At 49.8% G+C, this 115343-nt stretch carries 106 protein-coding genes and 2 pseudogenes (1 of these 108 running past the window's edge); 28 read left to right on the top strand and 80 right to left on the bottom strand.

Annotated features, from left to right (window positions below; genetic code table 11):
* Positions 1-321: 321 nt before the first annotated feature.
* The 15 genes and pseudogenes from AC6ESP_RS11685 to AC6ESP_RS11755 all read right to left on the bottom strand — a co-directional run bounded on the left by AC6ESP_RS11685 (position 322) and on the right by AC6ESP_RS11755 (position 18668).
* Positions 322-993, bottom strand: coding sequence for an acetyltransferase (locus AC6ESP_RS11685; RefSeq protein WP_497096906.1), 672 nt, complete (start codon positions 991-993; stop codon positions 322-324).
* Positions 990-1598: a sugar transferase gene (locus AC6ESP_RS11690; RefSeq protein ID WP_497097068.1), complete on the bottom strand. Its 609-nt coding sequence runs from the start codon at positions 1596-1598 to the stop codon at positions 990-992. The genes AC6ESP_RS11685 and AC6ESP_RS11690 overlap by 4 nt, the downstream gene beginning before the upstream one ends.
* Positions 1599-1886: 288 nt before the next feature.
* Positions 1887-2855: pseudogene (locus AC6ESP_RS11695) on the bottom strand (glycosyltransferase family 4 protein); the annotation flags it as partial.
* Complete coding sequence (locus AC6ESP_RS11700) at positions 2852-3907, bottom strand: NAD-dependent epimerase (protein WP_497096907.1); 1056 nt, start codon at positions 3905-3907, stop codon at positions 2852-2854. The gene AC6ESP_RS11700 and the pseudogene AC6ESP_RS11695, both read right to left, overlap by 4 nt.
* Positions 3904-5145 carry a glycosyltransferase gene (locus AC6ESP_RS11705; protein WP_497096908.1) on the bottom strand — a complete coding sequence of 414 codons (1242 nt, stop codon included), beginning with the start codon at positions 5143-5145 and terminating at the stop codon, positions 3904-3906. Before AC6ESP_RS11705 ends, AC6ESP_RS11700 begins: the two co-directional genes overlap by 4 nt.
* 134 nt (positions 5146-5279) lie before the next feature.
* On the bottom strand, positions 5280-5909 hold the full coding sequence (locus AC6ESP_RS11710) for an acyltransferase (RefSeq protein WP_497096909.1): 630 nt from the start codon (positions 5907-5909) through the stop codon (positions 5280-5282).
* Positions 5896-7194, bottom strand: a complete 1299-nt coding sequence (locus tag AC6ESP_RS11715) for a hypothetical protein (RefSeq protein ID WP_497097069.1) — start codon at positions 7192-7194, stop codon at positions 5896-5898. Before AC6ESP_RS11715 ends, AC6ESP_RS11710 begins: the two co-directional genes overlap by 14 nt.
* On the bottom strand, positions 7184-8344 hold the full coding sequence (locus AC6ESP_RS11720; protein WP_497096910.1) for a glycosyltransferase family 1 protein: 1161 nt from the start codon (positions 8342-8344) through the stop codon (positions 7184-7186). The genes AC6ESP_RS11715 and AC6ESP_RS11720 overlap by 11 nt, the downstream gene beginning before the upstream one ends.
* Positions 8341-9642 (bottom strand): polysaccharide pyruvyl transferase family protein, encoded by a 1302-nt coding sequence (locus AC6ESP_RS11725; protein ID WP_497096911.1) that lies wholly within the window; start codon positions 9640-9642, stop codon positions 8341-8343. The genes AC6ESP_RS11720 and AC6ESP_RS11725 overlap by 4 nt, the downstream gene beginning before the upstream one ends.
* A 5-nt stretch (positions 9643-9647) precedes the next feature.
* Complete coding sequence (locus AC6ESP_RS11730) at positions 9648-11033, bottom strand: flippase (protein WP_497096912.1); 1386 nt, start codon at positions 11031-11033, stop codon at positions 9648-9650.
* 56 nt (positions 11034-11089) lie between these two features.
* Positions 11090-12919: a polysaccharide biosynthesis protein gene (locus AC6ESP_RS11735; protein WP_497096913.1), complete on the bottom strand. Its 1830-nt coding sequence runs from the start codon at positions 12917-12919 to the stop codon at positions 11090-11092.
* 123 nt (positions 12920-13042) lie between these two features.
* The gene (locus AC6ESP_RS11740; protein ID WP_497096914.1) at positions 13043-13723 is read right to left on the bottom strand and encodes a CpsD/CapB family tyrosine-protein kinase; all 681 of its coding nucleotides are present in this window, start codon (positions 13721-13723) and stop codon (positions 13043-13045) included.
* Complete coding sequence (locus AC6ESP_RS11745; RefSeq protein WP_497096915.1) at positions 13710-14465, bottom strand: YveK family protein; 756 nt, start codon at positions 14463-14465, stop codon at positions 13710-13712. Before AC6ESP_RS11745 ends, AC6ESP_RS11740 begins: the two co-directional genes overlap by 14 nt.
* A gap of 1905 nt (positions 14466-16370) precedes the next feature.
* Positions 16371-17300: an aminoglycoside phosphotransferase family protein gene (locus tag AC6ESP_RS11750; RefSeq protein ID WP_497096916.1), complete on the bottom strand. Its 930-nt coding sequence runs from the start codon at positions 17298-17300 to the stop codon at positions 16371-16373.
* A 306-nt stretch (positions 17301-17606) separates the two neighbouring features.
* A complete protein-coding gene (locus tag AC6ESP_RS11755; protein WP_497096917.1) occupies positions 17607-18668 on the bottom strand; it encodes a lactonase family protein in 1062 nt (353 codons plus the stop codon).
* Positions 18669-18982: 314 nt separating this feature from the next.
* Between AC6ESP_RS11755 and AC6ESP_RS11760 the strand changes: the two genes are divergently transcribed.
* The 5 genes from AC6ESP_RS11760 to AC6ESP_RS11780 all read left to right on the top strand — a co-directional run bounded on the left by AC6ESP_RS11760 (position 18983) and on the right by AC6ESP_RS11780 (position 22939).
* Complete coding sequence (locus tag AC6ESP_RS11760) at positions 18983-20110, top strand: carbohydrate kinase (protein ID WP_497096918.1); 1128 nt, start codon at positions 18983-18985, stop codon at positions 20108-20110.
* Between the two features lie 5 nt (positions 20111-20115).
* On the top strand, positions 20116-21024 hold the full coding sequence (locus tag AC6ESP_RS11765; protein ID WP_497096919.1) for a pseudouridine-5'-phosphate glycosidase: 909 nt from the start codon (positions 20116-20118) through the stop codon (positions 21022-21024).
* 12 nt (positions 21025-21036) lie between these two features.
* Positions 21037-21252: a hypothetical protein gene (locus AC6ESP_RS11770; RefSeq protein WP_497096920.1), complete on the top strand. Its 216-nt coding sequence runs from the start codon at positions 21037-21039 to the stop codon at positions 21250-21252.
* A gap of 179 nt (positions 21253-21431) precedes the next feature.
* Positions 21432-22094, top strand: coding sequence for a futalosine hydrolase (locus AC6ESP_RS11775; protein ID WP_497096921.1), 663 nt, complete (start codon positions 21432-21434; stop codon positions 22092-22094).
* Positions 22094-22939, top strand: a complete 846-nt coding sequence (locus AC6ESP_RS11780; protein ID WP_497096922.1) for a 1,4-dihydroxy-6-naphtoate synthase — start codon at positions 22094-22096, stop codon at positions 22937-22939. Before AC6ESP_RS11775 ends, AC6ESP_RS11780 begins: the two co-directional genes overlap by 1 nt.
* A gap of 280 nt (positions 22940-23219) precedes the next feature.
* Here the strand turns inward: AC6ESP_RS11780 and AC6ESP_RS11785 are convergent, their stop codons facing one another.
* The 3 genes from AC6ESP_RS11785 to AC6ESP_RS11795 all read right to left on the bottom strand — a co-directional run bounded on the left by AC6ESP_RS11785 (position 23220) and on the right by AC6ESP_RS11795 (position 25558).
* Positions 23220-24140, bottom strand: a complete 921-nt coding sequence (locus tag AC6ESP_RS11785) for an L-lactate dehydrogenase (RefSeq protein ID WP_497096923.1) — start codon at positions 24138-24140, stop codon at positions 23220-23222.
* Positions 24141-24142: 2 nt separating this feature from the next.
* Positions 24143-24952, bottom strand: coding sequence for a formate/nitrite transporter family protein (locus tag AC6ESP_RS11790; protein ID WP_497096924.1), 810 nt, complete (start codon positions 24950-24952; stop codon positions 24143-24145).
* A gap of 420 nt (positions 24953-25372) precedes the next feature.
* Positions 25373-25558 (bottom strand): hypothetical protein, encoded by a 186-nt coding sequence (locus tag AC6ESP_RS11795; RefSeq protein ID WP_497096925.1) that lies wholly within the window; start codon positions 25556-25558, stop codon positions 25373-25375.
* 319 nt (positions 25559-25877) lie between these two features.
* Here AC6ESP_RS11795 and AC6ESP_RS11800 point away from each other — a divergent pair, with 319 nt between their 5' ends.
* Positions 25878-27977, top strand: a complete 2100-nt coding sequence (locus AC6ESP_RS11800; RefSeq protein WP_497096926.1) for an AAA family ATPase — start codon at positions 25878-25880, stop codon at positions 27975-27977.
* 31 nt (positions 27978-28008) lie between these two features.
* The gene (locus tag AC6ESP_RS11805; protein ID WP_497096927.1) at positions 28009-28449 is read left to right on the top strand and encodes a hypothetical protein; all 441 of its coding nucleotides are present in this window, start codon (positions 28009-28011) and stop codon (positions 28447-28449) included.
* A 365-nt stretch (positions 28450-28814) separates the two neighbouring features.
* Here AC6ESP_RS11805 and AC6ESP_RS11810 read toward each other — a convergent pair whose 3' ends face one another.
* The gene (locus tag AC6ESP_RS11810) at positions 28815-29672 is read right to left on the bottom strand and encodes a LysR family transcriptional regulator (RefSeq protein ID WP_497096928.1); all 858 of its coding nucleotides are present in this window, start codon (positions 29670-29672) and stop codon (positions 28815-28817) included.
* 129 nt (positions 29673-29801) lie between these two features.
* On the opposite strand from AC6ESP_RS11810, the gene AC6ESP_RS11815 reads away from it, so the two are divergent.
* Complete coding sequence (locus AC6ESP_RS11815) at positions 29802-30791, top strand: zinc-binding dehydrogenase (RefSeq protein ID WP_497096929.1); 990 nt, start codon at positions 29802-29804, stop codon at positions 30789-30791.
* 444 nt (positions 30792-31235) lie between these two features.
* Here AC6ESP_RS11815 and AC6ESP_RS11820 read toward each other — a convergent pair whose 3' ends face one another.
* From AC6ESP_RS11820 to AC6ESP_RS11830, 3 genes are read right to left on the bottom strand one after another with little or no spacing between them, the layout of a single operon-like run.
* A complete protein-coding gene (locus tag AC6ESP_RS11820) occupies positions 31236-32066 on the bottom strand; it encodes a sugar phosphate isomerase/epimerase family protein (protein WP_497096930.1) in 831 nt (276 codons plus the stop codon).
* 34 nt (positions 32067-32100) lie between these two features.
* Positions 32101-32988 carry a sugar phosphate isomerase/epimerase family protein gene (locus AC6ESP_RS11825; RefSeq protein ID WP_497096931.1) on the bottom strand — a complete coding sequence of 296 codons (888 nt, stop codon included), beginning with the start codon at positions 32986-32988 and terminating at the stop codon, positions 32101-32103.
* 1 nt (position 32989) lies between these two features.
* A complete protein-coding gene (locus tag AC6ESP_RS11830; RefSeq protein WP_497096932.1) occupies positions 32990-34066 on the bottom strand; it encodes a Gfo/Idh/MocA family protein in 1077 nt (358 codons plus the stop codon).
* A 101-nt stretch (positions 34067-34167) separates the two neighbouring features.
* On the opposite strand from AC6ESP_RS11830, the gene AC6ESP_RS11835 reads away from it, so the two are divergent.
* Both AC6ESP_RS11835 and AC6ESP_RS11840 read left to right on the top strand, forming a co-directional pair.
* Positions 34168-35037, top strand: coding sequence for a helix-turn-helix domain-containing protein (locus AC6ESP_RS11835; RefSeq protein ID WP_497096933.1), 870 nt, complete (start codon positions 34168-34170; stop codon positions 35035-35037).
* Between the two features lie 153 nt (positions 35038-35190).
* Positions 35191-36021: a hypothetical protein gene (locus AC6ESP_RS11840; protein ID WP_497096934.1), complete on the top strand. Its 831-nt coding sequence runs from the start codon at positions 35191-35193 to the stop codon at positions 36019-36021.
* 57 nt (positions 36022-36078) lie between these two features.
* Here the strand turns inward: AC6ESP_RS11840 and AC6ESP_RS11845 are convergent, their stop codons facing one another.
* From AC6ESP_RS11845 to tgl, 4 genes are all read right to left on the bottom strand, one after another.
* Positions 36079-36246, bottom strand: coding sequence for a hypothetical protein (locus AC6ESP_RS11845; RefSeq protein WP_497096935.1), 168 nt, complete (start codon positions 36244-36246; stop codon positions 36079-36081).
* A gap of 87 nt (positions 36247-36333) precedes the next feature.
* Positions 36334-37323: an aldo/keto reductase gene (locus AC6ESP_RS11850; RefSeq protein WP_497096936.1), complete on the bottom strand. Its 990-nt coding sequence runs from the start codon at positions 37321-37323 to the stop codon at positions 36334-36336.
* Between the two features lie 91 nt (positions 37324-37414).
* Positions 37415-38254, bottom strand: a complete 840-nt coding sequence (locus AC6ESP_RS11855; protein WP_497096937.1) for an AraC family transcriptional regulator — start codon at positions 38252-38254, stop codon at positions 37415-37417.
* Positions 38255-38628: 374 nt separating this feature from the next.
* A complete protein-coding gene (gene tgl, locus AC6ESP_RS11860; RefSeq protein ID WP_497096938.1) occupies positions 38629-39447 on the bottom strand; it encodes a spore coat transglutaminase TGL in 819 nt (272 codons plus the stop codon).
* A gap of 186 nt (positions 39448-39633) precedes the next feature.
* On the opposite strand from tgl, the gene AC6ESP_RS11865 reads away from it, so the two are divergent.
* Complete coding sequence (locus AC6ESP_RS11865; RefSeq protein WP_497096939.1) at positions 39634-39930, top strand: hypothetical protein; 297 nt, start codon at positions 39634-39636, stop codon at positions 39928-39930.
* 71 nt (positions 39931-40001) lie between these two features.
* Here AC6ESP_RS11865 and AC6ESP_RS11870 read toward each other — a convergent pair whose 3' ends face one another.
* From AC6ESP_RS11870 to AC6ESP_RS11900, 7 genes are all read right to left on the bottom strand, one after another.
* Positions 40002-43007: a GAP1-N2 domain-containing protein gene (locus AC6ESP_RS11870; RefSeq protein WP_497096940.1), complete on the bottom strand. Its 3006-nt coding sequence runs from the start codon at positions 43005-43007 to the stop codon at positions 40002-40004.
* Positions 43007-44266, bottom strand: coding sequence for a TRAFAC clade GTPase domain-containing protein (locus tag AC6ESP_RS11875; protein WP_497096941.1), 1260 nt, complete (start codon positions 44264-44266; stop codon positions 43007-43009). The genes AC6ESP_RS11870 and AC6ESP_RS11875 overlap by 1 nt, the downstream gene beginning before the upstream one ends.
* 78 nt (positions 44267-44344) lie before the next feature.
* Positions 44345-44980 carry a beta-mannanase gene (locus AC6ESP_RS11880; protein WP_497096942.1) on the bottom strand — a complete coding sequence of 212 codons (636 nt, stop codon included), beginning with the start codon at positions 44978-44980 and terminating at the stop codon, positions 44345-44347.
* 22 nt (positions 44981-45002) lie between these two features.
* Positions 45003-46292 (bottom strand): vWA domain-containing protein, encoded by a 1290-nt coding sequence (locus AC6ESP_RS11885; protein ID WP_497096943.1) that lies wholly within the window; start codon positions 46290-46292, stop codon positions 45003-45005.
* Positions 46293-46316: 24 nt separating this feature from the next.
* Positions 46317-48728, bottom strand: a complete 2412-nt coding sequence (locus tag AC6ESP_RS11890; RefSeq protein ID WP_497096944.1) for a transcription initiation factor TFIID — start codon at positions 48726-48728, stop codon at positions 46317-46319.
* A 2-nt stretch (positions 48729-48730) separates the two neighbouring features.
* Complete coding sequence (locus AC6ESP_RS11895) at positions 48731-52120, bottom strand: tubulin-like doman-containing protein (protein ID WP_497096945.1); 3390 nt, start codon at positions 52118-52120, stop codon at positions 48731-48733.
* Positions 52121-52144: 24 nt separating this feature from the next.
* The gene (locus AC6ESP_RS11900; protein ID WP_497097070.1) at positions 52145-53905 is read right to left on the bottom strand and encodes a vWA domain-containing protein; all 1761 of its coding nucleotides are present in this window, start codon (positions 53903-53905) and stop codon (positions 52145-52147) included.
* Between the two features lie 208 nt (positions 53906-54113).
* Between AC6ESP_RS11900 and AC6ESP_RS11905 the strand changes: the two genes are divergently transcribed.
* The 3 genes from AC6ESP_RS11905 to AC6ESP_RS11915 are packed head-to-tail and all read left to right on the top strand — an operon-like array spanning position 54114 to position 55494.
* Positions 54114-54266, top strand: a complete 153-nt coding sequence (locus AC6ESP_RS11905) for a hypothetical protein (RefSeq protein ID WP_497096946.1) — start codon at positions 54114-54116, stop codon at positions 54264-54266.
* The gene (locus AC6ESP_RS11910; protein WP_497096947.1) at positions 54263-55222 is read left to right on the top strand and encodes a hypothetical protein; all 960 of its coding nucleotides are present in this window, start codon (positions 54263-54265) and stop codon (positions 55220-55222) included. Before AC6ESP_RS11905 ends, AC6ESP_RS11910 begins: the two co-directional genes overlap by 4 nt.
* Positions 55223-55260: 38 nt before the next feature.
* The gene (locus AC6ESP_RS11915) at positions 55261-55494 is read left to right on the top strand and encodes a hypothetical protein (RefSeq protein ID WP_497096948.1); all 234 of its coding nucleotides are present in this window, start codon (positions 55261-55263) and stop codon (positions 55492-55494) included.
* Between the two features lie 88 nt (positions 55495-55582).
* Here the strand turns inward: AC6ESP_RS11915 and AC6ESP_RS11920 are convergent, their stop codons facing one another.
* Positions 55583-55771, bottom strand: coding sequence for a YcxB family protein (locus tag AC6ESP_RS11920; RefSeq protein ID WP_497097071.1), 189 nt, complete (start codon positions 55769-55771; stop codon positions 55583-55585).
* Between the two features lie 276 nt (positions 55772-56047).
* On the opposite strand from AC6ESP_RS11920, the gene AC6ESP_RS11925 reads away from it, so the two are divergent.
* Together AC6ESP_RS11925 and AC6ESP_RS11930 are read left to right on the top strand one after the other, a co-directional pair.
* The gene (locus AC6ESP_RS11925) at positions 56048-57289 is read left to right on the top strand and encodes a helix-turn-helix domain-containing protein (protein WP_497096949.1); all 1242 of its coding nucleotides are present in this window, start codon (positions 56048-56050) and stop codon (positions 57287-57289) included.
* 94 nt (positions 57290-57383) lie between these two features.
* Positions 57384-58433 carry an ABC transporter substrate-binding protein gene (locus tag AC6ESP_RS11930; RefSeq protein ID WP_497096950.1) on the top strand — a complete coding sequence of 350 codons (1050 nt, stop codon included), beginning with the start codon at positions 57384-57386 and terminating at the stop codon, positions 58431-58433.
* A 71-nt stretch (positions 58434-58504) separates the two neighbouring features.
* Here the strand turns inward: AC6ESP_RS11930 and AC6ESP_RS11935 are convergent, their stop codons facing one another.
* The 4 genes from AC6ESP_RS11935 to AC6ESP_RS11950 form a co-directional block, all read right to left on the bottom strand.
* Complete coding sequence (locus AC6ESP_RS11935) at positions 58505-58663, bottom strand: hypothetical protein (RefSeq protein ID WP_497096951.1); 159 nt, start codon at positions 58661-58663, stop codon at positions 58505-58507.
* A gap of 17 nt (positions 58664-58680) precedes the next feature.
* Positions 58681-59247 (bottom strand): adenylyltransferase/cytidyltransferase family protein, encoded by a 567-nt coding sequence (locus AC6ESP_RS11940; RefSeq protein ID WP_497096952.1) that lies wholly within the window; start codon positions 59245-59247, stop codon positions 58681-58683.
* Between the two features lie 35 nt (positions 59248-59282).
* A complete protein-coding gene (locus tag AC6ESP_RS11945; protein WP_497096953.1) occupies positions 59283-60680 on the bottom strand; it encodes a nicotinamide phosphoribosyltransferase domain-containing protein in 1398 nt (465 codons plus the stop codon).
* A 96-nt stretch (positions 60681-60776) separates the two neighbouring features.
* Entirely contained in the window at positions 60777-61553 is a 777-nt protein-coding gene (locus AC6ESP_RS11950) for an NUDIX domain-containing protein (protein WP_497096954.1), read from the bottom strand.
* Between the two features lie 205 nt (positions 61554-61758).
* Between AC6ESP_RS11950 and AC6ESP_RS11955 the strand changes: the two genes are divergently transcribed.
* Positions 61759-62313: a MerR family transcriptional regulator gene (locus AC6ESP_RS11955; protein WP_497096955.1), complete on the top strand. Its 555-nt coding sequence runs from the start codon at positions 61759-61761 to the stop codon at positions 62311-62313.
* A gap of 3 nt (positions 62314-62316) precedes the next feature.
* Here the strand turns inward: AC6ESP_RS11955 and AC6ESP_RS11960 are convergent, their stop codons facing one another.
* Together AC6ESP_RS11960 and AC6ESP_RS11965 are read right to left on the bottom strand one after the other, a co-directional pair.
* Positions 62317-62661, bottom strand: coding sequence for a hypothetical protein (locus tag AC6ESP_RS11960; protein ID WP_497096956.1), 345 nt, complete (start codon positions 62659-62661; stop codon positions 62317-62319).
* 87 nt (positions 62662-62748) lie between these two features.
* A pseudogene (locus AC6ESP_RS11965) lies at positions 62749-63661 on the bottom strand (aldo/keto reductase).
* A gap of 188 nt (positions 63662-63849) precedes the next feature.
* On the opposite strand from AC6ESP_RS11965, the gene AC6ESP_RS11970 reads away from it, so the two are divergent.
* Entirely contained in the window at positions 63850-63993 is a 144-nt protein-coding gene (locus tag AC6ESP_RS11970; protein ID WP_497096957.1) for a hypothetical protein, read from the top strand.
* 55 nt (positions 63994-64048) lie between these two features.
* Here the strand turns inward: AC6ESP_RS11970 and AC6ESP_RS11975 are convergent, their stop codons facing one another.
* The 9 genes from AC6ESP_RS11975 to AC6ESP_RS12015 all read right to left on the bottom strand — a co-directional run bounded on the left by AC6ESP_RS11975 (position 64049) and on the right by AC6ESP_RS12015 (position 74204).
* On the bottom strand, positions 64049-65239 hold the full coding sequence (locus tag AC6ESP_RS11975; protein WP_497096958.1) for an anhydro-N-acetylmuramic acid kinase: 1191 nt from the start codon (positions 65237-65239) through the stop codon (positions 64049-64051).
* Complete coding sequence (gene nagZ / locus AC6ESP_RS11980; protein ID WP_497096959.1) at positions 65236-66894, bottom strand: beta-N-acetylhexosaminidase; 1659 nt, start codon at positions 66892-66894, stop codon at positions 65236-65238. Before nagZ ends, AC6ESP_RS11975 begins: the two co-directional genes overlap by 4 nt.
* A 14-nt stretch (positions 66895-66908) precedes the next feature.
* Positions 66909-68090: an exo-beta-N-acetylmuramidase NamZ family protein gene (locus tag AC6ESP_RS11985; RefSeq protein WP_497096960.1), complete on the bottom strand. Its 1182-nt coding sequence runs from the start codon at positions 68088-68090 to the stop codon at positions 66909-66911.
* Complete coding sequence (locus tag AC6ESP_RS11990) at positions 68087-68767, bottom strand: hypothetical protein (protein WP_497096961.1); 681 nt, start codon at positions 68765-68767, stop codon at positions 68087-68089. Before AC6ESP_RS11990 ends, AC6ESP_RS11985 begins: the two co-directional genes overlap by 4 nt.
* Before the next feature lie 88 nt (positions 68768-68855).
* The gene (locus tag AC6ESP_RS11995) at positions 68856-69962 is read right to left on the bottom strand and encodes an ABC transporter ATP-binding protein (protein ID WP_497096962.1); all 1107 of its coding nucleotides are present in this window, start codon (positions 69960-69962) and stop codon (positions 68856-68858) included.
* 14 nt (positions 69963-69976) lie between these two features.
* The gene (locus AC6ESP_RS12000) at positions 69977-70810 is read right to left on the bottom strand and encodes a carbohydrate ABC transporter permease (RefSeq protein WP_497096963.1); all 834 of its coding nucleotides are present in this window, start codon (positions 70808-70810) and stop codon (positions 69977-69979) included.
* Between the two features lie 103 nt (positions 70811-70913).
* On the bottom strand, positions 70914-71828 hold the full coding sequence (locus tag AC6ESP_RS12005) for a carbohydrate ABC transporter permease (protein ID WP_497096964.1): 915 nt from the start codon (positions 71826-71828) through the stop codon (positions 70914-70916).
* A gap of 100 nt (positions 71829-71928) precedes the next feature.
* Positions 71929-73290 carry an ABC transporter substrate-binding protein gene (locus tag AC6ESP_RS12010; protein ID WP_497096965.1) on the bottom strand — a complete coding sequence of 454 codons (1362 nt, stop codon included), beginning with the start codon at positions 73288-73290 and terminating at the stop codon, positions 71929-71931.
* Positions 73291-73361: 71 nt separating this feature from the next.
* A complete protein-coding gene (locus tag AC6ESP_RS12015) occupies positions 73362-74204 on the bottom strand; it encodes a MurR/RpiR family transcriptional regulator (protein ID WP_497097072.1) in 843 nt (280 codons plus the stop codon).
* Between the two features lie 242 nt (positions 74205-74446).
* Here AC6ESP_RS12015 and AC6ESP_RS12020 point away from each other — a divergent pair, with 242 nt between their 5' ends.
* Both AC6ESP_RS12020 and murQ read left to right on the top strand, forming a co-directional pair.
* Complete coding sequence (locus AC6ESP_RS12020; RefSeq protein WP_497096966.1) at positions 74447-75394, top strand: BadF/BadG/BcrA/BcrD ATPase family protein; 948 nt, start codon at positions 74447-74449, stop codon at positions 75392-75394.
* 28 nt (positions 75395-75422) lie between these two features.
* On the top strand, positions 75423-76340 hold the full coding sequence (murQ, locus tag AC6ESP_RS12025; protein ID WP_497096967.1) for an N-acetylmuramic acid 6-phosphate etherase: 918 nt from the start codon (positions 75423-75425) through the stop codon (positions 76338-76340).
* 64 nt (positions 76341-76404) lie between these two features.
* On the opposite strand, the gene AC6ESP_RS12030 is transcribed toward murQ, so the two are convergent.
* A complete protein-coding gene (locus tag AC6ESP_RS12030; RefSeq protein ID WP_497096968.1) occupies positions 76405-76740 on the bottom strand; it encodes a DUF3784 domain-containing protein in 336 nt (111 codons plus the stop codon).
* Between the two features lie 331 nt (positions 76741-77071).
* On the opposite strand from AC6ESP_RS12030, the gene AC6ESP_RS12035 reads away from it, so the two are divergent.
* Positions 77072-77860, top strand: a complete 789-nt coding sequence (locus AC6ESP_RS12035) for an SDR family oxidoreductase (protein WP_497096969.1) — start codon at positions 77072-77074, stop codon at positions 77858-77860.
* A gap of 189 nt (positions 77861-78049) precedes the next feature.
* Here the strand turns inward: AC6ESP_RS12035 and AC6ESP_RS12040 are convergent, their stop codons facing one another.
* Genes AC6ESP_RS12040 through AC6ESP_RS12055 form a run of 4 tightly spaced genes read right to left on the bottom strand, consistent with a single transcriptional unit; the run spans position 78050 to position 82797 of the window.
* The gene (locus AC6ESP_RS12040; RefSeq protein WP_497096970.1) at positions 78050-80149 is read right to left on the bottom strand and encodes a glycosyl hydrolase 115 family protein; all 2100 of its coding nucleotides are present in this window, start codon (positions 80147-80149) and stop codon (positions 78050-78052) included.
* Between the two features lie 2 nt (positions 80150-80151).
* The gene (locus AC6ESP_RS12045; protein ID WP_497097073.1) at positions 80152-81000 is read right to left on the bottom strand and encodes an SDR family oxidoreductase; all 849 of its coding nucleotides are present in this window, start codon (positions 80998-81000) and stop codon (positions 80152-80154) included.
* 7 nt (positions 81001-81007) lie between these two features.
* On the bottom strand, positions 81008-82081 hold the full coding sequence (gene uxuA, locus AC6ESP_RS12050) for a mannonate dehydratase (protein WP_497096971.1): 1074 nt from the start codon (positions 82079-82081) through the stop codon (positions 81008-81010).
* Positions 82082-82101: 20 nt separating this feature from the next.
* On the bottom strand, positions 82102-82797 hold the full coding sequence (locus AC6ESP_RS12055) for a GntR family transcriptional regulator (RefSeq protein WP_497096972.1): 696 nt from the start codon (positions 82795-82797) through the stop codon (positions 82102-82104).
* 450 nt (positions 82798-83247) lie between these two features.
* Here AC6ESP_RS12055 and AC6ESP_RS12060 point away from each other — a divergent pair, with 450 nt between their 5' ends.
* Positions 83248-83781: a nucleoside 2-deoxyribosyltransferase gene (locus tag AC6ESP_RS12060; RefSeq protein WP_497096973.1), complete on the top strand. Its 534-nt coding sequence runs from the start codon at positions 83248-83250 to the stop codon at positions 83779-83781.
* On the opposite strand, the gene AC6ESP_RS12065 is transcribed toward AC6ESP_RS12060, so the two are convergent.
* On the bottom strand, positions 83776-84270 hold the full coding sequence (locus tag AC6ESP_RS12065) for a hypothetical protein (protein ID WP_497096974.1): 495 nt from the start codon (positions 84268-84270) through the stop codon (positions 83776-83778). The two genes, AC6ESP_RS12060 and AC6ESP_RS12065, sit on opposite strands and share 6 nt — an antisense overlap.
* 261 nt (positions 84271-84531) lie before the next feature.
* Between AC6ESP_RS12065 and AC6ESP_RS12070 the strand changes: the two genes are divergently transcribed.
* Positions 84532-84654: a hypothetical protein gene (locus tag AC6ESP_RS12070; protein ID WP_497096975.1), complete on the top strand. Its 123-nt coding sequence runs from the start codon at positions 84532-84534 to the stop codon at positions 84652-84654.
* Between the two features lie 212 nt (positions 84655-84866).
* Here AC6ESP_RS12070 and AC6ESP_RS12075 read toward each other — a convergent pair whose 3' ends face one another.
* Positions 84867-85481 (bottom strand): TetR/AcrR family transcriptional regulator, encoded by a 615-nt coding sequence (locus AC6ESP_RS12075; protein WP_497096976.1) that lies wholly within the window; start codon positions 85479-85481, stop codon positions 84867-84869.
* A 237-nt stretch (positions 85482-85718) separates the two neighbouring features.
* On the opposite strand from AC6ESP_RS12075, the gene AC6ESP_RS12080 reads away from it, so the two are divergent.
* Positions 85719-86552, top strand: coding sequence for a methyl-accepting chemotaxis protein (locus AC6ESP_RS12080; RefSeq protein WP_497096977.1), 834 nt, complete (start codon positions 85719-85721; stop codon positions 86550-86552).
* Positions 86553-86960: 408 nt separating this feature from the next.
* Here AC6ESP_RS12080 and AC6ESP_RS12085 read toward each other — a convergent pair whose 3' ends face one another.
* The 12 genes from AC6ESP_RS12085 to AC6ESP_RS12140 form a co-directional block, all read right to left on the bottom strand.
* A complete protein-coding gene (locus tag AC6ESP_RS12085; RefSeq protein ID WP_497096978.1) occupies positions 86961-87203 on the bottom strand; it encodes a DUF6953 family protein in 243 nt (80 codons plus the stop codon).
* Between the two features lie 203 nt (positions 87204-87406).
* Positions 87407-88999: an ATP-binding protein gene (locus tag AC6ESP_RS12090; protein ID WP_497096979.1), complete on the bottom strand. Its 1593-nt coding sequence runs from the start codon at positions 88997-88999 to the stop codon at positions 87407-87409.
* A 200-nt stretch (positions 89000-89199) separates the two neighbouring features.
* Positions 89200-89973, bottom strand: a complete 774-nt coding sequence (locus AC6ESP_RS12095; protein ID WP_497096980.1) for a polysaccharide deacetylase family protein — start codon at positions 89971-89973, stop codon at positions 89200-89202.
* Positions 89974-90139: 166 nt separating this feature from the next.
* Complete coding sequence (locus tag AC6ESP_RS12100; protein ID WP_497096981.1) at positions 90140-90370, bottom strand: helix-turn-helix domain-containing protein; 231 nt, start codon at positions 90368-90370, stop codon at positions 90140-90142.
* Positions 90371-90554: 184 nt separating this feature from the next.
* Complete coding sequence (locus tag AC6ESP_RS12105) at positions 90555-90758, bottom strand: N-acetyltransferase (protein WP_497097074.1); 204 nt, start codon at positions 90756-90758, stop codon at positions 90555-90557.
* A 3-nt stretch (positions 90759-90761) separates the two neighbouring features.
* Complete coding sequence (locus AC6ESP_RS12110) at positions 90762-92744, bottom strand: methyl-accepting chemotaxis protein (RefSeq protein ID WP_497096982.1); 1983 nt, start codon at positions 92742-92744, stop codon at positions 90762-90764.
* A gap of 144 nt (positions 92745-92888) precedes the next feature.
* Complete coding sequence (locus tag AC6ESP_RS12115; RefSeq protein WP_497096983.1) at positions 92889-93599, bottom strand: ABC transporter permease; 711 nt, start codon at positions 93597-93599, stop codon at positions 92889-92891.
* The gene (locus AC6ESP_RS12120) at positions 93596-94444 is read right to left on the bottom strand and encodes an ABC transporter ATP-binding protein (protein ID WP_497096984.1); all 849 of its coding nucleotides are present in this window, start codon (positions 94442-94444) and stop codon (positions 93596-93598) included. The genes AC6ESP_RS12115 and AC6ESP_RS12120 overlap by 4 nt, the downstream gene beginning before the upstream one ends.
* A 180-nt stretch (positions 94445-94624) precedes the next feature.
* On the bottom strand, positions 94625-95776 hold the full coding sequence (locus AC6ESP_RS12125) for a LytTR family transcriptional regulator DNA-binding domain-containing protein (RefSeq protein WP_497096985.1): 1152 nt from the start codon (positions 95774-95776) through the stop codon (positions 94625-94627).
* Positions 95777-96153: 377 nt separating this feature from the next.
* Positions 96154-96933: a squalene/phytoene synthase family protein gene (locus AC6ESP_RS12130; RefSeq protein ID WP_497096986.1), complete on the bottom strand. Its 780-nt coding sequence runs from the start codon at positions 96931-96933 to the stop codon at positions 96154-96156.
* Between the two features lie 185 nt (positions 96934-97118).
* Positions 97119-97667, bottom strand: coding sequence for a signal peptidase I (gene lepB / locus AC6ESP_RS12135; RefSeq protein ID WP_497097075.1), 549 nt, complete (start codon positions 97665-97667; stop codon positions 97119-97121).
* A gap of 162 nt (positions 97668-97829) precedes the next feature.
* Positions 97830-97997 carry a hypothetical protein gene (locus tag AC6ESP_RS12140; RefSeq protein WP_497096987.1) on the bottom strand — a complete coding sequence of 56 codons (168 nt, stop codon included), beginning with the start codon at positions 97995-97997 and terminating at the stop codon, positions 97830-97832.
* A 241-nt stretch (positions 97998-98238) separates the two neighbouring features.
* On the opposite strand from AC6ESP_RS12140, the gene AC6ESP_RS12145 reads away from it, so the two are divergent.
* Both AC6ESP_RS12145 and AC6ESP_RS12150 read left to right on the top strand, forming a co-directional pair.
* The gene (locus AC6ESP_RS12145) at positions 98239-99870 is read left to right on the top strand and encodes an SWIM zinc finger family protein (protein WP_497096988.1); all 1632 of its coding nucleotides are present in this window, start codon (positions 98239-98241) and stop codon (positions 99868-99870) included.
* Complete coding sequence (locus tag AC6ESP_RS12150; RefSeq protein WP_497096989.1) at positions 99867-102824, top strand: DEAD/DEAH box helicase; 2958 nt, start codon at positions 99867-99869, stop codon at positions 102822-102824. Before AC6ESP_RS12145 ends, AC6ESP_RS12150 begins: the two co-directional genes overlap by 4 nt.
* 89 nt (positions 102825-102913) lie before the next feature.
* On the opposite strand, the gene AC6ESP_RS12155 is transcribed toward AC6ESP_RS12150, so the two are convergent.
* The 6 genes from AC6ESP_RS12155 to AC6ESP_RS12180 are packed head-to-tail and all read right to left on the bottom strand — an operon-like array spanning position 102914 to position 107757.
* Positions 102914-103654, bottom strand: a complete 741-nt coding sequence (locus AC6ESP_RS12155) for an ABC transporter permease (protein ID WP_497096990.1) — start codon at positions 103652-103654, stop codon at positions 102914-102916.
* A 1-nt stretch (position 103655) separates the two neighbouring features.
* Positions 103656-104363 carry an ABC transporter permease gene (locus AC6ESP_RS12160; RefSeq protein WP_497096991.1) on the bottom strand — a complete coding sequence of 236 codons (708 nt, stop codon included), beginning with the start codon at positions 104361-104363 and terminating at the stop codon, positions 103656-103658.
* A complete protein-coding gene (locus AC6ESP_RS12165; RefSeq protein ID WP_497096992.1) occupies positions 104360-105274 on the bottom strand; it encodes an ABC transporter ATP-binding protein in 915 nt (304 codons plus the stop codon). The genes AC6ESP_RS12160 and AC6ESP_RS12165 overlap by 4 nt, the downstream gene beginning before the upstream one ends.
* Before the next feature lie 58 nt (positions 105275-105332).
* Complete coding sequence (locus tag AC6ESP_RS12170; RefSeq protein WP_497096993.1) at positions 105333-106700, bottom strand: sensor histidine kinase; 1368 nt, start codon at positions 106698-106700, stop codon at positions 105333-105335.
* 47 nt (positions 106701-106747) lie between these two features.
* Positions 106748-107422 carry a response regulator transcription factor gene (locus AC6ESP_RS12175; protein WP_497096994.1) on the bottom strand — a complete coding sequence of 225 codons (675 nt, stop codon included), beginning with the start codon at positions 107420-107422 and terminating at the stop codon, positions 106748-106750.
* 17 nt (positions 107423-107439) lie between these two features.
* Positions 107440-107757 (bottom strand): thioredoxin family protein, encoded by a 318-nt coding sequence (locus AC6ESP_RS12180; protein WP_497096995.1) that lies wholly within the window; start codon positions 107755-107757, stop codon positions 107440-107442.
* A 211-nt stretch (positions 107758-107968) separates the two neighbouring features.
* Here AC6ESP_RS12180 and AC6ESP_RS12185 point away from each other — a divergent pair, with 211 nt between their 5' ends.
* Complete coding sequence (locus tag AC6ESP_RS12185; RefSeq protein ID WP_497096996.1) at positions 107969-108313, top strand: transporter; 345 nt, start codon at positions 107969-107971, stop codon at positions 108311-108313.
* Between the two features lie 472 nt (positions 108314-108785).
* Positions 108786-109421, top strand: a complete 636-nt coding sequence (locus AC6ESP_RS12190; RefSeq protein ID WP_497097076.1) for an FMN-dependent NADH-azoreductase — start codon at positions 108786-108788, stop codon at positions 109419-109421.
* A 179-nt stretch (positions 109422-109600) separates the two neighbouring features.
* Here AC6ESP_RS12190 and AC6ESP_RS12195 read toward each other — a convergent pair whose 3' ends face one another.
* From AC6ESP_RS12195 to AC6ESP_RS12220, 6 genes are all read right to left on the bottom strand, one after another.
* A complete protein-coding gene (locus AC6ESP_RS12195; protein ID WP_497096997.1) occupies positions 109601-111034 on the bottom strand; it encodes an N-acetylmuramoyl-L-alanine amidase family protein in 1434 nt (477 codons plus the stop codon).
* Between the two features lie 162 nt (positions 111035-111196).
* Positions 111197-111916 (bottom strand): DUF8426 domain-containing protein, encoded by a 720-nt coding sequence (locus AC6ESP_RS12200; protein ID WP_497096998.1) that lies wholly within the window; start codon positions 111914-111916, stop codon positions 111197-111199.
* The gene (msrA, locus tag AC6ESP_RS12205) at positions 111853-112494 is read right to left on the bottom strand and encodes a peptide-methionine (S)-S-oxide reductase MsrA (RefSeq protein ID WP_497096999.1); all 642 of its coding nucleotides are present in this window, start codon (positions 112492-112494) and stop codon (positions 111853-111855) included. The genes AC6ESP_RS12200 and msrA overlap by 64 nt, the downstream gene beginning before the upstream one ends.
* 160 nt (positions 112495-112654) lie before the next feature.
* Positions 112655-113218 carry a beta-class carbonic anhydrase gene (locus tag AC6ESP_RS12210; protein ID WP_497097000.1) on the bottom strand — a complete coding sequence of 188 codons (564 nt, stop codon included), beginning with the start codon at positions 113216-113218 and terminating at the stop codon, positions 112655-112657.
* Between the two features lie 185 nt (positions 113219-113403).
* Complete coding sequence (gene mglC, locus AC6ESP_RS12215) at positions 113404-114423, bottom strand: galactose/methyl galactoside ABC transporter permease MglC (protein ID WP_497097001.1); 1020 nt, start codon at positions 114421-114423, stop codon at positions 113404-113406.
* Positions 114401-115343 carry the 3' portion of a sugar ABC transporter ATP-binding protein gene (locus tag AC6ESP_RS12220; protein ID WP_497097002.1) on the bottom strand. 614 nt of this gene lie beyond the right edge of the window, so only the last 943 of its 1557 coding nucleotides appear in the window; the start codon falls outside the window, past its right edge; the stop codon is at positions 114401-114403. Before AC6ESP_RS12220 ends, mglC begins: the two co-directional genes overlap by 23 nt.

A 115343-nucleotide genomic window follows, 5' to 3' on the forward strand; every position in this document is an offset into this window, starting at 1 on the left:
TTTGAGCTTAATCCAACCATTTACCTCATAGACTAGCTAGTTTCGACCCATCTAAGGTCGCTTTTGAGCTTATTGAGGCAATTCACGCTGGCGTGTGCGCATCTAAGGTCGTTTTTGAGCTTAATCCAACCATTTACCTCATAGACTAGCTAGTTTCGACCCATCTAAGGTCGCTTTTGAGCTTATTGAGGCAATTCACGCTGGCGTGTGCGCATCTAAGGTCGATTTCGAGCTTAATCCGACCTTTTCCCGCACGACAGCTAGTTTTAATCCAGTTAAGGCTGGTTTACGACTTAGCGTCTCTCCGCATGCACGTCCGCTTCAGCGGATCGCCCGTGCCGGTACGCCGACGGCAGTGACGCCATCGGGAACATCCCGAACGGCGATGCCGCCTGCCCCGAGCACCGACCAGCTGCCGACGCGTACGCTCGGGATGAGCACCGCGCCGCTGCCCACATGGGCGCCTTCCTCGGCTACCGCGGCGCCAGCCATTGTCGCGTTCGGTGATACATGCGCGAACGGTCCGACCAGCGCGTCGTGCTCGACGACAGCGCCCGAATTAATAATGGCATGGGCACCGATGACAGCGCCCGGCCCAATAACAGCGCCTGGCATGATTGTCGTGCCCAGCCCCAGTCTTGCATCCTCCGCTACAACTGCAGCCGGATGCACGAGCACGGCGTAGCTGGACTCTGGCAGCGCCAGTTTTTCTACAATACTGCGCCTTGTCCGATTGTCCCCAATGCCTATTACCACATGCATATTGGGCTCATCCTCCAAGAAATGCTTGAGCTCTGATATCGGGCCATAGGGGAGTCCGCCTCTCAGCTCAACTGCTGTGAACCTGTCATCCAGCACAGCGGCCAATCGGTAAGTAGGCGACACGCGGGCAAGATCCATCAACACCCGCCCATGACCTCCTATACCTACAACGATCAGCGGGCGCCTTGCCGGCTGTTCCATGACCAGATACTCCTCTGCTTGGCGGTTCACGAAGCATTCCCCATTTCTCTATTGCCTGTAAATTTATGAACGGTGGCTTGTCCCTGCTGGGAAATGCCATCACGCTTCAGCACTTTGCCAACCGTCCTTGCTAATATCCGTATATCGAACCAGACGGACTGCCGTTCTACATATTCCGTATCGAGCTGGAATTTATCTTCCCATGAGACGGTATTGCGTCCGTTCACCTGAGCCCACCCCGTAATTCCTGGGCGAACATCATGACGACTGGCTTGTTCCTCCGTATAGAGAGGCAAATATTCCATTAATAGCGGTCTGGGGCCGACTAGACTCATATCGCCGCGAATGACATTGAATAGCTGCGGAAGCTCATCCAAGCTCAGCTTGCGGAGCAAATGACCGAAGGCCGTCATCCTATCCTCATCAGGCAGCGGCTGCCCAGCTTTATCAACCGCATCCCGCATCGTACGGAATTTCAGCACATGGAATGAATTGCCGTATCGACCTGGACGCTGCTGCTTGAACAAGACAGGTGATCCCAGCTTCATCCGCACCAGTCCAGCAACAACAGCATATACAGGCAGCAGCAGCAGCGCAGCAGGCACGCTCAGTACCAAATCCAGCAGTCGCTTCACGACGGCATTCAGGCGAGCCCCCGGCTTCCGCTCACGACTTACCCGCTGGCCCGTTGTGCGGTATAGCTGCATAAGGCGCTCTACTACACGAGCCTCCGTGAATTCCGCTTCAATCCGGCTGCGGCCAGCCTGCCCCATACGAGCACGCAGTCCAGCTTCACTCAATCGACCATTCGCAGCCGCTGCCTCATGTGCCGCTCCACCTGCACCATCCAGCACAACCTCAGCCGGTGCATTCATTACAGTATGAAGCGCTTCTGCCAGCCTAAGCGGATCGCGATATGGAACAAGCAGTCCCGTCTCCTCGTGCGCAACCAGCTCTCTCGTGCCCAGCACGTCTGTCGCAATAATCGGCTTGCCGAGCGCCATTGATTCCATCAGTGATCTTGGGATGCCTTCCTTCTCCGAAGTCAGTGTTACCGCATCCGCCATCACAATCCATGGCACAATCGAGGACTGCTGACCGATACAGAACACGTCGCCCTCCAGACCACTCTCACGCAAGAACTGCTTCACTTCATCCTCCAGCGGCCCTTGTCCAGCTAGTACCGTCGCCCAGCTCAGCAATCCATCCCGCTTCAGCTCGACAAGCGATTCCAGCAGAAGACGATGATCCTTCACCGCCTCGAATCTAGCAGCCATGAGCAGCACCGGCTTATTTTGCGGTATGCCATGAACAAGCCTTAGCCCATGCAGATGATCCTCTGTAATCTGACTTGCCTGTTTATCGAGCCGCTGCATATCTACACCGTTGCCTTCCATGAACACATTGCGCCATGGAATCAGCCTGCGCAGCACACCTGCATCCTCCGCATTTTGCGAAGCCAGCGAATGACAGCACAGCGCCCCGACCTTCTCCAGCGTACGATAGAGATAAAAAGCTTTCTTGGGCTGCCCCTCATAGAAGGGCAATCCATGACTCGTATGGATAATGACCGGCACTCGCGCCAGCTTCGCAGCAACACGTCCGATAATGCCAGCCTTAGCTGTATGCGTATGGACGATATCGTAACGCTCCTTGCGAAGCAGCTTGTACATCGCCATAATCGAGCGCATATCCGCAATTGGCTGAATCGAGCGTGCCATCGGAATGAGCTTCCATTCGAATGGATAAGAAGACATCAACGCCTGATCCGTCCCTTCCGGGGATGAGATAAACGTGACATCAACGCCTTCCTGCCGCTGAAGCAAACGAAGCTTGTCGCCCATAATTTTATGGCTGATGCCGGACGTGCATATATGGGCTACCTTGTTCATTGCGACGCCGCCTTTGCCAGCTGCTTCGAATCGACCTTGCCGTCCCTAGCGTCATAATAGGATCTATACCACTCTACGAACCGGGCCATACCTTCCTCAATCGTCGTATCTGGACGGAAGCCAACATCGTTCATCAGCCCATCAATATTCGCATAAGTAGCCTGCACATCACCCGGCTGCATTGGTTTGTAATCAATAATCGCTTTAATGCCCAGCTCTTTCTCAATCGTGCGGATAAAGGTCATCAGCTCCACTGGCTGATTATTGCCTATGTTATATACCTTGTAAGGCGCATAGCTCGTAGCCGGATCCGGGTTCTTCCGATCCCAAGCAGCATCCGGCTGCGGAATATGATCGATCAGACGATAAATGCCTTCTACAATGTCATCAATATAAGTAAAGTCACGCAGCATCCGTCCTTCGTTGAACACTTGGATCGGCTGACCTGCCTCCATTTTTTGCGTAAAGCCGAAATACGCCATATCCGGACGACCCCATGGGCCGTAGACGGTGAAGAAACGTAGGCCCGTTGTCGGCACTCCATAGAGATGACTGTAAGTGTGAGCCATCAGCTCGTTCGCTTTTTTCGTAGCGGCATAAAGACTGACCGGATGATCGACATTGTCGCTTGTCGAGAAAGGCATACTCTCATTCGCTCCATAGACAGAGCTGGAGGAAGCATAGATCAGATGCTTGATGCTCGCCTGACGGGATACCTCCAGAATATGACCGAACCCTTTGAGGTTCGTCTCCAGATAAGCGAACGGATTCGTAAGGCTGTAGCGGACACCCGCTTGCGCCGCCAAATGAATAATCGTTGTGACACCCTCTGCTTTCACCAACGCCAGCAGCGCATCATAATCCGCTAGATCGAGCTGGGCCCCTGTGAACGCCGGGGAAGGAAGGAGCTGTGCGAAGCGGTCCCTCTTCAACTGCACGTCGTAATAATCATTGAAATTATCGATACCAACAACACGATTGCCTTCTTTAAGCAGTCTTGCGCTCATGTGATACCCAATAAAGCCTGCTGCTCCGGTAACTAGAATTGTCATAATGCTTCCACCCTTTCCCTCTCGTTTGCATAGGTTGAACTGCCGATTGTACCTGTACTGACGGCCTCTCCGAATGAACGCCAGAAAGCTTGCCGCTTCGCATCCAGACGAGTCTTCGTGTAAGCACGTGAACGTCCGAAGTTGCGCTCCGCCTGCTGTGTAAGCCAGCTGGCATCGCTTGCCGCGCGCTTCAGCTGCTCCGCTAGCTGGCCAACTTGACCAGGGCGATGGAGACAGCTCTCATGGATAAGCTCCGGTATGCCTCCCGCTGTTGATCCAAGTACGGGACAAGCCCGGCTCATTGCTTCAATCGTTGCGCGCGGCAGTCCTTCTTGGTAGCTCGGCTGCACATACAGATCAATGCCATCCAGCCACTCGAATACCGCATTGCCGCTAGGCAGCACACCTTCGAAGGAGACCGAGGCTCCAATGCCGAGCTTGTCAGCCAGCGCCTGCCAGCGTACCGTATCACCGTCTCCCAGCACCCGGAAGTGCACCTTCGGCAAATGAGGCTTCGCCTTGGCAATGGCCTTCATCGCGATATCAATACCTTTGGTGCGTCCATTCAGCGAGCCAATAAGTCCAATCGTAAGCGGCGTTTCGGAGGTACGTGCCTCCAGGCGCTCTACTCTGCGATTCAGCACCTCTTCGCTCGTCTCTGGAATTTCCACATTGGAGCAGGACTCCGTCAGCCCACCCACACTAGGATAACGGGCTTGCAGGAACTGCTCTGTCACGTACAGCGCGTAGGGCGCTGTCTTCACTAACGAGCGAGTCTGGCCGAGCGCCAGCGGTGCGTACAGCTTGCCCTGCAGATTGCCGTAATTCCACAATCCATCCCAAGCGCAAGCTACAACTTCCACTGCATAAGGCTTGCCAAGATTCTTGGCGATCCGAATCGCCTCCGCCCCAATCTCACTCGGCAATCGAGCGATAACCGCATCGACCTTGCCAATCGCCTCTGTCAGGATCTGCTCCACATAACCCCTCTTGGTCAGCTTATTGACCGGATTGCTTAGTGAAGGCAGTACGAGAAAATCGACGTTAGGCCCGCTTGATAAGGTTTTGCCAGCCATGTCGGCGTCTGGCGAGGTTTTTTTGCCCCGGCAGGCCACTGTCATTCGATCGAATACACCAAGATATCTCTCCCACACGGCATAAGGCAGCTTCCCACCAGAGAAGAACTTGCCTGATTCATTGAAATAGAACGTATGATCATGTGCCCACAGCACGTTCATTATTGGTCCCTCCTTGCAAAATATGGTTCTCAGAAGAATGCCGCCTAGCTATGACTCTGAACTTGCTTCGATCACCTACTTTAATTAGAAATGGCATTCATCTTGATGAATCTATGTGGTATCTATGTTGTCTGTCAGGCATTCTCTGCAAAAGAGTTCTTGTACACCGCAGTCTCATCCGCGGCATACCCTTCATCTGCAATTCGTTTCACTTGCCTTGCCGGCACGCCAGCCGCAATCGTTCCTCCAGCTACAGGCTTAGTCACGACTGCCCCCGCTGCAACGACCGCTCTTGGCCCGATCTCCACACCAGCGAGAACCCGCACGCCGCAGCCGATCCATACATCGCGGCGAATCCGGATCGCTGCGCCAGCTACCGCGTTATCCCTTATCGTGAGTGTGGGATCATTCCACGTATGCTGGAACGAGACGAGAGAGGATTGATGTGCAATGGATACTTCATCCTCAATCTGAATGCTGCCGTAAGCATCGATATAGCATTGCTTATGAATGCTAACATTCGAGCCAATAACGAGGCGTTCCGGGTAACGAAGCTCAACCGACCTTCCGATGAGAACATTGTCCCCGCATGCCTTCGTCATTCTGCGCAGCAGACAATAGCGGAAGGCATAGCCTAGCAGATCGGGCAGCCAGTCGCTAAGCACCCACAGCCAGTTCAGCAGCGGCCGAGGCAGCGGCTTCAGAACCGCCTCGATCATACGAAGCATGAAGCGAAATCGACCGAATTTATCACGCCCCCGCATCGGATACACCTCCTTGGGTTGCTCGATAATCTTGCTCCGGCATCATTGGCCCGTCTATCGCCTTAGTAATCTGAATTTTCTGATGCTTATAGGTAAACGAACGGCGGCACCAGATTAGGGTATAAGCGCTAATCGTATACACAAGCGGAATAACAGGAAGTTTTTTGCGTACCATGTTGTCCCCGATCGTCCCCACTCCATAATCCAGCTCTCTGCCTGTAATCGTCACATACCCGACAAGCACGAGAGAACAGGCATAAGTGAAGAGCAGAACGGCAGCCATCAAATAAAACTTCCGAGTCTCCTTGTACTTGTAGAACTGGAATACGGACATGGCCAGAATAATGCCCATGAACGTAGCCTCGAGCGTCCGCAGCAGCAGATGAGTGTCCCAGTTGCCTATACTGCTCGGATTAGGGCTTATGAAGAGAAAGACACTCAGCATCCCTGCATTAATAATGCCAAGCGGCCCGATCTGCCACAGGATAAGCAGTCCCGCTCCAGCGAGCAATCCCGTTGCCGCGCGGATACGCTGCGTATACAAGAAGTAGAAGCAGAGCGTATACACGATGGCATAATCGCGAAGGCCAGTCGCATATATCATCAGGACGATGAACAGCAGCCAGCGTTTGCGGAGCATCAGCATCGTACAGTACAGTCCCAGCAGCACGCAGGCAATGTCCTTGGCGAACAGGGATGACATGTACATCAGCGAGGGGCTGACCAGCAGGCCAACGGCCACAATAACGTGGAAGGGCTTCGTGGACTGCTCTGGCATCGGCAGCTCATACTTGAATCGGCTCTCATTAAGCCGGTAGGTTGCATTGACAATCAGAATGAGCAGCACCGTATTCAGCAATACGATGGCTAGCGGATCATCGAGCTCGAGCCATTTGTAGAATGGCATGTACATAAGACCATACACCGGGTAAGCCGACATACTCATCCACTGGGTCTGAAAATGCTCTATCGCATAAGGCAGGAAATCCGATAATCGCTCGAACGTCGTTACCTGCTCGTAATAGTGAATTTCATCCGGACCGGCAAGCGGATCAACCGTTGCTGCGTAGACGATTTTGCCCACCAGCATGACGGTGAAGCCTGTGAACAGCAGCACAGGCGTATTCGGCCAGCGCAGCAGCGCGAATAACGGCAGCAGCAGAACACCGTAGAGAATCAGTGCAATTGTCGCATCTGCGGCGAATACCCATCTCGCCATTAGAGACAAGAGCAAAGCGTAGAGCAGCAGCACCGCCGTACGCGTCTGGAAGCCTTCAACCCTCATAGAGCCGCTCCAGACGTGCCGCACTCGTACGAATGTTGTAGCCTTTATTAGCCAGCGCCATAGCGCGGACAGGCCAGCCGTTGCGCTGCTCTGCAGCTTCCGCTTCAGCACGGCTGACTCCAGCACGTCCTGTCATAGCTGCCAGCGCCTCCGTCCAACGCTGCGGCGATTCACTGACAGGCAGGCGCTCAATCATCCCTAGATTGAGGTCCGCCTCCCGTGGTACCTCACTCGATACGAGGCATGGTATTCCTGCTGCCTGTGCCTCAATGAGGACGATGCCCAGCCCTTCGTAGAGAGAAGGCAGAACGAATCCATCCAGCGCTCCGAGCAGCTCTGGCACATCCTTGCGCAGTCCAAGGAAGGTCACCTGCTCCCCAATGCCCAGCTCCTCTACCTTGCGCTCCATCTCTGGGCGCAGCGGTCCGTCGCCAACAAGCAGCAATCTCGCATTCGGCTTCTGCTCCGCAAGTCCCGCGAAGGAGTCCAGGAGCAGCGTATGATTCTTCTGCTTGCTGAAGCGTCCGATATGACCGAGCAGCAGCTCTCCATCCTTCGCTCCGAAGCGGCGGCGAAGCTCTGTGCGATCACTCGGCAGTGCCGCATAAGGTTCGAGCGAGATCGCATTCGGGAAGACGCTGACCCGTTCATCTCTCCAGCAGTCGCTTCCGAACAGCGACTCGCACGCCGCACGTGAGCAGCCGAGCATCAAGGTGGCGTGCTTCTTGATCAGACCTCGCATATAAGCGCGGTATAGATTCCGAAGCGTCGAGCTTGAACGGCTGTCATTCGTATTGTGGCTATGACTGATCCGTACGGGGACGCCGAGCTTGTCCGCCAGCTTCAGCACGTAACCGCTGAATCCGAACACATGGCTGTGGACGGCAGCATAGGGGCCGTATTTATTCATGTTCACCATGAGCTGCTTGCGGAATGAGCGAATGCCCTTCTTCGGCGGCGGCTGTACGAATATCGTGCCGCCAAGCGCACGAATCTCATCATCGTAGAAGGCTGGCTCCGCGGACTGCACGGCAAAATGAAATTCATACCGTTCCCGATCTATATTCCGATAGACATTCATTAGGAGTGTCTCTATGCCACCGGGATGCATTTTACCAACGACGTGAAGTACCTTGATCTTCTCACTCATGGCAGAATTCTCCCGATATGCTCATAGAGCTGCGTCTTCTTCTGCGTGATGGCATGCCTGATTCGCTCAGATGGCATGAAGCCTTCTGCTGCCGAGGCCACTGCCTGCCAAGCCGGTGCTTGGAAATCAATGAGATGGCCTGACATCCCAAGGTCGGCGAATATGTTCTCCAGCTTGCGATCCCAGATCAGTCCATAAGTCGGCTTCCCTAGCGCAAGGGCAGGAATACACGCATGCAATCTCTGGGCAATGACCCCGTCACAAGCTGCGATAGAGCCGACAAGCTGCTCCACCGTCACAGGATAAGGCGCGAATTCAACACCCTTCATATCCCGGCATAACGGCTTCACATACTGCTCGACAAAAGCATTGTCCGTCGCAGCACCATTGGTGAATATCGTAACTTGGCTGCCGGATGCTGTGATAGCTGCCGCTGCATCACGCCACCACTCCGCGCATTCCTCCCGTTCCCAGCGCAGCTCGCAATGCCGGTTCATCTCATGCGGGTCCATAATGCCGAGTCCCACCGTACGATATCCCGTCTGCGCTCCGTCTGTACTGTTCACCAGACTTGCAGCTTTAGCCGCTGCTGCCTCTTCTGAGGTGCAAGCAAGGCCGAACGCTTCCGGCGTATACAAAGCAGGGTCTGCGAGTGTAACGGTTTTGCCAGCAAGACTGGCATCCAGCTTCAACAGAAATTGCCTTGAATCTTCATCCCTAACTGCGATCGTTGTCGCATAGCGGCAGGAATCGAGCAGCCATCTCCGAGCTTGTCGGCTCCAAGGCCCGCGAGCGCCAACGAGCAGAATATGAAGCGGCTTGCCACTGCGCTTCGCCTCCATCGCAACGCGCCGAACCGCGAGCGGGAACGTCCAATAGGTATCAATAAGCAGATGACCTCCGCCTATGAACACCGCATCCGCTTCATTAACCGATTGGCTGAGCTCACTGTTCATCTTCTGATCCTTGCGATGATGCAGCCAGTATGCTTTCACTCTGCGCATCGCATCTGGCGTCAGCTTCTTCCCCGAGCCCGTGCCGTTAAGCTTCACGACTGGAGCTGGCGTGTCTAGCTTGTTAGCAGATGCCCGGTCCTGTACATAAGACGTAAGCGTGTATGCCTCACTTCCGTGGTCAATGGTCATGGGCATCGATTTATCACACCTTCCATGCAGGAGATCGAAGTGAATAACCTGATGATCACCCCGCATAGCAATTAATCGATTTAAGGTATAAGCAATTAATCCATCCCCAAGATTGGGGGACTGCGGCACCCCTGCCAGCAATACTTTTTTCATTGTGATCAGTCCCCTTTGTTAGTGATCTTCTTACGCGACAGCCGCGGCGCCCAAGCCATTGTCTGAATCCCTGGCTTGCGATTGACCAGAATGACAGCTGCTGAGTTCCACACCATAATCGAAATCGTAGCGGCAACCGCCCCTCCTGTCATTCCCCATAGCGGGATGAGGACCGCATTGAGCACAGCATTCACAATCGCCGCTGCTACCAGCACTTTGGTCAGAGCATTCTGCCCGCCCGTCATCGTTGCTACCGTTCCATTCTGTCCGCAATAAGCGCTGAACAGCTGGCCGAAAGCAAGCACCAGCAGCGCTGGATAGGCCTGCGTAAACTCTGCTCCGAACAGGCCAAGCGTCCAATGCCCGAGAACGGCGAAGAACAGGAACACGACAGCTGCAAAAGCAAATCCGACCCGGCCCGTAGAGGTGCATACCTGCTGCAAAGCCTTCATATCCCTCTTCGCATACGATTCGGATACGAGAGGTGAAGCCGTCATATTGACTGCGGTCAGCATGAATGAGACAAGTGCTGCGAGGCGAACGGCAGCTGAGAAGATGCCCGACTCCGTCTCCCCTCTCATGAAGCCCATCATCAGCACATTAAGCTGACCGAGTATTAAGTACATGCCGGCATTCGCCATAAGCGAGCTGGATAATCGAAGCCAGCTGCGCATGTCATAACGCGGTGCAATACTGGCTGTATGTGCTCCAATTCGCTTCTTGAGTACGACTGCGCCCATGATATAGGAGACAGCAACCGCAAGTCCGAAGCACACCATTGCAACTCCTGCATTCGCCTGTAGACCAAACGCCGTTGCCGCGAATACAAAAGCAATGGTTAGAATCGGCCGAATGATTTTCTCCGGCATCTGCGCGAACAAGACATCCTTCATCGCTTGAAGCGCGCTTTGCCTTAGCGTAGCTAGCGTCAGCAGCGGAATCGCCGCGAAGCCGGCCGCATAAGCAACTGCCTTCGCTTCATCCCCATCCATGCCCATTCCATACACAATGGCTATCCCGATAATGGCTGCCATTATAGATAGAACGAAGCCGATCTGATTGCTCCTGCGCAGCAGCCCTTTGATGAGCGCCCACTCGCCGTTAACACGGTACGCCGCAACCAGTCTGACGATGGCTGTATCGAAGCCGAGCTTAGCCGGGAAGACCATGAAGGTCACTACGGTTGTAACGAAGGCATAGATACCATAGCCATCCACGCCGAGCACTCTCGCAAGGGCGATCTGCAGCAGCATCGCAAGTCCCATGCCTGCTGAATTGATCAGGAAGCTCGTGCTTCCACCCCGGCTGAGGCGCTTCGCGATGGCTGGTTTTGATGCTGCTGGCGCCGCTACCTGGGCCGATGCTTTAGCCGCCGTATCGCCGCTTAGCATTCTTATTTCCTCCTCCGTCTGTTGTGAACCTTATACTTATCTGATCTGTTGTCGGTCTAGCCGACGGCTATCGAGCCTGCATTCCGGTAGGTCGGTACCAGATGCTGCAGAACAGCGCGAATTTCCTCTGGCTTCTGCCCCAGCACTTTTTCCATTTTTCTAATCTCAAAATCAAGCTCCGTACGGTTAAGCTGAACGGGCCGGCCGATAAAGATCCGGTTATGCATGGTCGAGGACAAGCCCTCTTCATTCGTCAGCAGCTCCTCGTACAGCTTCTCTCCTTCACGCATGCCGGAGAACGTAATGTCGATATCCATATGCGGCTCGTAGCCAGACAACCGAATGAGGTCAACAGCAAGATCATAGATTTTGACCGGCTTGCCCATATCTAGGATGAATACCTCTCCGCCTTTGGCGAAGGAGCCTGCTTGAATAACGAGTTGTACTGCTTCGGGGATTGTCATGAAATAACGCACCATCTCTGGATGCGTAACCGTTACAGGGCCGCCCTTGAGGATCTGATCCTTGAACCGTGGAATGACGCTGCCTCGGCTGCCAAGCACATTACCGAAGCGAACCGCGACGAATTTCGTTGCGCTGTGCTTGTCCAAGCTCTGAATGAACATCTCTGCAATCCGTTTGGTCGTTCCCATAACACTGGTCGGATTGACCGCTTTATCTGTGGAGATGAAGACGAACCTCTCAGCCGCATAAGCGTCTGCACATTCGGCGACGTTCTTCGTTCCGAACACATTATTCTTAATCGCCTCTGCTGGGTTGCGCTCCATTAGCGGCACATGCTTATGTGCGGCTGCATGGAAGACAACCTGCGGACGATATTTCGCGAACACACTGTCAATTCTCGTCCTGTCCTGCACATCTGCGATCACGGTCTCCAATTGAAGATCAGGGAACAGACTGCGCATTTCCATCTCGATAGAGTAGATGCTGTTCTCGCCATGACCTAGAAGCAAGAGCTTGCTAGGCGCGAAAGGCGCGATCTGGCGGCACAGCTCTGAACCGATTGAGCCTCCTGCTCCAGTAACAAGTACGACCTTGTCCTGCACATAACCAGCAATATGCTCGAGATCAGTCCGAATCGGATCTCGACCGAGCAAATCCTCTACACTAACATCCCTTACACGGCCTGCTGCGCCTCTGCCATCAATCATGTCGTGCAAGTCAGGCACGATACGCAGCTTCGCCTTCGTCGTCTTGCAGAGGTTGACGAGTGCCGATATTTGCGTCTTCGAGACCGAAGGCATGGCGATGATAATCTCATCAATGCGCTGCGATTCCGTCACGCAGCTAATATCGTCACGCCCACCGAATACAGGCAATCCAAGCACATGCATCCGATGCTTGTAGGGATCATCATCAATGAAGCCAACCGGCGTTACGCTGACTCCGTCATTTTGCTGCATCTCACGCACAATAAGCGCTCCACAGCTGCCCGCCCCGATAATAAGCGCTCGACGTGAGGTGGAAGGCTTTTTGCCGCTGTAATTATCGCAGAACACCCGCCAAGCTAGGCGAGGGCCAGCCATGAAAGCAAGCATCCCAGCCAGATGATGAAGCATGAGCAGCGTGTGCGCTTCACCCTGGATAATCCAAGAACCAATGAACGGTATAACCGCTGCACATACGGCCGCTTGCAGGATGCACACCATCTCCGCAATGCCTGTGTACTGCCAAATCCGGCGGTGCAGCTGTACTTTGTTGAAGCACAGGAAGGCAATAACTCCCGCTGCTGCTGCATAGAGCAGCCAGCCTGCTGCATTCCCGTAGGTGACCGCAGGCTCAAGTAAGTAAGCAACTATCAAGCTGATGAAGACAGCAGCCAAATCCCAAGCAATAATGACTTTTGTACGATAAGCAACCCGCATCGCTAAATTCCTCCTTGTACGATCCTGTATTTGTATGGGCCCATTAATCATTAAGCTGTAGCTGATTAATGATTAATGGGTTCAATTATTCATTCCGCTGAACGCGGTTAACTATAAAGGGTGTTAATGATCAGCGTATTCGTAATAAGGGCCTGCATCGCTCTGAGCGGTCTGATTGAGCGCAACCCCTACGATTCTTGCTTGAACGAATTGCAGCGCATTCCGTGCTTTGACCGCATATTGGCGCTTGCCGCTTCTTGCATTAATGACCAGCAGAACGCCATCGCATCTCACCGATACGATCTGAGCATCACTTACTGCTAGTACTGGCGGTGTGTCGATCAACACGATGTCATACAGAGTTCGAAGCTGCTCCAGCATGCTGTCCATTCTCGCTGAGCCAAGCAGCTCAGACGGATTGGGCGGTACCGGCCCTGAGGTCAGAATATCCAACCCTTTAATATTGCTGGCCTGCACCGCTTCGGTCAGCTCACTCTGCCCAGACAGAACATGCGATAGACCTTTTGCATTGCTAAGTCCGAAAGTATGGTGCGCTGTAGGCTTCCGGAGATCCGCATCGATCAGAATAGCTCTCTTCATGGATTGCGCGTAAGTAACCGCTAAATTCATGATGGTTGTTGACTTGCCTTCCTTGGGCCCTGCCGATGTAACCATCAGCAGCTGAAGTGGACGGTCAGCCTCTGCATATTGCAGATTGGTGCGGAGTGTCCTATACGCCTCCGATATGGGTGACATTGGATTGGCATCAGTCACAATGGGGCGGAACTCATTATTTTTGGACATTGGCTGACCCTCCTTCCTTGTGGATGCTGGCACTGGACTTGCTCGCCAGTATCTTAGGCTTCATATCCCCCTGCTTAATATTCGGTATCGTTGTTAGCGTCGGAAGACCGAGATGACGCTCAACATCGGCTTCCTTGCGTATCGTATCGTCGAAGTAATCCAGCAGCAGCACGAGCATAATTCCGAGCAGCAGCGATAACACCGCGCCGATAGCAATGTTCAGCTTAACCTCGGGTTTAACCGGTACTGGCTGCTTGGCATAATCCGCAGTATGCAGAATATACACATTGTCGACCTGCATAATAAGCGGGATTTGCTGTTGGAATACATAAGAGACGGTATTCACAATTTGTGCTGCCCGCTCGTAATCCGTATCCAAGTAGGAGATGGTAACTACCTGTGTTCCATTGACCGAGCTAAAGCGGATATTTTTCATCAGTTGCTCTGACGTAAGTTCGAGATCTGGGTGCTTGTCCACAACCATATCCATAATGGATGGCGTCCGGATAATTTCCTTGTACGTGTTTATTAGGCTTAGATTGGTGTTAATCATATTCAAGTCCAGCTTGAATGCTCCCGCCTGCCCTACTGTTGAGTTGACGATCAGCTTCGTATACGCCTGATAGACAGGCTTCATAATCCATACACTGTAGGCTCCTGCCGATACTGTACCAATCACAAGTACGAGAACGACGAGCCATAGCTTTTTTCGAATAAGCATTAAAATCTGTTTCAGGTCCAATTGGCTGCTCAAAACGACATTTACCTCCATCCTTCTCCATCAAGACTCTCTATTGGATTTGATTATGTCACACTCTGTCACACGACAATGAGGGTTTAAGGTAATATTTTCAATTAGGTGTCTGCTATCATTTTCAAATTGGATTTGCATGCTTATTTTCCTAAAGTTTCATAAAAAAATGCAAACTAAAATGCATTATTAAGCAAGATAATTGCTTTATTATTTGTATTAATGTGTAAATATTTATTTTAATTTGGAACTAATCTAGGTACTTGGTACACTCCTATTGGATTAGTGCTATTTGCAAGGACGAGTCGCTGGCAGACCGCACAGCCATTAAGCTGGCACGTTTCATGAGTGCGCCAATTCTGCGTCTATCTGTCACATCCGAATACTATCATGCAGGGACTTTCGCCATGTCTCCGCTCCCTACTCGGGATTTAACTGCGATATTTCACCGTTTGATATAAATCAGCCGATCATTCAGAACTCCCGATTTCCTGTCCTATGGCCTATACTTTGTGCTTTTTCAAGGCAGATTGACCCGATATTCAGCACACAGCACTCCATTCCACACCCAAATGAGCGGCTTAATTGGATTAATTTATTTTAATAACCTTCTCATAATGGATAAGTTGCTTGTAAAAGTCTGATATTTCCATAAGTTAATGAGGGTTATGTGAAAGACCTGTAAAGTGACTAGTCCGGCGGTAGGACGGTTTATTTGCTTGAAAGCTGCTAGGCGGAGGCTTTTTGCCACGGCAGGGGTCGTAAGGGGGGGGATGCTCGGATGGGGTTATGGCACGCTCAATGTTGGGCGCTCGGGATAGGATTGAATGCAGATTAGTTACTCGGCGGTTGTGCAGCTGGGGTGGTATTCGAGCGTGATGATGGGGCTTGCGGCTGCTTCAAGGTCGTTTTCGAGCTTAGTTCGGGCTGCGGCTCGTTGCTGTGCGTGCAACTAAGGTCGTTTTCGAGCTTAGTTCGACCTTCGGCTCGTTGCTGCGTGCAACTAAGGTCGTTTTCGAGCTTAGTTCGAGCTTTTCGAGCACGGTGATGGGGCTTCAGGCTACTTTAAAGTCGTTTTCGAGCTTAGATCGATCTTCGGCTCGTTGCCGCGTGCAACTAAGGTCGTTTTCGAGCTTAGTTCGAGCTTTTCGAGCACGGTGATGGGGCTTGCGGCTACTTTAAGGTCGTTTTCGAGCTTAGATCGACCTTCGGCTCATTGCTGCGTGCAACTAAGGTCGTTTTCGAGCTTAGTTCGAGCTTTTCGAGCACGGTGATGGGGCTTGCGGCTACTTTAAAGTCGTTTTCGAGCTTAGATCGACCTGCGGCTCGTTGCTGCGTGCAACTAAGGTCGTTTTCGAGCTTAGTTCGAGCTTTTGGAGCATGGTGACGGGCTTGCGGCTACTTTAAGGTCGTTATCGAGCTTAGCTCGACCTTCGGCTCGTTGCTGCGTGCAACTAAGGTCATTTTCGAGCTTAGTTCGAGCTTTCAGAGCGAGGTGACGGGGCTTGCGGCTACTTTAAGGTCGTTTTCGAGCTTAGATCGACCTTTGGCTCGTTGCTGCGTGCAACTAAGGTCGTTTTTGAGCTTAGATCGGGCTTTTCAAGCACGGCGATGGGGCTTCAGGCTACTTTAAGGTCGTTTTCGAGCTTAGATCGACCTTCGGCTCGTTGCTGCGTGCAACTAAGGTCGTTTTCGAGCTTAGATCGAGCTTTTCGAGCGTGGTGATGGGGCTTCAGGCTACTTTAAGGTCGTTTTCGAGCTTAGATCGACCTTCGGCTCGTTGCTGCGTGCAACTAAGGTCGTTTTCAATCTTAGTGCGAGCTTTTCGAGCGTGGTGACGGGTATGCCCGAACAACACAATAAAAAGAAGCCGGGGACACTCCCCGGCTTCCTATATTACTGCTCACGCTGCAGCTCTTCGAAGCAGTGTGCTGTTTCGAGCGCGCCCTCCACTCCATCTACACCAGACTCAATACACCAGCAGGCGGACAGGACGGAGTGGCTATAGCCCCATGCCAATAGCCGCTCCCTATTGAGAGGGAGCTCTTGGCACAGCAGTTCAATACGCCGCCTTGTGGTATCAAGCTGTCGATCAGGCGGCAACTGATTCAGCAGCAGCTGAATCATCCCATATTCAGCTTCTCCAATGACACCTTTAGGGTCAATCGCCTGCCAAGCATTCCCCTTGTCAGTCCCAGTCGCAGCCAGAATATTCTCGTGATGCAGGTCACCATGCAATAGGAGCTGTTCTCCTTCCGGATGACTTAGCAGCCAGTCGAAGGTATCCTCAGCGCGCTTCACCATTAATTCAGGAATGGGTCCAGTTCCGCCGTCGAATCGCTGACGCAATCGCGACAAGCCTGCAGCCCAGTTCGCCACAGTTGGGAACTCGCCGGCAGCTTCTGGGGCCGCAATCATCAGCCGCTTCATCACATGTGCTGCAGCAATTGTAGCCTCATCATCATTAGCTGCTGCCTCCGCCAGCGTTAGTCCCGGACGCACTCGCTCGATCAGTATGGCCCCGCGCTCAGTATCCTCTGCCAATACTCGTACAGCGCCATTGCCAGCATACAGACGAAGTGCCGCAAGCTCTGTCCGAGTCTCCTTGCCAGGCACACCCAGCTTAAGCACAGCCTCCGTTCCGTCCTGCATGACAGCAGGTACCACATAATTATAGGACAGCCTATACGGTGTCGGCAGCTCGAGCCTAAGCCCCCAGCGCTGTTCACAATCGCGTACTAACGATTCGAATCCGGAGAGCCACTGCTCCCCCTTGTCCCCATGCACGGACAATACGATTTTCGCCCAATCGCTAGGTATATCCATAGGACACCTCCCCCATAGGATAGAACTCTTCATCTTAATGAATTCTTTCTTCTTCCAATCATACCTGTCCATACCCTATATACACAAATAGAACGACCTCAGCAAGTGAAGTCGTTCTATCCATGAATAGGAACATAGATCCAGCCCCTTTCTTCGGCAGATCAGCCTTATATAATAGAAGATAGCTGTAGGGGCAATTAGTAGTTCCATTATCAATGAGAATGATCCCAGGCCAGTAAATGAAGGAAAGAAAAAAGAAGCCGTTGATACGGCTTCCCCATCCATCCTCTTAATCTCCTTAAGTGCTTAGAAATAAGCAGCCTGTACACAGACAGGTCCAGCAGCCTCGACTGAGTAGCCTGTATACTCAGGCATTCCCGATTCAGTCAAGCGGAACACCGCCAAGTTGTTCGTATCCTTGTTCGCCGCGATTAGGAAACGTCCGCCTGGCAGAATAGCGAAGTGGCGTGGATGCTTGCCCTCCGTAGACACATATCCTTTCACAGTCAACAAGCCTGTCTCGCCATCCACCTCGTACACTACGATGCTGTCATGTCCGCGGTTGGAGCCATACAAATACTTGCCGTCTGCCGACATTGTAATCTCCGCGCAGCCATTCGTGCCTTCGAAATCTGTAGGAAGGGTCGATACGCTCTCGAGCGTATGAAGCTTGCCTGCCTCCGCATCATAACGGAACGTCGTAACGGTAGAATCCAGCTCGTTAATGACATAAGCGAAGCCGCCATTCGGGTGGAACACCATGTGACGCGGACCCGCTCCCGGATGGATAACCGTCTCCCCACGCGAGACGAGAAGATTGTGCTCCGAATCGATGGTGTAAGTAAAAATACGATCAAGACCGAGATCCGCTGCGAATAAGTAACGGCCATCTGGGCTGAAGGTTACGCTATGCGCGCGAGGCTGACTGCCTTCATGCTGCTTAATATCGAGCAATTGGCCTACTTCCCCGTTATCTGTCAGTGACACGAGACTGATTCTGCCGCCATGATAGCTGGAGAGCAGCACATATCGGCTGTCCGCGTCCCGCTGAATATGGCAGGATGGAGCATTGATCGCGAGATCCCTATTCAACTGACGAAGACCTTCACTGCCAGGCTCAACCTCGATTGCAAAAGCTACAGCATCACCTGTCTTGCTGCCATCCTCTGCTGCCGACTCTGCAATAGCGTATAATCTGCGGTTAGCCTTGTCGAGATTCAGGAAGGTTGGATTCTTCAGCCCCCCTACTTGATCCAGCAGTGTCAGCTTGCCCTCCTGCTCGTCGAATGCATACATATATACACCGTTTGCGGAGGCCTCCGCATAAGAACCGACAAATACAACTAATTGCTCGTTATGTAATGACATTTATTTTTCTCCTCCTAATGCTTTTTTTAAAATATAAGACTTTATATGTTGTACTCGACGATACTTTGGCGATACAGAAGTCTTCTATTTCTACGAGAAACAGTTGCCTTCCTCTTACAGAGGACGGCGAAGCCGTTTCTTCTTGTGAATACGCTATGTCTTATTGTACTAGCAGATGAACCATAAACCAAGCTTAACCCATTCCCACAAACTTTTGTCTTCACCAATAGACATTTGTCTGTAAATACATTAAACTAAGATCATCAATAATAAGTTGATAGGACCCTATTGACGAAGAAAGGAGTGAATACAAGTTGGAACGTGAACAACAGATTCTGGCATTGATTCGGAATAATCCCTTCCTATCTCAGCAGGAGATAGCCGACCACATTGGCATATCACGCTCTGCTGTTGCTGGTTATATAGCGGCTTTGATGAAAAAAGGCATCATTCGCGGCCGTGCTTATATAACGGCTGAGGAAGGCTCCGTTCTATGTATTGGCGGCGCTAATCTCGACAATAAAGCGACTGGCAAGCAGCAGCTGAGGCTTGCTTCCTCTAACCCCGTTACCGTCACGGAAGCCACTGGCGGCGTCGCTCGCAACATCGCCGAGACGCTGGCGAACCTGTCGCGCAATGTGGCACTGCTCACCATCGTTGGCGATGATAAGGCTGGTGCATGGGTACTCGATGAGACGAAGAAAAAAGGCGTAGATATAAGCCTGTCCATCGTTCATCGCAGTGCATCGACTGGCAGCTATACCGCTCTTCTCGATGATTCGGGAGAGCTGTTCCTCGCTTTTGCCAACATGGATATTTACGACCAGTTCACGCCAGATATTCTGCAGGAGAAATGGCCTCAGGTTGCATCCTCCAAGCTTATTATAGCAGACACCAATCTGCCTGCTGAATCTTTGGAGCTGTTGATCAAACGCAGTCATGAAGAGGGGCTTACACTCTTCATCGATCCGGTATCCTCGGAGAAAGCCAAGAAGCTGCCGCAGGATCTGCATGGCGTTACAGCTATTTTCCCTAATCTAGAGGAAGCCTGCCAGCTCGCAGGCATTCCATTATCACCGAATACAGACAGCAGAACGCTCGCACAAGCGATCCGGGCGCGTGGTGTTAAGCATGTATTCATTACCCTTGGCAAGCTGGGGGTTATGTACGATGGCATCGAAGGCAGCATGCGTTTCCCTTCCATTACTTCAGAGGTTGTGGAGGTCACTGGCGCTGGCGATGCATTCGTAGCGGGCGTTGCCTATGGGCTGCTGCACAATGAATCCTACATCGACTCGTGCAAGCTGGGCCTAGCTGCATCCCATATTACTTTGCAGACTGCAGATTCTGTATCCTCTGACCTTACTGAGACTGTACTTAAACAAACGGCAGCGAATGCTTTTGAAGCGAGATTCGCTGACCTCAACTCGAAGGAGAACTAACCCTAATGAGCCTACCTATTACGTATACAGAAGAAGTCAAGCAAGCACTAGAGAACAACAAGCCTGTCGTTGCCCTTGAGACAACGATTATTTCACACGGCATGCCTTATCCGCAAAATATCGAGATGGCACGTAAAGTGGAGCAAATTATTCGCGAGCAAGGCGCCGTACCTGCTACCATCGGCATTATGGATGGCAAAATCAAAATCGGTCTGAACGAGCAAGAGCTCGAAGCATTCGCAACTAGTAAAAATGTAGAAAAAGTTAGCCGCCGCGACTTCCCTTACATTCTATCCTCCGGTAAAATCGGCGCTACAACCGTAGCTGCAACGATGATTGGTGCAGCGCTTGCGGGCATCGAAGTGTTCGCAACTGGCGGTATCGGCGGTGTACATCGCGAAGGCGAGACGACGATGGACATCTCGGCTGACTTGACGGAGCTTGCGAATACGAACGTCGCTGTCGTATGTGCTGGAGCGAAGTCGATCCTTGATATTGGCCGAACGTTAGAATTTCTAGAGACGCATGGCGTTCCTGTTGTTGGCTTCAAAACCGATGAGTTCCCATCCTTCTATGCTCGCGAGAGCGGCTATGGTGTAGACTTCCGTCTCGACGAGGCTTCACAGGTTGCCGATGTGCTGCGCACCAAATGGGAGCTCGGATTGAATGGCGGCGCGATCATTGCCAACCCTGTACCAGTGGAATCGGCTATGCAGCATACGGACATCGAGGGCGTTATCCAGCAAGCACTGGATGAGGCCAAAGAACAGAATATTACAGGGAAGAACGTTACTCCGTTCCTTCTGAACCGCATCAAGCAGCTCACGGATGGAAAAAGCCTTGAAACGAATATCGCTCTTGTGTATCATAATGCCGAGGTAGCAGCGAAAATTGCTGTGGCATTGAAACAGTAAAGGGGCTTTCTAATGGCAATCAACCGTAAATTGATAACGGATCAGGATTTTGAAGAAGCGATGCAGCGAGAGGTTCGCGTTCGCGTATTTCAAGACGATTACATCGTAAATAGCGGTGGTATCATTGTACGGTATGATGACCAAATGGCCGTTATCCAATCCGGGGTAAGCGAAATTGCTTATCACACCCGAGCGGAATGCGAATTTTATGAGTTTAGGAAGAAATAGAATGAGCCGCCAAGAGACGCAGCACAAGCTGCATGACCTTGGCGGTTTTTTCTTCATACAGGCGCCTCCCTTTCAATCAGAAGCGGAGAGGACTATAATTAATATAGCGAATAATTGAGGATATAATGCCAATGCCCCAGCACTACTCGCGCGGGGGTATGTGAAAGGAACTACATTTTATGAGCAATAGCATCGGTAAAATACTTATAATGACCGCCGTCTCAGCCGAGAGAGAGGCTGTTGAGCGTGGACTGCGCGGCGATAGCCGCTTCGATGTGATGGAGGCTGGCGTGGGGCCGATGGAGGCTGCTGCCCGGACTGCGGCAGTTCTCGCCCGTGCAGGTGCTGATTCATACAGCCTAGTACTGTGCGCTGGCATTGCCGGCGGCTTCCCTGGCCGAGCCGCTATCGGCTCACTCGTCGTGTCCGATCAGCTAATCGCTGCCGATCTAGGCGCAGAGACACCAAGCGGCTTCCTCAGCGTGGACGAGCTTGGCTTCGGCTCCGCTCGTATCATACCTGATCAAGCACTCGCAGCTCGATTGACGGAAGCATTGAACGCTGTGGGACATATCGCCATTACCGCTCCGATTCTTACCTTGTCCACTGTAACGGGAACAGCAGAAACCGCACAGCAATGGGCAGAACGTGTACCAGGGGCAGCAGCTGAAGCCATGGAAGGGTTCGGCGTTGCCACTGCCGCTCGTCTTCATGGACTCCCTTGTCTAGAAATACGTGCGATCTCGAATAGCGTCGGACCGCGGGATCGTGACGCTTGGCGTATCAAGGATGCCTTGCAGTCTCTTGAAGCTGCAAGCGCCGTACTACTGGAGGTTATATAATGAAAATCGCTTTCTCCCCGTGTCCGAATGACACCTTCGTATTCCACGCTTTGGTACATGGGCTTGTGCCTGGTGCGCCTAAGCTTGACGTCACTTATGCCGATATCGATATTACCAACCGTTTGGCCGCGTCCGGAACAAGCGATCTTGATGTGATGAAGGTATCCTACGCGGCACTGCCGTGGCTATTAGATGATTATGCCCTTCTTCCTTGCGGCGGGGCACTCGGCAGAGGCTGTGGTCCGCTGGTGCTTACCAAAGACGGTTCAACGGATCCAGCAGCACTAAGCGGTCGTACCGTTGCCGTCCCAAGTGACCGATCAACTGCCTATTTGCTGTTCCGTCTGTGGGCTGCGCAGAATGTACCTGGTGGAGTAGGTAATATCGTAATCATGCCCTTCCACGAGATTATGCCGGCAGTAAGAGATGGCCAGATTGACGCTGGGCTCGTCATTCATGAGGCTCGCTTCACTTATCCGAATTACGGCTTGTCGCTCATGACTGATCTGGGCAGCTGGTGGGAATCGGACACAGGCCTGCCAATACCGCTCGGCGCTATTATCGCCCGACGCTCACTTGATCTGGAAGCTATCGCTGGCTGGATTCATGCATCCGTAGAATATGCTTGGAAGCATCCCGAACAATCACACGACTATGTGATGGCGCATGCTCAGGAGATGGACCCAGAGGTGGCCAAGGCACATATCGACTTGTACGTGAATGATTTCACCGGCAATCTCGGTGGAAGCGGTTATGCTGCTATTACGAATCTGCTCACTCGGGCTGCAAGCGAAGGTCTTGTACCGGCAGTCGATCCAGAAGCATTAGTATGGCCTTATGCCTAAGAGCTATGAACGAAACAACCCCGATCGCCAGTAGAGCGATCGGGGTTGTTTCGCTTATATATAGGACTAGACGTCCGAATCGTCCCATTTCTTCGAATAAGCTTTCCTCGTGACCCATAAGGTCATCCAGGTGAGCAAAACTACGATAATGCCGGCAAAAATCCATACTCCAACAGGTACGTTCATCTGTAACTCCCCTCTCCGCTTTTTCTTTTATCATAACGGATAAAGGGGCTTCTCTATTCACGCAAATATTAACATTTTGCAACGATTACCTTTTTTAGAGGGCGATTGACTCGATCAGGCCTTTGAGCTTGTTGGCCGAACGCTGAAGGAGCTGCTGCTCCTCTTCCGAAATTTGCAGCTGAAGCACCTCTCTCACACCTGTCCGATCCACTACACAAGGAACGCCTAGGTACACATCGGAGATGCCTAGGTAATCATTCACTAGAGTAGAAACGTTCAGAACGGCCCCTTCGTCACAGAGAATGGCTGTACATATGCGGTCAAGCGCTAGAGCAATCGCATAATACGTCGCCCCTTTGGCTTCAATAATCTGATACGCCGCATCCCGTGTATTGGTGAATATCGTCTGCCGCTGCTCTTCCGTAAGCTGAAGCTCCGTCCCTGCTACATTAGCTAAGCTCCATAGAGGGAGCTCAGAATCGCCATGCTCGCCAATAATGTGAGCGTGAACGCTGCGCGGATCAAGATGAAGCTGCTCGCCGATCAAATAGCGGAATCTAGCACTGTCGAGCAGTGTGCCGGAGCCGATAATGCGGTTAACGGGCCACTGTGATTTTTTCCAAGAGAAATAGCTCATGATATCGACTGGATTCGATGCAATCAACAGAATGCCATCCGTGTTATACTTCAAGACCTCTGCAATAATGCTGTCGAATATGGACACATTCCGCTTCAGCAGCTCAATGCGTTCCTCACCTGGCTTCTGCGCGGCTCCTGCTGTAATAATGATAATATCCGCACCCGCGCAATCCTTATAAGTGCCTGCCCATACTTTCGCCTGACCGAGAAACGGCATGCCGTGATTCATATCGAGCGCATCGCCTACAGCTTTATTCTGATTAGCATCGATCAGTACGAGCTCATCCATCCGATTGCGAAGCAGCAAGGTGTAGGCCGTAGTCGAGCCGACCGCTCCTGTTCCTATGACGACTATTCTCGTTTTTTTCGTTGTCATTGTTATTCATCCCCTTTGCCCATTTCGAGCTCTTCTTCCTTCATAAAAGGCTTGTTCACATAATGGTACATCACTGCCATCAATACGCCGCCGCCAATCAAGTTGCCTATTGTCACCGGTACAAGGTTATGAATAACGCCCGCTGTCGATATCGTGCCTGGATGGTTCAATACGAGCGCAATCGCGAAGGTACACATGTTAGCGACACTGTGCTCATAGCCTGAGATGAAGAAGCAGAATACGAATAGCATCATCGCGAACATTTTGGGACCGTCACCCTTGAGCGACATTGGTACGAAGAAGGCTAAGCATACGAGCCAGTTGCATAATATCGCCCTGAAAAAAAGCTCCGATGCCGGCGTGTTCATCTTCGTCTCTACGACACTGAGCAGGAAGCCATTCACATGGGAATCCGCGAATAGGCCAGTCGTGAAGATAAGCCCCGCGAATACGGCAGCCCCTAGCAGATTGCCTGTATAGCTCATCCCCCACAGCTTGAATACCTCCGGCCAGCGAAGCTTCCCTCGCAGTGCAGCGAATGTATAATAAAAGGTATTTCCCGTGAACAAATCTCCACCGCCATAAGCAATCAATATGATCGCTGCGCCGAAGGTTAAGGCAGCCATCGGATAGGTTAGCGGAGAATGCTCCAGATAGAAGAAGTTCCCTGTCTTAAAAGCAACGATAACGCCGAAGCCGATGAACATACTCGCCAGCATCGACCTTGCCAGATAGCGCATGCGGCTCTGCTTGAATATTTTATGCTTTTTGAGCGCCAGCTGCTCGACCTTCAATAACGGCTGTACCTCCATTGCCCTCACTCCCTTTTGCTGGTACAGGGAAATAATACCACAGCGTTGGGTGCGCTAGTGTGATTAATGTCACACTGGTAATAAAATATATCCCTTCTGTGTATGGCGCTGCGAAAGGGATGGTTCTTACGATCGCTGTTGCTCCTGGATTTCTTCTAATCAATTAGAAGTGGTGGAAATCCAGGAACAAAGGCGAACGCTGCGCTTCTCCAGAATCCATCCCCTTTCTCCGCTCGACAGAAGGTCTACCAAGTGCGGGAGGGCATAGTGCCCTATTGAGGCTGGCGCCAATAGGAGAACTTACATGACGAAAAGATAAATTAGACAGAGCAAAGTAAAGGCACTATCATGGGTATTTCCCATAAGGAAACGCCAGTTGATAATGCCCTGTCTCTGCATATTGAAGAACTCGGTTAAGTTTCAACTGAGCAGACGTCCTATTAAATCATAAATCCATTCAGAAAAATTGAGAACCAGCGAGAGCATGCTTAATAACATTCCCGACAATAAAAAACCATTTTTCAGCCCTTTTGCTTGGGGGTCTAGGATACTTAAGAAATCCCAAAAATAAATTCCGTTTATGGGAGAACCCCCATTAGCTGCCATTCCGATTTCATCCCCTGACCTAAACAGCTGTCATTATTATTTGGAATTACCTTTATAAGATATTAAATTCAACTATTGTTCAATCGATCTCCTTATCCACCATGAAAACCCAGTCCTCATGCGGACTGGGTTTTCATGGTGGAAGCGAACCGTGGCTGTGCAAAACCACAATTCGCCGGAGTGTGATGATTAGGGTATTTGGTGAAGTAGCTTAATACTTAACTTTTGTACAAGCATTTCGTTGCTCCTCAACGTCGTAGCACCACATCCAAATACTGTGTTATTCTAGTTATATTATAAATAGTGGGGGTGCTATACAATGAGATTAGTTCGATATAGAGTTCAACATTTTAGATCGGTAAGTGATAGTGGTTGGATAGAATGTGATGACGTTACAACACTAGTCGGTGTAAATGAAGCCGGAAAATCAAATTTACTTACTGCTCTTTGGAAACTCAGCCCTGTAAAGGGAGGAAAGATTAACCTACTTGCTGATCTTCCTAGAAAACGATACTCAGAACTTAGGGATAAAGAAAAGAAGCCCATTTTCATTAAAACTGAGTTTGAACTTCCCCACAAATTAATACAGAACCTTGTTAAAATTACTGGCGCTGAGTATGAGGATGTTAGAATTGCTTCAGTCGATAGGGATTTTAATGGTGAATATTTTATCAGCTTTCCTTATTCTAAAGGTAAAACATCAATTCTCGCCGCAGATTTAAGCAGAATTATCGAGAATGCTCTCAACTTAATTGAGCCCTTAGAGGAAGTTGGAAAGACCGAAGAAGGAATAAAAGAAGAGACACTTAAATGCCTCACCGCATCTCTTGAAATCATAGGCGAGAAAGAAGAACTAATTATACCTGATATTAATGCAATTATTGATTGCTTTAATCTCAACTCAAAGGAAATGAAAACTTCAGTTATACGACCAATTTTTATGGACACGTTAAATTCTGTTCGAGAATTTGTAACCATCCTAGAAAGACCCAATCCATCAAGTATAGAGGCAGCCACAAAGTTAGTCTTAAATCAAATTCCATCATTTGTATACTACTCAAACTATGGAAATTTGGATTCCGAAATTTACTTGCCTCATGTCATTGATAATTTGAAACGCTCTGACCTAACTGGTAGCATTGAAGCGAAAGTTAGAACCTTGCGTGTACTATTTGAATTCGTCGGACTCGACCCTCAAGAAATTCTGGATCTCGGTAAAGACCCTGAGCCGGTAAGAGATGCTTACGGCAATATCACACAAGAGCCAACTATTGAGGAAATAAATAAAACCGCTCAAAATAAAACTGAAAGAGACGTTCTCCTTCAATCGGCTTCTGCTAGTTTAACTTCAAAATTCAGAGATTGGTGGAAGCAGGGCAATTACCGCTTTGATTTTCATGCTGACGGTAAGCACTTCCGAATATGGGTATCTGATGAAATCAGACCGGAACAGGTCGAACTAGAAGGAAGAAGCACAGGATTACAATGGTTTCTTAGTTTCTACCTAATATTCCTAGTAGAAAGTCAAGAGTCTCATAGAGGAGCAATTCTACTACTAGATGAAGCTGGACTCTCCTTACATCCCTTAGCCCAAAGAGATTTATCTAAATTCTTTGAAAGTCTCTCTAAAACTAATCAGATTATTAACACTACTCATTCGCCATTTTTGGTAGACACAAGTCATGTTGATCGTGTAAAAGTTGTTTACGTTGATGGCGAAGGATATACAGTTGCTTCCCAAGATCTTAGAGCAGCTGAAGATAAATCTCAAGCTAGATCAGTCTATGCTATACACGCTGCCCTTGGCCTAAGCATTTCTGATACCTTGTTGCAAGGCTGTAAACCAATAATTGTTGAGGGGCCCTCTGATCAGTTTTATTTGAGTGCTATTAAAAATTACTTGATTAGTGAACAACTCATAGCTCCTAAAGAAGAAATAGTGTTTGTACCGTCGGGTGGAGTTCGAGGAGTAGAAGGAATTGCAAGCTTACTTTCAGGTAAAACAGAAGATTTACCTTTTGTATTACTAGATTCCGATAAGCCAGGAAAAGACTTTAAGAATAAGCTGGAACAACGTCTATACAAGGATGCTCCTGGCAAGATCATTGAAATATTTGATATTACCGAAACCGAAGACAGCGAGGTAGAAGATCTTATTCCTTTTGACATGATTAAACCTGGAATAGTACGAATTTTTCGTGAAGTTGAGACTGAAGAGTTCGAAGACGCCTATATTACTGGCAAGCCCTTAATTAATCAAATTCAAGATTTCGCAGAAAAACACAGTATACTTTTACCTGTCGGTTGGAAAGTTGATTTAGCACGACTGGCAAAACAACGACTGCTGCTACAACGTTCAAAAATTGTTGATGAATCTACAAAAAATTCATGGCAAAAACTTTTCATGAAGTTTATTTAACGATTATACAATGAGAGCTCTGTCCTGTAATATGGCCTTGAGGATTGGTGGTAAAAGGGCAAATGTCACAAATATAGATATTTTTAAATGTCCTACAAATCCAGTTTGGAAAGACTTAGATAGACAAACTCGAAAAAATTATTTAAAAAACTGCGAACCATTCTTGATAAGTCAACTTCAGAATACCAATTTAAAATGCATCCTGGTTGATGGCAGTGGTGTTTATTTAGAGTTAAAAAAAGTAATTAAAAATAGTCCGTTTAGATTAAAATCTTCACAACCACTAACTGTACCAATACTCAACAATAAAAAAAGTTGCAAAGTTTATAACGACCAGATTACAGATAACACAGGTAGAATCATTTATGTAACTGGAACAAGCCAAAGAATATCTAGTGATCATCGAGGGCAGTTTGGCAATCTAGGTGACAGGTCTTACGTAGCAGCCTTATTAAGTAGCAATTTAATATAATGTATATCCATCGGTCCTGTCCTGCATTATTCATATTGTGGTTTTATCAACTTGATTATAAAATCGGTCTGAATTGAATCGTCAGGTTTTTCACAGTAAAAATCAGCAAGTTTCATTGAAAGCGAAAGTACCGTCAATAGCGTCACACGAAACCGGTACTGATACTTCTAAAGGTGATTCTGTCCAGATAAGTACCATCATGAACCCCTGTCCATCCTTATCCGTTATGGTTTTGCTTGGACAAGGGTTCAGAAAACCGAACCGTGGATGAGCAAATTCACAATTCGCCGCCGCGTGTTGCTTAGATTGTTTGATGATATGGTCTAGCACTAACACTCGACGCTATCGATCGTTGCGGGTTAACATTATTGCTTAGCTTCAACTAATTGTATTAGCTTTGTCAACGAACTTGAGTAAATCGAGTCATGTCTATGCACAAACCATACCTGCAAATCTCGGTACTCTTCAGGCAAGCGGTGGGAAGCGATTATGCCCTTCTCTTCCGCCTTGGCAATCGATGATCGTGGTAGCATAGACACACCGAGCCCAGCGGAAACCCCATCTAGAATAACTGCTAATGTGCCAAATTCCATAATCTGATATGTGGTCAGGCCAGTTCCTCTCAGTAAACTCTCCGCTTTTGCCCGATGCGTACATCCAACATCGAAAAACAACATCGGCTTCGAAAGCAACTCGTGCATGTCGCTTTTTCCCGGCTCCGAGATCAGCACCAACTCCTCTTCAAAAGCCGCGACATGTTCTATATCTGGATAGACAATTGGTCCATAGACAAAAGCTCCATCAAGCTCGTAATCCAACACCTTTTGTAAGAGAGCATGTGTCACTCCCGTAATGAGCGATAAATTAACATCCGGATATCGTGATTGATATTCGGCCAATAGAGGAGTCAGATGAATGACCGCAGTCGTTTCAATGGAACCTATCCGAAGAGGCCCTGCAGGATGGTCCGAGTATTGTGTAGATTTCACAGCCTCGTCCATCAGAGTCAGTATTTTATCCGCATATCCCAGTAAATTCTCGCCAGCCGGAGTTAGCGTCATCCCTCGATTGGATCGCCGAAATAGGGGGATTTTCAACTGAGCCTCAAGATACTGAATTCGGGTCGTCACATTAGACTGTACATAGTTCAACATTTGCGCAGCCTTGGTTATGCTCCCCTCTTGAGCTACAGCTTGAAATATTCTTAAATCTCCGCTTTCCATTTCTATGTCACCTACTTGGTATGATCATTTATGATACTCACATTCGGTTTTGTTCATTTTACTGTATGATTCCCACTCTGTACAATTCAAAATAGATTCATCGAAATACGAATTACTGGAGGAGTTAGGATGAAAGCAATCGTACATGCTGGGATGAACGGCTTGAAGGGCTTGACATATGAAGACGTCATTGACAAACAGCCGGGCTTCGGCGAAGTAAAAGTAAGGCTGAAAACTGCAGGGTTGAATCATCGAGACTTATTTCTCATGGCGGATCGAACAAATAAGGATGCTCCCCTGATTATGGGTTCTGACGGCGCGGGTATAATTGAAGCGGTAGGTGAAGGCGTAACAAACCTTACAGTAGGTACCGATGTAATCATTAATCCGTGTATCGGATGGGAAATCACCCAAAATGTCCCGACCGTTCCAGCCATAGTGGGCGGTCCTTCGGATGGTACATTCGCCGAGTCTATCATCATCCCTGCGCAAAATGCCGTCAGCAAACCAGCTTACTTGTCTTGGGAAGAAGCTGGAGTGTTGCCCTTATCTGCCTTGACGGCCTATCGGGCTTTGTCCACGAGAGGTCGCTTACAGCAAGGCGAACATATCCTTATTCCAGGTATTGGTGGCGGTGTGGCGACTTATGCCATGCTTATGGCTTCAGCGGCGGGTGCACGAGTCAGTGTCACATCACGCAGTGAAACAAAAAGGCAAGCTGCTCTTGCACATGGGGCAGATCATGCCTTTGACAGTCATAGTGATTGGAAGGAAAGTATGAAAGGAGAAACAGTGGATCTCATCCTGGACAGTATCGGGCCAGCGACGTTCCAACAGTACTTTGATATCATTAAGCCAAATGGCCGTATCGTGACGTTTGGAGCAAGCTCAGGAGATCGAATGGAAATAGCATTACGATCCATATTTTACCCCCAAATCAGTATCATCGGCACCTCAATGGGAAGCAGTGAAGAGTTTATTGCTATGCTTCAATTTATGGAACTCCACTCGATACGCCCTATCATTGATAGTGTCTATCCTTTACAAGAAACCCTTCAAGCCTTTCAGCGAATGCAACAAGGGGAGCAATCTGGGAATATTGGAATAAGAATAGATTGAGACACATGCAATGTGGATAGGCCTCTGATGGAAATGGACCTGAACTTCATCAACAGCTTCATCACATAGAACTTATCGAGTGTGATATTCATTCCGGGAAATTGTTCATCAATTCCTTGAATAAACGCTTCGTAGTTCAATCCCATAAAAGTAACGGCCTGTATCTCCACATTAGTCTGGGTCAGCTTGCTCTTCGGTTCTCTACAAACAGTAAAAATCCACAACCTCATGCGGTTGTGGATTTACATGGTGGAGGCGAGGAGATTTGAACCCCTGTCCGTTTTCTCTACGACTGTACTCCCTATCATATTTCACTAGAAGTCCAAAAAAAAAATCAAGCATAAGCTTGCCCAAGCGGCAATATTATACCTGATTCAAACGTTATCTGAACCAATCATTCTCTTCAATAGCTCTATTTTCAACCCACTGTTTATTACACAACTACTAACCCCGAAGCAGCTCCTCCACCTTCGCCAGAGCACGCTTAGAAGCAGATTGCTGCTCTTCATTACCCTCGTACTCTACGGTGTACCATCCCGTATAGTCGACTTCCTTCAGCTTGGCAACAATATAAGGAAGATCAACGATGCCTTCGCCAGGCACCCGGCCTGCGAACGGCTGGCCGCTTAAGGAGCGGTAGAAACGTCCGTCATAGTCAGCATCCACCTGGACGAAATCCTTCACATGCACATGACGCACCAGACGCTTCAGCTTGTCGATCGCCTCATTCGGATCTTCATCGACCAGCACGAAGTTGCCTGCATCGAACGTAGAGCGCAAATACGGAGAATCGACATCACGAATAACGGCCGCCACCTGATCGGCTTTTCCTACGAATAGCCCGTGATTCTCGAGGCAGAGCATCACATTCTTCTGCTCCGCATAGACAGCCGCTTCTCTCAGCCCGTCAATGATCCACTGCTTCGCTTCCTCGAAGACGAGACCCTCCCGCAGATCACCGGCAAATACACGCACCGTTCCTGCACCGAAGCGTGCCGCGATATCGACACTGCGCGTAATATCAGCCACTTGTAGTTTGCGCTTCTCTTCATCCGGTTCAGCCAAGTTATTACATGCACCGAAGCAAGCAAGCTTAAGGCCCGTGCGCGCTAGAGCCGCATCCACATCATCGAGCTCACGATCCTCTTGGAGATAAATGCTAATTAGTTCAACACCTTGAGCAGCCGTCGTAGCCGCAAAATCGATAAAATCGACATTCGTCCAGCCCTCATTGTAATAAGAATGGCAGCTCCATGAGCTCAGCGCTATTTTCATCTGCTAACATCCACCTTTTCCGTTATATTGGCTGTCATCTATAAGAATGAAGGAAGGAAACCGCCTTCTGAATGTCCTCCTCAGGACGTTCCCCAACCTCCCGCTCAATGGTCAAATAACCGTTATAGCCAATGGCCTGCAGCGCTTTGAAATACGCAGGGAAATCGACGCTGCCCTCACCAAGCGGAACCTCCCGAAAAAAAGCGCCCCGTGTAACCATCTCAGCAATCACTTTATGATCCATTTCACCGTACCCAAGATACCCATACACGGCTCGTGGATCAACCTCCGCCAGCCTTACTCCATCCTTAGCATGCGTATGCACAATATAATCCCGCAGCAGATACACGCCCTGAACAGGATCATCACCCGTTACCATGACCATATTCGCCGGATCGAAGTTCACCGAGACGCCATTCGTCGACAGTGAATCGAGGAATGTTTTCAGACGCTGCGCAGGCTCTGGACCTGTCTCGATGGCAAAATAAGCCCCATTTTCGCTAGCATAACGACTTAGCTCCTCACAAGCCTCCTGCAACGCAGCATAGATGGCTGAGCTGGCGTCCTCCGGCACGATGCCGATATGTGTCGTCACGATAGAGGTGCCGAGATCAAGCGCCAAATCTAATATCCGCTTGGATTTTTCAACCTTCGCTGCATTCGCCGCTCGATCCTGGAAGCCATGACCGCCGAGATCCCCGCACAAGGCAGATATGGTGAGTCCCATGGACGCAATCCGATTCTTCAATTCCACTCTTGCCGTCATCGCTAGGTTGTCAGGATCCATCTCGCCGCTGACCGCATAGATCTGCACACCATCAGCTCCTGCTTCCTTGGCTTTGAGCAGCCCGTTGTGGAGGCCGACTCCGAAGCTCTCCACTATGACACCAACCGGATTAAGCAGCTTCAATTCTGTACTCATCTTAAGCCTCCTTAGCTTCTGCGAAAGCTATTTCCTTGCCAGACGCTGCCGATTGATAAATTCCGCTCAGCATCCGCATCAGCTCTACTCCATCCTCTACAGGGCTAATGGGCTGAGCCAAGCCTAGACAGCAATCCACATAATGAGCGATTTCATTATTGAAGGCTTTCTGGAACTGGAAGGACAGATGATCAATCTGCGGCTCAATATTAACAATCGTGTTGAATTGCTCACCCACTATGACCAGCTCAGGATCAATCTCCGCCCCACCTTTGGTGCCATATATCTTAGCGGTGTTGTCATTGCTTGCCGCATGAAGCGTATAGCTGACGTCGACGAACAAGGAGGCTCCATTCTCGAAGCGAATCAAGGCATTTGCCAGATCCTCGACATCATTCTTCGAAGCATCATAATCTACCGCTTGGTAGAAAGAGAGGCCCTCCACATTAGAGCGATTGCCCAGCTGACGATAGGTGTTGCCGCTGACCGACTTGACCTTGGGCTTGCCCATCAAGTACCAGAGCATATCAATCATATGCACGCCTAGATCAATTAGGGGGCCTCCGCCCGACCGCTCCGAATCGGAGAACCAACCGCCAGGGTTGCCTAGTCTGCGCAAAACGGATGCTTTGGCATAATAAATATCGCCAAGCGCGCCCGCATCCGTATATTTCTTGAGCAGCTGCACCTGATCGCCATATCTGCGGACGAACCCGACCAGCAGCAGCTTGCCGGAACGCCCAACCACTTCTGCTACAGCTTCAGCTTGCTCCAGCGTTCGCGCAAGCGGCTTCTCGCACAGCACATGCTTGCCCGCATCAAGAGCCGCAATCGCAATCTCAGCATGTGAATTGTTCCATGTGCAGATGCTTACCGCCTGAACCTCTGGGTTAGCCAGCAGAGCTCTATAATCGTTATAGACTTGGGGAATTTGATAGACCTCTGCTTTGTCCCTTGCCCGCTCCTCATTCAGATCAGCAATCGCAATGAGCTCCACATTCGAATGAACGGAATAAGCCTCCAAATGCGAGCTCGATATCGACCCTGCGCCAATAACGCCTACCTTCAGCTGTGCCATCTCCACATTACCTCCATGCTTCATATAATCAATTGAATCTATAGTTGCACAATTCCATATATTCAATTTATCATTGCTAATAAAGGAGAGGAATGAACAGTATGGCACAGTTCATGGATTATATGATCAGCTCTAAGCCCCTTCGTATTGTGGATCTAACACTCGATCCCGCCAAGTTGTTCGTTCGCTCGCTCGTAATTCATAACGCAGGTCATCTGCCTGGGCGTACTCTATTCCGGCATGAGGCCGTCTTCAAGCATTATGCCATCGTCTATATCGCTGGAGGCTCAGGTTCTTACCAAGCTGAAGGCGGGGATAAGCAGCATGTCAAGGAAGGCAGTCTCTTCCTCTTTGAGCCTGATGTTTCCTATCATTACGGACCGGATGAGGGCGGATATTGGGATGAGTTTTATTTTACAATTGAAGGCTCTCGCATTCAGGAATGGCTGGAGCATTGGCCGCTGCTTGCCGGCACAGTGAAGCACCTAAGGGCAGAAGCTTCTCAGCAGAATCGGATTGATCGCATCTTTGCTTACATGGAGAGCGGCAGTCCTTCCAATGCAGACCGGGCAGCTCTGCTGCTGGAAGCTGTGCTGTATGAATGGCTGCAGACTGGTCAGCCTACCTATACGAATGTGAAGGAAACGCGCCTAACCCAGCTGCTAGAGGATTTATCAGCCTCGCTGTATGAGCCCTTCGACGCGAAGGCTTTTGCCGATCGGCATCATTGGTCTCTATCGACGCTTCGGCGGACAATCAGCGAATATACCGGCTATGCGCTTCACGATTATGTACACCGGCTGAAGGTAGGCGAAGCGAAGAATATGCTGCTGAATACCGAACTGTCGGTGAAGGAAATCGCGGCAGCGCTCGGATACGCCGACCCGTTCTACTTCTCACGGCTGTTCAAGAAGCAATCCGGTGAAGCTCCACTGCTCTTCCGTAACAATAGACAGTCACAAAAGGCTTGACTCCCCGCGGCAACTTCCTGTATATTAGTGGAAATTAGTTGAATATGGACGGCTTACGATGGAAGCACCCGTAAGAGAAGGCGCGTATGCGCTCTTCTTTTGCAGGTGCTTTTTTTGCGTTTCTGGCCGCCCCACTACTTAAGGAGGTTTTCCATGTCTTTCCGTTTGCGAAGCACCCCCATTTCCCTGCTCCTGCTTGCCTTATGCCTGTCCCTGCTGCTTCCCGCTGCTTCTGTCACTGCCGCCCCATTCGAATTCACCGTGACAGCCAAGACCGCCTTCGACAAAATGACTGCTGCAGCCGATTCCAGCACGAGAACGAAGCTGAAGCAGCAATACGCCGAGCTCCAAACCTTGCAGAAGCAGGATATCGACTGGGATAAGAGGATTAACGATCTTCATTACAAGAATGAAGAAGCTGTGCTATCCACGAAAGCTAGAATAAAGATCATTGATGCGGCTAAGCTCAGCAAGCTGGAGAGTGACATTATGGCGGCCAAGAAGAAATACGAACCTGTCTTCAGCCTATACGACTCGCTTAACAAACAGCTCTCCATCGCCAAATCTCTGAAGAACAAGGAGCTGACCGCCTTCCTCAAGCCGCAGGTAGAGACCGCCAAAGTAGCCGTCCAGCTCGCTAAACAAGATATTAAAGCAAAACAAACCGCTCTATCCACCGCCAAAGCTGCGGCCACCAAGAAGAAAGCACAAATCAAAGCGACTCTAGCTGGGATCGATACGAGCAAAGTGAAGATTAAGTCCGCCAAAAGCACAATCAGCAGCATCAAGAAGCAGTTCACTACGGAAGTCACTATTCTGAATCAGGTGGTGCGGAAGAGTGATGCCTCAGCATCATCAAGCTCCTTCATCCGGCTGCTAGCCTATCAGCGCCAGATCAACGAGCAGAAGCAAAAAATATACACGTTTGAGCGGCAGATCACGAGTGTCATAGCCAGAGCAGATGTACAGCTCGCTGCGAAATAAGAAAAAAGACCTTCTACGAGATCATATGATGATCTCGTAGAAGGTCCCTGCTTATGATTATAGAAATGGCCTGCGATTCAGCACGAGCTGCAGCGGTTTCTCCGTACGCACCAGATCCGGCAGTGCCTCCTGAATAACAGCGAGTCCACTTACCGCGCCGCATAGCGAATGCAAATCCTCCAGCGGCTCTTCAGCATCAGCGCCCAGCCCAGCAACGTACTTCACGAATGGCTCCGAGGTTGTTCGCAGTAAAGACTCCGCCTCAGAGCGAAAGGACGTACGTCTATCATCTGCCGTTGATCCCTCCGCTAATTAAGCAAGAATACGCTCAATACGTGCCAGCTCTTCGTCTGTGAAATCCAATACATTCAACGCTCCAACCGCGTCATCAATCTGGCTCACCTTGCTAGCGCCAATTAGCGCCGACGTTACACGTCCACGACGCAGCACCCAAGCAAGCGCCATCTGCGACAGCTTCTGCCCACGCTCAAGAGCCATGTCATTCAGCTGTCTTACCTTAGCTAACTTAGCTTCACTAAGATCCTCCGGACGCAAGAATACGCTTGGCCCAGCTGCACGGGAGTCTGCTGCAATGCCGTTCAAATAACGGTCGGTCAGAATACCCTTGTCCAGTGGTGAGAAGACAATAGAACCGATACCCTCTTCATCAAGCACATCCTGCAGCCCGTCCTCAATATGACGGTTAAACATATTGTATGAAGGCTGATGAATGAGGCATGGCGTTCCAAGCTGCTTCAGAATGCGCGAAGCTTCACGCGTCTGCTCCGGGCTATAGTTGGATAATCCGACGTACAGCGCTTTCCCTTGACGGACAATCAGATCCAGAGCAGCCATCGTTTCTTCGAGCGGTGTATTCGGGTCTGGACGGTGATGATAATAAATGTCCACATAATCCAGTTCAAGCCGCTTCAAGCTCTGGTCGAGACTGGAGACTAAGCTCTTCTTGGAGCCCCATTCGCCGTAAGGCCCCGGCCACATATAATAGCCAGCTTTAGTTGATATGATCATCTCATCCCGGTATGCTGTGAAGTCCTTGCGCATAATAGCTGCGAACGTTTCTTCTGCCGAGCCTGCTGGCGGGCCATAGTTGTTGGCTAGATCAAAATGAGTGATGCCCAGATCGAATGCTCTCCGCACCATCGCTCTGCCATTCTCGAGCGTATCAATCCCGCCAAAGTTATGCCAGAGCCCCAGTGAAATCGCCGGGAGCTTCAAGCCGCTTCGGCCGCTTCTATTATATGTCATCATGTCGTATCTATTTTCACTTGCCAAATAATTCATTGTATTTCCTCCTCTTATTCATACAATTATTGTCCATATCATTCATTGTAGTAATCAGTTGAGGATAAGCCTATATCAATAAGGATGCTCTTTATGGATTAATGTCTTGTGATGATCGATATAATTTAGGAGATATACCTTTTACCTTCTTAAACATTCTAGAGAACAGCAGCGGGTCCTGATACCCTACTGACCTCGATACTTCGCCTACTGTATACTTGCCTTTACTCAGAAGCTCGCAGGCCTTTTCAATCCGATAATGCAGCAAATACTGCTGCGGCGGTACGCCGAGCGCTTCCTTGAATAGTGCCGATAAGTACTTGCGATCCAGTCCCAAGAACGAGGAGAGCTGTTGGACCGTCATGTTGTCACTGTAATGCGCACGAATGAACTCCATACTCTGATGGACATAGGTATCCTGCTTCTTCATCATGATGCCGCTGCTTGCAGTTATCGGAGCAACCTCAATAAGAACGGACATAAATTCATAGATAATAGCCTGCAAGCGCATCGCCGCACTAGTCTCATGAGAAGCAGCCTCTGTCAGACGTTCATAGAGGCCGGGCATGAGCCTTACATCCATCGGGAAGATCGGTGTCTCTGGTGATAAAGAGGTCAAGTCGAGCGCCGCCGCTGCTTGAGTACCGTAGAAGCCGAGCCAGGAATAGGTCCACGGATCAGCGGAATCCGCTTCATAATACGTAACCACATCCGGATAGATCAGAAAAGCTTGTCCAGCTGTCAATGTGAAGGTGTGGTCTCCCACTCTGACAATTCCTGTTCCTTTGTGAACAAAATGAACTTTGTAGATATCCCGCACCCCAGGGCCAACCGTATGACCTGGCGCACAATCCTCTTTGCCCCAATATTGAAGATAGAGCTCCGGCTTGATCTGCCAAGGTCGCTCTGGATTATATTGAAAGATAGCCATCATCTGCCTCCTCTCTCCCTGCTCTATTATTGCTCTATTCCCGAGCTGCTTGCAACATTAGCACATTGCCTCCAGCGACCCTTCACTCCTCGAATGCTGCACAAATGTCATCATTATCGCTCTCCAGCGACCCTCCGCGCCTCGAATGCTGCACTTACGTCATCATTATCGCCCTCCAGCGACCCTTCCCCCCTCGAATGTTGCACATATGTCATCATTATCGCCCTCCAGCGACCCTTCCCCCCTCGAATGTTGCACATATGTCATCATTATCGCTCTCCAGCGCCCCCTCCCCCCTCTCATTAGCTACTTAAACAACAAATACGACCGCTCCCCGATGAATAGCTAAGGGAGCAGTCGAAGCTTACACTAACTTATTTTGTATTAAGAACCGCTCCGATTCGAACAATAATGTTATCTCCTCGGGAGGCGCGCCGCACCACCGGCTCTATCGCTCGTACAGGCAATTTGCGCAAATGCTCAAAGTTCGGATGTACGACCATATCCATTAGATAGGCAGACTCCATGCTGCCAGGTGATCGCATTCTGTTCAGTGCGGCGATGATACCCTCTGATGTTTCGATTCCGATACCGTGACCGAAAAAAAGATCATCTGCCAGTTTAATTACATTCTCGCCCTGCCACTCCGGTGTATCGGGATTGTGGTCTGGGTTTTTGAAATACAGTACATCCCCAGGGTATGATTCATCCTTATTATTAGTCGTAATGAACCACAGATCACTATCATGATTCCAATCGCGCAAATACAAAGGGGTGAAATGGGCATTGAACGATCTCTCGCCAAGGGTATCCAGAATAGCCTTGTACAACACGATGACAATTGCCGTAGCACACTCAAACCCATACAGCTCGCCATTCGCAAAAATATCATTGAGCGCTTCAGCTGGCGATACATCATTCCTCATCCGAAAACCGCCGTTATCCGTTACTGTCCAGTAGTCTTCATTAGCTTTTGAATTGACGAAGGTAGCGAAGTTCACTCTGCTTCTGTATAGCGCCTTGGCAGCCTCCACAATATTCTCTCGCAGCTGCAATTCGAAGGTAAGCGCGGCCACAGAATCATAACGATACGTTTCAGGGCTTCGCTGCTTGTCGTTCAATATCTCCCTCTCAAGCTCCGACAGCGGCAATTGACCTAGCTGTGCGCCAGCATTGTTGGATATTACAATCACTGTGTTCCCTCCAATGACTAATAGATCGGTATAGGTTATTGTACGTGTATACCTGTGTATTGGTGAGAGCAGCAGCATGAACGATGTTTCTTTTTGAAAACTGTAACAAAGATCACAGACATCAGGCAGAATGCTGGCTTATACTATTTACAAAGCGTTTATGAATAGAGAGAGGGAGAGATACAGATGTCGAAAGAGCATATTGTCCATTTCAAAATCATTCGTAAAGGCGAGACCAAGCTGCTGCGAGGACTTATTTATCTCGATGATAACGCGCAGCCTACGATTCAGGACTACGAACGCTGCCTCACAGCATGCGGCCATCAGGTACAAATCAAAGATCCTAATCAATATATATTCACAGCATATGATCAAGGCGAGGAATACCTAATCGACGTATTGGAGAACTATGGAGTGAACAGTCGGGATATACAAGCTGAGAATTTGGCGAAGAGCTTTATGAAGAAGGGTCCTTCCTTATAGTCTCGATACACACTAAACACAAAAAAGTGGTGATGCAAGAGTTAACGCTCCTGCACCACCACTTTTTCTTGTTACATGCCTTGTTCGTCCACTGCCTGTGGAGCAGCGGACAGCTTATAATCCTCCGCATCAATGCGGATTGTACTGCCAACGGGAATATCTACATGAGTACCCAGATCAACAACGACACTGTATCTCACGATATCCTGCTGCGCATCTTGCCCTCCAGTCATCCCCGCATCCGCATCCCCTCCTGCCTCCGGATCAACGGTGGCATCATTACCCGCTTCATCCGATGGCGATGGCGTTGATGCTGCCGATGCGTCGCCGGGCGACTGCGCTGGTGGTGATACATTCTCCTCCTGAACTCCCGCTGCTGGGCTTGAAGAAGCCTCATCACCTATAGCTGCAGATGCATCCGGACTTACCGAGCCGCCGACAGCCTCTTCACAGGTAGGGATATACGTCACGTTCGAGTATTCTGTCGTCACATCAGCAGGCGTCACAATCGTCACATCCAAAGGGCTGAACGCTGCGCAGAGCGCAGCATTGCCGAATTGGAATACGAGCGTCGTTGTCTCTTCATCACTTGCAGGCTTAGCCGTTGTCTCTGCATAGACGACCGTTTCTGCTACAATCTCAGGAGGAGCGGTAACCTGCGGCAATTCTGCACCCTCATCCGGCTTGTCACTGCCGCCGAAGGTAAGCACAGCACCATAGCTGATCAGCAGCACGGCCACTGCCATCACAGAGGTTATCGCGACCGCTTTCCGATTGCGCCGAAAAAACTTCGCCACCTTCGAGGACAGCTCCTGTCTCGCCTGCTCATACACCTTCTGCAATACGGGGCCTGCTTTGCTGAAATACTGCCTGCGATTGGCGCTGCTCTTGAACGCCTCTTGGTCATACTGCTTGAAATACGCGACAATAGCTGTCACATAAGCCGGCACGAAGCCTCTTGGCCTCATGAAATCCTCATGCTTCTCCGACCATTTGAAGAACACATAGATCGTTTCCTTACGCTGAGCATTCCGGCGCAAATAATCGATTAATGCCGCATAATCAACGACCTCCATGTCCGGGCTTTTGTAGAAAGCCGGGATGAGCCGCTCGAAGGTCGCCTGCGGCGAAGAATCCAGCTCCGTACTGAGCCAGCGCTGACCCAGTTGCTGCACCCGGTCGAGCTCGGCAGGCGGCAGAGCTCTAAGCACAGACACACTCGATTCAGCTTGCGGCTGCGTGAACCATTCATATACAGCTGCCAGCGATTGTGCCGACAAGCGCTGCCTAGAGTCCGTGAGCTCAGCGTTCCACTTCCGCAGTTGCTCGCCGCGGCTAAGGAAGCTTGCCTGCAGAACCTGCTCTTTCGCAAGCGTGTTAAAATCCAGCTCCATAAGCATGATGCGGTATACCGTCTGCTCCAGCTCTCGGAACAGCGCTGCTGCTCCGAAGGATGCACTACTGCTCTTCCGCCCCTGAGCGAGCTCACTCTCAAGCGACTCAAGCTGCTCGAATGCCCGCTCTGCAGCGGCCAGCATCCCATGCTCTAGAGACAGCTTATTCGCCAGCTGCTCACTAGCAAGCGTGCGGAATACCTTGCTGCCTAGCAGCTCAGGATAAGCACCTGCCCACTGTCCGACAAGAACCAGAACGCCTCTCACGCCCTTTGCTTGCTCGAATTTCCCTTTCATGTAGGGCTCGAATAATTTATCTGCCAGCCTGTGGTCTGACAGGACCTTGCTGAAGAAGCCTGTGCTCAGCAGCGGATTGCTCTCCACCGCCGCATAGAGAGAAGCAGTCACCTCTTCCTTCCGGTTAGCTAACGCAAGATTAATGGCGATGATGAAAAAAGCGATAATCTTGTTCTCCGTATATTTACCGCCGATACGATAATAGTCCCGGAAGCATTCTGCCACGTACGGCTCCGGCACGATGCCCTGTCTGACGCTATCATTCTCACGGTCGAAGCAGGCAAGGAATAGGTCATTCATTCGCACCTTGGAGTCGACCGCACCCGCAGGACGAAGATAATCGAGCATGCCATGAAGCACTGCACGCTTGTGAACTTCGTACAGCGAATCATCGCCCTCCTCAATCTGGAACAGCACCGCCAGCTCATGATAGCTGGATGCAGCAAGCATACGCTCAGGCTCCATATCTGCAAGCATGTCAGCTGCGAAGCGGAAGAATAGCTCCGCACGTCCAGCACGCTCTAGATTATCCCAAGCCAGATCAAGAAAGGGATGCTCCACGCCTTCCGTGTCAACGTTCATGAAACGGCCGCTTGCGAAATCGAATGTGTAATCCTTCTCCGCGCTTCGCTCTCCGGCACGCAGGCTGCCCCGCTCGACGAACGTCAGATGAATGCCTTTGCGGCTCTGCGGCTCCTTCGCATAGGTAACGAAGCCAAGCTGCTCACGCAGCGCATATGGCAAGCTCGCATACAGCACCTCCAGCAGCCGCTTCGCCTGCCTCGGAAGCTGCTCGATCGGCACATCAAGCGCAACGTACACCTTCTTCTTGCCGCCAATGGAAGCCATGACCGCATAGAGAAGCTGCTTGAACGCCTGCTCTCCGATTCCGAGCTCTGCTAATACTGACCTATAGCTGCCGGCCGCCACTGCAGGAGTCCCCTGAACAGGAAGCTCAGCAAGTCCTGGGAGCTCTGTTCCTTGCTCAATATTATAGCTATCGGCAAAAGAAGCGCGAAGCCACGTGGAATAGTCCACCGAGGCTTGATCTCCTCTGCCTTTTGGAATGACATAGTTATGGGTGAAGAAGGCACTTCTCAGACCTGTAAAATCGACAGCCTGATAGACGCTTCGTCCGAGTATCCGATCCCCGTTATCCAGCTGAAGCAGATGCATCGTCTCGGGATAAGCTGCCTCATCCTTCTCCCCGCGTGCCGCCAGCTCTGCTGGAGCATCATAAATACATAACGGATGCAGCTGCTTTTTCACATAATTGTTATCCAGCCCGCTTGATTTGGCAATCGTGTCATACCCTTCCGTCGAACGAAAAATACCGCGCCTCTCCCGCGTATACATCTGCTGCTGAATCATTGGAGGAGTAAGCACTATTCACGTCTCCCCTCAATGTAGCCAAGCTTGTAGAGCAGCCAGATGAACGGCTCATCTACACGAATCGGGCTTACAACGCTCTGCAGCTTCTGATCAACCGGATTGCTGCCCAGCGCCGATACGGCATAATACGCAGTATCCTTGAAATACACATCCATCGTACCCTTGAACGGCCGATCCACCTTCTCAATAAACCGCCGCATCTCACCATCGATATTCTCGAATTCCGTTAAATTGAAATAATTGCGATGCACCATATTGTTGAAAATATTGCTGTTAGGCTTAATATACTCGCCATCCTCATCCTTGAGCGAATGCAGCATGTCGCTCTTCGTCAGCACGACAGCAGTCGGAATATCCGTCTTGCTATTATCCTGATAAGCGATGAAATCACCGAACATCGTCAGCACAACATCACGCGGCTCATCGTATTGCGACACCCATTCACCCGGCTTATCGTCCAGCTTCATCCGAATTTTCTCGCGAATCGAGCGGATTTGCAGCGGATCGACCATGAATAGAATGCCCGCCGAGTTCTTAATATGCTGACCATGCAGACCCAGATAGTCCTGCTCCACCATTCCCTCACCCGCTACGTCAAAAAAGACCAGCGTCAGCGGAGGCTTTGATTCATCCTTAAATACGAATTGGAAAATAAAAGGCTCCTGCATCTTCTCCTTCTGAGTCGATGCAAGCAGATCGCCGCGCTCGAACAGCGGCTCCTCATAATAAGTACGGAACTTGCGGCTGATCTCCGCATTAAGCGGCATGCAGGCTGCGTTGAAATGATCCGCCGTCGTATGCTGAAGCGTATGAATCAGTGCTGTCATATACACGGATTTCCCAACCTGTGAGGCACCAATAATCGAAATAATATTGCTCGGAACCTTGCCCGCTGTAACCGGAAGCTCATTATGACATTTCGGGCATAATCGTTTGCGTGTCAGCTCTCCATAACGGTCATTCAGACCAATCAAGACATGATCCGAATAGACATGATGCTCTTCCGGCACGTCATTCGGATGAATAACCGCCTCCATATCATAGACCGAATCCAGACCGAACCGGTCGCGGTATTTGTTAAGCTCCTCATCCTCACGCAGTGCGTAATCCTCATCATCTTCTCTGGAATGAGTAGCCCGGAACACGATTTCCTCCGGAGAGAACTTGCTGAAGCAGTATGGACAGACGATATCGTAGTACAAAGGCCTAGGCTCTTCGGTTGGCTTTTTCTTAAATAGATCAAAAATTCCCATTATAAGCTTCCTCCTTACTTAATTGCGTTAGCTGCAGCTCCCGCCAGCAATAAGCTCTTGCTGAAGCTTCAAGGTCCGCTATTCTGGGAGCAGCTCATACATTTGCCCATATTTCGGACCATCAGTGAAGAACAAGCGAATCTGATCCTGCTTGCCAACCTCGATGGCGGGCAGTACATTTCTCCCTGCCGTGAACGGTGCCACGAACGGATACAAAATGCCATCCTCTTTGTTAGCGGGATAGCCTCCCTGCTTCTTAACGTAGCAGAGCACATCCTTCCCCACAGGGACCTCGCTCGTCACCTGAATGTGTATCGTCTTGAATTTCTGGAATAATCCAGATTTCTGCCGTATGGAATAGCGGATGGCCGCCTTGCCGGCACTAACCTCAATTCGGTTCTCTCCCCCATTCTGGATGATAAGCAGCTTCTCGCTGCCCTCCTCCAGACAGGCATAGACCGTATAGATTGAACGGCCAATGCCCTCGACTCGAGTATGATAGCCGTTATTCGCTTTGTATTCCGCTCTTGTGTACAGCTTCAGATCGGCCTGATTCTCGCCGCTTTCCTCCGCTCGTTCCGCTGTCGTTATGCCGATATATACGGCATGAATGCTTGCCGGCCAATGCCAGCGAAGCGTGCAGCGATCCTCCTCCACGGTTCGGGATAGACCGCTGATAACCGGAGAATCAGGCTCTGCATGTATGAATCGCATCTATGTCCGCCTCCTGCATGAATTAGAAGCTATGGCTGCGGCTGTCCTTCGTCCGATCCGCGATTGCTGCAGAGGAACGTCCGCCAGAGCTGCTTCTGCCACCGCCGCCACCTCTTGTACGGCTCGTATTCTCGCTGATTGGCACAATGAGCGTGAATACCGCGATGATCGCGGCCAGTATTAACGCCGCCGCCAAACGGATAACCCCGTCCCCGAAGGAATGGCCCGTCAAGCCGAATTCGAGCAGACCGCCTGCTAACAATCCACCAACGGCACCGCCAACGCCGAAGCTTTTCGCCAAGAATCGGTTGTCGAACAACAGACCCAGCGATACGCCGATAGCTGCTCCGATAAGAAGAAGAGATACAATGCGCAGAATAGCATAATACATACTGTCCGCCATCCGGCCATTGCGTTCTGTGACGAGCGTCCGGTCATCTATCGTTTTATAAATGTTGGTGAATACTAAGGATAGACCGGCAGCATCTGCCACATCGTAATAGCTGCCGCCTGTAGAATCAGCAATCTGCCGTAGAAGCCCCGAGCCTTCACCGTTCACCAGACTAAGCCCAATCGTGTTCACCGGTATGCTCTGCTCTTGGTAAGCGGCAATCTGCTCATTAATGCCCGATTCACTGAAGCCATCCGACAGCAGAATGACCATCGTCCCTCTGCCTGCATCCTCTTTGGTCACGATTGTATTCATCGCCTCGCCAAGCGCAAGACCGATATCCGTTCCGCCTTGTGTCGGCTCAAGTGAATCAATAGCAGCGAAGACCGCGTCCTTATTCGCCTGCTCCTTCACACTGATGAACGGCTGCAGAAGCTCTGCCGCATCACTGAATATAACGACCGCAACTCTTTTGTTGCTCTCCATATCTGCAATCATCTGCTTCGCTGCTGTATAACGCTCATTACTTGGATCGGTCTCCTGCATACTGCCGGAGTTGTCGATGACGAGCACGATGTCCTTCACCTGCTTAAGCCCGCCAATATTAAGGCCATACACCAGCTGAAGCGCCCCTCCGACCACGAACAGCATTACGAGGGTGGCTGGTACCAGCAGCTTCCATGACAGCCCGGAATAACGCTGCCGCCAAGAAGCTCCGTTCAGCCTTGGTGAGATCAGCTCAGCAAGGAGGCAGCCTAGTCCGATACATAATGCCATCACACCGAAGTAGAGGCCAATGGTAACGAATCGCGGAGCATCTGCCAGCAGCGTTCCAAGCAGGATCTCACCGGCTATGAATCCAACAGCACCGCCAATTAAGCTCAACAGCAGGAGAAGCCCGTTTAATTTTCTATGCTTCATCAAGCAGCATCCTCTCTGTGCTCATTAGCGGAGCTCTGGCAGCAGACCTTGATCTGCCCCATGGAACTCATAACCGCTCTGCACATAAGTTTCGTAATATACTTTTCCATTCCGATAATAGAGCAGATCCTCCAGATGGAAGCCCCCCATCATATTCAGCTTCTCTACTCCGCTGCTGCGCAGCTCATGCACACAGCCCAGCTTGTAGATTCGAGAGGTCTCATCTACACCAAGACTGTAGCGGATGAATTCACTGCTGCTGTCACCGAACAAATACTTCTCTTCATGCCGATGCTCATGCGTGTAATCGAGCAGCCGAACATTAATAATCGCGTTATCCTCCAGCGTTCTGTACAGACGATTGAACAAATCTTCCTTGGATAACGCCTGCCGGTTGCTGTAATCAACAGATACATTAGCCCGCTGAAGCAGCTCTTCCTCGAACGGCAGGCGGAATGGGGCAGCAGGCAAAATATGCTTGCGGCACACGTCAACCAGCCGCTCCGCCAGCTTCTCTGTTCCTTCATCCAGAAGTGTCGATATGCTGCCTGCATATCGGTCATCGAACCACACGAGCACGCCGCGTTTGTCCTCGATGTCCTTCATCACGCTGTCTGTTACCCGCTCGTAATAATCCATAATGTTCTGGCCGGTATACTCATCATCCATTCGAATGCTGTGGAGCGCCGCTTCTCTTAGCTGCCCTTCAAGGCTATCCAGCTGGCGTACTCTCGACTGATACAGCTCATGAAGCTTCTCCAGCTCCTCGGCGAATCGGCGGTATAACGCCAGCTCTGCCTCAAGCTTCAGCAGCTGCCAGCTCCTGCCGTATACCTCTGCCAGGAGAGCCCGTATCATCGCTCGCAGATTCACCTTGCCCAGCAGAGGCACTCGCTGGAACTTCATATCCTCCACGCGTGTCTCACGGTAGCCCTCAAGCTCATCCCTTGCGTGCTCAACCTCTCTCGCCAGCTCTTTGATCAGCACATGCAGCACTTCCAGCACGTTGCCGTTCTCGTTCTTCTCATCTGTCCATGCCGCTAATTGATAGAAGCCCAGCCGCGGATTGTCCGCCAGCTGCCTCGCAATCGTGCGGCGCAGCTCCTCGGAGACGCGAATCTCTACCAGCTTCTCCTGCACCGGGCGTTTGAAATGCGTATGGAAGAACGTTGCACAGCCATCTCCGAATAGGGCTTCCTCGGCTTCCCGAAGGGACATCCGCTTCAATTGATCATAGCGGGCACCGCTCGTGAGCAGCCCTGTCATATCACTCAGCTTGTCCTCTGCCGGAATAGCTCCGACCGCCTTTGCTTCCATGGATATAGGGTCAAGTCCGAAGAAAGCCAGCTTCATCTTGCTGTCGAAAGCCGGAGCTTCCTTCATCCGCCCCGTTAATTGCTTGCATAGCTGATACAGCACCGTCAGTGCAATCGAATGGTTAGGACGCTGAACCTTCGCAAGCCCAGCTGAGACGAAGCCTTGCCTGCCAGACTCGGCTAACAGGCTATTCTTGAATGAAGCATTATTATAAGCTTGGATGGAACGATCACTAGACCCATCCACAGCTTCTTTGCGTTTGCGGTTCTTCAATAATAGAATGCGGCTAATCATCTCATAATTGCCCTGCATCCCATCCTTAATAGTCATCCCTCTCTCATTGCGGTCAGACAATACATAGACGAGATCGAATAGAGGAGCCGGTCGATGCACGACAGGAATCGCCAGCCCATCGCCTGTTACTTGCAGATTTCCTGAATACTCGTAATCCAGCTGCTGCATCCGCTCCAGCTCACGCATGAAGCTTATGCCGACAGCACTCGCATAGCCGAATGTCTCCGATTGATCCCGTTCATTAATGAGTGTGTACAAATCCATCTGCACAGACTTGAACATTTGCAGAAACACAGATTGCGCAAGCAGCGAAATTTCCGCCACCAGCGCATTCATCGGGTCATCAACTCTCGTTATCACGGCTAGATGAAGCCGATCGAAGGAGGCGTAGAGCCTCCCATAATCAGCAATGGTATTGCTCACCTGACGGAGCGCTTGGTTCAGCTTCGCCAGATGATCGCCTTCTTGGTAGAAGGCCTGCCATATTTCCTTGCGTCTGCTCTTATCCCCGCCTGCTGCGGCATACACATCACGAAGGGCAACCCGCGTAATTGTCGCAGCATTCGCATTCACATGATCCTCTGCACCCTCAGACGATGACGGTGCAGCCTTGCCCGAGTCTACATGGAAGTAGACAACTCCAGCGCTGTTCTCCCATTTCCATTCATTCGAACGGATCATCGGCTCAATCGCGCTTCTGACCTCATCTCCAATGAACAGGAACACAGTCGGATAATGAATACTGCTCTGATCGTCGCCCTTCCCGCTTAGCTTCTGTTCAGCCGACGCATAGTCGGCCGCGAACTTCTCCAGCAGCTTATTCATGACTATCTCAGCTTCCTGCGGATTTCATTAAGCTTGGCGGTCATTTCCCGATAGAACTGATACGCCTCAGCTCCATTCGCAAGCTCCGCTTTCTCGTATTCTAGACGCTCGCGCGCGTCAACGAACAGCCCGAACAGCTCATCCAGCTTCGTCAGAAGCGGTGTTGTATCCTCTGTCGATGTCAGCTCCGTCACTCGCTTGGATGCCTTACGCATGAGCGTGCTGCGGCTCTTCTCATCCAGCTTCCGGAAATTCTCGAATACCTCGAACTCCACATAGCTGCCGCTCTTCATCAGGTTAGCGAATGGCGTCCATGCATCCTCTTCAGGGTCACGATCATAGACATATAGCGCACCCTTCTTCGTAATCGTATCCGTGTACAGCGCTTCAATGAACTGATCAAGCCATTTGCCCTCATCCTGATGCTTGTCCAGCAGTTGCTCCAGCTCGGCAGCCTTGCTGCTGATCGACTCATACTTCGCCAGCTCTTCTCTCACGCGGCGCAGCAGCTCAGGGGAACGAATGAGATTCTCCTGCGCCAGCTCCTCGGAGTAGCTGCCGAAGATATCCTTCGTGGAGTCCTGCTCCAGCCCTTCCGTCAGCAATCTTGTCAGCTCATTATGCGCGCGTTTCACTTCGCCAAGGTTCGGCTTCGCTGCTGTAAGCTGCATATTGTAGCCGCTCAGAAGCGCTGCAAGATCGAAGGCTTTCGTGAATCTGACGAAATAACGGCTGCTCGTATTGTTGTCGATATCCTTCTCGGCAACGATTCTGTAGCTCTCCGCCTTCGCAAACTCCGCACGGACACGGGCATTGTAGCTCTGCACGCGCGCATTCATATACGTATCGCCCCATGATTTCTCTGGAATCGGTGAAGGCAGATACGTCCAGTTCACTTTATCCGTCTGCACGAGGTGACGGCCGACGCCTTCCTTATCGAGAATGGTGCGCTCATAGCTTTCCTCATACACCTTAAGCGGCGTGTAGACGAACAAAGGCACACCGTTGCGAGTATTAAGCCAGAAAATCCGGTTCTTCACTTCACTCTCTTTAATCGTGAAATGCGACTTGCCCAGCGCATTGTTCTGGTAATTGCGAATCCCCTTCAGAATGCTCGGCGCCTGTACGGGCACGGATACGAAGCCCCATGACGGCACATGCAGATTGCCTGAGCTGTTGCTAAGATGGAATACTGGCACAGCCTCTTCATCGAGCTTGCTCGCAATGTTGCGCTCAACGAACTTCTCGATGGACTCGTCATTGCCATACTTCATAACGAGGAAATCCTCCATCGACTTCGTGATCAAATCTCCGAACTTGTCGGTCAGAAACTCGGAGATTGAGCTGACGATGTCGATCTCCTGCTCTTTCACCCATTGATTGGAGTGATCCAGAAGCTCCTGCGTGAAGTCGCGGATCAGGTCATCCCCATCCTTCTTGTCCAGCATCCGGCTGATAACATCAGAGATATCTGGCACGGCTACTAGATTCCAGTAATAGGTTTTGTTGCCTTTATGGTCAGCCTGCTCATCGCTGTTAAGCAGAATGTCGCCATTTTTGGAGAAGATCGAATTCAGCACATTCAAAATTTCCGTATACACGTTATAGATCCGGTTATTCTCTTCATTCAGCAGCTGATGCAGATCCTCGTAGAATTCAATCATCTGCTCCGTACGTTCCACATCAGCATGCAGCCAATATTCATTAATCTTCGCTTCAATATAGCTGTTCTTCTTCTTATCCTTGGATACGAATGCGCTCTTAGCATCGCCAAGCCGCTCCTCGGCTTGCTCTCTCGCCGATTCAATATCGCGCGGCAGACGCTGCAGGCTCTCGCGAAGCACCTCGATGTAGGACAGAAGCATTTTGAGCAGGCAGAAGCCCTTCTCCGTATAGAGCAGCCGTGATACATAGAATGGACCTTGCTCAGGATGCAGGAACGTACGCCGAATTTGATCTGTGAACTGGCCGACGATCTCCCCTGGCAGCTGCTTCTTCGCCTTGATATATTCCTCACGGGCACGGGTCAGGAACGTCATCTCCAGCTCCGTATCCATATTGACCGTCTGCATCTTCACTACATTGCTGTAGCTTAGGCGCTCGCTGTTCTCGAACCCTGGCAATGGCTCCGGCACACGTGATTCGAACGTCTTCACCATCGTGTCCAGATCAATGCCAAGCTTACGTGCGAACTTCTCTACATCGTCCTGCGTCGGCGCCTTCTCGAACATCTTGTCCATCTTGTTGAACAGTCGGTACGCCAGGTACGTCGTCATCTCTTCAATCGGAAGGACGGCAGATGATGCTCCGATAATGTTGTAGTCATAGTTGGCCGGGTACATCTTATTCATCTGCGCGATGTTCGTCCGGATGTTGCTGATATAGTCATGAATGGCGAACTCTTCACCGGACTGCTTATCCTCGCTCGCCATGAAGTTCGTAATATTCTCTGCCGTCACGTTCATGCAATAGTCATAGGCATTCTCGAGCAGCTTGCCCTCCGCATTCGTCGCCGAGATTAGATGGCATAGATTGAATGGAGGCAGCGGTGAATTAACGGATAAAATATTGCCATACTGCTGCTTAAATCGATCGCCGCGGCTATCGACGTTCATCCAGTAATCGAGTTCCTTCAGCGCGGCGTAGCCGTTCTTCTTGATGTACTCGCGTGTATGCTCACTCAAGCTTTTGTTCGCGAGGTTAATGTCCGGCGTGAACAAATAGCCGAGCGTATTCACGCGGTCAATACCTGCGGAGCCATGGTCTCGTTCAATTATGCCTCTAACGATATACGAAATATCGAGGAAGCAGCCGCTGCCTGTACCACCGGATAAGCCGGTAAGCAGGAAGACCATAAGCTTCTTGTTCGTGCCAACCGACAGCGTCTTGATTTTCTTATCTATACTCTGTACAACCTGATTAATCTTCGTGAACAGCAGCAGACGGCCTGCTTGCCGAACCCCTGCCGCACCGTTCATGCCATCGGTGATGCTGAGCTCTGGGGACAGCCAATCGGTAATGTACGGCTCCAGTATGCTGCGGTTCTGCAGCAGTCCGCCAACCTCTGGGTTGGACAGCAGCACGAATTCATTAATCGGATCGAGTCCGATGCCTTTGTATTTCTTATTGCGATCCTGCTCATTCGTCTCGAAGGCAAGGAACTCTACATTGTCCGGCTTATCCCGCTTGCGCTTGGATATAGGATCCTCCGGCAGCTTGAAGCGGCGGTTAATCTGGTATTTGAGGCGCAGCAGCGCATCGATTCCCGTGCCGCCAAGTCCGATAATTAGAATCGGGTTGTCAATCGTATCTACTCGTATTTTCTCACTGACGATACCTCCGCCTAGTGATACGTCCAGCTGCTGTATATGCTCTCTCACGATCGGTTTCATACGTTTCTTCCTCCCAGGTTCATGTTATACGATAAATTCAATGAGTATGGTCTTGTCTACTTGCTGCATAGGGATCATGAGTCGGTCTCCGCTCTTCAGCTCGAATGCGCGGCTGGCATCGATAGCACGGCCTGACTTCTCGATCGTGCATGCCGAGCCGTTCTTCAGAGCGATGCGGTCATTGCTGCTTGGCATGAATACAATCTTGTCTGTTTCCTTCAGCTCAGGTGCAAGCTGCAATAGCTGATGGAGATTGAATTTCCCTTTGAATGTGCTGAGCTTCTTATATTGTGGGAAGGTTTTCTCTCCCGTGTTCTCATCGCGTATCTCAATAACGATCTGGCCGACGAATCCTCGATTCGCTTGGCGAAGATAACGGCTGACGAAGTAGGCTGCGGCGAGCAGTGCGGCGAGTCCAACCACGCCCAGAATGACTGGCACGATTGGAAAAGGCTTCTCTTCCTCGGCTCCTGCTTCCGCTGTGCCTCCGCCTCCGCTAATGCCGCCCTTGGCACTAATGGTCACCGCTTCCGTCTCCCGATAGAAGCTGGACTCCTCAGCCTTCACGACCAGCTCGTAGTCATGCGCTTCGGCAATGGTGTAGCTGCCTTCGAAATGATCGCCGGCATTATTCATCGCAATCTCTTCTGATTGGCCGGTATCCACATCTTTGACGATCAGAACTGCGTTCATGTTGCGGTACTGCTCATTGTCGGCAAGCTTTTGTCCACCGTTCATCAGATAAGAGCTAATATTCACCTTGTCGCCCTTGGCATAAGTCTTAGCTGGAAGGGGCTCTATAGCAAGGCTTAGATCATAGTTGAAAATAAGATTAATATCGATCTGATCCTTATCGACACCCTTGACCTGCAGCGTCCAGTCGCCTTCAGCTGGGGTCATGAGCTTGAGCAGGGAATAGGTCTTCGACTTCGATAGCAGAATATCATCCGATGGAATCTGAACTTCCGCTCCAGACGGATCTATCAGCTTCGCCTCAACTGGCTTAGCGGACATGATCGAAATGTTGGCCTCAAGCACGTTGGCATTCGGTACGGACACCGTAACATTCTGATAGGTTCCATCCGCTGTGATGGAGTCGACCGGTACGACGTTCAGCTCCAGATGACTGGCGAAGATCTCACTTAGAATTTGTGGAAGATCGTCTGCTGAATCGGTGGAGAAGGACTTCCCGCCCGTCTGGTCAGACAGCTTCGCGAGCGCTTCTTTGTTCAGCTTGCCGTCCGCATTAAGTCCGATCGTATAGATCGGCACCCCGTTGTCGTTCGCTGACTTCAGTGCCTCAGCCATCTCCTTGTCCGACTCCGCCTGCGTTCTTCCAGTCTGATCATTGAAATCGTTATTGCCGTCCGCCAGCAGTATAATCATAGGCTCATGATTCGAATCTGCGCCGTCCTTCAAGATTTGCATCGCTTCCTTCACCCCAACCGCGACATCGGTGTAGGCACCGCGGTTCAGCTGATCAATGAAGCTCTTCAGATTCGTTTTATCCGCAGCAGAATTAATCTCAAGCAATGCCTTCTCCCGCTGAATCTGATCGGTATAAGCGACAACGCCAACCTGATCGCCCTGGACGGAGAGCATATCGATGAACATCTTCATCGCTTCATTGCCGATGGCGGCTGGATCACTCTTGCTCATCGAATTACTGACGTCAAGAACGAGCACAGCGTCAATATTCGACGAGGCGGCTGCCGCATTCGCCGTCGTTATACCGCTAAGAGGCAGAAGAAGAACAGCTGCTGCTACTATTAAATGGCGGATCATTCGTATCATAGGTTTACTACTCCTTTGGAATCCCTAGCTGGACAGCTAGTCTATTAGTCATACATATAGACGAAATCCAGGTCATCATACCCTGCACTTGTCCATGAAATTATCAAGCGAATCGCAATGATGGTATAATGTCAGTATACCTGATCAATTCCCAATAATCACTTTTACTCACTTTTAATGTAAGAAAGGAGCTAAGGCTATGGTTACATACGCTTGTCTGGGATTAATGTTTCTTTTTGTCGTCATCCTATCAGCCACCTATGCTTCCCGCCGTAACAAGGCCCCTGCGCCAGAGCAGATAGATAAGCTTCTCTTCTCCATTCTTAGAGGGATCGGGCGTGATCGTCCATGATGAAGAAGCTGCCCGTGAAGCTTAATGCATTCATTAAAACACGCTATGCTTATAAGAAGCTTAAAATATGTCGAAAATGCGGTCACTTCACTGTATTAGGCGACGCAGAATGCGAAGTATGCGGCAGAGACGCGCTCGTACGTGTAGAGGAGCAAGCTGCTGCGATGGTATCGAAATCGATGTGGAAGCAGCGGATTCTCGCTGTGATCATCTGGGGAATTGGTATGCCGTTCAGCAGCTCATCCAAGCAGCTTGCTCTATATATCGCTGCCGGAGCTGTTCTGCTGGCCGTGCTCTGGTTCATGCAGCGCAGGAGCTTCGCTTCGGAGTCGATGCGTAAACTGGAGTATCTGCTCCATGAGGATGCGAATAAGCTGATAGCAGGCTTAATGCAGGATAGAGAAGCCGCAATCGAGGTGTTCCACGAAGGCGATAAGCCGTTAGCTTATGAGATGCTTCGTGAGATTGGAGCGCTAGTCCATACGGATCAGCTGCGAGTAGAGCAGATTCTGCTGCTGCAGTCATTCAGTCTCCGCAAGGATATGGATCTGATGCTGGAGCCGCTGCTGATGGATCATTTCAACCCTGATCTCGCTGCTTATATTGGAGAGCTTGCCAAGATTAAGCGAGAGATGTTGAAGGAAAAAGCGTTCCGCTATCTGCTTGTTCATGAGACGAACATCCTGAGGATGGAGGGCGGTGAGGATATTCTCGTCAGTGCAGCCGGAGCTGCAGTACGGATGAAGCGCTATGTGGTCATGTATCCGCATCTGGTAATGCGCTATGCTCGCAAGCTGCCGAAGGAACGTTTTCTACGATTATATCGGATGGTTGCCGCAACTCCCGCCGGATATGGCGAGCAGCTGGTGAGAGAGGTATTCGATATTTATAACGAGAAATATAAATGGGACAATGACTTCAACGGCACATCGGCAGAGCCGAGCCGCAGCACGTAATGACCTGCCCATGCAGAGCAAGGAGGGAACTAGGGCGAATGAAGCATGAGCGATTCCTTGATCTAATAACAGGAGAAATCTGGACAACGAAGGACTATGGCAAAATGTTCTTCGAGGTTGTGTGGCAGCAGCAGAAGGATGCTGATGTCATTCCACCACATAATCCACATTATGAACGTCCTGCTCTATTAACGGATGAAGAGTATATGGAAATCGGCTATAACGCGATGAAGGATAATGACGAGTTCGAACGGATTGCTGCCTCTGGTTAAATAGATACTATACAGACGAATGATCTTGCGAACGTTGGCGTTTCTTCAGAATCATTCGTCTGCTCCGATACCCTGTCACCGCATCTCATTAGCCCTTCAGCTTGACTTTCTTCTTATCCAAGCTGGTATGCACAATATGACGGAATGCAGCTGTACTCGCTTCCGATTCGAAAGCACGCTTGGGGATCACCAACGACTTGTTCGAAGCTAGATAAATAAGGAATAGATCGAGGGATTCTACTACTTTGTAGATTTCCTTCCACGCGATCCTTCCGATCCAGCTTGAACCTCACCGATGCTTCTTCACTCATACACAAAAAACCCTCTAGTATATTTTATTCAAATCCACCACATATCCCTAGATTAATGAAACAATAGCAAGTCCAGAAAATGATGTAGTGCTGAAGCGGTAAGCTCTGCTGTCTTGAAATGTGAAAAGGAGTTGTACAAACGATTGATTTCATTTTATACTACAAGTGATAATAATTCTCAATTAATGATTGCGAGTGACTAATATTCAACAGAAGCTTCTCTCACAAAGGAGGGCACAAAAATGAGACAACCTGCTTCCTTCTTGCAAACGGGCAATGGCTATAGCTACTGGAAAAGGCAAGCCGCTATGGCAGAGCTCGAGCAGCAAGTCGCTGCTGTAAGTGAGCACGATGGGTGGTCTTCGGAATCCAAAGCTATGATTGACCGAACTATCCATTATATGAATGAGAGATATGCCGAGGGCTTGACGAGGCAGAAGCTGTCTTCCATTGCGGGCATGAGCCTGTGGCATTACTCCCATCAATTCAAGTATTGGGTTGGGCAAAGCCCTATTGATTATTTAAACAGCATCCGGATCAACAAAGCGAAGGAGCTGCTGCTTCACTCTAGCATGCGGATTAAGGAAATTGCAGAGAACGTCGGCTTTGAGGATGAATTTTATTTCAGCCGAAAGTTCAAGAAAGTGGCGGGCATAACGCCCAAACAATATGCCGCGTGGACAACTACACGAATTGCTTCCTTCTCGTTCCCCTATGCAGGACATTTGCTCGCCTTAGGCATTATTCCGTGTGCCGCTCAGGCTGATCTGCAAAGGGATATACACCGTCATGCTTTTATTCAGAATATCCCTTATTTGCTCAGACGCTCCAAACAAATGGAGCCGGAGCTTGTCGACTATAATCGCATTACGCTTCAGCAGGCAAAGCCCGAACTCATTTTATGCGACGATATGGTCAATGAACAGATTATAGGCTCAATCAGCCAAATCGCCCGCACCGTCGTTATTCCTTGGCTCGAGCTGGACTGGCGGCAGCAGTTCATGCAAATTGCATCCTTGCTCGGAAGAACAGAAGCAGCAGTAAGCTGGCTAGCGGATTATGATCATAAGGCAGCATGCGCCGGAGAGAGGATTAGGAAGCTGTATCAAGGGGAAACAATCTCAATTGTTCATCTCATGCAAGGACATATTGTTATATATGGACGTCGTAACGGAGGGGCTGTCTTGTATGAGGATTTGAAATTAAATTGCCCTTACGATTCAAATGACATATCCATTCTGCATGCGATTAAAGAGCATGAGCTGCCTATGTTTACGGGAGATCGTCTATTGCTCATCATTGATGCCGATCAAGCGTCACAGCAATTATGGTGGCAGCTGCAGCATAGCAGCGGATGGAAACAGCTCAAAGCTGTAAAAGCAGGAAATGTCCGGCGAATCCATGAATGCCCTTGGCTGGACTATTCCCCGTTTGCTCACAATCTTATGGTAGAGCAGGTAGAAGGGCTGTTCGATATGAACTAAACACAATTGTCCATGTTATGCGAAGTGACTGGCGCGTATAATACGTTTTGATCATGATAAGTGTTGACATTATTATCAAAACGGAGGTTTCAACATGTACGTTTACCGTCATTGTTCCCTAAGCATCGCCTTAATTGCCATTCTTCTTCTATTATCAGCATGCGGGAGTAGTAGGGACAATCTACAACCATCTCCAGCAGCTTCCAATGCTGATTCTTCTTCTGCAACACATGAAGCAACAGCCGAACCACGCATCGTCACTCATCCGCTTGGCACAACCGAGCTCCCTGCCAATCCCCAGCGCATAGCCTCAATAAATCTGGAGGACATGCTGCTTGCCTTGAAGGTCCCCCTTGTATTCGGGATGTCTATCGGGGAAGGATATTACCTGAATGATCAGCTTAAGGCACAGGGGGCAGAACTTGAAGCTTGGGGTGACACTCTGAATCTGGAAGCCATTGTCGCAGCCCAGCCTGACTTGATTATTGCCAGCACCGCTATTCAGCAAGAAGACTATGACAATCTGTCCAAAATTGCTCCAACCATCGTCTATGATCGTGAGGATTGGAGAAACTCGCTGACAGCCATAGGACAAGCTTTCGGTATAGAAGATGAAGCACAAGCAGTTGTGAGCGAATATGAGAACAAGATTGCCCAAGGCCAAACAGCACTGAGCCATTTACTCACAGAAGACAAGAGTGTTGCCTTCATCCGTATGACCGCCAAGGATTTCCGTGTTTATTTCCCTAATTATGTCGATGAGCAGACAAAGGTTGAATGGCCGACGTATCCAGGCATTTTGTATAATGAGCTTGGCTTGAAGCTTGATCCAACCGTCCAGCAATGGCACGAGGAGCAGCCGAATTTTCAAAATGTCGCGATATCACTTGAAATGCTGCCCGAACTGCAGGCCGATTATCTATTCGTTACACTTGGTGGAGCAGGCGGTACAGACGAGGAAATTAAACAATTGAAGGAGAACTTCGAGAGCACAGTTGAGAAATCAGCCGTGTGGAAATCTGTTCCCGCTGTCCAAGCAGACCGCGTTATTTACGTAAATGCCAGGCATTGGATCAGCTCCGGTCCGATCGCAAACAGCATGAAGATAGATGACGTTATTACGGCGCTTGGTTCATCCAACTAATGTAAACTAAGAAAAGTTCCGACCCACCGCAAGGAGGGACGGAACTTTTCTTAGTTACGACAATAAAACGATTAGGCGAACGTGCTTGTAATATCGTTCCAGTGTGACAGATCCGGTAATTTCTGCGCTCCCCAGTATTCAAGAAACATCCGAATAACCTCGCTTTTATCCGTCGTTTGATAACCGTAGTGCTTAAACGAATCGTCGGCATACACGAACCGAATTTTCAAATGAATGATTCCTATGATTATCCGCTATCTAAATCTCGATACTCCTTCACCTGCAGCAGCTCTTCCCTCAACCGCTCGTAATCCTTATGCAGAGAAGCATTGACATAACGCTCCCAGAATTCACGATCATTACATGCCAGCGCCTCCCGCAGTCTGGTCGCATTAATCGGCAGCCTCGCTCTTGGCAGTATCAGCCTACTAATGGAACCCATTTCTTCTTGTGGGAACCAGCTCTCCCGCTCCTCATCATTGCCATAGATCATCAAATCCAGCTCTGGCAGAGCATGCTCTCTTCCGAATTGTCTAGCAGCTTCCAGCAAGTACCGGCCCCAATCCTGACTATGATCACCCTCATGAGTATAATCCGGCAGTGCTGCAAGCCAGATTCGATCTCCATAAATTTTCCGAAGCAGCTCCATTCTAAGCTTGGCCCCATAGGGATTTCGCAGAGTGCCTTGAAGCTGGGCTGAGCCTACGAATACGAGCACGTTGCTGCACACAGTTAATGCGGTATCGATCATCTGCTCATGTCCTAGATGGACATGCTGGAATCGTCCTAGAATAAATCCAAATTGAAAAGACATCTTTACTTCTCCTCCCTTGTTCCCTTTCCCTTATTTTATAAGTACCGCTCTACAAAAAAACGAATCTTATTCTCTATTGTACCCGACAGTACAATGGCTTGCTGCTGTGCGTTCTCATCGCGCATTCTATCACGGACTTCTCTCCAGTGATCTGGGCCTGCTTGCAGGTTTTGCGGCACACGCCCATCATGCTTATAAATAACCTCATACAGCCCTGTAATGCCCTGTTCGTCTGCCGCATGGACGATCAGTTGATTGCGATCATCCCGCGCTACCTTCACTTCACCTGGAATGCTGCGCTTCCCGGCATCCATCGAGAACTTCATCCGATCCTGACCATTGCTGTATGCGGTCTTCATTGCCCATCCAAGCGTATCTCGGCCAATATGGCCGTAGAAGCCCGATCCAATTCCATACGATACGAACGCTAGTGGGATTCCGTTATTCTCCAACACTCTATCGTATTCCTTCACTTGCTCGAAGCTCATTCCTTCACCAATAATGACGGCTACATCGCTTAGCAGCCCATTAGCTTCTGCCACTCGATAAATATCGATTGCCTGACGGAGCACATCGCCGCTATCCGGGCGCAGTACGATTCGTACTCCCTGCTCCCTAGCATGCTGTCCAAGCTGAGGCAGGTATTCCCGGATAACTCTGTCAGCATCATACGTATCAATAACTAGTGCAACGACCTTCTCACCTACAGCAGCTGTAGCATCGATAGCATGGAGGAAACAAGCGAGCTCATCATCATATTGCTGGGTAACCTTATGCGCGAGCGCCGAGATGCTGCCAATTATAGCGTTCGGAGTATGCTTGGTCGTATGATAATCATCCGTGCCCTGCAGCGACAAATTCCACGCTGTACCTGCCCAGTAAGCATCCTCCAAGCTGCGGTGGCCACGGAATCCGAAGCTGTGCAGCCGCCATATGAAGCCATCATCCGCTCCCTGCTCGGCTTGCTTGAGATCCAGATACCGCCGCATATGGAAGGCTTCCGTTGCGCAAGCACTTGGAAAATACGCCTGCATGAATATCCCCTCCCACCAGCTAACCAGCTCACCGAAGCCTTCCTTCGTGTTGCGCACTTGGGCAAATGGCGTTCCTGCCGGACACCAGGTTCCCTCTGGAAGCGACTCAATAGCAATAGGTGCGTACCCGCTGCATATATCGATCACTCGCTGGAACAGCTCCGTCGGGAATACAAGCCCCTGCATCGCAGCTCCGCGCTCCGCTTCCCGCAGATGCTCCTCCGTTAGCTGAACCGACAGCAGATTCAGTGCAATTTCACGAAAGCCATATAGAATCATGCCTTCTCGGCGGTTATATAGATGGCTAATCTCCCAATCCATATTGATCTTCAGACGGTAATGCGACAGATTATAGCTGTCAGTCAACAACAGTGGGTTCGTACGAAGTTCGTTCAACATAATAAATTCCTCCGTTTTTTTATAGTCGAAATGACTATATAAATTGGTATAGATAATTCCTCTTATTCAGAGGTCTTATCCCGGCACTATTTATTTCTAAAATAAGCTTGAGTTATAAATGGAAATGTTAGGTGCATAGCCGGTAAATTCATAGAGCTGTGCAGGCCGATTGGAATTGCGATCCGTCGTCTTCGCTTCACCGTCAGGACCTTTCACCTCGCGGATTAGCCCTTTTCGAGTCTTCGTTGTAAGTAAGTTGCGCTTGAAGTTAGCCAGATCCTCCTCGAAGGAAGGTACAACTGTGCGAATTACCTGATACAGCTCTCTAATGGTGAACGCGGCGGGCAGAAATTCCTCAGCTATCGTCGTCGTCATCATTTTACTCTGAATATGCTTAAGTGTGTCATTCAACAGCTCATTATGGTCAAAAGCTAGTGTTAAGGCTTGTGCCTCCTCGACCGTGAACAGCTTCGCTTCATCCGCATCGGTATCAGCCGCCAAGCTCCGCAAATGATTCTCTTGCACTAGCGCGCAATAGACGACGGTGGGCATCCAGCCGCGAGGATCGCGTCCCGGATAATAGACGGTCTTAACTTGCTCGATCAACACGTCACGATCTACGTTCGTCTCTTCCTTAAGCTCCCTATAAGCGGCTTCCGTTATCGTCTCTTTCTCGGACGAGAAGCCTCCGGGCAAAGCCCAATAACCAGGGTAAGCTCTTGATTTGCTGCTTCTCTTCACCAGTAGAACGTTAAGCGTGCGATCGGCCAGCATTTTGTAATTGCCTGGCTTAGCGTGAGACAAAATCGTGAATATAGCGATATCGACCGGCAATCCATCCGGTGTTCTATACTTCTTCTGTGATGGCTCCAAGTGCTTCGTTCACCTCCTGATGTGTTTTAGTATATGCCACTCATTTAATAATGTCAATATGACTATTATAATTAGTTCCAAACTTTGCGAATTAGTTCGGATCAACACTTCTTTTAGCGATTATCCACTACCTTTGTCAGGCAGGCAGGGACAGCCCCTCAGGGGTCGAATACAACAGGTAAAATCAAGTTAAGAGGTGATCACAATGACGTTGTTGAAAACGAAAGAGGCTGCTCAGCAGCTTGCCGTCAGTGAAACAACTATCAGACGTTGGGTATCCCTGTTCCCCTCCTCCTTCGCCAAAGATATGTTCGGCCATTATATTTTTGATGGGCCGGCCATGGAAAAGCTTCAGATGATTAAGACGAGCCTGGAGGAAGGAACGGGACTTTATGACATCAAGCTCCCTCCACTAGATGACTCCGCCACTGCCCCTACCCCAGTTCCCGTCCCTGTCACTGCTCCAGCCGCCCCAATCGTCTATGAAGAGTCGGAATCTCTTCTCATTAGACTGAACCGCTTGGAGTCCTCCATGTCACACAAAGCAGATGAGGTCGTATCCTTCCAACTGCTCCATCACAGGGAAGAGCTGAACGAAATCCGCCAGACACTGAATCAGCTTGCTGCAAGCCTGGAGATGCTCCAGCCTGTTCTTAAACAATATAGCTCAGTCGTGGAGGCGGCAAGCAAGCCAATCCCAGCAGCCGCTGAACGCCCTAAGCGGCGCACGCTTTTCCGCACTATTTTCCCCTTCCTATAGACGCTATTCTTCATCCTCCTCTACGGTCACAGCTACGCGTTCGGATCTTGCTAGCCCTGTCAGCTGCCTGGAAGTTGATGGATAGAAGAAGGATGCTGCAGCCTGAGCAATTAATAGATCATTCGGCGGCTCCGCCTCAATCGTTACCAAGTAAGTAACAATCGCAGAGCTGCCTGATGATAGACTTCCTATTGCAACCCCAGTCGCCAATTGGCTCGTATCGAAGGATCCCCGTTCACTCAAGCTCCCTTCCACAGCTGAGGTCATGGCTGGCAGAAGCCCTGTCGGATAAAAAATAAGACTGTCTCCGCAGCAGCTTATTAGCTGTGTGGAGACAGTCTCTATCATGATGGTTATGATTAAAAAGTTATACCTTCTTATTGATCCTATCCGTTCGCATACGTTCCATGACTAGCACAGCTAACAGTACTTAGCTTACAGCTTAACATCCTGCGGGTGGGACTCCGTCACAAGCTCGATGGCACGTGCATTGGCAGCCACCTGCTCCGGATCTTTGCACCCGGGAATAACAGCCGTTACGGCCGGGTGCTTCAAGCACCACGCCAATGCCCAGCTTGCCATATCAACGCCTTCTGGCAGCTCCTCGCGCCCGATGCGCTCCACTTCCTCGAGCTTAATCCGCGTACTCTCGGGATCATGCCGGTGACGCACATCTGTACTGTCGAATACAGCACCCGGCTTGTATTTGCCGCTCAAATAGCCGCTAGCCAGCGGCACTCTTGCAAGCACGCCCAAATCCTGCTCCTCGCATGAAGGGAATACCCGCTCCTCCGGGATGCGGTCGAGCCTATTGTATACCACTTGAATGACGCGGGAGTTCACACTTGTCGAGGCCTGTGTCTGATGCAGATTATCGTTGCTGCCGATGGATGTGCCAAGGTGGCGGATTTTGCCTAGTGCTACTTGCTTATCCAGTGCTGTCCAGAGCTCATCATTGTCAAAAACCTCATCCGGCCCCGAATGGAACTGATACAGATCAATATATTCAAGCTGCAGCGCCTTCAACGAGGCATCTAGCTGGGCGATAACGCCCTCTGCATGAAAGACATCCGTTCGCGAGAAACGTTCATGGAAATGATGTCCGAACTTCGTCGCAATGATCCAATCCTCGCGATTGCGGCGGCTAATATAATTCCCGATTAGTGACTCGGACAGATGGTCACCGTAGCATTCCGCCGTATCAATGAGATTAATGCCGAGCTCATGCCCCTTATCGAGTATTGCATCTGCTTCCTCTTGCGTATCCCCATTCTCCTCCGAACTGCCACGTCCCGATTCCAATTACCGATACATTCAAATCCGTCTTGCCTAGTCTCCGGTATTTCACTGCCGCCACTCCCTTCATTTTTATATAACACTGCTTGCCACCCTATTATAACGCGTCTATAGATGGAAAATAAATACATCCATTTGGCTAACTCTGCCTTCGCGTGACTCTTGCTCGAATTCAACTCCTTACTAGGACAAATGAGCATCGGCCTATTAAGACCACATAACAAGACACGAGTTGAGACAATGCTACTGGAGCGCTTCGCTAATGCTGTTTTTCGGCTTATTGAGCTATTTGGGGGAGTTAGTGGTGCTGTTAAGGTTGGTTTGCAGCTTATGGAGGGTCTTTCGAGTGAACCAAGTGCGGTGAAGATGCTGGCTGGTGTCTAGCCACACCGCTAGGACGTAGAAGAAAGGGTTGAGCAGCTGCTCAACCCTTTCTTCTTTATGGCAGAGCCAGCTTGCCAAGCACCGTTGAACGGCTCGCTCCCGTAGCCGATGGCAAGTTATTGCTGATGCCATGCAAGCAGTCATTGCCTAGAAGAGCGAAGATGACCGCTTCCTTGGCGTCATCATTGAATCCGAGTGCCTGTGAATTCATCACATGCTGATCAGGCAGGAGGGTAGCCAGCATCGCTAGCAGCGTCCGGTTATGGGCGCCCCCGCCAGTGATAATTACCTCATCGATTCTACAGCGCGGGAATACGAATTGCCGATAGCCAGCTGCTATCGACTCCGCCGTAAAGGCTGTAGCCGTTGCGATGATATCAGAATCAGACAACCCTTTGAACTTCGCCTTACGGACGAATTCCGCCGTATAGGCTTTGCCGAACACCTCTCGTCCCGTTGACTTGGGAGGAGACAGCTGGAAGTAGGGATGCTCCATCATCTGTGCGACAAGCTCTTGATCAGGTCGCCCCTGAGCAGCCCACTTCCCGCCGTCATCATAGGCGCAGCGTCCCTCCGTCAGCAGATATACCGCTTGGTCCATCACCATGTTGCCAGGACCTGTGTCGAAGGCGAACACATCAGCTGCCGCAGCTCCCGGCGGCAAAGCGGTGCAATTGCCGATTCCGCCGACATTTTGCAGTAAGCGTCCCTTCTCCTCATGACGGAATAGAATGAGATCGCCATAAGGAGCAAGTGGAGCGCCTTGTCCGCCAACAGCCATATCCGCCGGACGGAAATCGCCCACCGTCAGCTTGCCTGTCAGCTTCGCCAGCACAGACAAATCTCCGAGCTGAAGTGTAGAACGAACCAGATACGGATCAGCAGCCGTGTCCGCCTCAGGAATATGCCATACCGTCTGACCATGCGAGCTGACGAAATCCACTTCATCCATGGACATGCCCGCTTCCTTCACAGCCGAATGCACAGCGGCTGCGAACCGCTCTGCCAAATACACATTCATTCCGCAGGCAAGCGCAACATCAGAGCGATCCACCGTGCAGAGATCCTTCAATCTCTCGCGCAGCGGCGCATCATAGGATTCGCTGTAATAATGAAGCAGCTCTGCCTTCGAATCGAGTCCGCTGCCCTCGATCCGAACGATAGCAGCATCAATGCCATCGAGCGATGTACCCGACATTAACCCAACAGCGATAACCGAAGGCTTATCCCCGAATAGGTTAATCATGATGTCATACCCCACCCAGCTGGATAACGCTCTCCAAGTGATACAGGCAGACGTCCTTTGAATGGAATCGCACCCGTTAATGCCTTCGCCATACTCTGCAGCGCCAGCGGTCTGCTCTCATAAGCGGCGGCGAAAGTAAGGCCCTCCGGCAGCTTAAGCAGATCATAAGGATTGCGCAGCGCCACGACTACGAGCGGCTTGCCCAGCTCCTGAAGCCTGCGGACGAGCTCGAGCTGCGCCTCATTGAACTGTGCATTATAGGTGCCGATAACGAGCTGCTCTACCGCATCATCGGCTGCAGCAGCTAGAATCGCTTCACTCTCTGCAGCTACATCAGTCACCTTCACCACTGCATCCTGCACATCCAAACCTTGCTTCGCCAGCGCAGCACCCAAGCTATAGCTGTCCTCGAACAGCTCGTCTACCAGCGTAGCAACAGCTGCCGACACCGTTACCGCCAGTGTGCGGCGAGGCTGCAGCGGAATAATTCCCTGCTCATTGCTGATCAGCGTCATGCTGGCTTCGCTAATCCGCCTTGCCGCCTCCATATGTGCAGAGCTGCCTGGTACAGCAGCTGATGCACTGGATAATCCCTTCATGCTGGAGTCAGACTCCTCAGCCCACACGCCTCTTTTACTCTTATAAGTCAATAGACGCCTTACGGACGCATCAATTCGCTCTTCTGTTATTCGCCCTTCCAGCACAGCCTTCTCTATCGCTTCAATCGCTCCGATCTGAAGCTCTTGGCGATGGCTGATCAGCACAGAGTCCGCGCCTGCCTCAATCGCCATAACCGCGGCGTCCACTGTACCATAATGAACGGCAATCGCATTCATCTCCATGCAGTCCGTCATAATAATGCCCTCGAACCCGAGCTCCTCCCGCAGCAGCCCCGTCAACACCGCATGAGACAGAGTGACCGGCACCTTCTGCTGCTCAAGAGCTGGGAAATAAATATGCGCTGACATAATCGCATCTACACCCTCGGCGATCGCCTTTCGGAACGGCACAAGCTCAATGCGTTCCATCCGCTCACGGTCATGCTGTACCGTCGGCAGATCCAAGTGAGAATCTACATCGGTGTCGCCATGCCCTGGAAAATGCTTCGCTGTCGCCGATACGCCAGCATCCTGCAGTCCGCCGATCATTCTCGCGCCATACTCGGCTGTCTCTTCCGGCGATTCGCCGAAGGAGCGAACGCCGATAACAGGATTGCGCGCATTATTGTTCACATCCAGAACAGGCGCATAGTTCAAGTTAATGCCCAGCGCATGCAGCTCCCTGCCGCTAATCAAGGCTGATTCATAAGCCGCATCCAGTGATCCGGCCGCCGCAATGGCCATCTGCCCTGGCATAAGGGCGACACCCTCGGTTATCCGCGCAACCATGCCGCCCTCCTGATCGATAGATATCCATAGAGGAACATTACCAGATGCAGCAGCGATCTCTTGAAGTGAAGCGGATAACTCGCCAATCTGCGTTGCAGATTCCACATTACGGGCAAAATAAATAACGCCCCCTATTCGATACTCCTCGACGAACCGCTTCAGCTCGCCAGACACTTCCGTCCCATAAAATCCGCATATCAGCAGCTGGCCGATCTTATGACGCAGATTCATCCCACTTATCTGGCGGTCCAGTTCCTTCTTCTCCATGTTGATCATCCTCTCTATAGATAGCGTAAGTAAGGCTTCCTCATCATTAACCACCGCTCACTCTGCTGCTGCCAGTCTTCTACTATAGCCTGCAGACCCTCTGAGGCTGCAATGGAATGACGTACCCTATCGCCGCCGCATAATAAATCAATAAAATAGCGTGAGCCTTCTCTTGGAGGCTTCAGCCATTCGAACGCTTCTGGATACAAGGCCGCTATTTCATGCAGCAGCGTTAATCCCGTCCGCACCGACTCGAACTGGGCTTTATCCGTTACGAACAACCGCACTCCGCCGCAGAGCTCTCCTTGATGCTTGGAGAACGTCGGCGTAGCGAATACGGGGTGAACATGCACCCCCGGAAGCTCATAAGATGCCATTCGGGCGGCCAGCTCCTTCCCATCGATCCAAGGCGCTCCTATCCACTCGAACGGCCGCGTCGTTCCTCTTCCTTCGGATACATTCGTCCCTTCAAACAAGCAGGTGCCTGCATACGTCCGTACCGAATCGATGCTTGGCATATTCGGTGAAGGCATCATCCATGGAAGGCCGGTATCCCCATACTCCATGCCGCGGCTCCAGCCCTCCAGCTCGATCACGTCCAGCTCGCATCCTATCCCTTCCAGCTCATTCACCATACAAGCCAATTCCCCGATCGTCATGCCCGTTCGCATAGGCATCGTCCATACGCCGACCATCGATTCATAGCCGGGCGTCAGCAGACCGCCTTCACTGTTCAAGCCGCCCAGCGGGTTCGGGCGATCTAGAACGAGCAAGCTCGTCCCATTCTCTGCACATGCCTTCATCACATAGACTAAGGTGCTTACATACGTATAGAAGCGAACGCCTAAATCCTGTATATCAAAAACGACCGTATCCACGTTCTCCAACATGCGTCCGGTCGGTTTTTTGGTTTCGCCATAAAGGCTATATATGGGGATGCCCAGCGCTTCATCCCGCTCATCTCCGAACAATACACCTGCCTGTCTCTGACCATGCAAGCCATGCTCGCAGGCGAACAGTGCTGTTAATTCAGCTGAGGCCAGACCTGCGATGACCTCAACAGTGGACTCGAATTGCCGCGTCACTCCTGTTGGATTGGTTACAAGCCCCAGTCTCTTCCCTGTAATCATCGGATGCTGCACCATATCCCTCAGACGGTCAACGCCTGCTAGAACTCGCAGTCTGGAAGTACTCATATGCGCACTCCTCCCTCTTCCTCCTCCAGCTCTTTATCCGCATCTGGATTCATAGCATTGAAGGCTGCTTTATGGGTATAGATCGACATCATGCCAGTGAATAATGCCGCAAAGCCGACCACCGTGAGCAGCAATGGAACCATCACAATGGCTGCCTGCAGAAAAGCTCCAATCGTATATACGGGATAGCGGAAGAACAGCTTGACGCTCTCTCCCATCGCCCTGAAGATGCCCATACCTTGCTGTAATACCAGCTGCAGCGTATAGAACTGCGAGATAAGCGCCGCTGCAACGAAGTAGGTCTGGAACACCGCAATAATCAAATAGAATAGACCGCTTCTTCCGCCGTAATACCACCACGTCGACCATAGAATAATAGCCAATATAGAGCAGAACAGACCGAATATCGCAGCCGGGAAGAAGCCTTTGGCCGCACCCTGGAGCATGACCTTCACTCCCGAACGTTTCCCTATCGTTCTCTGATGATAGGCATAGAAGCCGCCGAATATAAGGGGCATGTAGAGCAGCGGAAGCAGGATCAATACATAGGGTACTGGTGCAAGCAGCAGAATGGGTATGAGTACGATAGAGCTGATCAGGCTATATATCGCGACCGGCACAATTTCCCGGTAAACCTCGATACCCGATGTCACTAACACTTGATTTAACTTGCGCATAGCCTGACCGTCCTTCCTGTGTTTCCTTCATTCCTAATAAGCAATATGAGTAAAGAAGGCCATAACGGCCCTCTTTATCCTGTTTATTTTATAATTCTATACGCTGCTCCGTCTTCGGATCGAAGAAATGAACCTTGCTGAAGTCGAGCAGGAACGTTTTGTTCAGGCCAATGTAGGCCTTCGTCTCTGGATGCATCTTAGCGGTTATCATCCGTTCTCCGACACGGTAATAGACGAGATTCTCTGAGCCTAAGTGCTCTACAACCTGTATAACGGCCTGCATCGGATGGTCGTGGCTGATATTAGGTGCATAATCCTCGCCCATAATATGCTCAGGACGAATGCCTAGAATAACAGGGCTTCCATCATATGACTTCAGAGCTGCGGCAACCTTGTCACTAATCGTGAATGTCGCGCCATCCACCTTCACTTTATTCCCATTCACATGGGCATCCATGAAGTTCATTGCAGGCGATCCGATGAATCCGGCTACGAACATATTCTGCGGCTTTGCATACAGCTCTGTTGGGGAAGCAATTTGCTGAATAACCCCTTTATTCATCACGACAATCCGTTCACCGAGTGTCATCGCTTCAACCTGATCATGCGTAACATATACGATCGTTGCGCCAAGACGCTTATGCAGCTCAGACAATTCCACCCGCATCTGAACACGCAGCTTCGCATCGAGGTTGGAGAGCGGCTCATCGAACAGGAATACTTGCGGATCACGTACAATCGCACGGCCTACTGCAACCCGCTGACGCTGTCCACCGGACAGCTCGCGAGGCTTTCTCTCCAGCATCTCTTCCAGTCCAAGAATCGAAGCAGCCTGATTCACCTTATCATCAATATAAGCTTTGGGCTTCTTCAGGTTCTTCAAGCCGAAGGACAGATTCTCACGAATCGACATATGCGGATATAGCGCATAGTCCTGGAATACCATTGCGATATCCCGATCCTTCGGATGGTAATCGTTAACGATTGTGTCCCCAATAATGATATCGCCGCTCGTCTGCCGCTCAAGCCCTGCGATCATCCGCAGTGACGTTGTTTTGCCACAGCCTGACGGTCCTACGAACACTAGAAACTCTTTATCATTAATAACGAAGTCGGAGCCCGCCACCGCGGTGAAAGTCCCCTTCTTATCATCTGTGTATTGCTTGCGTACATTACGAAATTCAACGCGTGCCATGATTCCTCATCCTCCTAGCCTTTTACTGCTCCAACTGTAATACCTTGCAAGAAATAGCGCTGCAGCGCAAAGAATAGAATCATCATCGGCAGTGAGCCGACGGTTGCACCAGCCATAATAGCGCCGAAGTCGGTCGCTTCCGCAAATACGAAAGACGCAAGTCCAACTTGAATCGTACGCATCTCATTCGAGTTCGTCACAAGGAACGGCCAGAAGAAGTCATTCCATGTTGCCACGAAGGTGAATATCGCTAGTACAGCAAGCCCTGGCTTGGCCATCGGCAGAATCACCTTCCAGAAGATGCCGAACTCACCGGCTGCATCGATTCTTGCTGCATGAATCAGCGATGTCGGGAGAGATGACATGTACTGCTTCATCAAAAAGATATTTCCTACGCTAACGATGCCCGGCAGCAGGATGGCAACATAGGTGTCTCCAAGATTAAATACGTTGATCATCAAAATATAAAGCGGAATAAGCGTGACCTGCGCTGGGATCATCATCGTGCCGAGCAGAACCCAGAACACGCTTTTGCTCCCCGGGAATTTCAGCTTCGCGAACGCATAACCAGCCAAGGAAGCGAAGAATACGTTCGTAAGCGTCAGAATCGAGGATACGAGCAGCGAGTTGAACAACCAGCGCCATGCAGCTGTTTTCCCGAAGAACCGCTCATAAGGCGCAAGGGACCAAGCATCCGGAATCATCTTCGGCCGGTAAGTAGCGGAAAGGGTTGTATCCTGTACAGACCCGATAAGCATCCAGTACAGAGGAATAATCGTAACGATTGCCCACGCCAGCAATACCGCGGCCGATACCGATATGAGGATAACTTTTGATTTCTTATTCATGTGTGCACACCTCCAGGCTTCGCCTTGCAGACAAAACCGTATCGCTAGCGTAAACGGCTGACCTTCTCCTGTAGAGATTCAGGACCCGTTCCGCAATGAAAGCTTAATATTCAACATCGCTTGAGAAGAACTTGAATTGAATGATGGAGATAATAATGATCAAGGCTGCCAGCACGAAGGACTGCGCCGAAGCAAGACCGAAATCATAGAACTTGAACGCCGTCTCATAGATCAGATAGGCGATTGTTGTCGTCGCGAAGTTAGGTCCACCCTGCGTCATCAGGTACACTGAGATGAATACCTGGAACGAGGTAATAACACCTGTTACGAGCAAATAGAGCGTCGTCGGCTTCAGAAGAGGCCATGTAATACGTCTGAATTGCGTCCAGCCGCTGGCATGGTCAATATCCGCCGCCTCATAGAGCGATTTTGGAATGCCGCCCATTGCTGCCAGATACAATATGATGCCTGCACCATGAGAGCCGAGCCAGTTCATTAGCATAAGAGAGAATAGTGCTGAGCTCGATTGACCGAGCCAGATCACGGAGTCGAAGCCAAGCCACTCCATAAACCGATTCAATAATCCTGAATCTGTTGGATCAAATATAGCCAGCCATACGATAGAGATCGTTACGCCAGACGCCACTGTCGGCAGGTACATCGTTGCCTTGAAGAAGGTCTGCCATCTGGTCTTCATCTGATAAATAAGGAATGATAGCACGAACGTAATAATGATATTGACCGGAACGGTGCCGATCGTGAAGATAGCCGTATTCTTCATAGACTTCCAGAACACATCGTCCTGGAACAGCCGCTCGTAATTATCTGTCCCAATCCAAGTCGAATTCATAATATTGTATTTCTGAAAGCTCATAACAAATGCCGTAATCACCGGATATAACGTGAAAATCAGGAACAGCAGCAGCGGGGCTAATATGAATAGATAAGCCCAGCCATATTCCTTCCAGAACCGTACAAACGGAGAATGAGATCTTGTGGGCGCGATCGTACTCTGCATCTCCTGTTCCTCCTTCTACAAAACCGGCAGGGGCGCTGCACAAGCTGCGCATGAGTTGCAGCTCATAGCAGCTTGTGCAGCCGCCTGCCATCTGAAGTGTTTATTGACCTAGAATTTGTTTGCCTTTACTCAAGAAGTCTGCTGCGATAGCGTCCGGCGTTTTCTCACCCGCGAATAATGCTTGCATGTTCGGTTTAACAACCTGCTCTTTGAATTGCTTCATCTTGGAAGCCAGATCAACGTCCAGAGTCAGAAGCACTGGTGCAGCAATGTTCTGTGCCATGATTTGGGCAGCTTCAAGGTTCTCTTCTTTGCCAAGGCCTTTGCCTGCGAATAGATCAACTTGTGATTGGCGAACGAAAGGCAGTGCCAGCTCGTTGGCTGCATTACCTGCAGCAGCACCACTTAGAGCTTCCATAACAAGCACCGTGTTCTTCGCATGCTGTTCACCTTTGTCATTCTTCTGTTTGAATGCTACATAACCTTCTCCACCCATTGTGCTAAGCGCTTCTGCGCCTTCATTGTGCGGAACTGGCAGCAAGACGAAGTCGATTTGCTCACCTTGAACGGTGCCTGCTTCAATATCTTTGTTGCGGTTCTGAATCATCACATCATAATAAGGAATCGCCTTCGAGATGATGGCTGTTTCTTCTGCATAGAACATCTCTGTACGCTTAGCTGGTGCGATCGCTGAAGTTTCCTTCGGCATATTGCCTGCTGCAAGCAAATCTTGAACGAATTTCATCGTGTCTACGATGCGATTATCATTCCATTGGAATTTGCCTTCTTCGTCCAGCACATCAACCATACCGTTGTTGCGAGTCAGCATCTCGATGAAATCAAGGGAAGTACCGTCCGTTACAAGCGCATATTGCTGCTTGCCATCTGCTGTTGTTTTCGTCAGCTTAGCTGCTGCTTCCTTGAATTCAGTCCATGTCCAGCCTTCTTGCTGGATCTTCTGCCAGTCAATGTCGGCTTCCTCTAGCAGCTTCTTGTTGCCGCCCCATGCCCATTGGAATTGATACAGCGGGAGGCTGTATTGCTCGCCTTGGATTTGGCCAAGCTCTAGTGTACCCGGCAGGAAGTCCTGCTTCGTCTCCTCTGTTAAGTAAGAATTGATCGGCAGTGCAAGACCTGTGTTCACATACATACCATCAACACTGTGGAAATACAGATCCGGCGGGTTGCCTGCATTAAGAGCTACGTCGAATTTCTTAGGGCCTTCCGCCCAAGAGAGCATTTCAGTCTGCACCTCGATGTTCGGATGCTCTTTGTTGAAATCAGCAACCAGCTGCTTCAGCTCATCCTCATAAGTACCGTGAACAGGGTAGGTCCACACAACAACCTTATCCGGCTTCTCTGCCCCGTCATTAGATGCCGCGTTATTGCCGCCGTTATTGCCACATGCGGCAATGAATACGAGTACAACGATTAACGATAATAATACCAAGCTTTTTTTCATGAAGTTCAGCTCCTCGATCGTTGATGATTAGTGATGTATGATGTCGCTGAATGCCTTGTACAGCAGTCAGTTTACAGCCTCTTGATAGCTTTGCGGGTCTGCTCCAAATATTTGACCGATTGCTCGTAATTCCGACTTGCCACTCCCAGATAGAGAATATCGATGACATTCAGCTGTGTAATCCGGGATGACATCGCTCCACTGCGAATTTCGTTCTCTGTAGAGGATGTGAACAATGGGATATCGACAAGCTTGCTTAATGTGGATTCGCCATATTTGGTAATGCTGATGGACTTACAGCCTGACTCCTTGGTAATCGCCGCAGCCCGGATGACCTCCTCTGTTTCCCCTGAATAGGAGATAAATACAGCGGCATCGTCCTCCGTAAGCGTTACAGCAGAGGTAAGCTGAACATGCGGATCAGCGAATGAGAAGCTTACTTTGTTGATACGGAGCAGCTTCTGCTGTGCATCCATAGCAATGAGGTTGGATGCTCCGACACCGAAGAAATGAATTCTCTTAGCTTGATGAAGCAGCTCGACTGCCTTCTCCACCATTTCTACATCCAAAATTTTGAGCGTGTCGCGAATCGACTGGATATTGTTGTTGGACACGTTCTGAATGATGGTAGAAATGCTGTCGTCCGGACTAATTTCTTGGTAACCGCCGCCGGATTTATCTGGCTCCTGCAGATCTCCTGCCACCTTCAGCCGCAGATCCTGATAGCCCTTGAGCCCCATCGTCTTGCATAGCCGAACAATAGCAGCTTGGCTCGCTCCGCTCTTGGATGCAAGCTCTGAACCTGACAGCTCAATCATCTGGTTCGGATATTGCAAGATGAAGGTAGCAACCTTGCGTTCGGAAGGATTCAGCGTGTCGTACACTTCCCGTAAACGGACTAATCCTCCATTCATTCCCATCTCAACCCCTTGTCTCATAAAGTGTTCCGAACCATCATCCTCGAATCCAACCGTGATGTTAGACTATATAACGCCACCGCTTCTAGACTAGAGTTGGCATCGCTTCCACGTGACTCGGATTGACTTTATTATAGGCTCTGTAAAAATAAATTTCAATATTTATTTTTGTTGTGAAATTTTATTTTACAAATGAGAGCTCTTCTCCTATACTAATAAAAGAAAGCGAAGTGATGTTTATGTACATGTACATCGGTATCGACGGAGGCGGCACCAAAACTGAAGCGACCGCGCTGGGCCTGGATGGAAGCGTACTCGGAAGCTATATTGGAGGATCTACGAATCCTTATGCTGTCACGTTCGAAAAAGCTGCCGAGGAGCTAGGTAACGTCATTGACTGCCTTTTCAACTCATTAAATGATCCATCAGCAATCTGTAATGGAATGTGTCTTGGCATGTCAGGTATTAGAACCGAACAGGAAAAAGCAGCCATGACCGCATACCTGCTTAATTACCAAGAGAAGCGGAGCCTGTACTTCCCTATTGCGATGAAATCAGAAGCTGATATTTCATTAATGGCAGCGATTGAACGCAATTACGGCATTCTTGTCATCTCGGGCACCGGGTCGGGCGCCTACGGCCTCACTCCCGAAGGGCAACACTACCGTGTAGGCGGCTGGGGGCATTACCTTGGCGATGAGGGAAGCGGCTATGAGATCGGCTTGCAGACATTGAAAGCGGTTATTAGAAGCTATGAGGACCTCCTGCCGGGAACCTTGCTGACCAACCTGATTACCGAAGCCTGGCACTTAGACCATATTACGGATTTGAAAGCGTATATTTATCAGCCTTCTATTGTAAAAGCTAACATTGCCGCATTCGCTGAGCCTTGTATTCGGGCTGCGGAGGCTGGTGATTCCGTTGCAGCCAGCATTATTACGAAACAAGCGATAGCCCTTGTAGATACCACAATTGCCCTTATTAATAAAGATCTGTTCCTTGAAGACTCAGACGTAGTTATGACAGGGTCGATCTTCAAGCATTCGGCATTATTCCGTGATTTTTATTGCACGATCCTATCTAATCACTATCCGAAGCTGACCTTCATTCAAGCGGGCAGCGTGCCCAGACCTCCAGCTGCAGGCGCAGCTATGCTGGCAAAAAAGCTTTTTCCAACAATAGATTGAACATAAGAGATAAAGGGGATACCGCCTCATGAATCATATTCTCAGTCAACTGACGACCGAGCAGCCTAATGCACAAACCAGACATATCGATCAGCTTAACTCCGAACAAATCATGCAGCTTATCAATGCGGAGGATCAGAAGATTGCTTCCATCGTGAATGCCTTGATTCCGCAGATTGCCCAAGCTGCAGACTATATTGTAGAAGCCTTCCGCAAAGGCGGCAGATTGTTCTATACAGGAGCCGGAACCAGCGGACGAATCGGCATTCTAGACGCATCCGAATGCCCCCCGACATTCGGCACGGACCCTTCCATGGTACAGGGTATTATCGCTGGCGGCTTCAAGGCGGTGAAGGACCCAGTAGAGGGTGCAGAGGACAGTGAAGCGCTTGGCGCACACGATATTGATCAGCATGGCATTCATGCTAACGATGTCGTTATCGGTATAGCAGCCAGCGGGAGAACTCCCTATGTGCTTGGCGCGATGAAGCGTGCGGGAGAGCTTGGAGCGACCGTCATCGGCATATGCAACAACTATGACTCTCCGATGAAGCAGGAAGCCAAGCTGATGATTGAAGCCGTCGTCGGACCAGAGGCCGTTCTTGGCTCTACAAGAATGAAAGCCGGCACAACGCAGAAGCTCATTCTCAATATGCTGACGACGACAGCCATGATTAGAATCGGCAAGGTCTATCAGAACCTAATGGTCGACTTGAACCCCTCCAACGAGAAGCTTGTCCACCGTGCCAAACGTATTATCAGCATGGCTACTAATGCTTCAGCGGAGCAAGTCGAACATGCTTATGCAGCATCTGAGGGACATGTGAAGACGGCTATCGTCATGATTATGGCAGACACCGGCGCTCAGGAGGCTCGTGATTTGCTCCAGCAAGCGGACGGCTTCGTCACTCCAGCTATACAGCTTCATACTGATAAAATGAATTAACGAAAGGCGGGCCCAGCGGACCCGCCTTTCATGCTTGTTATAGGCTTGCCGCCTCGCGCTCCGGCTACCCCTTGCTCACTCTGCTTTTGACCAGAAACCGCTTGATATAGATGAACATACCAACGGCTGAGGCAAGCACAAATACAGTGAAGGAGCTGAACATAATCGTTCCCGCCTCTTGGAACCAGCTGTCGATCACCGCAGGCGCCGCTATCAAGAGCCCTCCGATCACAATCGAGTAGATTCCTAGCGTTCTGGATAGGCTTGCCTTCCGCTCCTCCGTAAGCGATTCTTCAACATCTGCTCCGGTAATTAGCTTCAGCTTCTGCTTGCGCCACAACAAGTATCCTTGGACGACTAGAATAGCCCCCGCGATCCAATCGAATATGTAATGGTCCATGATTACACCTCCTTCTTCCTGACGTTTGACTATGCCTTATTTTGCCAAAATAGCCAGATTAGATACATGGAAATAGGAATTCGGTTCTATGAACGTTCGGATTATTTCTGTTTAATATATACGGCAATGGTAAACATAACACGGAGGACTGTTTATTTAGTCAACATATCGTTTAAGTTTGATTATTGTTGTAACAACTGTTTTTGTTTTAAGCTAATGAAGAGCACAGCAAGCTAGTAAGTTCGTTGAAGCTTCCCCTTTTTTATTTCAAGCAGTAATGAACTGCTCCATTAAATTACCTATATTACAAAAGACGAGAGGAAGATTTATGATGAACAAACGTTTCGACTCCAAAGTTATTGTGATCACTGGCGCAGGTTCCGGCTTGGGACAAATTTCTGCATTGGAAATTGCCAAAGAAGGCGCAAAGCTTTCTCTGATTGACCTGAATGAAGCGGCTCTTGCCGAGACCAAGAAGCTGATCCTTGAAGCTGCTCCTGAAGCTGAGCTTCTGCTTCTCACAGCAGATGTAGCCAGCGAAGAGGCTGTTAAAAAATACGTGGATGACACGGTACAACGCTTCGGGCGTATTGACGGCTTCTACAATAATGCCGGCATCGAAGGCACGCAAGCACCTACTGCCGAATACAACAGCAAAGTATTCGACAAGGTTATCGACATCAACCTAAAAGGCGTATTCTACGGCATGAAGTACGTGCTTCCGGTCATGCAGGAGCAGCAATCGGGCTCTATCGTTAACGTTGCTTCCGTTGGCGGTATCCGTGCCGTTCTGAACCAAGCGGCATATGTCGCAAGCAAACACGCCGTAGCCGGCATGACAAAAAATGCTGCGATCGAATACGGCCAGTACAACCTGAGCATTAACGCGATTGCGCCAGGCGCGATCATGACAGCTATGGTTGTTGGATCACTGAAGCAAATCGGCGGCGAAGACGGCTGGGAAGAAGCCGGCAAACAGTTCGTCAGTGTGAATCCGAAGAAACGTTTCGGCAAACCGGAAGAAGTAGCTCGTCTTGTCGCATTCCTGCTGTCCGGCGAATCCGAATTTATCAACGGCGTTGTCATTCCGATTGATGGCGGCCAATCGAACCAATACTAAGCACAACATATTTCGAATCGATCGAGAGGCCCTGCGTTATCGCAAGGGCCTCTCGCTGTTTCTACAGCTGGTCAATTATCACTTCCCGAACACATTAAACAGCCTTGGTACGGTCGAACCGAACCAAGGCTGTCTGTGGTCTATTATTAGTTTATCGCTGCTGTCAAGCCACTTAACGAGGAAAGCTTCTCAATGATTAAGACCAAATCTAACCATCAGCCGCTGCGCCAGCTCATCGTCAGACAGCGGGCGGCGATGCGTATTTTCAAGGTAAATATACTTCTCTGTCTCAGGCATCAAATACTCCTTGTACCAGAGGAAGAAATCCGGGCTGTCTCCATGCATACGCAAATACCTGCGGAGTGTATCTACATTTTGCACCGTGCTCTCGATATTCGTGAGCCAATCCGCCAGATAGAAGCGATCCCAAGCTCCGTGCTCAGAAGCGCGAAGCGCTTCAAGCCCCTCTTGATAAGCCCACATGGACATCGAGGCATGAACGAATGCTTGCGCATATTGCCCGCTTACATAAGATTCATGCGCTTTGGAAAGATGCAAGAACCCTTCACAGCCGGAGCGGTGAAGGATACCCTGACAACGAAGCTGATCAACTATTCGCTGACGGTCTCCCTCCCGTTCATCAATCTGCTCGATCAACGCATCACATCTCTGGGTCCACCTGCTCCACCTCTTCAGCCCTTCCTCACAGCGAGCGCCGAACCAGCTAACCTGCTCTGCGAAGGAAAGATCGCCTGTTGCCCACAATAGCCTGCTCTCAGGCTCAGCCCCCTTCCCTTGGAGCCAATGCCCAATGATCTTACGCGCTGGATGATGGTAGAACTCGTCTCCTGCGAGATCATCCTCATTCTCTCCGTAGGGAATAGAGCACTGCGCATAGGAATGGTACAGCTGCTCGATCTCCTCATGCTGACTTGTATAATAACACTTCACGAACTGCTTCAGGTGGTTCACGGCATCAGCTGTTCCTGCTTGCCACAGCTCACGTAGAAGATCAAGCGTGTAGACATGCATGCGGATATTGCCACAGTTAATCAGCAGATATTCATCTGCGCCTGATGCGAATGCCTGCTCAACCTCTGAAGTAAGGAAGGCCGCAGGTCCAGGGAACATCGTGAGATGGTTCGATGCCTGCAGATCATGGAACGTGACGTGATAGTATACGCCATTCTTGCCGCTGTCGCCCACTTCCGGAAGAGCCGGAACCCGCTCATTCGTATTGCCATGTCTTCGCGACACCATCTTGCCATAGCCGTTATCGGCCCACACCTTAATGACATCATCGGGAAGCTGGATATATCCTCCTTTGTACAGCTCGGCAATCTCGCCATACAGCGCCGCACAGTAGACCGGATTCTTCACCGACTCGCCAATCATATCGTATTGCCTGCGAATGACACGGCTTATCATATTGCCACGCTTCTGCGGCGTATCGAAGGAAGGATCATTCTCCCAGAATGGTTTGTCACCTTGACCGCGGAATGACAGTACCCAGACAATATTGTCATCCTTCTGCTTCTCAATCGCCTCTCGCCACAACGCTTCGAACAACGCTGGCTCATCCTTGTAGCTGGCCGCCTTGCCGGGGTATGCGCGCAGGAACATCTCTGCTCCAAGCGGCTCCGCGTGATGATGCGTTACCCATAAGCCCATCTCAGCAGCGGTCTTGAAGTGAAGTCCCGTCTTCGGCAGGTCAGTACCGGGAATGACCATATTGCCCCCGCAGCGCAGCAGCGTCTCGAATACCCGCTGCCAGATGGATTCGGACGGCGGGTAGCTGTCCTCCCAGCCAATCAAGCATACCTCATCGTTGACGAACCAGCCGCGATAACGGACTCGGGCTTGTGGGGAATCATAGGCCTCACAAGGGATGATCAAATGATCCTGCTTCTGAATGGTCTGGTCCATCCATAGCCAGAACGGCTCAATCCCCAGATATTGCTCGCTGAATCGCAAAATGCCATAGACGAAGCCCAGATCATCGCCAGCGATGATCTCCATAGTCATGCGGCCGCCCTGCTGGTCTCGGAAGCGGAAGCCGAACGCCTCTGCCCTCTCGGGCAGACCATCCGCCGGCTCAGCATAGCGGATCACAATATCCGCTGCCACCTCAGCACGATCTTGGTCGTCGTTGTAGCGAATAGACGGCTCCCCGCCCATAACCTTTTCCATATCGCGATCCAGCATACGCAGTGCATGCTGAATCGGCGAGGTCGGCTTCACCAGCATTCTCAGCAGCGGTCTTTTGTCTAATACAATACTTGGAGCCACCCTTACACCCCCGAATAAGCCATGAATCCACCGTCTACAGGTACGGTAATACCGGTAACGAAGCCGGACATACTGTCATCCGACAGCCAGATCAGTGTTCCGAGCAAATCCTCAGGCTTGCCGAATCTTCTCATTGGTGTATGGGTAATGATCTTGTTCGAGCGCTCCGTCAGCGACCCGTCTTCGTTCGTGAGCAGCTTCCTGTTCTGCTCCGTTAGGAAGAAGCCCGGGGCAATGGCATTCACACGAATACCAACATCAGCCATATGGACAGCAAGCCACTGCGTCAAGTTGTTAATCGCTGCCTTAGCCGCACTATACGCAGGCACCTTGGTCATCGGACTTGGCGCACTCATCGAGGACATATTAATGACAACCGCACCCTGCTTGTTAATCATTTGCTTGGCGAACACCTGCGTCGGAATAAGCGTACCCAGCAGATTCAGGTCAAATACGAACCCGAAGCCCTCTGCGCTCAAGTCGAAAAAGGTCGTCAGCTCTTCATTGCCCAGATCATCGGGATGAAAAGTTTCCTTCGTCGTAATCCCCTTCGGATGATTGCCGCCTGCCCCGTTAATGAGAATATCGCAGCTTCCGAACGTCTCCTCTACGATAGCTCCAGCGCGCTTCACATTGTCTGCGTCCAGCACATTGCAAGCTAGAGCAAGCGCCTCTCCGCCAGCATTCCGAATCTCCTGCGCGATCAGCTCACCCTTCTCCTCTGTACGATTCAATATCGCTACCTTCACACCATGGCGGCCAAGCTCCTTGGCCATGGCAGAGCACAATACGCCGCTGCCGCCCGTAATAACAGCTACCTTGCCTGACAGATGCGTATGCACGGGTATCATGCTCATGCTAGACACTCCCCTTTCTTGTCCGCTCAAGTGAATCCCAGACACCCCACAAGTACATAATACCGAGCGCACGATCATATAGACCGTAACCAGGACGGCACTTCTCATCCCAGATATGACGTCCATGATCTGGTCTGACATAGCCCGTGTAACCGTTCTCATGATAAGCCTTCACGACATCCGTAATATCTACTGTGCCATCACTAGCACGGTGCGAGGTTTCAATAAAATCACCATTCTCATATACTCTGACGTTACGGATATGTGCGAACGGAATCCGGTCAGCGAACTCGCGAACCATAGCTGCTACATCATTATCGGGGTTCGCTCCAAGTGATCCGCTGCATAAGGTCACACCGTTATAGGGGCTGTCAACAAGGCTGAGCAATCGACGAATATTGGCTTGTCCCGTTACGATTCTCGGCAGCCCGAATACGGAATAAGGGGGATCATCCGGATGAATAGCCATTTTAATGTCATGCTCCGCTGCCACCGGAATAATCTGTTCCAAGAAATACTTCAGATTTGCGAACAAATCCTCTTCCGTCACGCTCTTATAAGCCTCGAACAGAGGGGCTAAGCGGGCCAGACGCTCCGGCTCCCAGCCTGGAAGCGTGAATGCCGAATTCTCGTTAATGCTGCGAACGAGCTCTTCGGCATCCATGCTCTCGATTCTAGCTTTGTCGAAGAACAATGCGGTAGAGCCATCCTCCATCTCCTTGAATAGGTCGGTACGAATCCAATCGAAGATTGGCATGAAATTATAGCAAATAACTTTTACTCCGACCTGCGCCAGCTTCACAATCGTGCGTTTATAATTCTCGATATACTGGTCTCGTGACGGCAGTCCGAGCTTAATATCCTCATGCACGTTGACGCTCTCGACAACCTCCAGATGGAAACCATATTCATCAGCAAGCCTCTTATAATCGAGAATTTTGTCCATCGGCCACTCTTCCCCTGCCGGAACATCATGAAGCGCCCAGACGAGCCCCTCCACACCTGGAATCTGTTTAATCTGCTTCAACGTAACGGAATCATTGCCTTCGCCATACCATCGGAATGTCATTCTCACAACCTATTCCCCCTCAGCTCTTAGTCTTGAAAATAATGCGGTAAATCCGTTCTAAGCTCTGACAGCTCTACATCAAGCTTGCCAATATGCTGCTCTAGCAGCTGCCTGATTAACGCTTCGTCACCCTTCTGCACAGCCTCTAACAGCTGCCGATGCTCCTCAATGACCTTGCCTGCCTGCCCATATTGCCGCAGGGATAGGAATCTAGCTCTGTTCACATGGGCGCGCATATGATGAATGACCTGCAGCAGTGTTTCATTGCCCGCAATCTCCAGAATTACGCGGTGGAAGGCTTCATCGAGCTGAAGGAACTGTACATAATCGCCCTGTTCAAAAGCTTCTTGCTGCTGCTTCATCAGCACTTCCATAGAAGCGCTTACAGAATCGCGATTATGATCCTCCCAGCGCCGTGCAGCTTGCCAAAAAGCACCGATCTCCAGCTGCTCGCGGACAAACCTTGTCTCGCTAACCTTCCTCACCGAAATAAGAGAGATTTGCGTTCCCCGCTGCGGCAATACATCCAGCAGCTGTTCGCTCACGAGCAGCCTGATCGCTTCACGCACTGGTGTACGGCTTACGTTCAAGGCCTCAGCCAGCTCATTCTCATAGATCATGCTTCCTGGCTCCAGCCGAAAAGCAACGATACTGTCGCGAATCGATTCATAGATCTGATCCCCAAGCGTCTTGCGCGGCTGCAGCGGCAATAACATCGACATTCGCTTCATCCTCCTCTCTATATAGATAATAATCATCTACTGTTAATTTACTTGTATTCTTGTATACAAGTCAATACGGAATAATAAATTTAGATCTATTTGCTTCCATATAGCCCTTGGTGAGACCGGTTTCCGGCCAGATATCTACTGGGCGATCTAGGGCTGTTTTTGAGCTTATTAGCAACTTTCGGGCCATTCGGCGAGCATCTAAGGTCGGTTTCCGGCTTGTTGCTACCCTAGAATGGGGGTAAAGGTTAATAACCTTAACGATTCAGCTGTAATTAAGTCTGTTAATTATTGCTCTGCTTAATTGAACAGCCGAAGCTTGTCTCGCATGTTATAATTAATTGTGTGTTAATTATTTCCACACGCTTGTCCATTACAGAGAACAATAAACCTACTGTGGATACAGCTCCCTGCCGAGAGAGCTGCTGAGAGGAGACAACCTTCATGCAAGCAATAGAGACAACAGACGTGTATCGACCAAAAGTATATTTAGCTGGCTTCGAGGTGTTCCGGCCTGATGCGTCCGAGCATGGGCGCCAGATGAAGCAGCTTTGTGCCGAGTATGGCTTCGAGGGCATATTCCCTCTGGATAAGGATATTAAGCCGCAGCCTACAAAGCTTGAGACCGCAACTGCCATATTCGAGGGCAATGTGAAGCTCGTGCACAAAGCTGATATCATCATCGCCAATCTCAATCCGTTCCGCGGACATGAGCCGGACTCAGGGACAGTATTCGAATGTGGATTGGGCTATGCGTTGAATAAGAAGCTGTACGCTCACATAGAGGATGGACGTTCGATCACGGAGAAGCTGCAGTTCGGCATTGATGCCGAGACGGGGCTGTACCAAGACAGCATGAATGTTGAGAACTTCGACCTCCCCCTCAACCTCATGCTTGGCATTTCCATAGAAATCGTTCAAGGGACGCTCGAAGATGCGCTGCACAAAGCCAGAGCAGATCTTACGGCTTCTCTATAATCCATAATACGTAAAATTCACAACGGCGCCTACAGGCATTAACTCATCGGCATACCGCTTCATGTTGACTCTGTCATCATCGGAGATGGAGGTATGGCTGTACGCTGCCAAGTAGACAACTCCAGTCCTCACATCATAGCGTCTAAAAGAAACCATTACACCGGCAAACATGCTGTTCAGGACGGAGAATACACCGTCCTGATTCAGGCTCCCATTCATTGCCGCCTGCCTCAGGCGCTCCGGCACCTCCCGGGAGCACACATGATCCGAAGCCGCCTCTTGATACGGCTTCACCGTGAAACAGACATCCGGCGAGGAATAGCCGGCTGCTACCTGATACAGCTCCACCGCATCCTTCTCTGACAAATGCAGTTGATCATCCCAAGCATAGATGACAGCCTGATGCTGACCGCAGCTGTTGATCCTGACATATCTAACATGAGGCATCTTTTGCTTAACGACATGCTCGAGCCATAAACGAGTCCCCATCGCTGCACCCCCCGATATTATCACCACAATATTGTTAGCGCTTACAACTATCATATGGTTTCCCCTTTAAACTATTCCGAAAGGACCATATCGGTGCCCCCAGCACATGCTTCTGGACATTCCTAATCCTTATCCTCTCTTCTCCTATCCTACACTATACTGCGGATAACCTAAATGCTCCTACAAAGGGGGGATCATATTGTCAGCTGTTGTACTAGGAATGATGGCGGTCTCCACGGAGCTGTCTGGCCACGCATCTGCATGAATGAATTGGCTCAGGCAAGTATTCAGCGCAATGACGCTAAGCCTGTTCACAGCTTTCTTTTATACGCGGCTTCACGTTCATCAATCTCGATTACAGAAGTAGCCATCCAGCGGGCATGAGAGCTCGATCTATACTAATGATGCATTTCTAGTCACCAGCACCGTTCTTACGATCGCCCTTCCCATCACCCTTATCCTTCGGAACAAGAAAAAAGCGCGCAGCCGCCTCTCATCCTAAAGAAGCCCCGATAGTGATAGCCCATACATCATAAAAAAGCATAGTGCCTGCCTACTTGGCAGCGGCTCTACGCTTCTTGTGATGCTCTTCTATTCTATACTAGCGACTCTGCTTGTTTGGAATGGACAAATACGAGCTTCACTGGCTTCACATTAACGAGGGCCGTGAATTGCTCTACCATATAGTCGGAGGAATATTTGAAGCCGGTCTCCGCCCAGTACATAATAACCCCAACGGTGGCAGACATCTCATAGCTGAGCATAATCTCATAGTCAATGGCATAAGGACTCTCTTCTACTTGAAGATAGATATGCTCTCTCATGAGTCTTCGGAATACATTATACAACTGGCCCAGCATATCGTTCTTGGCCATCATCAGTGCGTTGAATATTTGCCTGTTATCAAAAATATGCTCGAATATACGGGGGGTCGACGGTACGACCTCTTGCACCTCAATCTCCGAATAATTCGCATAGGGCTCCAATAGCGCTTGTCCTAGTCCTTCTAGGAATTCATCATTCATTTCTTGCAGCAGCTCTTCTTTGCCCAAATAATGCTTGTAGAAGGTACCCCGATTATAGTCCGCCCTCGCAACGATATCATTAATTGTAACGTGATCATAGCCCTTCTCCAAGATGAGATCCACTAATGCTGCCTTAAGGGCCTGCTGCGTTCTCTTGCTCCTTCGGTCCATCTGCTTGCCCAACATTAAACATCGTCACCGCCTTTGTACATTATCTAGCAGCTAATGAACATTTCACTATCTTTATATCGGATAGGCAACATTTTAAGATTAATCGTCCATTGTTTCCCACAGCTCATTCATTGTAACCTAGTAGTGAGCACAAGCAGAAATCAAGCATTATTTAGTGTCATTCATACATATTTCACGATTATTATAAAAAAGCAGTATCACCTTAGATAATCATGTAGAAAGCAGGAGCTTATGAACCTTATCGATGCCCTAGTAATAAGTATGCCCTTTGTTAAGCAGCTTTTTCGAGAAGACGTGGCACTCTCTGTCTATGATCACGAGAAGATTCACTACTGGTCAGACAGCAAAGCGTTGAAGCTTGGAATGCAAGCGGGTGATCCGCTATTCGATGACCACAAGGATTTCAAGGATTTGAAGCACGGCCGCGAGAAAAACTACAGTACGATTCCCAAAGAATTATTCGGTATGGCGTTCGAAGTCATGTTCGTTCCCATCATCGATTCCAACGACCAAGTAGTAGGCGTTCTTAGCATTAACTACAGCTTAGAGAATCAAGCTAAGCTTGAAGAGCTGATGGGTGAAACCAGCGCCATTACTGACAATCTATTGATCGGTATCCAGCAGGTTGCCGCTCATTCCGAGGAGCTGTCCGCCACTTCAGAGGAGCTGCTTCTGAACTCGAGGCATGCCGTAGAGAACTCTTCAAGCGTCTCACAGATTACGAGTATGATTAGAGAAATTTCAGCTCAGACGAATCTACTAGGACTGAATGCAGCCATCGAAGCAGCCCGTGTAGGAGAAGCAGGCGCAGGCTTTGGTGTCGTTGCCAAAGAAGTCAGGAAGCTGTCCGAGGAAACGAAGCAAGCAACGGGCCGTATCGAGCAAACGTTAGCCTCGGTATTAAATTCCATTAAGCAAATGGAGTCTGAAATTAACGAAATCTCTTCCGCATCCCACGACCAGGCTCAACTCGTCACCAAATTCGTCGAGAATATTGAGCTGCTGAACATAACCAGCCATAACCTCAAAGCCTTCATTCAAACGATGATGGTCTATGAGGACTAGACTACACGCACATAACAATGACACTCAACTTTTCAAAGCTTGAATGTTATTGTATAAACAAATGCGATTGTACATTCATTTAGCCCCTTGGCTCTGAATCATTTTGATTGCCTGCGAAAGTGCATTCTTTTGTTGGCCCTATGATCATGTAAGGGAAATCTGAGTAGAAAAGAATGCATATTCGCATGCTTTTCCTCAACACCGTACACTAGCTTAGGAAACAACTGCAGATTTGCATTTCCCCTTTGCTCTGCTTTGCTTTGCTCGTTCTAATGCAACGCTTTCGAAACTCCTCACCCAAGGTGCAATGGAACCATGTGATAGCTATGAACAACAATCAAGCAATAAACAAATAACCCGAGTATCCGGAAAGTCAGTAAGACTTTCTCGACACTCGGGTTATTTGTTCTAAGAGGACGTCCAGCCCCAGAAGAAGCCATCTCTATCCCATGCAGCTCTGCCATTATGCAGCTTGCGGAACAGCTTCTTCACATCCTTGGACAAGGATTCATTGCCATTATCGTTCACGAACACGAATTGTTCCCCGAAGTTAGCCTTCACATAGTTAATTGCATCGCTCTGGTGAAGAATGCCTGAGAACTTAATTTCATTAACCATCCATTCTGCAACCTGCTGCGCTGATGCCTCCATAAGCGACCCACTCTCTTCATTGATATTCAACCTGAATTAGAAGCATAATAGATAGCTTGAGAAAAATCCACCGCTTTTCCTATATTATATTTTAGACCAATGGAGTGAACCTTATAAGCCGAATCATCTGCAGCCCACTTCAGCTAGGGCTGCAGTTGGCGCGGCATGCCGGTGTCATTCTATCCAGCATGAAACAACTGGACCTATCTAGGTCCGGCTGGCAGCCATATATCAACGGAGGTTCCTTCTCCTTGCACGCTTGTAATGCGCATATGCCCTTGATGGGCTTGGACAATATTCCGAACAATCATAATACCAAGACCGTTACCGTCCGTTCTTGTCGTATGGAACGGTTCCCCTAAGCGGCTAATAACCTCTTCCGTCATACCCTCACCACTATCTGTGAAAGTAATATGCTGGTTATCTCCCTCTACATCGAGAACGATAGTTATGACTCCTCCATAAGGCAATGCATCCACCGCGTTCTTGAGAATATTCAGGAATACCTGCTTAACCTGATTCTTATCGCAGCTGATTACACAGTCAGAGATGCATTCATATTCAATTATGATGCCATTCATAGATGCCTGGATATTGAATACATCCAGCACCTCCTGAAGAATGGTGCAGCTGCTCTCATTCGTGAATTGCACCGCCTGCGGCCTTCCTAGAATAAGGAACTCGCTGACGATGAGATTCATACGCTCCAACTCAGACATGATCAGCTCATAATGAACGATCTCTGTGTTCCGCTTGGAGAACTGCAGCATTCCTTTGACCGTTGTGAGCGGATTGCGTATCTCATGTGCAATGCTTACAGCCATCTGACCGGCAATGACCAGCTTCTCTGCATTCTGAAGCCGCTCTCTCGTGTTCTTTATTTCTGTAATGTCCCGAATGCTGCCCACTACACGAACAAGCGAGTGGTGGTGATCATAGATGGGAACGACATCGAGTATATAATAGCTGGACTTCCCCTCTGATTGAAAATCCAGCTCTATTCCTACACATTCTTCCCCACTAGTAATCACCTGCTGAAAATACGGCCCTATACGTGCATGCTCCAGCACATTACGCCCTATATACTGGTCCTTCATAGTGCGATCCACTTTCATCATAGCCAGACTGCTCTCATTCATATCCATAACGCTGCCGGACCCATCGCTCACAATGACACCATAGTACTTATTGTCGAGCAGCGCTTGATTCAAGATATGCAGCTGAGTATTCTGCTTGCGGAGCAGCAGCTCCCGTTCAACAGAATCTGCGATCGTGCATAGCAGAGCCAGCATATGGGGATGGGCAGAGGAGAGCTCCATCATCATAGAGATTGTCCCCAATAATGGTCCGCCACCCTCCGAGTAGAAGGGTGCTGTATAGCATGCCATCCCATGCAGTGCGGTGTGATAATGGTCCTTGCCAATGAGCGCAATCGCTTGATTGAATCGCAGGCACAGTGCTACGGTATTGATGCCAACGGCTTCCGATTCGTTGAACTGAACACCTGGTACAATACCGAGATTTTCTACATTCCCAATAATGGTTGGATCACCTTCAAAAGCCAGAATATAGCCCTCGGCATCCGATATAGCGACCAGGAAAGAGTTTCCTGACACCGAATTCAGAAACTTTTCCACGAAAAATTGAATAACATCTATGATTTCCTTATAGGCGGCCAGCTGCATATCCAGCTCTTCCTTAGAGTATCGAATCTCATATTTAGGAATGTGATCGGGATTAATGCCGTTATGAATGAATTGTTGATGTATCTCTTCAATTATCTTTCTTTCAATCATGTTGTTCTACCCACCCGCTCAATATGACAACTCCCTACATCCTATGTTACATAGGATGATTCTACCAGCAATCCCTACAATCCTTCCTCCATTGCAAAATAAATCTAGTTCCACGGAAATTACCCTAATTCTGTCTAACCAAGCGACAAGAAGCCCGGCGCATCTGATTAAAGATGGCACGAGCTTATCTAATTTTCATTTCAATTCAGAACCTCTGTCCCCGAGGCATTCAGCCTCTCTTGAATGTCATAAGGCAGAGGCTCGTTCACGGTTTTCTTGTCATTGATCAGCTCAGATACGGTCACGAACTCGAACCCTCTTCGCGCTAGCTCAGGAAGAATAATCTTCATCGCTCTGACGGTCTGGGTGGAGTTCGGAACATAGTCATGCAATAGAATGATATCCCCGTTACGCGCATGGTTCAATACTCTGTTCACAATGTGAGTTACACCCGGATTTCTCCAATCACCCGTATCCTGATGCCAGGACCACATGATAGTCGTATAGCCCAGCTTCTTCATAATTTCAATGGTTTGGTCATTATAGTAGCCGCCTGGCGGGCGGAACAGCATCGGTTTTTTACCCGTTATCTTCTCTAGCACCTGCTGGGTCTTTACAACCTCTTCCATTATCGTGACTGGACTAATCTTCTGTTTGAAATAGACATGACTATAGGTGTGATTAGCTACCTCATGCCCCTCCGCTATTTCGCGCTTCACCGTATCCGCATATTTCTCAACCTTATTCCCAAGCACAAAAAAAGTAGCCTTAGCGTTATATTGCTTCAACAAATCAAGTATTTGCTCCGTCGTATCAGGATGAGGCCCATCATCAAAGGTTAATGCTAATTTCTTCGCTTCCATCGGTACTTCCCATACGATCTCACCCGTCTTCTCATAGAAATCCCGCCCCTTCCTTTCTGAAGGAACACTAAATCCACAGCAGAGCGCCACACACAGAATCAACGCTGCCATACGGTAACAGCTTGCCAATCTTCCACCTCTTCACCTATCCAAGTTGATTGTGCCTCTTTATGTAGGATGTACCATTCTTCGTTTTTCATAATTGGGATATTGTGGGGGGCGCAAATAAAAGAACCTAACCGTATTCGGTCAGGCTCTCGATCCTATCTCGTTATATCTATGATTTATCTTCCAATAACTTATCAATTTCGCTCTTCAAAAGAAGATACCGATGAACACTTCTCACAATCGGAACCTTCGTGAGCTTGTTCTTGTCCACGTACACTTTCATCTGGTCTTTCGTAAGCCCCAGCAGCTCTCCTGCCTCTGTCAACGTCAACACAACCTCATTGCTCGTTGCATTGAATGTTTTCTTCACCTTGAGATTCCAATCCTCAGATTCATACATCTATACCCGCAACCTTTCTTATTCAGTCAATCATTCATATAGACTGCTTATCCCTAATTATATCATGAAAATGACCTGTTTAGGGCGCGGAATTACATGCCCTCTAACGACAGCCCTTCCACAAGAGGAGAACACAGGAAATGGCAGTGCAGGATTATCCCCGCACTGCCATTATTCATCTAAGCTATGAAAGTCCTTTGGAGCTGTAAGGATCAGAGTAATTCGTGGCTGACGTCTTCTCCCACACATCCGCATATTCAGGATGGCGCTTGAATTGCGCGAGCGCATAGGAGCAGGAAGGGATGATCATTCTCCCCTGTGCTCTCGCTTCCGCGAAGCCGCGGCCCAGACGGTCCTTAAGCAGAAAATGACAGCAGGTCCAAGCCAGCCCTTAATAGGTGAACTTATTAATTAGTGCCTTTAATTCCTCGGATAACTTCGATAACGCTTGTGCAGAAGCAGAGATTTCTTCCATAGACGCTAATTGCTCTTCCGCAGATGCAGCTACTTCTTCAGAGGTTGCTGCATTTCCTTTGGCGATCATCGCAAGCTCATTCGCTGTTGCTGCTACCTCTTGGACGCTAGCGGAGATTTGCTCTGTTATAGCTGATACTTCATCAATATAAGGTGTCGTGTTCCTCATACTGGCAACAATCTGCTCGAACTTCTGAATGGCTTCTGTTGATATTCTGAGGCCGCCAGCTATATCCTCGGATACTTTTTCCGTCGTTTCAACTGATTCTCTCGTCTCCCGCTGAACCTCTACAATCAGCTCAGAGATATGCTTAGCAGCTTCCTGCGATTGCTCCGCTAATTGACGAACCTCAGTGGCGACAACGGCGAAGCCCTTGCCATGCTCCCCAGCCCGTGCAGCCTCGATAGCAGCATTCAGCGCCAACAAATTCGTCTGCTGCGCGATCCCGCTGATCACATCGGTGATGGAGCCGATTTCTTTGGAACGATTGTACAAGGAGCGTACGATGCGATCCGACTTCTCGGCCGACTCGTGAATTGAGCTCATTTGTTGGACAACCAGACTAACGGACTGTCCGCCTTCCTCAGCCTGAACCGTGGAATGTCTGGACAGATCCGACAGAACGGTTACACTCTCCACAATCCTTTCCACACCGATTGCGATCTCATTCATCGTATGAACGTTATGCTCAATGCCGCCCATCTGCTTCTCTGCACCGCCTGCAACTTCTTGAATAGCGGCTGACACTTGCTCGGTTGCTGCACTGGTCTGCTTGGCACCTTCCATTAAGAGATCAGAGGAAGCAGCCACTTGCTCGGAGCGTGCCTCTACATCCTGAATAATGGAACGCAAATTATGCTGCATATCGTTGAAGGCACGTCCCAGATCACCAATCTCATCATAGGACTTCACTTCAATTGTCTCTGTGAGGATCCCTTCGCTTACTTGAATAGCTGATGCCCTAAGCCGCTTAATCGGCTTAATAATGGATACCATAATCGTATAGATTAATCCTCCGCCAATAATGAGACAGGCTATTACTGTAACAATCATATTAATAAAAATGGGCCTTGCTGAGTCTTCAATTTCCGCAGCATTCATCAGCCCAATAACTTTCCATCCAACCACTTCGTTAGTCGCATAATACATCTTTTTATCCTCATCATCTAGACGCTGATCGAGCTGCCCAGAGGCATTCTCATATACAAGATCATAGACGGGGTTATCTACAGCCTCTCCAGGTTGAATCGAAGGATCCACGACTACCTTCTTCTTAGCATCCAGAATCATGACATAACCAGCTTTGCCGATACTAACCGCGCTGGCAAGATTACTAATCTGGTCAATGCCTAGGTTAACCGCCACAACGCCTGAGCCATCCGACAACGCTTCAGAGACCGTAATAATCATCTCGCCTGTTACAGATGAGACATAAGGATCGGTCACAATTGCTTGCCCTTTATTATCCATAGCGTTGATATACCAGTCCCTTGTTCTCGGGTCGAAATCCGCCTGTGCTTCCTGCTTAGGCGATCTGACATATTGGCCTGTTTCTGTTCCAAGGCTGACGCTTGCTGCATCCTTATGCATCCCTATGTACATATCGAGCATTCGAAAAACCTCGGTATATTGTCCACCCTGTGACATTCCCGCATTAATATTCGCAGCGAAATAATCCACATCCAGCATCTTCGGCTGAATGGTCGCGCTAATAATGGAATTCACGAGCGCCATATTCTCGCTTGTGCTGCTTACAATCTGATCCTCCAGCTCTTTCTTGGCCTGCTCGTAAGCAAGCACTCCAACCGTTACAGAGGGAATAACTAACACCAGCACAAAGGCAGCGATTAGCTTCGTCTTGAAATTATTCCACAATATGGTCTTCAACTTCGTCTTCATCGTTCATCTTCCTCTCTCATGGTGTCTGACGTTCGTATGATTCTCCACGCCTAATATCGGAAGAATAGATTGGTTTAATTAGGATGAATGACAAAAAAACCAGCTGAACGCTCTGCTCAGCTGGTTTGCTTTGATGGAAAGCCTTTATTCATCAACCATACGTTTCTTATAGACAATAACAACCAGCACATGAATGACAATAGCCCATAGGAGGATGGCAGCTAACTGAGGCACTAGCTCAGACAGACCCGCTCCGGCCTCCACCCCACTCGCCAGCTTCTCTAGCTGAAGGCTTGGCAAATATTCGGCTACCCGCAGAACCGGATACTCCTCCATTAACGAGGTCAAGAAGGGGCCGAACGTTAGCAGGATGAACACAGGCATAATCGCTACGGAAGCCTCCATCACGGACTTGGTTAATAGTCCGATCACCGTCCCAACTCCGAGATAGAATAGGATAGACAGCAGCAGAGCAGCTCCTACCATGACCATATTCGCCGGCTCATAATTCGAGAGAAGCATGGAGATGATGAGGATAATAACGGTGCTAATGAAGCTAAGCAGGCTCTTGCCGCAAATAATCTCGAGCGTGCTTGCAGGTGACAGCATCAAGCCGCGCAGCGTATTCTTCTCTTTCTCCTCGGCAATCAATGCCGATTGGACGTAAGAGCCTACCAGTAAGAGGGTCATATTAATGATCATATAATGCGAGCTGATCGTATCCATTCCCATCCTTCCATAGGCGGCAGCTATAATAAGTGGCAGCAGCAGGGTGCTTGATACATACAAGTTCCTGGAAATATCCTTATAATCCTTTTGCAGGATCGCTAGTGTTCGCTTCATCGATATGGTCATACCAATTCTCCTCCCGTTACTTCCACAAAGATATCGCCTAACGTCGGATTGTTCGTATATACCGCAACAACCTCGTCCGCTATCATATAATCATGCAGCTTCTTAGCACCGCTAGGGCCTTTGTCCACAATGACTCGGCTTCCATCGCTCAGCTCTACTGTGAGTGTAGCGTCTCCGTGCTTCTGGCGAAGGGCTTTCGGTGAATCCAGCAGCTGAATCACTCCCTTATTCAAAAAAGCTACACGGTCGCATAACACCTCTGCTTCATTCATATCATGGGTTGTTAGGAAAATCGTTGTCCCCTGCTCCTTCAAGCGTCTCAAGCCTTCATACACATGCTTCGTGTTCACAGGGTCGAGCGCTGAGGTCGGCTCATCGAGGAATAAGAGCTCCGGCTCATGAATGAAGGCTCTCGCGAGCGTTACACGCTGCAGCATGCCTTTGGACAGCTTCGATACAATCTTCTTCTTTTCGCCCGCTAGATTGACCATCTGAAGCACTTCTTCTATTCGACTATAAGGACGATCATACAGATCGCAATAGAACTTGAGATTGTCGTACACAGACAGTCGGCTGTATAACGCGCTGTTGTCTGTGATGATTCCTATTCTCTTGCGATAGGATTCGCCCTTCAGCTTCTCTGTTGGAACACCCAGCACATAGCCCTTCCCTGAAGTTGGCTTCAATTGTCCGGTCAGTATTTTGATTGTTGTTGTTTTACCCGATCCGCTTGGACCTAGGAATCCGAATATTTCCCCTTTTCGAACATGGAACGTTACGTCTGATAATGCTGAAGAACCGCCGAACAGCTTTTCTAATGATGTAACCTCAATGATATTGTCCATTCCCGCTTACCTCCGTTTATCGTCTTGCTTGATGCCTTAATACTACGATCTACGGCGGTTCAGCGCATTATATTACTAGTGAAAGGAGCACCAAGCAGCTCGAATGGAGCTATAGAATGGCTGACAGGAGCAGGACAGACTGCCATTGGAGCCCCTTCTCCTGCGAATGGAGCTACCCTATTACTTCAACCCGATCATTTCCTTCAGCTCGACCATCTTGTTCTTCGACAGCGGCACCGATGACTTCGCTTGATCCTCCAGCACTAAGCTGTAGCTGTTCCGTGTATAGGTTATTACCTCTCGCACCTTCTGCAGATTCACGATATACGAACGATGGCAGCGGAAGAATCCGTAAGGCTTAAGACGCTCCTCCAGCTCATTAATCTTGAATACGCACGGGTATACTTCTCCTTGTATGTAGAGATTCGACTGCCCTTCATCACTCTCGATGTAATCGATCTCCGGTGGATTGAATAATACAATCTTATCATTCATCTTCGTTGGGATTTTCTCGAAGCGCGCTGGCTGGAACACAGCTTCTACCGCCAAGGCCTCATCGTCCAATGATGCCGGCTGCTTAGCCACCGCTTCCGCCGCTCCCTCCTCTTGGTAAGTAGCAGCCACATCGAACGCATGCAGCCCTTTATCATCGAGCCGGTATACACGGTCCGTCACGCTTAGTGCCATCTCCATGTTGCCTGTTAGAATGAGACTGCACTTGCCCCTCTCGCTAAGGGTGCGAATCAGTCTAAGAAAGACGAGCTTCGTCTCGTTATCCACGTTCTGCTCTGGCTCCTCGAATACATACAAGGCTGCATCCTGCTGCAGAGCACGTGCAAAATGGACTCTTTTTCTCTCCGATAAGCTCAGCTTACTGATGCGGACATTCATCTTCATCTCCAGCTGAACGAGCCTCAATATGTCCTCTACTGCATGGGGGGATGAGTGCAGCTTCTTATGAAATTCCACATTCTCCTTGACGGTCAGCCGTTCATAGAGGCCTTCATCCAGAGGCATTAAGGCCAGCTGCAAGAAATAAGCCTGTCGATTCTTCGCCAGCTGCTCTTCATTAATCATCAGCTGGCCGCTGGAGATCGGTGCTCGTCCAAGAAGCATCTGAATAAAGATCGTTCTCACATTCATACTAGAATAGATGGCAGCAACATCTCTTGGCGCCATCGCCATACTGAATGCCGGGAATACCATCGTATTCTCCATATATTTTTCTAAATCCGTAATGTCTAGAATAGTCACTTCATCACCTGATTCTCTTATTTTCAAAACTATTCCATTATACAATAGATACGGCGCTGAAGGCTCAGTGAATGCCACACATCCCTGCCTCCATATCGAGCACTAGGGACATTCGCACATTTCATCCAATTGCCCAAACCTATCCGCCAGATATCCATATGCTACTGTACCTTATAAAAAGGAGATGAGCTAATGAGCTATGGAGTAGGAAATGTTGGAGGTCATAATAAAAGTCCTCACTGTCATCACGGTCAGGTTGGCGGCAGATCCAATAATCTAGGTACTATACTTGTCCTTTTCATTTTGTTGGTAATTATCGCTTGCTCCTGCATGTGGTAATGAACTAAGCTCTGCCTCCATGTATGACCATGTACACTAGCATTCTTCATATACAAAAAAGAAGCGTTCCCGGAGTCCGGGAACGCTTCCTCATGCACTGCTTCCATTCATGCATATTAATTCAGCTTGTTTACTAGCTTCAGAACAGCGTCTCGCGTGAGCTTATTGCCGCCAGCAGAAATAAGGTTAACTGTCGCATGAGCGAGTGACAACGGGATTTTGCAGAAGCTCAGTGCCGGACCCTTCTTCAGATCCGCAATGTACTCATCCGCAATAGTCAGGTTGCGACGAGTATAGCTCATCATTTCCTTAGAGCCCCAGCCATCTGGATAGAAGTCAACACCACGCTCCAGATCCTCTTTGCGGTTCCGCAGGATGTTAACCGCCTGCAGCCCTCTGCCAAAGGCAACAGCCTTCACCGCATCGGACTTCGTTCCGTCAAACCACAGCCATAGCTCGGACAGCATTTCGCCGACCATTCCCGCTACGCTGTAGGTATAACGATCCAAATCCTCTTCCGTTCGAATATCCCATTTGTTCTGAACCCATTCCGCCATTTGCTTCGCCATCTTAGCATTGTACTCATAAACGGTCTGAGAGATGGTCGAAGGACATAGCCGCATCCACTCCGGCAGCTGCATAGATACGGCAGGCAATACCAACTCGTAGGGCTTCAGCAGCTTTCCGGTTTCTTCAACAATGTTCGGGGACTTGGATGCTTCATACACACCGAACAACAACTCTGCTTTCAATTCATCTGAGAGCTCGCTATGATCCTCTATTTCATCGATAGCGCGCATGCACAGATAAGCTGACGTTACAGCCTCTTTCAAGCCTGAATCCAACCGGCTAATTGGAATATAAAAAGTGCGGCTTGTCTTTTGTAACATGGTCATTGCATCATTCAGGACGACGTTAGTGATAGGTACTCCCTCCAAAGATAGCTATGCTTTTTCTTAATGATACCATACGTTCATAGGGAAGCCCAAATATGCAAATACGCAGCTTCCATATCCTTACCCTTAACCAAATAAAAGGATTTCCATCCCCATATTCAGGGAGTTTAGTGAGGGTCGACGAATCATTTGGGGAACTTTTTCACACCCATGACATGATCGAGAGGAACATATCCAATATCTCTGCTATCCTTGCTGTTGTTGCGGTTATCTCCCATCACGAACACATGCCCCTCTGGAACCTTCCACTGCTCATCGGACACGAACTCCATCGTTTCTTTTATGTAAGGCTCTTCAAGCGCTTCTCCATTGCGATAGACGACTTGATCCTTGAATTCCAGCACATCACCCGGTCTGCCAATGACTCTCTTCACGTAGAAGGTGTGCTCCTCCGAGCCTCCTGTTAGAAGCTGAATGAGCGGATGCTCCAGCAGATCGTCCTGGAAGCTTCTTGCTTCGTCAACTCGGCTGTCAATAACGACAATGTCTCCATATTCAGGCAGGTTAGAGAAAGTATGAGTCAGCTTAGATACGTATATCCGTTCTTTATCATGCAGCGTGGGGTCCATCGAATGCCCGTCAACCTTGTAAGGCTGGAACACGAATATTCCGATGATCAATGTTAATATAATTGCAAAACCGAATGAACCGATCCAGCTTCCAATCTCCTTCATGGCTTTCATTACATAAGTCCTCCCCCAGCAAGAATAGTATTAGTTTACCACAAATTATATTTGCTATAAAATGGTACGTTCTATTCCATAAGAAAAAACCGCAGCCTCATGCAGCCGCGGTTTCATATAGAATTAATCAATGGATAGACAGCGAGTGTCAGCTCAGCTGCGCTTAAGCTCCTGCTCGTTCTGATGCCATTCTCTGAGCATGGTTTGATACATATGACTCTCTTGGGTGCTTAGCCCTTTCTTGTTGTCCTTCATGATGAACCTTCCAATCGTACGCTTCAGCAGCTCACTCCGACGTCCTAACAGCTCGGTATAACTCAAGTTCAATCACCCTCCAGATTCATTTGTATTGCCTATTTAAGTATACCGAATAAGGAAAGCGCTGAAAAACGAGCTGCTGCCGCACATTACGGATGATTGGGGGCTCAGAGGGGTTAACCTGTAATCATCTCTGGAAATTCATAAACATCCTGCCATATCCTCTAAATGACGCCTTCATCTATACAGAGTAGACAGATTAACTGCTATAATAATAAAGATTATGAATGCTAGGGGACTAATAATGAATCCGACTTTTATCATAGACGATCCACAGTGGCTTGCTTTAATTGAAGACATAGCCATGCAATATAATGACCTCACTATTAAACGAGGCTTTCAATATTATAAGCAGGGACATGTCCAGCGCTTCAACATGGTGAACGCGCAGCACATAGAGGCCGAGGTCGAGGGCACGGAGCTCTACCGTGTTATTCTTCACCTGGACAGGCTCTCCACCAGCCATTGCACATGCCCGGTGGAACGCAGCTGTAAGCATATGGCGGCCGCTCTGCTTGAATATGCGAGTGTGCAGGAGCGTTCGGTGTATGCGATTGTGAACGCTCATACAACAGCCAGCTTCAAGCAAGCAGCGAAGCCTTCTGCACAAGCTCCTGCCGCTACATCCGAGAAAGCCCGCAGAATGGAAGAGACACTTCTGCTAAGAGAACAGGCAAGCAAGCTGGCAGACTTAACGATCCCGCAGTGGCACAGCCTGTTCGAGCGCTGCACTCAGATGCTGACGGCTACTCTCTACAACTCTCAGGATGTGAAGGAAGCCTTAGATGCTATCTACAGCTTGAAGCCGCAGCTGCCACTTATTCAGGAGCAGCTGTTCGAGCTGCATGCTCACCTCCATATTCTAGAGAAGCTGCTTCGAGCAGCACATACCTCCAGCTTAAGCAGCATAGGCTACCACACTCAGGTTGCTGCCGAAGATATTCAGGAAGCCATCGCTCGCATCCTCTCAGCGGAGCTCCCTATATCTGCTGAATCTGACAGCTGGGAGCGCTTATTCGAGACGATCTCTTATATCCGGCTGCATATGCTCGCAGAAGGCCGCTATTATTATTATTTCTCCCAGGTGTATTACCTGTTCTGGAGAAAATGGATAGTCCCTAATACAAGCGAAGCTGCGCTGTATGCCGAAGAGCTGAAGGCGCTGGAGGTTATGGAGCCCAATCTTGATCGTGCTCCCTCCAGGCCTGCCCTTCTGCTTGCGAAGAGTTGGATGCACTTCTTCATGAAGCAGGATCATGAGGCTTGGCCTTACATCCATGCAGCAAGCAGCGTCTATTATTCTCGCCCATTCGAGCTGCTGTCCTTCTTGCAGGCTTTATTCCAAGAGAAGGAATGGTCCAGACTCATTCAGTGGCTGGCTGAGGCTGGTCCGTTGATGGACAACCCCAGGAACAATAGCATGCGTGAGTATTTATACTACTGGGAGACTGCCATCGAGCATGTCCCTGAAGCTGAGCCTAAGCTGTGGGACACACTAGTTCGCATGCTCCCCAGCTCGAAGACGATCTATGAGGAAAGTCTGCTCACCTATGGCAAATGGCAGCAATGGATGGACTATCAGCTTGGCATCGGCAAGGATCCTCTGGAGTTCCGTGTCAGTGTGCTGCAGCCTATGGAGAAGCAGGCGCCGGAAGTACTGCTTCCCTTCTATCATCAAGCTGTTGAGCGATATGTGCTGGAGAAGAACCGATCGAGCTATAAGGCAGCGGTCAAGCTGCTGAAGCGATTAGCCAAGCTATATAAAAGAATGAAGCAAGAAGAACGCTGGGAGCTGTTCTTGGACACATTCGCCAGCCGCTATAGCAGGCTGCGCGCCTTGCAAGAAGAGCTCCGGAGAGGAAAGCTATTATCATGAGCACGAGATCATACATGACTACCATTACCGTCCATGCCAGCTTAAGCAGCCATGGCGATGCTCTGCTCTATGGATTCCGCGACCAGCATACTCCGATGACTGGGTTAGAGCTGAAGCAGCGTTTATTCGCATGGCATGATGCTTCCTTCTATGGAACAGAGCTAGCGATTGAGCAGGTTCAAGATATTGAGCTGGTGCTCCTGCCTGCCATCCAAGTCATCTCCTTCTTCGCCGAGCGTAAGCTGCTGGAGCATGTACAGTGGCAATGGGAGGATGAGGCCTCAGAATTGGTTAAGCTTGCGCCCACCCTTGCCTCTTGCCTAGAAGATAGGAAATACAAGCCCTCTCTCTCTGCATGGAAATCTGGCAAGCTGCAGTGGGTATGGGATCAAGATCTGCTGTCGGAGCAAGGGCAGGCGATGCTCACCGAGCTTTCCGCCCCATTAGCCGAAGGATTAAGCAGCGCGTTCTCTGCCGCTGTATATACTCGCTATTACGGAACTGAGATGACGGCAGCTGATCTGCGTGCCGAGCATCCGCTACTATTCACGAAGGACGAAGGCGCTGCTGCTCATGTGGATGAGCAGGCATGGCTCATCTCAATCGGCTGGAAAGCGGATACCGCTCCATTCCGTCCGCTCCTGCAATTGCTGGAGCCGGATGATGATGCTCCGGCGTGGCGCTTGAAGCTGGTGCTGCAGGATAAGCAGGATCAGGCAGCCATGATCGCCATCCGCCTTGCAGAAGATGGCGAGGCTTTCGGCTCTTGGCCGGCAGCGTGGTCGACTTACATTCATGAGCGCTCTGCCGGATGGTTCGAGCATCTGCGAGGAAGTCTGCCGGAGCTCTTCCTGACGGGCAGCAGCGATGATCAGCTAAGCGGAGAACTGACCGACGAAGCCGCATGGCAGTTCTTGACGACGGATAGCCGCAAGCTGCTTGAATCCGGCTGGCTCGTGCTGCTGCCAGGCTGGTGGGAAGCCGCAAGCCGCAAGAAGCCTCGGCTTCGCGCCAAGGTCCGCCAAGGCGAAGGAAGTCCGGCCAGCTCTGGACAATCGCTGTTCGGGCTGGATTCCCTTGTCGACTTCGATTGGCGCATAGCGGTGGGCGATACGGATCTCTCTGAGCATGAGTTCGCCGAGCTGGTCGCACGCAATGAGCGATTAGTCCGCTTTCGCGGACAATGGGTCTCTCTCGATCCGGCTCTGCTGGCACAAATTCGCCGTATGATGGCGGGTGTGGACAGCTCACAAGGCCTCTCCTTCCAAGATATTTTGCAGCTGCATCTGCTTGGAAGCGGCGATGGCGCAGAGAGCACCGAAGCGGCTGAGCAGCAAGCTAATTCCGAGCGTATTCAGCTTGAAGTGGAGCTCAATGAGCATCTAGTGAAGCTGATCAGCCAGCTCGGGCAGCAGAGCCAGTTCCCGGAGCTTCCCGTGCCAGAGGATTTGAAGGCGAGCCTTCGAGGGTATCAGCAGGAAGGCTATGAATGGCTTGCCTTCCTGCGCCGCTTCGGTCTGGGCGCTTGTCTCGCCGATGATATGGGACTCGGCAAAACCGTTCAATTCATCGCGTATTTATTGCATTTGAAGGATATAAATGTGAATAACGATGTCGGCAGCCTCCTTATCTGTCCTACATCCGTACTAGGCAATTGGCAGAAGGAGCTTACCAAGTTCGCCCCATCCTTGAAGGTGATGCTCCATTATGGCAATAGACGGACAAGCGGTGAAGAATTCGAGCAGTCCGCCAGACAAACGGATGTCATCCTCACCTCCTACGCAACGGCAACGCTGGATCAGGAGCTGTTCGCAGCATTCACTTGGCCGTCCATCTGCCTGGATGAAGCGCAGAATATTAAGAATGCCCAGACCAAGCAATCGACGGCCGTGAGAAGCTTCCCAGCTAAGCATCGTATCGCATTGACAGGAACGCCTATCGAGAATCGGCTGTCAGAGCTGTGGTCGCTGTATGATTTCATTAATCCAGGTTATCTGGGTACCCAGCGCGCCTTCACGGAACGATTCAGCAACGCGATCGAGAAGGAGCGCGATGAGCAGCGGACGGCTGATCTGCAGAAGCTAGTCAAGCCGTTCATGCTGCGGCGCAAGAAGAAGGACCCGGCGATCCAGCTTGACCTGCCGGAGAAGAATGAGATGAAGACGTATATTCATCTCACTGCTGAGCAGGGAGCGCTCTATGATCAGACGGTCAATCATCTGATGGAGCGCATGCAGCAGCTCGAAGGCATTGAGCGCAAAGGCGCGATTCTTGCTGCACTTACGCAGCTCAAGCAGCTCTGCGATCATCCGATGCTCCTCACGAAGGAAGCGATGCCAGAGCCTGCTGCCGGAGCTAATGGCCAGCCTGGTCTGCTGGATACCGAGACGCTGATCACCCGCTCCGCCAAGCTGGAGCGTCTGATTGCGATGGTCAGAGAGCTGCGCGAGGAGGACGAGCGCTGCTTGATCTTCACCCAGTATATCGGCATGGGTCAGATGCTTCAGCAGGTGCTCCAGCAGGAGCTTCAAGAGCCTGTGCTGTATCTGAACGGCAGCACCTCCAAGACCGCCCGTGATCGGATGATTGAACAGTTCCAGTCGCAGACATTGCCTGCGTCTGAGCAGCCTTCTGTATTCATCCTGTCCATTAAGGCAGGAGGGGTTGGACTCAACCTTACAGCTGCCAACCATGTGTTCCACTTCGACCGCTGGTGGAATCCAGCGGTAGAGAACCAGGCAACAGACCGCGCCTATCGGATGGGCCAGAAGAAGGATGTTCAAGTTCACAAATTCATCTCTCTCGGCACATTAGAAGAACGTATTGATGAAATGCTGGAGAGTAAGCAGCAGCTAAGCGACAATGTCATAACCAATTCCGAGGGCTGGATTACCGAGCTGTCCACGGAAGCGCTGAAGGATCTATTCACCTTGCGAAGTGATTGGGGCGGCTGACACGAACAAAGAACCTTCAATCTCACTGTTCCTACAGTAGAGGTTGAAGGTTCTTTTGCTCATTCCTATAAGCCTATCTGATTCCGCAGTTATATTTCTCTGCGATTGAAGTAGACCAAGCCTCCGACAAAGAAGACGAGGAAGCTGCCAAGCACGGTTATAAGAAGACTCTCCAAGGGCAGCGTGAAAGCTCCAAAGTCCATTGAGCTTGTCGTCAGCATAGCAAGTGCTGGCTGCGCCCATGGGTAGAACGGTCCGAACTTGGCTGAATTGATAATCAGTATATTCGGAATCGTCAGCATAACGTTGATCGCAAGCGGTGCAGCGAAGCTGCTCCAGCTGATGGAAGCCCAGAGCTGCATAGCCGCAAGCGGCAAGCAGGCCAGCCAGCCGCAGACGACCGCTGGGAGCAGGATATCCCAAGGCACTCCCCCATTAATTCCATGATACTGGAATGCGATTAGCACTGCCGCAAGAAAGAGCAGCTGCGTGGCTGCAAGCAGCAGAGCGACGATAGAGAGCTTCGCCATATACAGCGATGTTCGTGATATAGGCAGAGACAGCAGCTGCTTCCACCCCCCGCCAGCGTGCTCATAACGACAGACGAAGGCAGAGAATACACCCGTCAGTATGGGCAATAGGAGTATGCTATGCATGGTTGCCATCGCGGAGAACAAGATGACAAACCACGAGCTTCGCTCTGTCGTATCGAGCGAGGTCAAGAATCCTATTACGAGAGACAACAACGGACTTATCGGCACAAGCATCCAAATATTCGACTTGGCTAGCTTCAATCGTTCTGAAGCAAGCGTGCGGAAGTACGTGCTCATCTCAATTCACATCCTTCTGGTTGAAATGAAGGGAACCGAGCAGCAGGAGCAGCAGTCCGCATGCAACACCCGCAGCAACGAACACTTCCTCATATGGGCCTGTATAGCCGAGCAATGGCCAGCTCACTGGTACCCATTCCGAGATCGGGAAGAGCGATAGAACAGACAGTACGACGCCAATGGTGATCGGCAGTGCTTGGTTCTTGAACGTCAGGCACAGCCATAGCAGCAGAGCCAATATCGGCATGGATGCGAGGAAGGGGTAGAAGCTAAGTCGCAGCATATCGCCTATGGGCATCTCCACTCCGAAATCCAGCAATAGACCGAGTACGGCTGTCCCTATCACTAATAGTACACAGGAGAAGACCAGCAGAATTACGCATACAGCAAACTTGGCTCCGAATACCGCATATTTTGAAATCGGCAGCGCCAGCAGCTGCTTCCACGAACTTAATCCATGCTCTACATTCGCAAGCAAGGAACAGATCAGTGTGATCCCGAGAAGGAGTCCGATAGGGACGAACATCACAATGTTCTCCAGTAATCCTCCCCACAAATCATCTGCATACTGCTTGGTCAGGTAGTCATAACGAAGACCGAAGTTCAGACCTTGCATCGCAATCATTCCGATTGGTCCAAGCATAGCAAGAAGCCACAAGCCTTTGCCCCGTATTTTCAGCATATCAGACGACAGCGCCTTACCGATCATAATGATTTCCCCTCGCCGACAATCTGCAGGAAGAGATCCTCTAGCGATTTCCTTTTCTCCTCAATACGGTACACCTCATGTTTGTTCGCCACCAAATTATGGATCATTCGCGCTACCGCAAGATCGTCCGTCTCCTCCAGCATAAGGTGCGAATCGCTCAGAACGGCGTTAACCCCTTGCTCATGAAGCGTTAGCAGCGCTCTATCCGGTTCGGATACCCGCAGCAGGATCATCCCTTGTGCTTGCCGATGGAGATTAGCAATCGTATCCTGGTAGATCATCTCCCCCTGGCGAATAATCCCTACCGTTCCTGCCATCTGCTCAACTTCACTTAATAAGTGGCTGGATATGAGCACCGTGATTCCATGGCTCTTCGGCATACTCTTGATGAGCTCACGAATTTCTAGAATACCTGATGGATCAAGCCCATTCGTAGGCTCGTCTAGAATGAGCAGCTCCGGACTGCCAAGCAAGGCACTCGCAATGCCTAGCCGCTGCTTCATCCCTAGCGAATATCCTTTGACTGGACGCTTCGCCTCCGCCGTCAACCCAACGATGTCCAGCACCTCGCTGATTCTCAGCTTCGGTACATCGATAATCCGCCTGATGGCCTCCAAGTTGTCAATTGCGTTCAAATGCCCGTAATTAGACGGGTATTCGACAAGGGAGCCCACCTTGCGCAGAATCGCGAGCCGCTCTTTGTTAAGCGGTCTGCCGAATAGCTGCACGGAGCCCTTAGATGGCTTAATTAACCCGAGCAGCATCCGGATTGTCGTCGTCTTGCCAGCGCCATTCGGTCCGAGAAACCCGTATATATCCCCTTTTGCAATACTTAAGTTCAAGTTCGAGACGGCATAGCGTCCTTTATATTTTTTGCTTAGCCCTCTCGTTTCAATAATCCATTCACTCAAGTTCATCACCTCGAGAACTAGAATAACGGATGAAGGTTAAAACAGAGGGCAAGCAAGTTTAAATTTCGTTTAAAAAAATCCGCTCAGCAGACTTGGGATAGATGTACACGCTAGTTCCTGTCGTTTCACTTACGGTATGCCATTCAAGCCCCATCTCGCGGATCAAATAATCGACTATAGCCAGCCCTATACCTGCTCCTGTGTGTTCAGACGAGGCCTTCATTCCCCCTCCGTGATCCTCAATAATGAGCGCCTGCTGGCTATTCCGCTGCCCCATCGATATACGGATATACTGTCCATTAGCAGCATGCCTCACCACATTCTGGAACAAATTATCAAGCACACGCTTCATCCCCATGGCATCCACGGTCCACCATAAGGGCTCCTCCGGGAGGTCAACATCAACCTCGATGCCCTCTCTCTCCCACAGCGGATACCACTGCGCAGCGCTCTCTCTGGCGGTCCGCACGATATCGAGTGGCTCCAGTCTTAGAGGGTAACGTCCGCTCGCCATTAGGCTGTAGGAAAGAAGATTCTCAATTAAGCTGCTGAGGCCTGCCACCTTAGCTTCCATCTGTTTCATCGACTCTCGTCCCACCTTGCTGAGCTCTTCTCTGTGCAAGGTGTAGAGATGGCTGTTAATAATTGTCAATGGCGTACGCAAATCATGCGATAGATTGGAAATAAGACGCTTGCGCAGCTCCTCTTCCTCCCGCTCCCGCTGAACACTGTCCCTCAGCTGGTCGACCATTCGATTGAAGGCCGCTTCGAGCTGACCAATCTCATCCTGCTTCTTCTGTACAATTGGCAGCGGCAGACCATCTTGTCCCTGCAGGCTCATCGCCTCCTGCAGCCGGAGCAGACGCCGCCGAATATGCCTGAAGAACAGCAGTGACATGATTACGAAGAAGGCGAGCATAATGACAATAAAGACGATATAGAACGGTGTTTCTATACCAAGCGGCGTTATCGCTTGAAGCAGATATCTCGGCAGCTGCAGCACCATGAAGGCGGGTCCTTCATTATTAGGCCCGATAAAAGCAACGATTGTGAATGGATCACTATCGAAGCTCTCCTTCATGAAGCGAATCGCATCCTCGGGCGTCCAGTGCACGGGAAGCTGCGTCTCTACAGCAATCTGCAATTGGGTATCGCCAGCTGCATTGACCCAGAAGAAAGCACCCTCCGGATATCTCAGCTTCATCTCTTGCAGCTTGCTCTCGATCTGCTCAGCGGAGCCGCCATCCAGCGCAGCCGCTTCCTGATGCCACATCTCCTCTAGCTGTGCAGCATTGCCATATTTCAATCCGGTATATTGTTCCTTATGCAGTACGTTCTCGCTTAACAGATAGATCACGCTTGCAAGCGGGAAGATGATGGGGATGAAGAGGAAGGCGAACATAATAATGAGCAAATAACGGGACATTAGGGAGTGGTGAAATTTCGTGCGATGAGATAGCCGCTTCCTTAGCTTCACGATCTCACCCTATAGCCGATTCCGCGAACCGTCTCAATGACTTCGGGAATCGCAGGGTTTCGTTCTATTTTCTCCCGCAAATAACGAATATGAACCATTAACGTCTTATCACCCTCCATAAAGGGCTCGCCCCAGACCGCTTCATAGATCTGCTCCTTAGTCATAATCTGACCCAGATGACGCAGCAGGTAGCCGAAGATTTGGAATTGCTTGCCTGTCAGCAATATTTCCTCGCCTGTCTCTCGGTTCTCTATACGGTTCTCCTTCTCATAGACAAGCAGATGCTTAATCTCCACAGGCTTAGCGGCAAAAGCTCCGAACCTTCGAAGCAGTACCTCTATTCGCGCAGTCAGCTCATCCGGATGAAACGGCTTCGTGACATAATCATCTGCGAACTGCAGGCCGAGCAGCTTATCATCAATAGAGGTGCGGGCGGACAACATTAGAATCGGAATCGTCGGCTCTGCTTTCTTGAGCCTCTGCCCAACTGTGAAGCCATCTAGTCCTGGGAGCATAACATCGAGAATAACAAGGCTTGCCCCTTTCACTTCTTCGAGCGCCCGCTCGCCGCTGATCAGCCAGACCACCTCGAATCCATGCTGCTGAAGATGCTCACAGACAAAGCTCCCGATTTCCTTATCGTCTTCAATATATAACAGCTTCATGCTCATTCCGACATTCTCCTTCCTTATTCAAGATCCGTCATGATTCGGTAGAGATAATCGACAGAGCGCATTGCATATTCGAACCGATACGGCTTGCCATCCTTCAGCAGCACTAGGCAGGGAACGCTAGAAATTCGCCAAGCGTCACGCAGCTTAGCGGCGTAGTTAATGTTAATTTTGTACATCGTAACAGGGACCTTGGCCGCTTCAACGATCTCCAGCATTCGCTCTGCAACCTTGCACGTACCGCAGAAGGGGGAAGAGAACAGCAGCGCGTCATGCCCATTGCCAATTCGATCCAGCCGCAGCCAAGCTTCCTCATCTATTTCTTGCATAGCCATCGTATCCTAATCCTTTCTATTGATGAGCAGACAGCTCCTTATTCTACAAGCAGTCATTGATTTCTCTGAATCCGCGAACTAGCGTTATGTTCAAGAATACTATAAAAAATGCGAGATTCAAGCAAATGTTAGCCTATGAACATTTGCCTAGGTCCTCTTCACCTAGTCAGCCATATACTATAGAAGCCCATTCATAAGGAGTGAAACCATAATGGCTTTTATGCCGCCACCAGGCCCTCCGCCAGGACCACCAGGAGGGTTTCCAGGATTCCCAGGACCATCAGGACCTCCCGGCCAACAACAGACTCAATTACCACCGCCGCCCCCATCCTTCACGCCTGCTCAGCCTATGGCTTCAACATTTGCTGTAGACCCGGGTGCGATATCCGGCTGCTTATTCCGCAATACCTATATTTGGCCACGATTCGGACCTGGCTTCTGGTTCTTCCCAATCTTTGTAGGACGCACTTCGGTATCGGGCTTCAGATGGACCGGTAGAACGTGGGTATATGCTGGCTATAGTCTGAGGCAGATTGAATCGTTCACCTGTTTTTAATCGATTATTCATCAATAGGGGATGTCTCAAAAGGTCAGATATGACCATTTGTGACATTCCCTTCTTTCCATTCAATGATCTCCAAATCACAACACCACCCAAATAAAGGTATGAAGCCAGAGGAATACACCAGTCATAGTAGTGAATGATGTGCTTAGGTCATTTTGTTCTTTAGCTAATGACTTTATTTCTTTTCATTTCACTCCTCTAGTTCCCAGCAACATCTAACCCACCTCTTCCTGCTATTTCTTCCTTGTACGGTAATGAAGTTCCGCTGTTACTGCTATTTCTTCCTTATCGTCGCTGATCCCCCATTCTGTACAGAAGATAGAGAAATAAATGGCTTAACGAAAGAAAAATGTAACGTTAGACGACTGGACATGCCTCTCTAAGCCAAGCTTGTATAGATTGAAGGGCAATTATGAACACTATAGAAGTGTCTGAAATCTACGCGAAGAAAGGGATGTTAACCATGGCAACCGTACTGTATATTACTGCACACCCCCATGATCATCAAACCTCCTACAGTATGGCAGTTGGTCAAGCATTCATTGAAGGCTACAAGAAAGCCAATCCTGGCGATGAAGTGGTTCCCATTGACTTGTACAAGGTAGAAGTTCCACATATTGATTCAGATGTATTCAGCGGATGGGGCAAATTGCGCAGCGGCTCGGCTTTTACCGATCTAAGTGCAGAGGAACAAGCAAAGGTAAGCCGCCTAGGTGAATTAACGGATCAATTCGTCGCTGCAGATAAGTATGTATTCGTTACGCCGATGTGGAATTTCTCATTCCCGCCTATTATGAAAGCCTATCTGGATGCTCTATGTACAGCTGGAAAAACGTTCAAGTACACGGAGAATGGCCCTGTTGGCTTGCTCCCTGGCAAGAAGGCGCTGCATATTCAAGCGCGAGGCGGTATCTATTCGGAAGGCCCTGCTGCTGATATGGAGATGGGCCATCGTTATTTGGGCATTATTATGAGCTTCTTCGGCATTACCGATTTCCAAGGCTTATTCGTGGAAGGCCATAACCAATTCCCTGACCGTGCCGAGCAGATCAAAGCCGATGCGATCCGCAAAGCCCATGATCTGTCCGGATCATTCTAACCTAATTCTGACCTATTACGAAGCAGCGCGCACCTATTGGTATGCGCTGCTTCGCCTATAACAATATGCTGGACAATGGCCGCGGCAGCCCGTACACTATCGACTAACGATTAGCTTATCGTTATCGGAGGGAGCTCACAGCTAATAAAAAAAAGCCGCGATATACGCGGCCATAATGGTTATGATAGCTTCAAATATTCTTTGATTCCTGCAACAATTTCTGCTGCAATCCGGTTCTGTACAGCCTCATCGAATAAGATATTCGCGTCACCAGCGTTCGATAGGAAGCCTGTTTCAATTAGAATAGCTGGCATCGTCGTCTCCCTCGTGACATGCAGGCTTGCCTTCTTCACGCCGCGGTCCTTCAGCCCCGTCGCCTTCGCCAAATGCTTGTGAACGATATCTGCGAAGGCCTTGCTGCTGTCCCGCGAATAATAGGTTTCCGTTCCATTCGGATCAGGCGAAAGATTGCTATTGCCATGAATCGAGAGGAACAGATCGACCTTATTTGATTGTGCAAGTGCAACGCGATTCGCCAGCGTTAAATACGTATCATCCGACCTTGTCATGAGCGGTTTAATAAATTTCTCCTGATCGAGCAAAGCCTTGACCTTCAAGGCTATAGTGAGATTAAGCTCCTTTTCGAACCTGCCATTCACGCTTGTCGCGCCAGGATCTGTGCCGCCATGTCCCGCATCTAACATAATGCTGTATACCTTGCTTCCTGCAGGCGGCTCTGTCACCGGAGGAGTAACGGGATCAACGGGATCAACAGGCTCTGTTGAGACTTCATTCACATAAATGCGAAGCTCTCCCGTTCCCTCGATCAATTCCGCATCCGCGTCGGCAGCCAGATCAAGCACGAGTCTGACCGTAGAGGGACTGTTAGAGAATAGAGAGTAACGAATTGTCTGCAAGTAAGGATGGTCCGCCACGGCGATCTTCGTCCCTGCTCCGTTGAATTGTGCGACTAACGCATCCGAATAACCCGTGTTCGGCAGATCGATCACAATACGCTTCGGATTATCAAGCTTGAATGGCTTATTCGGGAGAACCGTACCCGTATAAGTCAATAGAATGCCTTCCATGCTGTCATATTGAATGGATGTCAGCAGCCCTGCAGGTGCGTCCGTAACCGGAGGCTCTGGTTCTACAGGCTTCTCAGGCTCTACAGGTACTTGAATCAGATAGACGGATTTCGTAGAATCATCCCACTTAACCGTCAGTCCAAGCTGTTCACCTACGAAACGAAGCGGTATAAGTGTCGTTCCCTTTTGTAGAAGAGCAGATTGGTCCATTTCAACCTGATTATTATTAATGAGGGCTGTCTTATTATCAATCGTCAGTATAATCTGATCTGTTCCCTTATGTATGGTGACCGTCTGTGTCTGCTTAACCCATGTCACTTCATATCCAATGCTCTCTGAGACCACTCGTATCGGAACCATCGTATATTTGCCATCAACAATTTGAGGGTCTACATCGGATTGAAGCAATTGACCATTGAGATAGAGCTTCGGAGTTACTGCAGCATGAGCTTGTCCGACTCCAATGCCCGAGAATATAGTGATAAAAACCGACAAAAACAATAGAATAGGTACAATCTTCTTCATTCTTCACCTCGATGATGAAATTGCCCGCAGCGAATGCGTTGATTCGACTATACCAGACGAATTAATAGACGCACAAGAACAAAAAAAAGTTTCGTCAAAAGGAAAAAAGAGTATATTATGGAATATACTCCGACATCCTCTTGTATATGGGCGCAGCATCGTTCATTTTGCATAGTGTAAAATAGCGATCGCAGCTCGTTCTCTTCGCTCTACATCATCGCTTCTCAGTGCCTGTGCCAGAATGTCCAGCGCTTCCAAGGCCATCTCCTGACTAACATTCACCTTACTGGCTGGTTCAGATTGGGGCTCATTCACCGTACGATTCGACATCCATCTGACTAGCTGCTCATAGCTGACAGGCTGTTCGAATCTCGTTATCGCAGCAGCCTCCTGCTGGTCCAGAAAGGCTTGCAGCTCCTTGTGAATATCTGCTCTTGCAGCGGCATTCAGCCAAGTAACTCCGCGCCGATGATGTATCGGTGCCTCATTAGAATCATCAGGGATATAATAATAATCCCCCAGATCACCAAGATAGAGCTCCGTGCCCGCAGTAACGAGCATGTAATCGCCATCCTGCATCGCATGTACGAAGATACTTGCCTCCTCTAGCCTGCGAAGCAGCTCCTGCCCCTGCCCCTCACCCTCATAAGCCGCGGCTACCCGTTCTATTAATTGTTCTCGGCTTGTCTCCTCCAAGCTCCCGATATGGGGCCAGCCGAAGCCTACGAAGTTCTCTTCTAGAAATTCCGCTGCCCTTGGTGTGCTATAAGAATCCAGTCTCATATGATATAAATGCATCCTTGTTCCCCCATTAGCTTCTACCAGCGAATCTGCCTGATCAGCTCCAGCATGTGCTCTCTTCGCCCAGAATCGAGCTCCCATTGTTCTATTTCCTTCCTAATAGTCGCAAGATTCGTATATCCCTTGGCTAATCCATTCAGACGAGCTGCCAAGGTGGAGTTCACCAGCTCATCCTGTGTAGAGAACAGTCTGTTTAGCTTCTCCATCGCATCCGGATACCTGCGAAGATAATACTTCTGATGTCTGTCTTCCGCACGGTAGAAACCAGAATACGGGATGATTGTTGTGGCATTCTCTTCCTTCCCGGAAGCCCTTCTCCTTTCCACAATATGCTGCACCGCTGCTTGCTGACTATCGTTATGAACCATCAACAGCGATCTATATTGGCTTCCTTTGTAATCGTTAATGTTATCAGCGTTATGGCTGGACCAGAACAGCTCCACAATATCCTCGAAGGACAAGATGCGAGGATCGAAGCTCATCTGAACCGTTTCGGTATGATCTCCCATTGCACGATATGTAGGTGCTGCTGTGCTGCCGCCTGCGTATCCCGTGCAGGTATGAATGACACCCGGCAATTGACCGAACAGAGCCTCGGGACTCCAGAAGCAGCCCATTCCAAGTGTCGCAAGCTGTCTATTGCTGTCTTGATTGTCCATCGCAGTACCTCCATTCTCCGACAACGTATCATAATTAGGCTCAGCTATTCAACCTATTCTGTCCACTACTGTCATTTCTCGCAAAAAAGAGCTGTTCCATCACTAGTAGTTAACAACTACTGATGGAACAGCTCCTTCATTATGTTATACTCGCTCCGCTCTATTCGCGATAATCCTCAACAATAATGTCGATAGCACCCGTCCCCGGGTCCATGACCATTCCATGAACGGGAATGGCTTCTGGGAACAGCGGATGCTTGCGAATCATCTTGACGCTGTGCATAACGCCTTCCTCTGGCTGCTCGAAGCCTCGCAGAAACTTCTCCATCCGGATTCCCGAGTTCTCGAGTGTCTCTATTACTAATGGATCAATGCCGTTCTCGGTGAACTTCTTCACCATACGCTCTGGCTCAATCTCCGTCATGCCACAGTTGTGATGGCCGATTACGATTACTTCACGCGCTCCCAGCTCATACACCGCAACCAGAATGCTGCGCATGGCACTGCCGAAGGGCTGGGTCAATATAGCGCCAGCATTCTTGATATACTTGGCATCACCGTTCTTGAATCCTAGCGCCTTCGGAAGAAGTACGCTAAGCCTTGCATCCATGCAGGTAAGAATGGCTACTTTCTTATCTGGAAATTTGTCTGTCAAATAATCCTCGTATTTTTTGTCTGCAACGAATTGTTTGTTAAACTCAACCAAGCTAGGTACGATTGACATATAATTACCTCCATATCCATGCGGAGCTCTTGTCCACCTGTCTGAGCAGATGTCCACTTCGAACCGCCGCTTATCTATTTCTTCTAATTTTATCATTATATTTGTGAGCTAGCAAAATAAAAAGAACCGCCATTATTTGACAGGCGGCTCTTACAGTACAATAGCTATAGGATGAATAAAGGTTATTATTTCTTCGCCATATATTTGCGGATATCGAATGCAACCGCAGCAACAATGATAAGGCCTTTGATAATAAGCTGCCAATACGGGCTGACGCCGATATAGGTTAAGCCATAGTTGATAACACCGAAGATCAATACCCCAGCTGCAACGCCAGGAACCGTACCTACACCGCCAGCAGTAGATACACCGCCGACCACACAAGCTGCAATGGCATCCAGCTCATACATATTGCCATAGTTGTTCGTGGCACCGCCCGTACGGGCAGCCTCCATGACGCCAGCAAGCCCATAGAGCGCACCGGAAATCGCATAGATCATGATGAGATTGCGCGCAACATTGATGCCGGACACATGAGCCGCTTGAACGTTGCCGCCGATTGCGTACATATTTTTGCCAAGGCGGGTTTTGTTGAAGACCACCCAGCAGATCAACGCGACGATAACGGCTACGATAACGATATAAGGAATCGTGTAGCCGCCGCCCAGATCGATGAAGCCTGAGCCCCACTTCGTGAAGTCTGGACGTAGTCCGCCGATTGGCTGTGATTGATTCGGCTCCATGTCGAAGTATAGCGAGTTAAGACCGTAGATGCCGACCATCGTACCTAGGGTTGCGATGAACGGCGGCACATGCAGCTTCGCTACGATGAGACCATTCACAAGACCTACTGTAAGACCGACCACTATGCCGACGATAATCGGCAGACCGACCCATAGTTGCGGCAGATCCGGGAAGAAACGGTTCGCATACGTATCAATCTGCAGCATAGAAGCGGATATAACAGCTGTCAGACCGACAACACGCCCGGATGACAAGTCTGTACCACCCGTAATCAGAATGAATGCTGCGCCAAGCGCAATAATGAGTCTCGTAGAGGATTGCTGCAAAATGTCCCGAAGGGTAGAGAATGCCAGGAAGTTCGGGTCCGCAATAGCGATACCAATAACGAGCAGGATCAATACAACAAAGATGGCACGCTGCGCCAAATAATTTCTAACTTTAAACATTGCTTGCGAGTTCATTGATTATCCCTCCTGAATCAGCCATTCGCTGCTGCGCCGCCAGTCGCATAATTTCTTGCTCTGTTGCCTGCTTGCCTTCTACAATGCCCGTCAAACGCCCTTCGCTCATCACCATAATGCGATCAGACATTCCAAGCAGCTCCGGCATCTCCGAGGAAATCATAAGAATACTCTTCCCTTGCTTCGCAAGCTCGGTGATAATGGTATAAATCTCGAATTTGGCGCCAACATCGATACCGCGAGTAGGCTCATCGAGTAAGAGAATCTCAGGGTCCGTGAGCAGCCAGCGCGCCAGCAGCACCTTCTGCTGATTGCCTCCTGACAGATTGCGAATCTGTGTATTTACAGACGGAGTCTTCGTCCTCAGCTTCTCCACATTGATTGCAGCCTCTTCCTTGCCCTTACGCTCATCTAGCAGACCCAACTTGTTCTGATAACGCCCCAGATTGGCAATAATCGTATTCTCGTAGACAGACAGCACAGGGAAAATACCAGTTACCCGGCGCTCCTCTGTCAGGAGTGCGATATTATGCTTCTTCGCATCGGCAGGCGACTTAATCTTCACCGTCTTACCATCGATGGAGATCGTTCCTGAGGCAACACCCCGGAGACCGAACAGCGCCTCAACCAGCTCTGTCCGCTGCGCACCAACAAGACCGCCTAAGCCTAGAATTTCACCACGCTTCAGCGCAAAGGATACATCCTGGAAGGACTTTGGATTAGTGGAGGACAGCTTCTCCACCTTCATGAGCACTTCTCCAGGGACATTCGTTCGCTCGGGGAAGCGCTCCTTCAGATCGCGCCCAACCATTCGTGTAATAATTAGATCAGTTGTTAACTCACCAGCCGACCAAGTGCCGATATACTTGCCGTCCCGCATGATCGTGACTTCATCTGAGATCCTCAGAATCTCTTCCATT

The organism is Paenibacillus xinjiangensis (assembly GCF_059686975.1).

Coding starts and splice junctions, on each gene's coding strand:
- AC6ESP_RS12150 (WP_497096989.1), top strand. CDS start 99,867: ATGAGCACGAGATCATACATGACTACCATTACCGTCCATGCCAGCTTA.
- AC6ESP_RS11840 (WP_497096934.1), top strand. CDS start 35,191: ATGTCTTTCCGTTTGCGAAGCACCCCCATTTCCCTGCTCCTGCTTGCC.
- AC6ESP_RS12195 (WP_497096997.1), bottom strand. CDS start 111,034: ATGAAGAAGATTGTACCTATTCTATTGTTTTTGTCGGTTTTTATCACT.
- AC6ESP_RS11800 (WP_497096926.1), top strand. CDS start 25,878: ATGAGATTAGTTCGATATAGAGTTCAACATTTTAGATCGGTAAGTGAT.
- AC6ESP_RS12045 (WP_497097073.1), bottom strand. CDS start 81,000: ATGATACCCGTGCATACGCATCTGTCAGGCAAGGTAGCTGTTATTACG.
- AC6ESP_RS12070 (WP_497096975.1), top strand. CDS start 84,532: ATGAATGAATTGGCTCAGGCAAGTATTCAGCGCAATGACGCTAAGCCT.
- AC6ESP_RS11915 (WP_497096948.1), top strand. CDS start 55,261: ATGAAGCATGAGCGATTCCTTGATCTAATAACAGGAGAAATCTGGACA.
- AC6ESP_RS11995 (WP_497096962.1), bottom strand. CDS start 69,962: ATGGCACGCGTTGAATTTCGTAATGTACGCAAGCAATACACAGATGAT.
- AC6ESP_RS12180 (WP_497096995.1), bottom strand. CDS start 107,757: ATGGCTATGCAAGAAATAGATGAGGAAGCTTGGCTGCGGCTGGATCGA.
- AC6ESP_RS12100 (WP_497096981.1), bottom strand. CDS start 90,370: ATGTATGAATCTGAGGATTGGAATCTCAAGGTGAAGAAAACATTCAAT.
- AC6ESP_RS11755 (WP_497096917.1), bottom strand. CDS start 18,668: ATGTCATTACATAACGAGCAATTAGTTGTATTTGTCGGTTCTTATGCG.
- AC6ESP_RS11810 (WP_497096928.1), bottom strand. CDS start 29,672: ATGGAAAGCGGAGATTTAAGAATATTTCAAGCTGTAGCTCAAGAGGGG.
- AC6ESP_RS11750 (WP_497096916.1), bottom strand. CDS start 17,300: ATGGATATACCTAGCGATTGGGCGAAAATCGTATTGTCCGTGCATGGG.
- AC6ESP_RS12055 (WP_497096972.1), bottom strand. CDS start 82,797: ATGTCGATGTTATTGCCGCTGCAGCCGCGCAAGACGCTTGGGGATCAG.
- AC6ESP_RS11925 (WP_497096949.1), top strand. CDS start 56,048: ATGAGACAACCTGCTTCCTTCTTGCAAACGGGCAATGGCTATAGCTAC.
- AC6ESP_RS11970 (WP_497096957.1), top strand. CDS start 63,850: ATGCTACTGGAGCGCTTCGCTAATGCTGTTTTTCGGCTTATTGAGCTA.
- AC6ESP_RS11835 (WP_497096933.1), top strand. CDS start 34,168: ATGGCACAGTTCATGGATTATATGATCAGCTCTAAGCCCCTTCGTATT.
- AC6ESP_RS11805 (WP_497096927.1), top strand. CDS start 28,009: ATGGCCTTGAGGATTGGTGGTAAAAGGGCAAATGTCACAAATATAGAT.
- AC6ESP_RS12110 (WP_497096982.1), bottom strand. CDS start 92,744: ATGAAGACGAAGTTGAAGACCATATTGTGGAATAATTTCAAGACGAAG.
- AC6ESP_RS12095 (WP_497096980.1), bottom strand. CDS start 89,973: ATGGCAGCGTTGATTCTGTGTGTGGCGCTCTGCTGTGGATTTAGTGTT.
- AC6ESP_RS11990 (WP_497096961.1), bottom strand. CDS start 68,767: ATGCGCAAGTTAAATCAAGTGTTAGTGACATCGGGTATCGAGGTTTAC.
- AC6ESP_RS11795 (WP_497096925.1), bottom strand. CDS start 25,558: ATGGCAGCTAATGGGGGTTCTCCCATAAACGGAATTTATTTTTGGGAT.
- mglC (WP_497097001.1), bottom strand. CDS start 114,423: ATGAACTCGCAAGCAATGTTTAAAGTTAGAAATTATTTGGCGCAGCGT.
- AC6ESP_RS12090 (WP_497096979.1), bottom strand. CDS start 88,999: ATGATTGAAAGAAAGATAATTGAAGAGATACATCAACAATTCATTCAT.
- AC6ESP_RS11960 (WP_497096956.1), bottom strand. CDS start 62,661: ATGATAGAGACTGTCTCCACACAGCTAATAAGCTGCTGCGGAGACAGT.
- AC6ESP_RS11850 (WP_497096936.1), bottom strand. CDS start 37,323: ATGAATTATTTGGCAAGTGAAAATAGATACGACATGATGACATATAAT.
- lepB (WP_497097075.1), bottom strand. CDS start 97,667: ATGAAGGAGATTGGAAGCTGGATCGGTTCATTCGGTTTTGCAATTATA.
- AC6ESP_RS11785 (WP_497096923.1), bottom strand. CDS start 24,140: ATGACAACGAAAAAAACGAGAATAGTCGTCATAGGAACAGGAGCGGTC.
- AC6ESP_RS12115 (WP_497096983.1), bottom strand. CDS start 93,599: ATGACCATATCGATGAAGCGAACACTAGCGATCCTGCAAAAGGATTAT.
- AC6ESP_RS11985 (WP_497096960.1), bottom strand. CDS start 68,090: ATGAGTACTTCCAGACTGCGAGTTCTAGCAGGCGTTGACCGTCTGAGG.
- AC6ESP_RS11780 (WP_497096922.1), top strand. CDS start 22,094: ATGAAAATCGCTTTCTCCCCGTGTCCGAATGACACCTTCGTATTCCAC.
- AC6ESP_RS11705 (WP_497096908.1), bottom strand. CDS start 5,145: ATGAACGTGCTGTGGGCACATGATCATACGTTCTATTTCAATGAATCA.
- AC6ESP_RS12075 (WP_497096976.1), bottom strand. CDS start 85,481: ATGTTGGGCAAGCAGATGGACCGAAGGAGCAAGAGAACGCAGCAGGCC.
- AC6ESP_RS12210 (WP_497097000.1), bottom strand. CDS start 113,218: ATGTCAATCGTACCTAGCTTGGTTGAGTTTAACAAACAATTCGTTGCA.
- AC6ESP_RS11790 (WP_497096924.1), bottom strand. CDS start 24,952: ATGGAGGTACAGCCGTTATTGAAGGTCGAGCAGCTGGCGCTCAAAAAG.
- AC6ESP_RS11775 (WP_497096921.1), top strand. CDS start 21,432: ATGAGCAATAGCATCGGTAAAATACTTATAATGACCGCCGTCTCAGCC.
- AC6ESP_RS11880 (WP_497096942.1), bottom strand. CDS start 44,980: ATGCGATTCATACATGCAGAGCCTGATTCTCCGGTTATCAGCGGTCTA.
- AC6ESP_RS12015 (WP_497097072.1), bottom strand. CDS start 74,204: ATGAATGGAGGATTAGTCCGTTTACGGGAAGTGTACGACACGCTGAAT.
- AC6ESP_RS11700 (WP_497096907.1), bottom strand. CDS start 3,907: ATGACAATTCTAGTTACCGGAGCAGCAGGCTTTATTGGGTATCACATG.
- AC6ESP_RS11975 (WP_497096958.1), bottom strand. CDS start 65,239: ATGATTAACCTATTCGGGGATAAGCCTTCGGTTATCGCTGTTGGGTTA.
- AC6ESP_RS11830 (WP_497096932.1), bottom strand. CDS start 34,066: ATGGCACAGCTGAAGGTAGGCGTTATTGGCGCAGGGTCGATATCGAGC.
- AC6ESP_RS12160 (WP_497096991.1), bottom strand. CDS start 104,363: ATGATCGGTAAGGCGCTGTCGTCTGATATGCTGAAAATACGGGGCAAA.
- AC6ESP_RS12175 (WP_497096994.1), bottom strand. CDS start 107,422: ATGAGCATGAAGCTGTTATATATTGAAGACGATAAGGAAATCGGGAGC.
- AC6ESP_RS11905 (WP_497096946.1), top strand. CDS start 54,114: ATGGTTACATACGCTTGTCTGGGATTAATGTTTCTTTTTGTCGTCATC.
- AC6ESP_RS12085 (WP_497096978.1), bottom strand. CDS start 87,203: ATGGAGGCATCAGCGCAGCAGGTTGCAGAATGGATGGTTAATGAAATT.
- AC6ESP_RS11765 (WP_497096919.1), top strand. CDS start 20,116: ATGAGCCTACCTATTACGTATACAGAAGAAGTCAAGCAAGCACTAGAG.
- AC6ESP_RS12005 (WP_497096964.1), bottom strand. CDS start 71,828: ATGCAGAGTACGATCGCGCCCACAAGATCTCATTCTCCGTTTGTACGG.
- AC6ESP_RS12120 (WP_497096984.1), bottom strand. CDS start 94,444: ATGGACAATATCATTGAGGTTACATCATTAGAAAAGCTGTTCGGCGGT.
- AC6ESP_RS12170 (WP_497096993.1), bottom strand. CDS start 106,700: ATGTCCCGTTATTTGCTCATTATTATGTTCGCCTTCCTCTTCATCCCC.
- AC6ESP_RS11740 (WP_497096914.1), bottom strand. CDS start 13,723: ATGTCCAAAAATAATGAGTTCCGCCCCATTGTGACTGATGCCAATCCA.
- AC6ESP_RS11820 (WP_497096930.1), bottom strand. CDS start 32,066: ATGAAAATAGCGCTGAGCTCATGGAGCTGCCATTCTTATTACAATGAG.
- AC6ESP_RS11940 (WP_497096952.1), bottom strand. CDS start 59,247: ATGTCTTTTCAATTTGGATTTATTCTAGGACGATTCCAGCATGTCCAT.
- AC6ESP_RS11720 (WP_497096910.1), bottom strand. CDS start 8,344: ATGAGTGAGAAGATCAAGGTACTTCACGTCGTTGGTAAAATGCATCCC.
- AC6ESP_RS11910 (WP_497096947.1), top strand. CDS start 54,263: ATGATGAAGAAGCTGCCCGTGAAGCTTAATGCATTCATTAAAACACGC.
- AC6ESP_RS11855 (WP_497096937.1), bottom strand. CDS start 38,254: ATGGCTATCTTTCAATATAATCCAGAGCGACCTTGGCAGATCAAGCCG.
- AC6ESP_RS11875 (WP_497096941.1), bottom strand. CDS start 44,266: ATGGGAATTTTTGATCTATTTAAGAAAAAGCCAACCGAAGAGCCTAGG.
- AC6ESP_RS12020 (WP_497096966.1), top strand. CDS start 74,447: ATGTACATGTACATCGGTATCGACGGAGGCGGCACCAAAACTGAAGCG.
- AC6ESP_RS11735 (WP_497096913.1), bottom strand. CDS start 12,919: ATGCGGGTTGCTTATCGTACAAAAGTCATTATTGCTTGGGATTTGGCT.
- AC6ESP_RS11770 (WP_497096920.1), top strand. CDS start 21,037: ATGGCAATCAACCGTAAATTGATAACGGATCAGGATTTTGAAGAAGCG.
- AC6ESP_RS11865 (WP_497096939.1), top strand. CDS start 39,634: ATGTCGAAAGAGCATATTGTCCATTTCAAAATCATTCGTAAAGGCGAG.
- AC6ESP_RS11715 (WP_497097069.1), bottom strand. CDS start 7,194: ATGAGGGTTGAAGGCTTCCAGACGCGTACGGCGGTGCTGCTGCTCTAC.
- AC6ESP_RS11815 (WP_497096929.1), top strand. CDS start 29,802: ATGAAAGCAATCGTACATGCTGGGATGAACGGCTTGAAGGGCTTGACA.
- AC6ESP_RS11725 (WP_497096911.1), bottom strand. CDS start 9,642: ATGAAAAAAGTATTGCTGGCAGGGGTGCCGCAGTCCCCCAATCTTGGG.
- AC6ESP_RS12185 (WP_497096996.1), top strand. CDS start 107,969: ATGGCTTTTATGCCGCCACCAGGCCCTCCGCCAGGACCACCAGGAGGG.
- AC6ESP_RS11890 (WP_497096944.1), bottom strand. CDS start 48,728: ATGAATAAGCTGCTGGAGAAGTTCGCGGCCGACTATGCGTCGGCTGAA.
- AC6ESP_RS12130 (WP_497096986.1), bottom strand. CDS start 96,933: ATGACCATGTTACAAAAGACAAGCCGCACTTTTTATATTCCAATTAGC.
- AC6ESP_RS11900 (WP_497097070.1), bottom strand. CDS start 53,905: ATGATCCGCCATTTAATAGTAGCAGCAGCTGTTCTTCTTCTGCCTCTT.
- AC6ESP_RS11895 (WP_497096945.1), bottom strand. CDS start 52,120: ATGAAACCGATCGTGAGAGAGCATATACAGCAGCTGGACGTATCACTA.
- AC6ESP_RS12080 (WP_497096977.1), top strand. CDS start 85,719: ATGAACCTTATCGATGCCCTAGTAATAAGTATGCCCTTTGTTAAGCAG.
- AC6ESP_RS12060 (WP_497096973.1), top strand. CDS start 83,248: ATGCAAGCAATAGAGACAACAGACGTGTATCGACCAAAAGTATATTTA.
- AC6ESP_RS12190 (WP_497097076.1), top strand. CDS start 108,786: ATGGCAACCGTACTGTATATTACTGCACACCCCCATGATCATCAAACC.
- AC6ESP_RS11945 (WP_497096953.1), bottom strand. CDS start 60,680: ATGTTGAACGAACTTCGTACGAACCCACTGTTGTTGACTGACAGCTAT.
- AC6ESP_RS12035 (WP_497096969.1), top strand. CDS start 77,072: ATGAACAAACGTTTCGACTCCAAAGTTATTGTGATCACTGGCGCAGGT.
- AC6ESP_RS12030 (WP_497096968.1), bottom strand. CDS start 76,740: ATGGACCATTACATATTCGATTGGATCGCGGGGGCTATTCTAGTCGTC.
- msrA (WP_497096999.1), bottom strand. CDS start 112,494: ATGGACAATCAAGACAGCAATAGACAGCTTGCGACACTTGGAATGGGC.
- AC6ESP_RS12065 (WP_497096974.1), bottom strand. CDS start 84,270: ATGGGGACTCGTTTATGGCTCGAGCATGTCGTTAAGCAAAAGATGCCT.
- AC6ESP_RS12145 (WP_497096988.1), top strand. CDS start 98,239: ATGAATCCGACTTTTATCATAGACGATCCACAGTGGCTTGCTTTAATT.
- AC6ESP_RS11730 (WP_497096912.1), bottom strand. CDS start 11,033: ATGCTAAGCGGCGATACGGCGGCTAAAGCATCGGCCCAGGTAGCGGCG.
- AC6ESP_RS12010 (WP_497096965.1), bottom strand. CDS start 73,290: ATGAAAAAAAGCTTGGTATTATTATCGTTAATCGTTGTACTCGTATTC.
- murQ (WP_497096967.1), top strand. CDS start 75,423: ATGAATCATATTCTCAGTCAACTGACGACCGAGCAGCCTAATGCACAA.
- AC6ESP_RS11710 (WP_497096909.1), bottom strand. CDS start 5,909: ATGCGGGGGCGTGATAAATTCGGTCGATTTCGCTTCATGCTTCGTATG.
- AC6ESP_RS12155 (WP_497096990.1), bottom strand. CDS start 103,654: ATGAGCACGTACTTCCGCACGCTTGCTTCAGAACGATTGAAGCTAGCC.
- AC6ESP_RS12000 (WP_497096963.1), bottom strand. CDS start 70,810: ATGAATAAGAAATCAAAAGTTATCCTCATATCGGTATCGGCCGCGGTA.
- AC6ESP_RS11885 (WP_497096943.1), bottom strand. CDS start 46,292: ATGAAGCATAGAAAATTAAACGGGCTTCTCCTGCTGTTGAGCTTAATT.
- nagZ (WP_497096959.1), bottom strand. CDS start 66,894: ATGGAGAAGAAGGAACTGGACCGCCAGATAAGTGGGATGAATCTGCGT.
- AC6ESP_RS11825 (WP_497096931.1), bottom strand. CDS start 32,988: ATGAGTACAGAATTGAAGCTGCTTAATCCGGTTGGTGTCATAGTGGAG.
- AC6ESP_RS11955 (WP_497096955.1), top strand. CDS start 61,759: ATGACGTTGTTGAAAACGAAAGAGGCTGCTCAGCAGCTTGCCGTCAGT.
- AC6ESP_RS11930 (WP_497096950.1), top strand. CDS start 57,384: ATGTACGTTTACCGTCATTGTTCCCTAAGCATCGCCTTAATTGCCATT.
- AC6ESP_RS12200 (WP_497096998.1), bottom strand. CDS start 111,916: ATGGGAGCTCGATTCTGGGCGAAGAGAGCACATGCTGGAGCTGATCAG.